The following is a 115,343-nucleotide window of genomic DNA, read 5'->3' on the forward strand; positions in this document are numbered from 1 at the left end:
CTCATAGTTTCCGTGTATACAGAAAAAGCGGGAAGTCCGAAGACTCCCCGCTTTATCCAGTAGCTACGGCCACATCAGAAGCAGCCGCGGCAATGGCCAGCGCTAGGCTAGCCTCAGTGCCTCCTCAGCAGCTGGCAGGGCAGCTTCGCGATCAGCTTTGACCAGCCCCAACCGTGTGCGGCGATCGAGAATATCGTCGACGCTGAGAGCTCCCTCGTGCGTCACATGCCAGGCGAACTCGGCGCGGGTGACATCGAGACCCTCCGCTACCGGGTCAAGCGCTCGGTCGAGCGGGCAGGATTCGATGACCTCGAAGGATTCGGCACCGTAGCGATTAAACAGCGGCATCGGGATACGGCCAGCAGCGGCGGCGGTGCGAGCGCGGTCGAGCTCCTCTGGCTCGGAGCCCAGCACAGGGATGGTGCGGGTGGAGCACGGAGCAAGCGAAACACCAAGCTTTTCCGCAACCTTGTCCACGGTTTGCTCAGCCATAAGACGGTACTCGGTGAGCTTGCCACCAGTAATGGAAATCAGGCCGTTCGGGGCCTCCAACAAGGCGTGCTCGCGGGAGAGGTCAGCGGTGTGTGCCTCGCCGGCGTCGATGAGCGGACGCAGGCCGGCGAAAGCACCGATGACATCGTCACGAGTGAGCGGAACCTCGAGTGCCTGGTTGATGACATCGAGCAGAAAAACGATGTCATCCTCCGGCACTTCCGGCTCGTCCGGAATCGGGCCCGGTGCATCCTCATCGGTCAGGCCAATGTAGACGCGGTTGTGCTCTGCGGGAAGGACAAAACAGAAACGGTTGGTGTGACCAGGAACCGGTACCGTGAGAGAGCCGGTAGGGTTGCCTAGCTTCGCGGCGTCAAGAACCAGGTGCGTGCCGCGAGATGGGCGAATCTTGATGTTCGTCGCTAGGTCTGCGGCCCACACACCAGTGGCATTGACCACAGCGTGAGCCGGCAGCTCGAAGGAATCGCCAGTGAGCTCGTCGATTAGTGTGGCGCTCGTTCCAGAGGCGTTCTCGCAGCGCACCCGGGTCAGAATAGTTGCACCGTAGCTAGCGGCGGTTCGAGCGATAGTGGTGACCAAGCGTGCGTCGTCACGCAGCTGACCGTCGTAGTTGACGTAGCCGAATTTCACGTCGCGCTTACGGACGGTCGGCGAAAGCTGGCTGACTCGGCGGGAACTGACAGTGCGGGACAACGGCAGGGTAGTGGCGGAGGTACCAGCGATAATGCGTAGAAAGTCACCGGCCAAGAAGCCTAAACGCGGCAAAACCCGGGTCAACGGTGCGAATTTGTCCATCACCGGTACAACCTGTGGCAGGTTATGCACCAGGTGCGGAGCGGTGACGTCGAGCAGCGCACCACGTTCAATAGCTGAGCGGCGAGCGATACCGACATTGCCACTGGCAAGGTAGCGCAAGCCCCCGTGGGCGAGCTTCGATGACCAACGAGAGGTGCCGAAAGCGAGGTCCTTCGATTCGACGAGAACGGTTTTCAAACCCCTCGACGCCGCATCTAAAGCGATGCCGACACCAGTGATACCGGCGCCGATGACCAGCAGATCTGGGATGTCGCCCTTAGCGGTTTCTTCGCGTAGACGATTCAAGTCCGCTTGCCGACGAGCCTTGTTCAAAACCGCAGCTGAGCGATCGCGCTGAGGAGCGTGCGTGGCAGTCATAGTCTTTCTTCCTCGACTTTCCCGAAGACGGTGATAGTGATGAAACTATCTGGCGTAAGTGATGAAGTTGTGGAGTGCGTAGTGAGTGTGAACTATTTCGGGCGTACCCCATTGCAAGGCGCTTAGAAATAGACTAAGTTGTTCATTATCAACGACCGGCACGGATATTGATTCAAGAGATCTTTCTTAGTTGCGAATCATTTCCCGGGATTACAAGGAAGGAGACACCTCGATGGCTATGCACCCAGCGTCCAACCGCTCTGAGTCCATGAACCGAGCTTTCGCTGCTATTGCACCATCGCTGCAAATGTGTTGCTGCTGTCTCCAGTCCGTGCCACCCCAGACAGGTCGTAACTAGAAAAGCACGCTTAGGTATTTAAAACGCCACGCTGTTTGCGGTCGCACGGACGAAATCGCACCGATTGAGCCGACCATCCCACTATCCGGGCATCTTCGCTTGGAATCCCAGGAAGAAGCGACAGCGACAATGACCGCAGCACTTGAATCTTTTACCCTTGACGATTACGTTTCACTGTTTATTTATGACGGCCCAACGTCACCGGCAATCTACGCCAGCGAACTGGTCAGTCTAGCTCGCTAGCGGAGGCTGGCGGCAACAGGGTTAAATCATGTTGCCGTCGTAACGCTCTTCCAAGGAGTGCGGACCGGTAGCCAACTTGCCCGGGTTGAGGATGCCAGCAGGGTCGAGTTCGTCCTTAATTGCACGCATGACCTTGGCGAACAACTCGGTGTTCTCCTCGTAGTACTGCGGGCTGTGATCCTGGCCAATGCCATGGTGGTGCGTGATGGTGCCGCCAAAGTTCATCATGGCCTCCGACGCCGCGGTCTTGATGTCCATCCACTGCTGGAGGATCTCGCCCTCGGTCTCGCGGAAGAAGTACGTGAAGTACAGCGAGCAGCCGGATTCGTACATGTGCGAGATGTGGCAGAAGACGTACACCGGGGTGCCGTGCTTCTCGCCAGCGGCTTCCATTGCGGAGGCGATTTCGCGGCGCAGTGTAGCGGCGTTATCCCAGGTGGTGGCGGTTTCCAGGGTGTCGACGCCGACGCGGCGAGTCATCATGACATCGCGCAGGTACGGCGAGGAGAAGCGGTGGTTAACCCAAGCCATGCCCGGGATGGAGCCCATGCGGACGCACTTCTTGGCCAGCAGGCGAGCGGCCAGGCGCTCACGGGTGACGCGGGCGCCGACCGGATCCGTCTGCGCAAAGCCAAAAATCACCATGCACGGGGTGTCGATGCCACGCAGCTTCAGGTACTTTGTGACCTTCTCGGACATGCTGGCGGAGCCCAGCTGAGTGAGGCCGAACAGCGTCTCCTTCTCGTCGGAGATGCGTGCTAGGTGCGGGATATTGCCGCTCTGCTCCAGTTTGCGCAGCTCCTCGGCGGCTTCCTCAAAGGAGTTGAAGAAGTAGGTGTCGAAGAGCATCTCCTTTTGTGGACGCTGATTCAGGGCAATCGTCACATGCGTGATGATGCCCAGGGTGCCCTCCGAACCCAGGAAAAGCTCACGCGGGTTCGGGCCGGATGCCGACGACGGCATGTCGCGGAATTCCATGGTGCCGGCTGGCGTGACGACGCGCATGCCAATCACGTTGCGGTCGATACGACCGTAACCAGAGGATTCTTGGCCTGCCGAGCGGCAGGAAACCCAACCGCCGACAGTGGAGTACTCGAAGGACTGCGGGAAGTGACCAGCGGTGAAGCCGGCCTTGGACAGCTCCTTTTCTAGGTCGGGGCCGAAAACGCCGGTCTGGGCGGTGACAGTGCCAGCGACTTTGTCGATGTCGATGATCTTGTTAAAGGCGGTCATGGACACTGCGATGGCCTTACCCATGCCTCCGTCAACAGCCTCCACGCCGCCGACGACCGAGGTGCCACCACCGAAGGGGACGACTGCAATCTTGCGCTCAGCGCATACCTTGAACAGGTCTTCGATGTGCTTTTCAGTTTTCGGTAGCACTACAGCATCTGGGGCGACATCGAGCTTGGCTGCGCGAAGGCGAACCAGGTCGGGGTAGGAGCGTCCGACCGCGTGCTTGACGCGGGTGTCGTGGTCGGTGGCGACGGCATCCGCGCCGACAACAGCGCCCAGGGCTTCGATATCCTCGGCGCTGAGGCGACTATTGGGGATGGTGACGTCGGCGATGTTGCGCGGCGGGTTGTTTGCGTCCAACGACATACCGATTTCGCGCTGCAGTAGCTTCTCGCTGGCCGTGGTGATTGGCTTGTCGTTGCCGTCAACACCCCAGCCCCACCAGCGCATGCGGTACGGAATCGTGAGCTTGTTAGACATCCTGAGCTTCTCCTTGGGCATCGGTGCTGCGAGTCTGAACTGCGGAATTATATGTAACTTGCGCGGAAGCACATCTTTACATCTTTTATTATAGCGGTATTACGTTACGTTTTCTCAAAAAATGTCAATCAATCTTGGTAAGCTTTAGTTAGATGCATTAACGCACTCCCATAAAGGCCAGTATTGACCGGTCAAAAGCCCACGTAAAAGTAGGTATTTCTTCGATGAACGCTAACGACAAGGATCTCAACTACCCGCTGGGAACAACTGAGATTCGTACCCTTGCTCTGGTCACTAACCCCCACGCGGGTCATGGCGCCTCGCAGATTGCGTCCGCCCGGGCGAGCCGGGTGTTCGCGGATCGCGGCATCGATGTCATCGCTCTCCAAGGTGCTAACCCCGACGACGCCCGCAAGCTCATTCGTGAGGTCATCGCCGACGGCCGAATTGATGCCCTGGCAGTCTGTGGTGGCGACGGCATGATTAACCTCGCACTGCAGGAGCAGGCACAGACCGGCATCCCCCTCGGTATTATCCCGGCCGGCACCGGAAACGACCACGGTCGCGAATACAATCTGCCGCGTGGCAATGCTCGCGATGCCGCTCACGTTATCGCCGATGGCTTCTGGACGACCACTGACCTCGGCCGCATCATCAATGAGGCAGGGGAGCAGCGCTGGTTCGGCACTATCATGTGTGCCGGCTTCGACTCGATTGTCTCCGACCGCGTCAATCAGATGACCTGGCCGCATGGCCGCAACCGCTACAACCTGGCTATCGTCCGCGAGTTCTTGGCTTTTCACTCGCTACCATTCCGCATCACGCTCGATGACGATCGGGTTCTCGAAGATCCAATCACGCTGGCCGCCTTCGGCAACACCCGTTCTTACGGCGGTGGGATGAAGATTTGCCCGTCCGCAGACCACTCCGACGGACTGATGGACATCACTGTCATCGGCAAAGCCGGGCGCATCAAGGCCGCCCTGGCCTTCAAGTCCGTGTTCGACGGCACCGTTGAAAAAATCGGGGAGGTCAGCACCTACCGCGCCAAGAAGGCTTACGTGGAATACATCGGCCCGCCACGCCAGATGAATGCCTACGCTGACGGCGACCTCATGTTCCCGATGCCGGTCACCGTCGAAATTGTTCCGGGCGCTGGCCGCTACATCGTTCCCCGTCCGTAAAAGGGCGCAGGGGTGCCCGTCGTCAAGCGTTTCCTGCATGCTTGACGACGGCGCGTTACCCCTTGATGCCGTATTTCTTCAGGCGCAGACGATCCGCCGCCGAGGCCGAAGCCGTCAGGCGTAGCAACTCGGCGTAGATACCGTCAGTCTGCGCCAATTCTGCGGGTGCTCCGACCTCGTCGACGTGACCGTCACGCAGCGTCACGATGGTGTCCACATCGGAAATTGTGGACAGGCGGTGGGCGATGATAACCGTTGTGCGTCCCTCCATCAGCTTGTCCAAGCCTCGCTGAACTTCGCGTTCTGCCTTGGTGTCCAGCGCCGAAGTGGCCTCGTCCAGGATGAGCAGGGGAGCATCCTTCAAAATTGCGCGCGCGATGGCGATGCGCTGCTTCTGGCCACCCGAGAGCTTCATACCTCGCTCGCCGATAGTGGTGTCGTAGCCGTCGGCGAAGCTGCGGATGAAGTCGTCGGCGTTGGCCTTCTTCGCGGCGGCAATGATTTCTTCGTCGGTGGCGTTGGGTTTGCCGTAGGCGATGTTTTCCCGAATCGTGCCGGAGAACAGTGACGAGTCCTGGAACACGACGGCAGAGCCAGCACGCAGAGTGGAACCGGAAACCTCGGAGACATCCGAACCCAGCACGCTCAAGCGGCCTGCGGTCGGGGCGTAGAAGCCGAGCAGCAAGTTGACGATGGTGGACTTGCCGCCACCCGACTCGCCGACCAGGGCGATTTTCTGGCCCGAGTACGCCCGGAAGCTGACATTGGAGAGCACCGTCTTGTCCTCTTCGTAGGCAAAATCCACTGCGTCGAAGTCGACAATGGGAGCGCCAATTGCCTCCTGTTCGGCTGCGCGTTCCAGGGAGGAACGGTGGGCGCTGTCGACGGACTCTGCGTCTGCGGTGGAACCAACGGACGCGGAGTCGAAGTCGCCGTTATTCGCGGTCGCTGCACTGAGCAGCTCCGGCTGCGTGCGGGTCTCTGGAGTAAGCTCCATGACCTTGAAGTAATCGCGCGAACCAGCGACTGCGCGCTGGGCAGCGTCGACCAGGAAGCTCATCATGGTCACTGGTTGGCGCGCCATGTTAATCAGCTGAATGAGCATGACCATGGTGCCGATGGAGAATTCTCCCGACAGCGTACGCAGGAAAAGCAGCAGGTAGATGCCTGCGAAGATGATGTTCAAAATGCCCCCGCGAAGGGCATCCATGCGGTGCCACCACGTTGACTGATCGCGGGTCAGGGAGATGGTGCGGCGGAAGCGGGAACCAAAGAAAGCGATTTCGCGCAGCTCCGCAGTGAAGGAGCGGACAACCTTGACTTGGCCGATGACCTCGGCAAAACGGCCACCGGCGATATCGATTTGTTCGTTCTTTTTCGCTTCAATCTTCTGCCAGCGCTTCGAGGTCAGCGCGGTCAGCAGGGTGTAGACCGGGAAAACGATAATCAATAGCACCGCCAGGGGCCAGTAGTGCCAGGCAGTGATGCCCAGTACCGCGCCGACGGTCAACAGCATCGGGAAGAAGTTGTTGGAAAACGCCTGGAGGAACTGCGTGATATTGCTAATCGAGCGTTCCAGGCGGGCGATAATTGTGCCGGTGACCTGACTGTCGAAATAGCGTTGCGGCAGCGACAGCAGCTTTGCATAGTAGCGGGTCGACAGAATCTCGCGCATGCGCGCAGTCATCACATCGCCCAGGTAACCACCGATGTTATGCACGATGGTTTGCGTCAGATCTGCGATTAGCAGCCCGATGACCAGCCAGATTACCGTGCGAGTGGTATCGGACATCGCCGCCTGGCTCAAGCCTTCATCGCTGGACACCGCGCCGACGATGGCGTCGGTGGCATCGCGGATGAGGAAGGGGCTAATCAACGACGCGGCGGCGGTGGCCAGCGAACAGATGATGACCCCGATATAGAAAGGCCAGAGCACTCGTGTAGTGGACAGGATTCTGCTGAGCAGACGCACGAAAGACCTCTATCTTGCGGGAGGATCACTCCCGCGATGAAATTACTGCGACAAAAGCCCTATCCTAACAGCGAGCGCACAGCACCAAGCGGCAGCGGCAGCCAGTTGGGGCGGTTCTGCGCTTCGTAAAGGCACTCGTAGATGGCCTTATCCAGTACAAAGGCCTCCAGTAGCGCCGGGTCACTGGCATCGCCATAGCCCTCCAAGAACGCATCGATATTGCGGCGAGCCCACTGCTCAACACGCTCGGTAGCTGCCTCGGTGTCTTCACGTCCGGTCAGCAGCGGGTAATGAGCGGCGTAATCGAAGGAGCGAATCATGCCGGCGATATCGCGTAGGCGGTGATCCGGCAGCCGGCGCTCCTCCCACGGGCGCGACGGCTCGCCCTCGAAGTCAATCAAGCGCCAAGAGCTCGGCGTGCGCAATACCTGCCCCAAGTGCAGATCACCGTGGATTCGCTGGACGACGGCACCACCTTCGGGAACCGCAGCCTCCGCGCGATCGAAGATAGCCTGCGCTTTATCCTTGACCTCAGCAATTTGTGGCACCACACCAGCGACGAAGTCCAGTCGAGCTCGCAGTGGGGCTACCAGCTCCGCACCGGCCAGACGCTTCTTTACCGCGACAGCGGCAGCGAGGCTGCTGTGTACCGAGGCCACTGCTTCGCCGAGCGCACGCGCTTCGGATGTAAAGTCGGTGCCCAAATCTTCCAGCGGGGTCTGACTGTCGCGGATGGCATCGCGCACTGCGCCAAGAGCCAACTCCCAGCCATCGACTGAGTTCGGTGCGAATTCCTGCAGCATGGCGGTGGTGTAGGTGTCTTCGCCAATGGTGGTCTCCACCCAGGAGTAGAGCTCAGGGACGAACTTGCAATCCGCCTGGGCCAGTGCGGCCAGCAGCTCCACATCGGCATTAGTACCGGGGTAGAGGCGACGGAAGAACTTGCACATCACGCGGTCGTCGAAAATGACCGAGGTGTTCGACTGCTCGACTCCCATGGGGCGGCCGGATTTCGGTCGGAGCTGCTCAGAGCCCGGCACACGTCGCAGTTCCATGCGGCCGAGCTTGCCTTCGTCGGAAAGCTTCTGGCCGAGTGCTGTGATGGCATCCGAATCAATCAGAGCGTCGTAGCCGACGATGCCCTCCGCGCGAACCAGCAGGGACTGCTCGTGGCCATCGGGGACGTCCTCCGCCCAAGCGATGGGCAGCTGATAGGTCGGTGCGGAATGCGCGGTGTGCACCCTCACCAATGCGATATCGACATCGGGACTGTCGGGATTGTCGCGCAGTACGGGGTCAAGCGCGAGGATCTCGACGTGGTCGATGTCAGAGACCTTGTCAGCGAAAAAGCGCATCTTGACCAGTGTGTCTGCCAGCTCTTCGGCAATGAAATCGGCGGTGGGAATAGTCATTTCAGTTCGTTCGCCTTTCGGGACTTAAAAGATCACTCTTTATTATCGGCGTTTGTGACGGCATCGGCTGCGGCATCGGCGGCGGTGCCTGAGTGCTCGCGTGATGACGTCACCGGCGCGTCCGATATCGCCTGCGCAACCGGGATTGTCGGCGCCGACATGGAGGCGCTCGATTCGAGGTTTGTCTCTGGCGGCAACTGGATTTCGAACCAGTAGAAACCGTGACCAGGAAGCGTGATCTGGTAGGGATCAGTGCCAATTGTGGGGAAGGGAACCGAACCCGTGAGCTCTACCGGGGTGGCGCCGGCGAACTCGGACAGATCCAGCGAGACGGCCGCGGGGTAAGAGGACAGGTTGTTGACGCACAGCAGCACTTCGTCGCCGTATGTGCGCAGATAGGTCAGAACAGAGGCGGTGTCGCTATTCAGCTCGCGGAAGTCACCGAGGCCAAAAGCCTCATAGCGCTTGCGGACCTGAATCAGTCGACGCACCCAATTCAACAGCGAATTGGAGTAGCTCGCTTGGTTCTCGACATTGACCGCCTGGTAACCGTAGGTCGCATCCTGAATGGTCGGCAGATAGAGCCGACCGGGGTCGGCCTTGGAGAACCCGGCGTTGCGGTCGGGCGACCACTGCATCGGTGTGCGCACGCCATCGCGGTCGCCGAGCCAAATGTTGTCGCCCATACCAATTTCGTCCCCGTAGTAGAGCACCGGCGAACCCGGCAGGGAGAGTAGCAGGGCATTGAAAAGCTCGAGCTGTGTGCGGTCATTTTGCAGCAGTGGCGCTAGACGACGGCGAATGCCGATGTTGGCCTTCATTCGCGGATCGTGCGCATACTCGGCGTACATGTAGTCGCGCTCGGCATCGGTGACCATTTCCAGCGTCAGCTCATCGTGGTTGCGCAGGAAGATTCCCCACTGAGCCGAAGACGGAATCTCTGGCGTAGACTCCAGGATCTCCGAGATGGGGAAGCGGGACTGCTTTCGCACCGCCATGAAAATGCGTGGCATGAGCGGGAAGTGGAAAGCCATGTGGCATTCGTCGCCGCCGACCTCCGGGTCGCCGAAGTATTCCACCACATCGGAGGGCCACTGGTTGGCCTCCGCCAGCAGGACGCGACCCGGGTATTCCTCATCCATGACCTTGCGGCAGCGCTTCAGAAAAGCGTGGGTCTCGGGCAGGTTCTCGCAGTTAGTGCCTTCGCGCTCGAAGAGGTAGGGCACAGCGTCGAGGCGGAAGCCATCGATGCCGAGATCGGACCAGAAGCGCAGCACATCGAGCATCGCTTCCTGCACCGCCGGATTGTCATAGTTCAAATCCGGCTGGTGGGAGAAGAAGCGGTGCCAGTAGTACTGGCCACGCACCGGGTCATAGGTCCAGTTGGAGTCCTCGGTATCGACGAAGATAATGCGTGCGCCCGAGTAGGTGTCCGGGTCGTCAGTCCAGACATAAAAATCGCCGTAGGGGCCATCGGGGTCAGTGCGCGACTGCTGGAACCACTCATGGCTATCGGAGGTGTGGTTCATCACCAGGTCAGTAATAACGCGGATACCGCGCGCATGGGCCTCGTCGAGAAGCACCTTAAAATCCTCGACCGTGCCAAACTCGTCGAGCACGGCGCGGAAGTCGCGGATATCGTAACCGCCGTCGCGCAGCGGGGAGTCGTAGAAAGGCGGCAGCCAGAGGCAGTCAACGCCCAGCCATTGCAGATAATCGAGCTTCTCCGTCAGCCCTTTGAGGTCGCCGGAGCCGTTGTTGTCGGAGTCGAAGAAGGCCCGGACGAGCACCTCATAGAACACCGCGCTGCGGTACCACTCGTAATCTTCCTTGGCGATAGTCATGCATCCCAGCGTAATGACTATGCCACTAGCCTGCAGAGAGAGTTTTCCTGCGAGATCCCACAAGACCGCGCGAGATGGCCGTCCTGGGAGACCTCATTAAACAGCATTCTAAACAGCCTTGTGTTCCTGAATTAACGCAGCGAGCTGGTACGCATCATCCAACTTCAACTCCGTTGCCACCGGAGTGACCGCTCCCGGCACCATGTCGATCCGCACGTTCGCCACTCCCGCCGCTTTCTTCAGCGGAGAAATGGTTAGTGTATGCCCCTGGATGCGCTGCCAGGGGACCATGAACCGCGTATGCCAGAACCGACCCTTGGTCACTAACAGCCCCCGCTTCGTGGCCTGCACCTTTTGAAATTTCCAGTCAATTGGGCTGAGCCACCATGCCGTGCGTGGAGTCTGCCAGGAGCCCAGCAGGTCATCGGTAGAGGCCGGTCCCGCAATCTCAGTCATCAGGTAATCGACAATCGTATCGGTCTCCGCCGCCGGCGCCACTGGCACCAGTGTGTTGTTCGACTGTGCACTGTCCAGGCCATAGCCCGCCACGGAGACATCCGCACGGGACCACCTCCACGGACGCCACCAGAGCGGTTGCACCACTTTAAAGCCATGAATGCGATCGATCGGAATGGTCTGAGCGCGCGTCGACAACAGTCCGGCGGTAATCGCCAGACGCCTGCTTTCCGACGACACCTTCAGCGTGAAATCCCACGACTGATTTAGTACTCCGAAAAGGCCGAGCGCGAAACTGCCAATCACAATCAGAGTAGTGATGGTTACTCCGCTGAGGATTTCCACGATGAAGTCGGTGAACAGCGCAGAGACAACGGCGAGGAGGATAAGAGCTATGCCGACGAAAAGACCGGGTCCAATGGCCACGGATGCAATCAGCCGTCCGACATTGACCGGGCCAAAGATGGTCTTCGCGTCGGACATGCGGGAGGACATGTGGGCGCTGGAGTCTTGAGCAGCGGCGGGGCTGTCGCCGTCGTAAAGCGAATGTGCCAGTTCGGTGTCCAGCTTTTCTACCTCACCCAACACGTCGGCGCGGAACTGTTCGCACTGCGGGGGAGTGAGGTATTTGATTGTGAAGTGCGAATCGGAGCCGCCGGCTGTTTCAATGACAATTTCGGCGAGCCCGAAAATGCGCGCCAACAATGGTTGGTTGATATCCACCGCCTGCACGCGGTCGAGCCGTGCCGCGCGTCGAGAACGCAGTAGCCATCCGGAGCCGTAGCGAACCTCATCGTCGGTGAGTTCGTAGAACGTATACCGCCAGGATAGCCACGAGAAAAATGCAATCAGACCAATAATTATGGCGACCGCACCGGTACCGACAAGGAGACCGAGCCATGCCCAGTCGTAGAGCTGAGTCACGACAGCAACGGCCAACTGCCACTGATTCGCGACTGCGAATGCAATCACCGCAGCGATTGTGGCGAAGCTTTTGAGCAGCGGAGATAGGGGATGAACTCTATGCCTCATTTAAAGACCCGCCATCCGGTCGTGGGCGCGCTGAGATAGACGAGCGCGCAGGGCGAGCGCTTCTTCGCGTGGCAAACCGTGGACGGCTGCATCCGAGCTCGCCGATGCTGTGTTGAGCTTCAGCGTTGCCAGTCCGAATAGTCGAAGGAGAGGTCCTTCATCGATGTCAATGAACTGGATTCGTCCGTAAGGGACAACAGTGACCGAGCGCCACCAACGTCCGGACGCAACGATGAAGTCGTTGTCCTCTTCGAGGTATCGGTGGGCACGAACTCGTCGACCGATGAGCCAGTAGATATATGCGAAGTAGAGCACGCAGGCGAGGACGCCCAACCACATCCACGGAGTCCACATCACAGCGGCGACGACGGCTGCAATCGTGATAACTAGCAGGGGAGCGGCGTGCGCGATTCGCTTCACCTTAGCCAGCGCGGGGTCGACCGGTTGTAGCGCGGAATTCTCGGGGACTAATAAATCAAGCGGCTCCATAGTTGATAGTTAAACACAGACGGTAAAGCTTGCGTCTGGCCTGGTGCTTCGGTAAGAACGGTGGCTATGGATCGCAGGAAACTCATAGCAGTACTTATCACGCTGATCACCATTTTGGTCTGCGTCGAGATTTATCGGTACATGCAGACTTTGCCAGCTTAAGTTGCTGGGCTCAGTTGTTGAGCGCAACAGCACAGCGCTAACCAGCGCAAGCTTCACCCGCCTTATTCCCTATGCACCAAAGAGCTGGCGCGGAGCCGCCCACGCATCGATGGCAATGCCCTCGACTGCCTGGGCGTCAGCGCCGGTAAAGGTAGTCACCTTGCGGTCGTCGTTGTAGCGGGGCATGTGTGAGGTGCCTTCGCGGATGAACTCGACCGCCACTTGGTGGAATGGATGGTTGGGTTCTTTCATACCGAAGAAGCGTGCAATGTCGATGCAGTGCGGAGCACCACTGGTGCGGCCAGCAGGTGCATAGCCCAACCCTTCTCCCGGTTCGAACTGTGCCGCCCACACATCCAGCTCAGCCGCCACGGACCGTTCGGCGACTTTAACAGCGTATGAGCGAATCGCTGAGTCAGAAATGACATTCCCCATCGGACGCTCGGCATAGGCGGTGGCCGGAAATTCGCCGTGGCCGCGATGCCCCTTGGCGTAGCGCCGAGCCATCCACTCTCGCATGGGCAACTTGTCCATCGCCACAACCGGCGGTTCTGAGAAGAACTCTTCGCTGGTGGCGGTCACCATCGTCGGCAGTGTGGGAGCAAAGCTGTCGAAGCGAGGCCCAATTGCCGGATCCGAAGGCGAGGATGCCGACACCAATTTCTGGGCCCGAGCGACCCTGCGTTCGTCGGCACGCGAAAAGACGTCGGTGGACGGCACACGTCCCACGCCGATGCCGGCCAACGTGCGGCGGAGGCGCGAGCCCGACAGCAGCGAGAAGGCCGGCGACATGGCAATGGTGCGTTGGATCTGGCCGCGCGTGCGATCGTCGGCAGCCAGAGTGAGCGCCAGCGCCGCACCCGCCGATTGCCCCGAGATAGTGATGTTGTCGATATCGCCGCCGAAGGCAGGCGCGTTACGACGAGCCCACTGCAGCCCCAGATACAGGTCATCAATGGCCCGGTAGGTCTCTGTTTCACTGTCACGCCAGAAGCCCTCGAGGCCCTTGCGGTATCCAAGCGAAACGGTGACGATGCCCGCCTGTGCGAAGGCCGTCGCGTCCGTCCAGGGTTCGGAGGGATGCCCAAACTCGTAGCTACCACCGTGAATCCACAGCAATACCGGATAGGAGGCGTCCGCGGGCTCAGCCGGTGCGGTGACGGTGAGAACTAATTCGCGCTCGGGTTCACAGCGCCGAGTGCCCGACTGTGGGCCGTCTGCCACCGGTGCCGACGCGGCGAACGGAGCAGCATCTGCGTAATCGATATTGAAAACTTGTATTGCGCCATCGTGAATACGGCCGGTTAGCCTCCCGCAGGGAGCGGAAATAGTCGTCTCTGTCATGGCGGAAAACGCCTCCTCGTCACGGTTGGTCCTGCCAGAAGGGCGGGGAGTCTGTTTCAGACGGTAGGCGCACTCTGGTTTTTCGAGCACGCTACAGTTGAATTCACTATGACCAATGATGCACGAAATCCACTGTTGACACCGTCGGAATTGTTCTGCGAATTGCCAGATTTTGCGGCAATCGATGACAGCCACGTCCGCGAGGCTTTTAGCGAAGCAATGCGCAGCCATGCACGCGAGATCGACGCCATCGCCACGTCGTCGGAGGCGCCGACCTTTGTTAATACCATCGAGGCAATGGAAAAGGCGGGCCAGGATCTGGACCGCGTCGCTGCTTATTTCTTCAACGTTGCCGGCACGGACGCCACCGATGTCCGCATGGAAATTGAAGCCGAGATTGCCCCGCAGCTCACTGCACACCTGGATCAGATTCGCATGCGCAGTGACCTGTGGCAGCGCATCAATGCCATCGACAGCGTTGAGGATGCCGCCAATCCGGAAGAGGCGAAGCTGCTGCTGAAGAAAGTCCGCGAAGACTTCCAGCGCGCCGGTGCGGACCTCAGCGACGAGGACAAAGCCGAGCTCAGCCGCATCAATTCCCGTCTCTCTGAGCTCTCCACGGCTTTCGGTGAAAACCTACTGAAGGACACCGTCGCGCGCGCCGTGGAGATCTACGACCGCGAGGAACTCGCCGGGCTTTCCGACGACGCCATTGCGTCCTTCGCCGCCTACGCGAAAAAGGCCGACACCGATGCGCCGTGGCTGATTCCGCTGGACCTACCGTCAACTCCGGCACAGCTGGCTGACCTGGATAATCCGGCTACTCGCGCCAAGCTCTATGAAGCCTCACTGGGGCGTGCGGGTGCTGCCTCCGGCACGTTCGACAACTCCGGCATTGTGCTGGAAATGGCGCGCCTGCGTGCCCGCCGTGCCAAGCTGCTCGGCTACGACACGCATGCGGATTACGTCATTGCCAAGGAGACGGCAACCACCGCAGAGGCTGCTCGGAAGCTCATTGCAGACCTGGCGCCAGCTGCCATTGCCAATGCTGAAGGCGAGTACAAGCGGGTCGCTGATCTGGCTGGCGGTGAGACGGTCACGGGCGCTGACTGGCCGTATTGGGAGCGCCGTCGTAAAGCGGAAGAATTCGCAGTCGACACGGAGGAACTCAAGAACTACTTCGAGCTGCACCGTGTCATCGAAGACGGCGTGTTCTACGCTGCCCGCAAGCTCTACGGCATCGAGGTAGTCAAGCGCGAGGACCTGCAGGGATACGCGCCGGGCACGACCGTGTGGGAGGTACGCCAGGGCGGAGGCGAGACCATCGGCCTGATTATTACGGACTACTTCTCGCGCCCGACTAAGCGCGGTGGTGCATGGATGAGCTCGTTTAGGGACCAGTCCCGTCTGCTGGGGCGCCTGCCAGTCGTGGTCAACGTGATGAACATCGCCGAAACCGAGCCGGGAACCCCGGTGCTACTGACGCTCGACGAGGTCACCACTGCTTTCCACGAGTTCGGGCACGCCCTCCACGGTCTGCTTTCCGACGTCACGTACCCGACCTTCTCGGGCACTAACGTCCCGCGCGACTTCGTGGAATTCCCCTCCCAGATTAACGAGAACTGGGCACTTGAGCCATCCATTCTGGCCAATTACGCCGTCCACGTTCGTACCGGTGAGCCGATCCCGGCCGAGCTAGTCGAGTCTGTGAAGAAGGCCCGCACCGCTGGTGAGGGATTCGCCACGGTTGAGTACCTCGCCGCGTGCGCCATCGATCTGGCCTGGCACAGCCTCACCGAGGAGGAAGCAGCTCAGGTCACTGATGTTGATGCCTTCGAAGCGGAAGCACTCGCTGAACTCGGCCTCGACGTTCCCCACCTGGCTCCGCGTTACCGCTCCCGCTACTTCAACCACATCTTCGCCGGCGGTTACTCGGCGGGCTATTACTCCTACCTGTGGGCAGAGGTGCTCGACGCGGACGGTTTCGGTTGGTTCACCGACAACGGCGGTGCCACAATCAGCGGCGGCAGCCACTTCCGCGAGGAGATTCTCTCCCGTGGTGGCGCCATCGACTTCATGGCCGCCTACCGTGCCTTCCGAGGTCGCGATAAGGACATCCAGCCGCTCCTCGAACGCCGCGGGCTGTCGGGCACTGATGCCTAGCTTCACGCTTTACGACGAGCCCCGCGACCGCCGCCCACTGGTTATTCCGGTCACCGGCAGGGTAGGTTGACACTCATGGCAGAAGCATTCGACAGAGTAGGGCAGTGGCTTATCCAATTGCCACTGCTTGCGCAGGTCAGCGTGCTATGCGTGGTTCTCCTGGTAGTCGGAGGGTTTCTTGCTTTCGTTCTCGTTGGCGCAATCGATGTTGTCAGCGGACGTCTGTGGCAGAGGTCGGTGCATCGGCGGGAGCGTTCGCAGGAGCGTCGAGGAGCGGGCAGCGAGAGCTAGCCGAAGAGGTAGTGGCCTTGCGGATAGCTCACCGAGAGACCCGATGAATTGAGCTGGGAGAAGCCCCCTTTAAGTGTTGGGTCGCTATCGCTGCCCTAAGGTATGTCTTAAAGTATTAGGAAATTTGCCCAACAGGCTAGAGTTGGGTAGTTCGCAAATATTTCGCAGTAGGGAGCTGAGTTAGCATGCATCGGTCGAGGCACTCGAAGGTCCTACTTGCCCTAATCGTTTTGCTTCTTCTCATCCTCATCGCTGGTGCAGTCACCGATTTCCAGTTTTAGCCTCGGTTTTAGTGCCGGGCATATAACCTGAAAGATCGGTGAACAGCAAAAATGAGGGATTAGTCGCTCACGAACCAATTAACGCTTGAATCCGGGGAAGCGAGGCAGGTCCTCGACAAGCACGGCCTTGCCCTCGGCATCGGTTAGCGGAATGCACCAGTTCGGGTACTGGTCGTGGCTCGTGCCCGGCTGGTTCTGAGTACGACGATCGCCGACCATGTCCACCAAGGCCTCACACTTCAGCGCGGATGGCGTCTGGTCGAGGAAGCGGTGCAGCCCCGTGACCAGTGCGTCAATTGGTGGCAGATTATCGCGGGTAAGGGAATGAACATCCATGTCCGCCGCAGCCGTGTCACCAAAGCAGCCGGCTTCCTTGGCCGCACCCAAAACCTTTCGAATCCACTCGAAGTCCCGGCGGTCTTCCTCCGCGACGTCGGAAAGCAATAGTCTCAGGCGTTCCCGTAGCTTGATGTGCTCGCCTGCGAGGTAGCCTGCCGTCGGCGGCAGATCGTGCGTGGTGACGGAGGACAGGCACAGGCTGCGGTAAGCGCTTGGTGGTTTCGGCTGGTCGCCCTCGGATTCAAACCACACGATCGAGGTGCCCATGATGCCCCGCGAGGCCAGGTAGTCCTGCACCCACGGCTCGAAAGTGCCCAGGTCTTCGCCTACGACGACGGCCCCAGCGAGCTCGGCCTCAAGTGCGAGAATACCGACCATTGCCTCGTGGTCGAAGTACAGGTAGGTGCCATTGACGGGGGACTCCATCCGCGGCATGACCCAGAGGCGGAACATACCCAGCACGTGGTCAACACGAATGCCACCTGCGTGGCGAAGGATTGTGCGCAGCATGTCGCGCCAGGGGCGGTAGCCGGCCTCGGCTAGCTTGTGCGGGTTCCACGGCGGCTGCGACCAGTCTTGGCCGCGCTGGTTAAAACCGTCTGGCGGTGCGCCAACAGAGATAGCAGGAGCGAGCCAATCCGCAAGGTTCTCGGCATCCGCGCCGCCAGGGTGCACGCCGACGGCAAGGTCGGCCATGATGCCGATGCGCATACCCGCATCCAGGGCTGCCTCTTGTGCCTGGCCGAGCTGCTGATCGAGAATCCACTGCACCCAGAGGTGGAACTGGAAGATTTCCTCCCGCAGAGATTCGACACTGGCGTGGTTACCCAACGGTGGAACCAACTCGATATCGTTCTCGGTTACGGCACCAGAATCGGAAGTGGCAGCGCGTGCAGCATCGCGGGCAGCAGCGCGATCCGCGAGCTCGCGCTCGGTGCACCACGACGCGTAGTCGTATATGCCACGGCCCTCGGCCTCCAGCCAACGGTCAAATTCCGCCTGGCGTGCGCTGGACAGGGGGATCTTGTGAATTGCCCGCAATACCTTGAGCTTTGCAGCGTAGATGGGGTTGCGGTCAATCTCATCAGGGCTGTGATTGAGCTGGTGGAAAGAGTTCGCTAGCGCACGGGCTTCATCGGCCTCGTCCTTGTCCAGGTACCCGAACTCGTCGATAAGCTCTGGGCGCGCGTACAGCGGATTGACATAGCGGCGCGTGGTGGGCAGGTACGGCGAGTCTTCTACCGGAGGCAGTGGCTCTGCGGCGTGCAACGGATTGATGAGGACGAAATCAGAGCCCGCGTGCTCTGCACTGACCTGTGCCAAGTCGCCGAGGGTAGCGAAATCGCCAATACCCCAGCTGCGGCTGGAGCGTACCGAGTACAGCTGTGCCATGACACCATGCGCAGGATTCTGCACGTACTTGTCGGCAGTGGCGAGACGGTTGGGGGTTACGGCCACATCGCACTCAGCGACGTTGTCATCGTTGACTGCGCGCAAGCGATGCCAACCAAGTGGCAGATCCTCTGGAATTGCGAAGGCGGCTTCACCCATCAACACATCGCCGACCTGGCGTGGCGGTACCAAGTGGTGCACCTGAGCGCAGGGCCATTCTGCGCCGTCCTCCAGTTTCACAGTCACGCTGACATTGCTGCCGTGCGGTACGTGAACCAGAACTCGGTGGAAGATGCCCTGGCGGGTAACTACCACGGGCGGGAGAAGGCGAGACCACTGCGTGTCTGCCCACTCACGACGGGCGTCGTTGATGTCGGCATCGCTGGGATCTGGGCCCAGATCGATGTCGAGAGCAGCGAGAGTTTTTAGCACTGTCTCACGAGAGACGTGCACGAGTTGGCCCTCGGTGGAGTAGTAGGAAACCCCAACTCCGACATCTTTAGCGAGGTCGGCGAGTGGAGAGGAAAGGGGAGGATTGGAAGCTGCCTGTGTCACCCTTTCCATCATGCCAGTTTAGAAAAACTTTGCCAGTAGTAAGGTAAATCACTTCGTTATCGAAATATTTACTGAAATCACAACGGCGCAGGGTTTGATGTTCTAAGTTGATTCCTAACGAAACCAACGACGGACAGAACTACCGAAAGTAGGGGTTTGTAACTCGATGCGTGAATATACTACCGAGGCGAAATACGTCATCGGCGAGGACGAAACGATTATTACCTCGCTGCAGGAGCTGGTGCAGAAGCGCCCGAAGCTGGTGCTTTTCACTCGCCCCAAGAACTTTGAGTGGGTAAATGTCACTGCTCAGGAGTTCTATGACGAGGCAAAGGGCGTCGCTAAGGGGCTAATTGCCAACGGTGTTCAGCCGGGCGACCGCGTAGCGCTGCTCAGTGAGACTCGCTACGAGTGGAACCTGATCAATACCGCTATCTGGATGGCAGGCGCTGCTGTTGTCCCGATTTACGGCTCTTCTTCGTCTGGCCAGATTCGTTGGATTATTGAAAACTCCGGTGCTGTTTTCGCATTTACCGAGTCGCGTGAGCACACCGACCGCATGAAGCCTCTGCTGGTCGAAAAGGGCACCGAGAACCCGGAGGGCGAGTCTCAGCTGCGTCGTGTACTGGAGATTAACGCTTCCGCTACTGACACCATTAGCTACGAAGGCCGTGACATTGACGGCGACGAGGTCGAGCGCCGCATCAAGGACACCAAGGCCGACGACCTGGCAACCGTGATTTACACCTCCGGTACCACTGGTCGTCCGAAGGGCTGCGTGCTCCTGCACAGCAACTGGCTGGCGGAGGCCCGCGCCATCCTCACCAACGAGATTGGCCTGATTGCCCGTCCGGGGAACCGCATTCTGACCTTCCTGCCGTTGGCGCACGTGTTGGCTCACGCAGTGTCCCTGGCTTCGATGATTTCCGGTGCTACCCAGTCTCACTGGGCTGATACCAAGACCGTCACCCTGGAGTTCCAGCGTTCCCGTCCGCACATGATTCTCGGTGTGCCGCGCGTGTTCGAGAAGGTTCGTGACTCCGCCTACGCCTCCGCTAAGGAGAAGGGCGCATTCGGCCTGGCCATGTTCGAGCGTGCTGAGGCCACCGCCATCGAGTACTCCAAGGCACTGGATACTCCGGCAGGTCCGTCGCGTGTCTTGAAGCTGCGTCGCCAGCTCTACGATCGCCTGCTGTTCTCGAAAATTCGCGCAGCTATGGGTGAGGCCGTGCAGTACACCATTTCCGGTGGTTCGGCTCTGTCCTCTGACCTCGGGCACTTCTTCCGTGGTCTCGGTGTGCCTGTCTACGAAGGCTACGGTCTGACTGAGTCCACGGCTGCCGTCACCGTGAACAACCCGAGCGAGCAGATTATTGGTACCGTTGGTCGTCCGGTCGGTGGTTGCTCCGCCGCTATCGCTGATGACGGCGAAGTTCTGCTCCGTGGTCCGGTTGTGTTCGACCGCTACTGGAAGAACGAAGAGGCAACCAAGGAAGCCTTCATCGACGGCGAATGGTTTAAGACTGGTGACCTCGGTGAGCTGACCGAAGAAGGCCACCTGAAGATCACCGGCCGCAAGAAGGACCTCATTGTCACCGCAGGTGGTAAGAATGTCGCGCCGGGTCCGATGGAAGACCGCATGCGTGCGCACCCGCTGGTGTCCCAGGCAGTCGTCATCGGCGATGGTCGTCCGTTCGTCTCCGTGTTGGTCACTCTCGATGAGGAGGCACTGGAGAAGTGGAAGATTGAGCACTCCGTCCCCGAGCACACCTCGATCCGTGAACTCGCTGCCTCCAGCGCAGTTTTGCGCGCCGAGATTCAGGACGCCGTCAACTCCGCTAACGAGCTGGTTTCTCACGCAGAGGCTATTAAGAAGTTCCATATTCTGGATAGTGACTTCACCGAGGAAAGCGGTGAGCTGACCCCGACCATGAAGGTCAAGCGCAACATTGTCATGGACAACTACTCGCGTGACATTGAGGCTCTCTACCAGCGTTAATTCACGGTCTGCCCGCTGTCGATAGAAAACGGCAGCGTGTTGTTACCGCGCTAGCGCCCCTCACCCCATTAAGGTGAGGGGCGCTAGAAATTTTTAAGGAGTTTTCAGTTTTCGAAAGTCGGCAATCGTCAACATTCGTCGGTATTCGAAAGCAGAAAACTGCAATGATGTCACCGACACCGAAGATGTCGTGGGAGGGCGGGCAATGATTAACCACTTCGATGCTCGGCTACGCCTGCGCGAAGTGACCCAAGAGCTCTACGACATTGGTGACGAAGTTGCCGAACACATCGAGCACCTCGCTCAGGCGGTTGCTGATGTAGATCGTGAGCTGGTGGACGAATGTGTTCTCGAGCTCGCTGACATCGTCGACGAGGCCGTTGAGGACTGCCGCCCTCTGATTGGTGAACTTGATGGTCTACGCCAAGCGTTTACCTCCGGCATTCGCTCGGGGCGCATCGGTACTCTTTCCTCCGCTTCGACACCGCGTCGACACCCGCATCCGGCACCGAAGTCTCCGGATGTGCAGTCACTGTCGCTCATTCCGGCTCCTTTGAAGCATCCGGTTGCAGTCCCTACGGTCACGCAGGCAATGATTGCTCGCTCCGATGCCGTGGCTTCTTACCTGGAGGAACTCGCCGACTGGGTTTCCGCCGAAAACATCCGAGGCGTGGAGAAGCTCGGTAGTGTGGTGCTTCCGCAGCTTTACGCGCAGTCTGGCCGCCGAGCACTGTCCGCTGCCGCCGCTTGGTGTGTTGCTGTTCCCGAGACTCATCCGGCAGTTGCCAATGCGCTGCGCGGCCGTAGGCCTCCGGAGTTCCTGATGGAACGTGCCCGCATCGATGAAATTGTCCGCCGCGTCAAGCAACGTCGAGCCAAGGAGCATGCGTGAGCGAAGCCTCCGCACACACCGATTCCTTCGGTGTCTACTTACACGTCCCATTCTGTGCCACCCGTTGTGGCTACTGTGATTTCAACACGTACACGCCAGGTCAGCTGGGCAGTGGCGCAACGCAGGGAGACTACCTCGATGCCATCGTGGCTGAGCTCGAGATGGCCGTCGTAAAGCACCCCGAACTAGCGCGTGGCGCCGATACCGTATTCGTCGGCGGGGGTACGCCGTCGATGTTGGGGGCGAGTGGTCTTCGTCGTCTGCTCGACGGTGTGCGCAACAGCTTTGGGCTTGCTGACGACGCTGAGGTCACCACCGAGTCGAATCCCGAGTCGACCTCCCCGGAGTTTTTCGAAGGCCTGGCCGAGGCAGGGTTTACCCGGGTGAGTCTGGGCATGCAGTCGGCTGTGCCGCATGTGCTGGCCACTCTGGATCGTACGCACACGCCGGGGCGTCCTGCGGCGGCAGTGGCGGAGGCACGCGCTGCCGGTTTTGAGCACATCAACCTCGACGTTATCTATGGCACGCCAGGGGAGTCGATGGCGGATCTCGATACGACGTTGGAGGCGGTCCTGGCCACGGAGGTCGATCATGTTTCGGCGTACTCGCTGATTGTCGAGCCGGGTACTGCGATGGCGCGTAAGGTCCGTCGTGGTGAGCTGCCGATGCCTGACGACGACGATCTCGCCGACCGCTACGAGCGCATCGATGCCGCACTGAGTCAAGCCGGTTTCTCCTGGTACGAGGTGTCCAACTGGGCGAAGCCGGGCGGCCAGTGTCGCCACAATATGCTCTACTGGCGCGATGGAAATTGGTGGGGTGCGGGCCCCGGTGCACATTCGCATCTGGATGGCACGAGGTTTTACAACGTCAAGCATCCGGCTCGCTACGCGGCGACCATTTCCGGCGGAGAGTTGCCGATTAAGGATTCAGAAGGGCTAACGGCCGAGAATCGGCACACTGAGAAGATTATGCTGGGCCTCCGCTTGGCCGAGGGTATCGATGCCAATCTGCTCGGAGAGGATGAGCTGGGCAAGGCACGTCGGCAAGCGGAAGCGGGCATGGTGGAGTTTGTTTCCGTCGATTGTGGCCAGCGGATTCAGCTGACCAATCGCGGTCGTTTGCTGGCCGACGCAATAATTGTTGACATCCTTAGTTAAACTATCCGCATGTCATCTCAGACGGATAAGCGCAGGCAGGAAGTTCTTCGGGCAATTGTCTCGGATTACGTAGCTTCCCAGGAGCCCGTTGGCTCGAAGGCTCTGGTGGAGCGCCACAATCTGGGTGTGTCCTCGGCGACCATTAGAAATGACATGGCGGTGCTGGAGGCCGAGGGCTATATCCAGCAGGAACATGCATCGTCCGGGCGTATCCCGACTGAGAAGGGCTACCGCCTTTTTGTGGACAATCTTTCGCAGATTAAGCCGCTGTCCCGGGCTGAGCGCCGAGCTATCCTCGAGTTCCTCGAAGGCGGCGTCGATTTGGAGGACGTTCTGCGTCGCAGTGTGCAGCTGCTGGCCCAGCTAACCCGTCAGGTCGCAGTGGTGCAGGTACCGACGCTGGAGGTCTCCCGCGTCCGGCACTGCGAGGTTGTCCAGCTCGCCGACGCGCGATTGTTGCTGGTAGTCATCACTGACACCGGGCGCGTGGAGCAGCGCAATGTTGAGCTGCCAGCACCGATGGATCCCGATCTCGTGCCGCTCTTGCGTGAGCATTTCAACCGTGCAATGTCGGGGCACACGCTTGCCGACGCGTCGATTGCGATTTCCGATCTTGCGGCTAACGCCCCGCGTGATTTGCGGGATGTGCTTATTCGCTGCTCGACGGTGCTGGTGGAGTCGTTGATTGAGAAGCCGAATGACAGACTCATCCTGGCCGGGGCATCGAATTTGACCCGTGGTAATATGGCCGGTCGCTTACCTTCTACGTTGCCCATGGTTCTTGAAGCTCTCGAAGAACAGGTGGTCGTGCTGAAACTGCTGTCGGCCGCGCAGGATTTGCACCACGTTCGCGTTTCCATCGGTGAGGAAAACGAGGACGAGGAGCTGCGCGCTACCTCAGTTGTTTCAACTGGCTATGGCACCGGCACCGAAATTTTGGGTGGCATGGGCGTAGTTGGCCCCACATTTATGGATTATCCGGGAACAATTTCCTCGGTTGCTGCTGTTGCACAGTACGTTGGCCGGGTATTGAAAGGAAGTAGCTAAAGTTGGCACGCGACTATTACGGCATCCTCGGAGTGGAGAAGGACGCTACGGACGCTGAGATTAAGAAGGCGTACCGAAAGCTGGCGCTCAAGTACCACCCAGACCGTAATCCGGGTGATGAAGAAGCTGCGGAGAAGTTCCGTGAGGCATCTGAGGCGAACGAGGTCCTGCTGGATCCTGAAAAGCGCCGGATTGTGGATATGGGAGGAGATCCTCTCAATCCGCAGGGCGGTATGCCAGGCGGAGGTTTCGGCGGTTTCGGTGGCGGCGGAGTCGGCGATATCTTCGAAGCATTCTTCGGCGGTGCCGGCGGTACCCGCCAGCGCCGCTCGCGTGTACAGCCAGGTGCAGATGCGCTGCTGCGTATTTCGCTGGGCCTCGATGAGGCATTCACCGGTGTCCGCAAGCCCATCACGGTGGACACCGCGGTGCTGTGTGAGCAGTGCGAGGGAACTGGCTCGAAGTCCAAATCCAAGCCGAAGATGTGTACCAGCTGTGATGGCACTGGCGAGATTCAGCAGGTCCAGCGTTCCTTCCTGGGCAATGTGATGACCTCGCGGCCGTGCCCGACTTGTGAGGGCACCGGCGAGATCATCCCCGATCCGTGTAACAACTGCGGTGGCGATGGCCGCGTCCGTGCTCGCCGTGATCTGACGGTCAACGTTCCGGCAGGTATCTCTGATGGCATGCGTATTCGCATGGCAGGGCAGGGCGAGGTCGGTCCGGGCGGTGGCCCGGCGGGTGACCTCTACGTGGAAGTTGCCATGGACCCGCACCCTGTATTCGAGCGTGAGGGCGATGATCTGCACTTTAACGTGCAGGTGCCCATGGCTGATGCCGCACTTGGTACCGAGTTTGAGGTCGACGACCTGCTCGGCGAACCAATGACCATCAAGGTTGATTCGGGCACCCAGCCGGCAGAGCAGATTCGTCTGTCGGGTAAGGGCATGCCGCATCTGCGCGGCGAGGGCAACGGCGACGTGGTCGCACACGTCGATGTCACGGTGCCGACGAAGCTGGACCGCAAGTCCCGCGAGCTGCTGGAGAAGCTACGCGAGCACCGCGATGATGATGCCAAGGTGGCAGACTCGAGTGAGCGCAACGGTTTCTTCTCCCGATTCCGCCGCCGTTAGAACACGCCATCCCCAAAGCCCCCTCCAGTGAGTGTGAAGCACACATGAGTTTGCCCGTATTCCTCGGTGAGTTCACCGAGCTGCCGCGCCCGGAAGAAATCATTCGAATCCTCGGGTCGGAGGCAAAGCACATCAGCGTTCGCAGGCTGAAGGAGGGCTCGGAGATTCTTCTTGCCAATGGTGCGGACAAGGTGGTGCGAGCACAGCTCATGCACGTAGACCCTCGTGAGGTCCACGTTCGTGTGGTTGCCGCTGAGGAACGTCCACGTCCGCGCCCGCACGTCACTGTGGTGCAGGCGCTGCCGAAGTCAGATCGTGCTGAGCTTGCGGTCGATATGATGACCGAGGCCGGGGTCGATGAGATTATCCCCTGGGCGGCCGTGAATTGTGTAGCCCGATGGCAGGGTACCGCGAAGGTCACTAAGGCCCGCACCAAGTGGCAGTCGACTGCGCGCGAGACAGCCAAGCAGGCTCGTCGTGCATGGATTCCGCCGGTCGCGGACCTGCATAGCTCCGCCGATATTGAGCAACTCATCCGGGAAACCACATCAGCAGGTGGTGTGGCAGCAGTTTTGCACGAGGAGGAAACAGCTCCGTTCGTGGACTTCGCCGCGCAGGCAGCAAACGCTGACAAGGTTCTTTTCATCGTCGGCCCAGAAGGGGGAGTCAGTCCTGGGGAACTCGAGGCCTTCCGCGCCGCAGGTGCTAGCTCGGTAGTACTCGGCCCGACAGTTCTCCGCAGCGCCCTCGCGGGAGCTGCTGCTCTTTGCGCACTGGGCCCGTTGACAAAGCGCTGGGGCGGCGCACCCACGCCTGGTCAGTAGGATAGACGCATAATGACAAAGTATTCAGTAACTGCTCGTACCACTGCCGTCGTCGAGCTCGATGACAATCTCGCGCCGATTGTGGTCGGTCATGCGGATCAGAACCTACGTCTGCTGGAATCTCTGCTGGCAGCGGATATTCATGTCCGCGGCGGAGTTGTGACAATCAAGGGTGCTCCGGCGGATGTTTCGTTGGCTGTCCGCGCTTTCAAGGAGTTAGAGGCAATGGCCCGTCGTGGGCACGAGCTCTCCCCGGAGTCGGTGCGGCACGCGGTGGGCATTGTGGATCGCGGGGAGAAGTCCGCCAGCGAGGTGCTCGGTGGCGGCATCGTGACGCATCGTGGCAAGACCGTGCGTCCCAAGACTGAGGGACAAAAGAACTACGTCGATGCCATCGACCGCTATAACGTTGTTTTCGGTATCGGCCCCGCCGGTACGGGCAAGACCTTCCTGGCCATGGCCAAGGCTGTTGCTGCGCTGAAGAATAAGCAGGTCGAACGCATTATTCTGACTCGCCCCGCAGTGGAGGCCGGTGAAAACCTGGGCTTCCTGCCGGGTACTCTGCATGAGAAGATTGACCCCTACCTGCGCCCATTGCACGATGCGATGCGCGAAATGCTTGAGCCAGAGCTGATTCCAAAGCTGATGGAAACTGGGGTAGTGGAGGTCGCACCGCTGGCGTACATGCGCGGTCGTACCTTGAACAATGCGTTCATCATTCTCGACGAAGCACAGAACACTACTCCGGCGCAGATGAAAATGTTCCTCACCCGCCTGGGCTTCGGTTCGAAGCTGGTCATCACCGGTGACGCCAGCCAGGTCGACCTGCCTCGGGGGCAGAAGTCCGGTCTAGCTGTCGCCCGTGAGGTGCTGCGCGGTGTGCCGGGAATCGCTTTTCCGGCGCTGGCGGCTGCGGATGTGGTGCGCAACCCGCTGGTAACCGCAATTGTCGAGGCCTACGATGACTACGATGCCTATAACGAAGGTATTGAACAGGGCGCCGAGTCCCCACAAAAGCGACAGTCCGCCACAAAGCGATAAAGGACGCTGAAATTACATGAGCATTGAAGTTTTCAACGAGTCCGGTCAGGGCGTCAATGAAGAGTCGCTTATCGACGTTGCCCGTTATGCGCTGGGCCGCCTGGACGTGCATCCGGCAGCCGAGCTGAGCATTCACATTGTCGACTTGAAGACGATCGAAGACCTCCATGTGCGCTGGCTGGATCTGCCGGGTCCGACAGATGTGATGAGCTTCCCGATGGATGAGCTCACTCCTGGCTCTGGCCGACCAGATGCAGCTAGCCCAGGGCCTGCAATGCTGGGCGACATTGTGTTGTGCCCGGAGTTTGCCGCGGGGCAGGCGGAGCGTGCAGGTCATCCGCTGAGCCACGAGTTGGTTCTGCTCACCGTGCACGGCGTACTGCACCTGTTGGGTTATGACCATGTCACGGCGGAGGAAGAGCGCCAGATGTTCTCCCTGCAGAATGGCCTGTTGGCGGATTGGTACGACGACATCGATCGTCGTGGCGTGAGCTTTTCCGAAAAACCAATTAACCCCAATGCGTTCCCGGAGCGTTCTAACGAGCGATGATCACTTTGATAATTGTCGCCGTTGTGGCGATGATCTGCGCTGGCGGACTTAACACAGTCGAAACTGCGGTCGCAGGGATTTCCCGTGCGCGCGTGGCCGAGCTGCAGCGTGACGAGGTCGCGGGTGCTAATGCGCTTCTCAAGGTCGTAGAAAATCGGGCTCGGCACGTCAACGTGCTGGTGATTTTGCGGACGCTGTGCGAGTCAATCGGTGCAGTGACGCTTGCGGCAGTTTGTCTTAAGCTTTTCGAGCCGGAGCGCTGGGCCATTGTGGCTGCAGTGGTGTTGCTGGCTCTGTTCACCTTCCTGGTCCTCGGGGTGTTTTCCCGCACCATGGGTCGGAAGAATCCGTACTCGATTTCCCTCGCCACCGCGGTCGTCCTGAGTTTTATGGCCAAGGTGTTGGGGCCACTGGAAAAGTTGCTGATTTGGTTCGGCAACATCATCACACCTGGTGGTGGCTTCCGCGATGGCCCGTTCGCCACTGAAGTCGAGTTGCGCGAGATGGTCGATATCGCCCAGGAGCGCGGCATTGTGGAGCACGATGAGCGCCGCATGATTCAGTCTGTGTTCGATCTCGCGGAAACGTCGGCACGCGTTGTTATGGTTCCGCGCCCAGAGATGGTGTGGATTGAGGCGGATAAGCACTGTGGTCAGGCAGTGGCCCTATGCGTGAAGTCGGGTCACTCGCGGCTGCCGGTGATTGGCGAGAGCGTTGAGGACATCGTCGGCGTCATTTACTTGAAGGACATTGTCCAGCAGACGTACTCGCGTACTGATGGTGGCCGCGGTGTTCGCGTCTCCGAAGTCATGCGCGACTGCGTTTTTGTTCCCGACTCCAAGCCACTGGATGATCTGCTCGATGAAATGCAGCGCACCCGCAATCACATCGCCATTCTCATCGACGAATACGGATCGGTCGCCGGTCTTATCTCTATTGAGGACATCCTCGAGGAGATTGTCGGTGAGATTGCCGACGAATACGACGAGGCCGAGCAGGCCCCCATCGAACCACTGGGGGATGCCTCCTACCGCGTGCAGGCGCGCCTCAGCTTGGGCGAGCTCATAGAGCTTTACGACGAAGCCCACGGGCGCCAACTCGTCTTCGATGACGAGGTCACCGATGAGGTGGATACGGTCTCCGGTCTGTTGGCATATGAGCTTGGACGTGTGCCACTGCCCGGTTCGTACGTAGAATATGCAGGACTGAAGTTTACCGCCGAGGGCTCGCGTGACCGTCGTGGTCGTATGCGGGTACGCACTGTGGTGGTGGAGCCGACTGCGGAGTTTTACTCCGAGGAAGAAGATACTGATGGGCAATCTTGATGACATGCTGGCCAATGCTGGACTTGGCGGAGATGCTGATGATTACAGTGCGCCGGAGGGCTTTCGCTCTGGGTTCGTTTCCATTGTGGGGCGTCCGAATACCGGTAAGTCCACGCTGACCAATTCCCTGGTGGGCGAGAAGATCGCTATTACCGCTAACCAGCCGGAAACCACGCGTCATCCAGTCCGAGGTGTAGTCCACCGCGAGAACTGTCAGATCGTTGTCGTGGATACGCCAGGTCTGCACAAGCCACGCACGCTGCTCGGTGAGCGCCTGAATGACATGGTTCAGGAGACCTACTCCGATGTGGACTTGGTCGCGATGGTCGTGCCTGCCGACGAGAAAATTGGCCCCGGTGACCGCTGGATTTACGAGAACGTCTCCAAAGGTTGCAAGAACATCATGGGCATTGTGTCCAAGGTGGATAAGGTCTCGCGCGATACCATTATTGAGCGCCTGATTGAGCTGCAGGAGTTGCTCGGTCCGGATGCCGAGCTTGTGCCACTGTCGTCGAAGTCTGGCGAGAACATCAACACGCTGATTGATGTCATGTCTTCCCAGTTGCCGGAGGGACCGCGCCTGTATCCGAAGGGTCACATCACCGATGAGGATTTGCACACCCGGATGGCGGAGCTCATTCGCGAGGCGGCCCTCGGCGGTCTGCGCGATGAGTTGCCGCACTCCGTGGCAGTCCAGATCGATGAGGTGCTGCCAAACCAGGACCGCGAAGGCGTCCTGGATGTCCACGCCGTTATCTATGTCGAGCGTTCGGGGCAGAAGTCCATCCTCATGGGACGCGACGGTCGACGCATGGGCACCACCATTCATAAGGCTCGTAAGGAACTCATTGCGCTGCTCGGTCAGAATGTTTACCTCGACCTGCGCGTGAAGGTGCTGAAGGACTGGCAGTCGGACCCGAAGCAGCTGGGCAAGTTGGGATTCTAAAAAATTGGTCGAGCCGTATCGCGACCGTGCGCTGGTCGTACGCCGCTACGACCTCGGAGAAGCCGACCGCATCATCGTCCTTTTCACCCGCGACCACGGCCTAGTCCGCGGTGTCGCCAAAGGCGTGCGGCGCGCGAAGAGCCGCTTCGGCTCCCGCCTGTCACCATTCGTCGACGTGGATGTCAACATCTACCCACGCCGAGGACTGTCCACTATCGCAGGCGCAGATACCGTGCGCACGTGGGCAGCACCGCTTGTCGACGACTATGCGCGCTACACCTGTGCGTGTGCAGTCCTGGACGTCGCCGAACGCATTGTCGGCGAGGAGCAAGTGCCGGCTCCCGAATTGTGGGATCTCACCACCCAATCGCTCGACGACGTTGCGGCCGGTCGCCATCGCCCCGATTTGTTGCTGACCTCCTACATCCTGCGAGCAATGGCGCAGGCAGGTTGGCAGCCAAGCCTCTTTGAATGCACAGGCTGCGGCAAAGCCGGGCCTCACCACGCGTTTTCTCCCGCATTAGGTGGAGCAGTGTGCACTAACTGCCGGCCACCGGGTGCAGATACTCCGCCGACCGAGGTTCTGCATCTGATGTGGCAGCTTGCTCATGAGCAATGGGCGGGCATCGATACGTCGTCAAGCGAATTCGAGGGACGGATGGCGACGGCGCGTACCCTAACGGCGAAGTACCTGCAGTACTACCTGGGCCGCCGGGTGCCGGCGCTGGAACATGTGGATGCTTTTTGGCAGTAAACAGTAGCGGTGGGGCACAATAGGAAGCGTGTTGAATCCTCCTGTACCGCAGCAATTCGTGCCCAATCACATCGCGCTCGTGATGGACGGCAATGGTAGATGGGCCGAACAGCGTGGGCTCAAACGCACCGAGGGACACAAGCGTGGCGAGGCCGTGCTGATGGAGTGCGTCGATGCTTGTTTGGAGATGGGCGTCAAGCACCTGTCGGCTTACGCATTTTCCACTGAGAATTGGCGCCGTTCGGTCGATGAGGTCCGATTCCTCATGGGCTTTAATCGCGATGTGCTGCGTCGACGTCGTGATGAGCTGGATTCGAAGAACGTTCGCGTGCGTTGGGCAGGGCGTCGCCCGCGACTGTGGCGCTCGGTGATTAAGGAACTTGAGATTGCCGAGGAGCAGACGAAGGACAATGACGCGCTAACTCTGTATATGTGCGTCAACTACGGTGGTCGCGCTGAAATTGTTGATGCTGCTAGAGAGATTGCTCGTCAGGCAGCAGCGGGGGAGCTCAGCGAATATGACTTGACCGAGAAGTCTTTCGCACAGTTCCTGGATGAGCCGACTATGCCGGATGTTGATCTGTTCTTGCGTCCGTCGGGCGAGCAGCGCACGTCCAACTTCTTGATCTGGCAGTCCGCCTATGCGGAGATGGTCTATCAGGACAAGCTTTTCCCGGATTTCGGTCGGGATGACATGCGCGCCGCAGTGGTGGAGTACGCCAAGCGCGACCGTAGGTTCGGCAAGGCCTAGAGCCGGTATTTTTTGGGGCGGGAGGCCGGGCTACTTCTTCTGGCAGTCCCTGCACAGGCCGAAGACCTCAGCAGTGTGCCCGGTTAGATTAAAACCGTGCTCCTCCGCCAGGCTGTGAGCCCACTGCTCGACAGGGCCGCCGGCGACTTCAACGGTGCTGCCGCAATCGGTGCAGACCAGGTGATGATGGTGGTGGTCACCGCACAGCCGGTAGAGAGCCTCTCCGGAGGCATTGTGCAGAACATCGACAATGTCCATTTCTGCAAGGGACTGGAGCGTCCGATAGACCGTCGTCAAGCCGACCTTGTCCCCACGTTCCGTCAGCGACTTATGAATGTCAGCAGCGGAGCGAAAACTAGGAGCCTCACTCATAATCGACACGACGGCGCGGCGTTGGCGAGTACTGCGCTGGCCGATGCGGGTTGCGGCCGGCCGCGCGGAGGCGTGTGCCCCGGTGCTAGCGGGGGAGCCCGTACCACGTGGGTTTTCGCCAGAACTAACTTCGTGCATATCTTCGCCAGCCATGTAACCGACACTACCCGGTATCGGTTGGACAAGATGCGCTAGAGTATAGGGGAACTTTTAACTGGCCTGTTGAGGTTAGTACATTTTGCTTTTCATTATGTCGTTCGCCGCACGGAACGGGCTGAATTGTGTGCCCGGAAAAGGCGTGTGGTGTGCGATGCGAAGCCATTTATAAGGAGTGGTCTAGACCGTGGCACCTAAGTCAGTTGTCGATACCGTCGCCAACCTGTGTAAGCGCAGGGGGTTCGTTTACCCGTGTGGTGAAATTTACGGCGGTACCCGCTCGGCATGGGATTACGGTCCCCTGGGTGTGGAGCTGAAGGAAAACATCAAGCGCCAGTGGTGGAAGACCTTCGTCACCGGTCGTAAGGATGTCGTCGGCCTGGATTCCTCCATTATCCTGCCGCGCCAGGTCTGGGAAGCTTCCGGCCACGTCGCTACCTTTACCGACCCGCTGGTGGAGTCCCTGCACACCCACAAGCGTTACCGCGCCGACCACCTGCTGGAGGCCTACGAGGCCAAGCACGGTCACCCGCCGGCCAATGGTTTGGCAGACGTTCCGGACCCGGAGACCGGTCAGCCGGGCAACTGGACCGAGCCGCAGATGTTCTCCGGTCTGATGAAGACCTTCCTCGGCCCGGTCGACAATGAGCAGGGCCTGCACTACATGCGCCCGGAGACCGCTCAGGGTATCTTCGTAAACTTCAAGAACGTTATGACCACGGCTCGTATGAAGCCACCGTTCGGTATCGGCCAGACCGGTAAGGCATTCCGTAACGAGATCACCCCGGGCAACTTCATCTTCCGTACCCGCGAGTTCGAGCAGATGGAGATCGAGTACTTCGTCGCACCGAACGAGGCGGAAGAGAAGTTCGATGAGTGGGTCGACGCCTGCTGGAACTGGTTCATTGACCTGGGCGTTAACCCGGAGAACATGCGTCAGTTCGACGTTCCGAAGGACGAGCGCGCTCACTACTCTGCACGCACAATCGACTTCGAGTACCGTTTCCACTTCCAGGGCAACGAGTGGGGCGAGCTGATGGGTGTCGCCAACCGTACGGACTACGACCTCGGCTGCCACATCGAGCACTCCAAGGAAGACCTGCGTTACCACGACCAGGTCACCGGCGAAAAGTACGTTCCGTACGTCATTGAGCCGTCCTTCGGTCTGACCCGCGCCCTGATGGCCTTCCTGTGTGATGCCTACACCGAGGAAGAGGTGCCGAACGCAAAGGGCGGCACCGACACCCGTACTGTGCTGAAGCTGGACCCGCGTCTGTCGCCGGTTAAGGTTGCTGTTTTGCCGCTGTCGAAGAAGGACACCCTGACTCCGACTGCTGAGGCTGTCGCCGACAAGCTGCGCCAGTACTGGGCCGTCGATTACGACACCTCCGGTGCTATCGGCCGTCGTTACCGTCGCCAGGATGAGATCGGTACTCCGTTCTGTGTCACCGTTGACTTCGATACTCTCGAGGACAACGCTGTGACCGTCCGTGACCGCGACACCATGGAGCAGGAGCGCGTCAAGATTGACGAGCTGGAAGGCTACCTCGCAGCTCGCCTGGTGGGCTGCTAATGGCCGAAGAAGTTTTTTGGGAATCCTATAGTCTCGGCGACGGTTCTCGGGAAAAATCCGAGCAAACCTGGCCGATTCTGAAGGAAAGCACCGAAGTCGGCACGTACATCCGTGATGAGCAGGGCGATCGCCTCAACACCCCGGAAGGGGAGTGGGTCATTGACGCCTCTGCTAATCACCGTGTTTCCGCCACGCTTCCCGACGGCCGCGTGTTCTCGACCGTTGCTGCTGACCGTGACAAGATTTCGCGAGCCAAGCAGCTTTCAGTGACCTTTGGGCCGGAGCGTCCTGAAGGCAAGCTGGTGTGCGAGGGATCGACGAACTACGTCATCGAGAATGCGAAGACCGGCGAGAAGTGGGGCCAGTTTACCGGTGCGTCCCGTGGCGTGCGCCACGCAGAGGTGCAGTTCGACACCGACGAAGGCCGTGCGCTGCCGGAAGAGGAGAAAATCTTCCTGGTCTACAGTGCTCGTCGAGTGCTGGAGTCCCGCATGGTTTCCTCAACCTGGATTCTCACTGTCTGCTTGCTCTTGCTGATTGCCTATATGATTTGGGTGTGGATCGTGTAGCAACTATTGCAGACGGCGTCGTTTACGACGAGAACAAGAAGACCCTGTCCGACGGTTGGAGCTGTCAGGACGGGGTCTTTAGTGCTTTTTGGATCACCTCGCCACAAGGGCGTGGTTGGCAGGTGAAAGCCCGCTTTTTTAGCACGAACGCGCTAGTGATGACGAATCCGGATGAGGGGGATTCTTTCGTCCTAAACAGAGAAGGACGGGGAATTCGCACGGTCTTCGACATCGAGCGGCCAGGCTATGAGCTCGCCCGAATCGTCAGAGAGGACAGTCTAGGCCGAGGGGTATTTGGTGTCTATGCCCAGAAAGGAGACTTCCGGGGGAGTTTCGAAGACTGGCTGATTGCCGCCGCTCTGGCGACGTGGTCTGTGGATGGACCACGCCAGATGCGAATTTAGGCGGGAATCTAGAAGCCCATTGTGCTGCCGGAGCCGCCTGGTCGGCTCGAACCTCCGCCGAAACCGCCGAAGCCACCGATGCTGCCACCAAAGCCGCTGTTGTTGCTGAGCATGCTTCCCAGCACCATGCCGGCGACCATCGATCCGTTGCTGCCGCCACCGCGGCGCTGATCCTGGTAGCGGCGGATGTCACGGCGGGCCAAGTCAGCGGCCTCAGCCGCGAGCTTGCGCGCACGACGTGCGTAGGCCAACGCCTTTCGCGGATCGTCGTTGGCCAAGCCCTGAGCAGAGCCGTAAGCACGCTGCGCCTCCGCGAGGCGAGTGCGAGCCTCAGCGCCAACCACACGGCGGCGGGTAGCAATTAAGTCAGCCGCGGCGCGAATGTGATTGTCGGCATCCTGCATGCTGTGCTGCAAAGTAGCGGTAGCGCGGGCGAACGACGCGGCCTTGTCTCGAGCGGAGTCGAGGGCTTCGTCGAGTAGCTCATCGGCATCGGTCAGTGCGGTCCAGGAACTCAGTGGATCCACTTCGGACTTATTGGCTGCCACACCGAGTGCTTCACGGCCTGCTTCGATGGCCGCATTGAGACGCTCGCGGTTGATGTTGGCGCCTTGCGGTGCCGACATCAGGTGCGAGGCCTCATCGATTTCACCGCGGACCTCGGCGATAAGGGAAGCCAGTCCAGCGACTGCAGCGTGAATATCGCTATCGGCGTGTTCAATGGCCTCCAGAAGACTCTCTGCCTGTGTGAGCGCAAAGTCGGTGGCCGACAGCGCATCAATCAGACCACCTTGCTCACCGGCAGGTAGGTCCGCGATGCGGCGGGCCTCAGACATTGACTGGTCAGCCTGATTCAGGTGCTCCGTGGCCATGTCGATATTGTCGGTCACAGAGCTGAGCATCTGCTCTTCGTAACGTGCGCGCAGACCATCGAGAATTTCGCCGGCACGCGGCATACGTGAGCGCAGCTCGACACTTCGCTGAGTGAGCTTCGAAATGGTCGCTTCAGCATTCATCAACTCCTGGCGGAGTTTCTGGAAGTTTGCGGCCTCGCCGTCGAGCTGGTCATCCGCTACACCACAGGTGGAGATAATCTCCAGCAGGACACTGCGGCGCTCGATTTCATCGGCTACGGAGCCGTCGTCAAGCTGTTGGCGAAGTGCAAACGCGCGCTCGAGCGTGGACTGAGAGTGCTTCAGTGCGTTGTCGAAGCTGCGGATGCGTTCGGTGCCGAACTCAGCGCGAGCGAGGTCGAGTTCGGTGCTGGCTTTGCGGATGGACTCATCGGTACTGACAATCTCATCGCGCGCAAGAACATCGAGCGAGCTGGTGCTCAGCGAGTCCAGCGAAGAGACATCCCTGGGGTCGATGTTGCGGCCACGAGCAATCTCTTCCTCGTCGCGCTTTTTCTTATTGCGACGGCCCACGGCCCAGGTGGTGCCACCGACAACGGCGGCACCACCGAGGCCGGCGCCGAGTGCCCACCCACCGGCGGAGCCGCTGCCACCGCCTGCCTCGGCGATGGCAGCTTCGCCCGCAGCCGCCCAGTTGTCGTCCTCTAACAACTGCCCTTGAGCTGCGCTGTTGACGGCCTCGGCGTTGCGGGGGAAGGAGTCGCCGACGAACGCGCCTAGGTTGCGGTCTTCCACGGCGACGACCAGGACACCGCGGTTGTCAGCAGCGCCGAGGTGCTCCCAGGCCTGCTGCGCCCATTGCTCGCCCTGAATGCCGCCGAAGCTCTTGATGTAAAACACCGAGAACAGGAGCCGCTTGTCGGTCTTGAGCTGCTGAATCTGCTCCTTTAAGCGAGCCTTTTCGCCGCCGCTCAGCACACCTGCGAGATCGTCCACGTCACCTGACACATCCGCCGGTGCCTCGGCGTGCGCTAGGGATGCTGACGGTGCGAGTGCCAGCAGCGATGCAGGTGCATGAACCGGTGACTGTGTCGGCAGTGCAGTTGTGATGAGCGGCATGCTCAGGCCGAGGAAAACACCCGATGCGGCAAGGTAAAGGGGTCGAAACACGCGATTCCTGTCAGACATATCTACAAGGATACGTAACAATAATTACGTGGCCGGTAATTTTTCGTATTCATCTTTTGAACTCGCTCGTATCGTCGAGGAGTCTCCGAAGCAGTCATTGCTGCCCGGAGTGCAGACCTTGGAAACCCACCGGGCGGCGTTTGCACGAGATCGCGCCCGCGTCCTGCACTCCGCAGCGCTACGCAGGCTGGCTGACAAAACTCAGGTTGTGGGGCCAGGGGAGGGCGATACTCCGCGCACACGCCTGACTCACTCGCTGGAGGTCGCACAGATTTCCCGCGGAATCGCCAGCGAACTCGGTGCAGATGAGGATCTCGCAGAGCTGGCCGGCCTGACGCATGACATCGGGCACCCGCCGTATGGCCACAACGGTGAGCGCGCCCTCAACGAGATTGCCGCTGGTTGTGGCGGGTTTGAGGGCAACGCGCAGACGCTGCGTATTCTTACTCGCCTCGAGCCGAAGGTACTCGATGGCACAGGTGAGCCCTGTGGACTCAACCTCACGCGGGCGGCGCTCGATGCGGCCTGTAAGTATCCTTGGACACCAATCGGTCCCGATGGTCAGCTCCGCCACAAGTACGGGGCCTACCAGGAAGATGCCGCGATTCTGCAGTGGATTCGGCAGGGCGTTCCGCACGGCAAGCAGTGTCTTGAGGCGCAGATTATGGACTGGTCTGACGATGTCGCCTATTCTGTCCACGATGTCGAGGACGGCATCGTCTCTGGTCGCGTTGACCTGGGTGTTCTGTGGGACACGGTAGAATTGGCCGCGCTCGCTGACAAGGGCGCTGCCGCATTTGGTGGCGATCCGGCGGAGCTTGTCGAAGCTGCCGGGCGTCTTGCCAGTTTGCCGGTGGTATCAGCTGCGGCGTCCTATGATGGTTCGCTGCGCTCGCTGGTCGCGCTGAAACGGATGACCTCGGAGCTGGTCGGCCGTTTCGTCACGGCTTCCGTCGCGGGTACGCGTGCTGCCTCCGGGTCGACGCTTCCGCTCGGGCGTTACGACGCGGACCTCGCCGTGCCCAGCTCGATTCTGGCGGAGGTCACCATGCTGAAGACCATCGCCGTGCTGTATGTGATGGATCTTCCGCGTCATATTCGCCGTCAGGAGCGTGAACGCGATCGTCTTTTCCGGGTGGCCGAGTATCTGCAGGAAGGTGCTCCAGGGACGCTTGATCCGATGTTCCAGTGGCTCTATTCCCGGGCGGAGAGTGACCAAGCGCGGCTGCGGGTTATCGTTGATCAGCTAGCGTCGATGACGGAATCGCGTGTAGAGCGGCTTGATCGCCAGATTGCTGGTGTGGCTGCGGCGTGGGGATAGCTGTCTAGTCCTCCGCGTCTGGAATTTCGCAGAAGCTCTCGTAGTGGTCGTCGGTGTAGTACCAGACATCCGGATCGTTTTCGGAACCGCCGCCGACAACGATGCGGCGTGCACCGCGGCTGGAATTGCCCGGGGTGGTCACGGTGTATTCGCGGTAGTAGTCACCGCGCTCCTTCGGCAGGCGTCCCTCGTAGTTGCCGAAGTGCTTGCCGTCGTGCTGCGAATAGATGTGGTCCTGGTCGGTCAGGATGCGGTCGATAACATCGTCGGCCTCCTGCGGCAGGGTATCTACTGCGCAGGTGGCACCCTTTGTGCCAGCCTTGTTGCTGCCCGAGTTGGGGCCAGGTTTAGGGCCTGGTTTCGCGCTGGAGGCAGTGGAATCCTGCGACCCCTGTGAGTTCTCGGATGCCGTAGAGTTCTGGTCTCCGCCATCGAGCCCGAAATAACTACCAGCCAGCACCAGGGCGGCAGCGCCTACGCCGCTCGCAATCTTCTTCCACTCAGCCATGGCTAGTATCTTTCCATATCTGTCGCCGCCGGCACGTTTTTGGGTTGAGCGCGGGCGGCTCGTCGGCAAGCGAAACCTCTACGGCGGAGTCGATTGGACGGGTTGGGTAAGGTTATTTTCATGGCTAGGGGAAGAATTCCGGACTCCGATATCGCGGCAATCCGCGAACGGACTCCGATTGAGGAGATCGTTGCAGAATACGTGAACCTCAAACCGGCTGGCGCGGATTCTCTGAAAGGGCTATCGCCTTTTAAAGACGAGCGCACGCCGTCGTTCCACGTACGCCCCAATCATGGCTACTACCACTGCTTTTCCACCGGCAAGGGCGGTGATGTATTCAGCTTCCTCATGGAGATGGAACACCTGTCTTTCCCGGAGGCTGTCGAAGCCTGTGCGGAGAAAATTGGCTTCCACATTAACTATGAGGGCGGCGGCACGGGCCGTCGCGAGGAACCGGGAACCCGACAGCGTCTCATCGCCGCAAACCGCGAGGCACAGAAGTTCTACCGCGAACAGTTCTCCACGCCAGCGGCAGCGCCCGCGCGCGAGTTTCTGGAAAACCGCGGCTTCACCGCCGAGCACGCGGCCCAGTTCGGCTGTGGTTACTCGCCAGCCGGCTGGGACACTCTAACCAAGCACCTGCAGCGCCTGGGCTTTAGCTTCGAGGAGCTGGATAAGGCGGGTCTTTCCAAGATGGGGCGCATGGGGCCGATCGATCGTTTTCACCGTCGTCTCATGTGGCCGATCCGCAATATGTCCGGCGATGTCATCGGTTTTGGTGCCCGCAAGCTTTTCGACGATGACAATCTGGGCAAGTACATGAACACGCCCGAGACCATGCTGTACAAGAAGTCCAAGGTCCTTTTCGGCTTGGATCTGGCAAAGAAGGACATTGCCACTGGTCATCAGGCTGTAATCGTAGAGGGCTACACTGACGTCATGGCCATGCACGCCTCAGGCGTGACCACGGCCGTCGCGTCCTGCGGTACCGCTTTCGGCGAGGAACACCTCCAGCTGCTGCGCCGTCTCATGCTCGACGACAACTTCTTCCGCGGCGAACTCATCTACACCTTCGACGGCGACGAGGCAGGACAGAAGGCCGCCATGCGCGCCTTCGAGGGGGAGCAGAACTTCACCGGCCAGTCCTACGTCGCGGTCGCGCCGGACGGCATGGATCCGTGCGATCTGCGCCAGAAGAAGGGCGAGGCCGCAGTGCGCGATCTCGTTGCTTCACGACGGCCATTGATCGAATTTGTCCTCCGCACACTTCTGGCCGACTATGACCTGACCACCGCTAATGGCAGGGTCTCCGGGCTGCGCCGAGTGGTGCCTGTCCTGGCCCAGCTCAAGGACGCGGCGCTGCGCGATGAGTATGCCCGCGAAGTTGCCGGCTGGATTGGCTGGAATGATGAAGCCGAGCTTGTGCAGCGCGTCCGCGAGGAGGCCAGTCGGCCACAGAATGAAAAGCGCACTCCCTACCAGCGTCGCCAAGAAGAGGCCCGGGCCCGTGAAGAGGCGGAGGAAGCGCGGCGCCGGCGCAACCCGGCACTGCCGTATCCAAACCCGCGGGACCCTGTGCTTTATGCGCAGCGTGAGGCCCTCAAGCTGGCAATTCAAGAGCCCGCTACCACCGGCCCGGTATTCGATGCGCTCGCACCTGAGACCTTTGGGCATCCGACATACCGAGCGGTATTCGACGCCATCATGGCTGCCGGGGGCGCCTGTGGGGAGGCGGCCACACAGCCACATAGCTGGGCGACCGCAATTATGGATCAGGCGCGGGAGGACGTCGTCAAGCATCTCGTGACTGAGCTGGGCGTGGAGCAAATCGCCGTCGATGCAGAGACGCTGCGCCCGTATGCGCAGGCGATTCTGGCGCGGTTGCAGGAGGTGTGGGTCGGTGACCAAATTGCACAGCTGAAGGCGATGCTCTCGCGAATGCGGCCCTCAGATGACGAAACCGCCTACAACTCGCTGTTCGCGGACCTGCTCGCGATGGAGCAGTACCGCCGCGAACTGCAAGCAGAGGCGGTCAAGGTCGTGTTTGAGTAGCTAGCGACTAGTAGGGCGGCTAGTAGCCGCGGCGAATCCACTCTTCCAAGTGCGGAGCCTCGCGGCCAATCGTCGTGTGATCGCCATGACCCGTGCGGACAGTCGTTTCCGCAGGCAGAGTCAGCAGGTTGTCGCGGATGGAGTTAATAATCGTGTCGAAATCCGAGTAGGATCGACCGGTCGCTCCAGGACCGCCGGAAAACAGCGTGTCACCCGAGAACAGCTCCGCGGCCTCCGGCACGTACAGACAGCACGAGCCAGGGGAGTGGCCCGGAGTGTTAATAATGACAACCTCCATGCCCGCAATCTCCAGGCGCTGACCGTGTGCGAGGTCCTCGTGCGCCAGGTTCGGCCAGGACTGCTCCCACAGCATCTGGTCGCCCGGGTGGACCAGCAGGGGAGCGTCGAGCTTTTCCTGCAGCTCAGGTGCCACAGTGATGTGGTCGTTGTGTGCGTGGGTGCACACGATGGCCTTTACCTTGCGGCCATCCACCGCATCAATAATCGGCTGCGCCTCATGCGCCGCATCGATGACAATGACCTCACGGTCATCGCCGAGCACCCATACGTTGTTGTCTACGTCCCACGTGCCACCGTCGAGCGAGAACGTGCCCGACGTGAGAACGTGGTCGACCCTCAAATCCTTGTTCACAGCGTCACCACCGATCGCAGTACCTTACCGGCCTTCATAGTTTCGAAAGCCTCATCAACATCCTCAATGCCAATGCGCTCCGTTACGAAGCCCTCCAACGGCAGGCGGTTTTGCAACGACAGATCTACCAGCATCGGGAAGTCCCGCTCCGGCAGGCAGTCGCCGTACCAGGACGACTTCAGCGCACCACCGCGGCTAAACACATCCGCCAGCGGGATGTCCAGCTCCATCGTCGGCGCCGGAACACCGACCAGCACAACACGTCCAGCCAGGTCACGGGCGTAGAACGCCTGCTTGTAAGTTTCCGGACGGCCGACCGCATCAATCACGACGTCAGCACCGAAACCGTCGGTCAGCTCACGCACTCGCTTAACGACGGGATCCTCTTCCCCGGTGCCCTTATCGCTCTTAGCCAGCTCCGCAGAGTTAATGGTCTCGGTCGCGCCGAATTCGCGGGCGGTATCCAACTTCTCGTCCGAGATGTCGATGGCAATAATCTTGCTAGCGCCGGCCAGCTTGGCACCGGCGATAGCGGCCGTACCAACGCCACCGCAGCCGATGACGGCTACCGATTCACCGCGCTTGACCTCGCCGGTGTTAATAGCCGCACCGATGCCGGCCATGACACCGCAGCCCAGCAGGCCCGCAACGGCCGGATCGGCTGCCGAATCGACCTTGGTGCACTGGCCCTCGTGGACGAGGGTGGCATCCGCAAAAGCGCCGATTCCCAGTGCTGGGGTGAGGACGGTGCCGTCGGCAAGCGTCATGGGCTTGGAGGCGTTGAAAGTGCTAAAGCAGTACTGTGGCTCACCGCGCTTGCAGGCGCGGCACTCGCCACAGACGGCGCGCCAATTGAGGACAACGAAATCGCCGACGGCAACATGCGTGACCTCTTCGCCAATCTCGGAGACCACGCCTGCGGCCTCGTGGCCGAGGAAGAACGGGTACTCGTCGGTGATATCGCCGTCGCGGTAAGCCAGGTCTGTATGGCAGACGCCGCAGGCCTGGATGTCGACAATGACATCGTTCGGGCCCGGGGACGGGATGTGGATATCAGTAAGTTCTACAGGTGCGCCTTTTTCGCGGGCGATAACGCCGCGCACAACGCGTGCGGTTTGCTCGGTGTTTTCGGTTCCGTTGGTTTGTTCAGACATAAGCCCCATCATATGAACGCGGTATGAAAAGTGCATGATGGAAAGCGTTTTCAGTACTGGTAGGAGCTTTGTGGGCGCTGTGTGAGGTTGCGTGGATTGTGTGGATTGCGTGGCTCTGAGAACTCACAACGGTGTCATGACGTGTGGGAAAAGAAGGTATAAATTGACCTTTGACCTGGCGATTTGTGAGTTTCAAGGGGTCTGGGTAAAGTATCTATCCGTCGCAAGGAACGGCATGGCCGAAGTTCGGTTTAGCCGGTTCTGTGCGGTGGATATTCCTCCATAGCTCAATGGCAGAGCATTCGACTGTTAATCGAAGGGTTGCTGGTTCGAGTCCAGCTGGAGGAGCAATTAAGCCAGGTCAGAGAGTTTTTCTCTGGCCTGGTTTTCGTTTAAGAAGACGAAGAAGACAAAAACAGACAGAAAATAATCCAAGCCCTAGGAAAGTCGGAAAAGCGTGTCTGGGCGGTGCGTCGCCGGTGGGCACCTTTCGCCACTTACCCCAGTGCGAGTTACTGACTGCGTTTATGGCTGATGGCGTTGGGTGGATGCGAGTTACTGACTGCGTTTATGTCAAAAATGGCACGAAAAATGCCCTGAAAGTGTCATAAACTCACACAGTTTCACATTTGCAGCCCATAATTTTTCGGGGTTGTCAGTTTTGCTACTTAACCCACTCTATGGTCGGGGGATTTTTGCTCTTGCGGGCGTGACTCGATTCTCCACTGGGGAGGGGGATTTGGTCTTTCTGGAGGTCATCTCACGTAACCTGGGACGCATGAGGCTCGACAATATAACCTGCCCCTTGCTGGCGTCCTTTTTCGCCGCGGTCGCGTGGAGCGTTTTAGGTGGGCTCATCTTGCCGGAGCCCAACCTCGCCTACGACGAAGGAATTGCGTCGTGGATTGTGTCCATGCTGGTCTCAGTAATGCTGGTCGGAGCAATAGCCGTTTTCGCCGGTGATGGGTCGTTGGCTCGGGGGATGGCCAGCGCGCGGAGCATTGTCGCAGCAGCTACCGGCGCAGGAATTGCCGCGCTTGGCGATCTGGCATTCCTATTTCTCACCACGCCGCCCGATGGCCAGGACGGCCTAGCCGTCGCCTATGTCGTGTTCTTCTACATCCCGCTACTATTTCTTGGCGGATGGGCCGCCAGTGCCGCGATTAATCGGATGCGTAGGTGGCGCCGGAAAGCGAAGAAAGAAAGAGAGACCTAGCTGGCGGCCGTGAGCTAGGCCTCTAAATTTGGAGTCGCCAGCGCCTGGTGCGTCCGGTTAAGGCCGACCATTGCAACCTGCCGGGTGCGGAGGGCGTTTTTTCGGGGGGCAGAGGCAGTTGTCGACACCTTCATCGGACGTGAATCGGAATCGACAAACCGCCTAGCCCCAAGTGGGCGGATTCTTAGAACAGGCCAGTCGGGTTCTCGTCGTAAGAGACGAGCATGCACTTGGTCTCCTGGTAGTGCTCGAGCATCATCAAGTGATTCTCGCGGCCGATACCGGACTGCTTGTAACCGCCGAAGGCTGCGTGAGCAGGGTAGCTGTGGTAGTTATTCACCCACACACGGCCAGCCTGGATGCCGCGGGCAGCGCGGTAGGCGTTATTCTGGTTGCGGCTCCACACGCCGGCGCCAAGACCGTAGATAGTGTCGTTGGCAATCTCGAGAGCCTCATCCAGAGTCTTGAAGGTTGTCACGGCCAGGACCGGGCCGAAAATCTCCTCGCGGAAGAAACGCATCGAGTTGTTGCCCCTAAAGATTGTCGGCTCGACGTAGTAGCCTCCCTCCAGCCCTTCGAGCTTGGCGACGTTGCCGCCGGTGAGAACCTCCGCGCCCTCCTTCGGCCCGGACTCCAAGTAGCCGGAGATTTTGTCCAGCTGCTCCTGGGAGGCCTGGGCGCCCATCTGTACCGACGTATCCAGCGGGTTGCCGGTCTTAATCTGCTTAACGCGCTCGACCGCGAGCTTCAGGAACTCATCAGCGATGTCTTCGTGGACCAGGGCTCGCGACGGGCAGGTGCAGACCTCGCCCTGGTTCAACGCGAACATGGCCAGGCCCTCAATGCACTTCTCGCGGAACGCATCGTCGGCGTCCATGACGTCGGGGAAGAAGATGGACGGGGACTTGCCGCCGAGCTCCAGCGTGATCGGAATAATCTTGTCGGACACTGCCTTGTTGATTAGCTGGCCCACGGCAGTCGATCCGGTGAACGCAATTTTGGAGATCCGGTCGCTTGCGGTCAGCGCAGCACCGGCCTCGGTGCCGAGGCCATTGACGATGTTGAGAACGCCGTCCGGAAGCAAATCGGCGATAATCTCGGTGAGCATGAGAATCGACGCGGGGGTCTGCTCTGCTGGCTTGAGCACGATGCAGTTGCCGGCGGCGAGGGCCGGGGCGATCTTCCATGCGGCCATCAGGAGGGGGAAGTTCCACGGGATAATCTGGCCGACGACGCCGAGTGGCTCGTGGAAGTGGTAGGCGACCGTGTTGTCGTCAATCTGTGAGATGCGCCCCTCCTGCGTGCGGGTGGCCCCGGCGAAGTAGCGGAAGTGGTCGATTGCGAGCGGGATGTCAGCGGCGAGGGTCTCGCGAATGGCCTTGCCGTTCTCCCAGGTCTCGGCGACGGCAATCTTCTCAAGGTTTTCCTCCAGACGGTCCGCGATGCGGTGGAGGATCAGCGCCCGCTCGGCCGCAGGAACCGAGGCCCAGGAGTCCTTCGCCTTGTGCGCGGCGTCGAGAGCGAGCTCAATGTCTTTCTCGTTAGACCGCGGAACCCGGCAGAAAACCTCGCCCGTAACCGGGGTGGAGTTGTCCATGTATTGCCCGTCTACTGGAGGTGTCCACTTACCATCGATGAAATTTTCGTACTGCTCCTTGTACGTGAAGATTGCATCGGGGGTGCCGGGGTTGGCGTAAACAGTCATGTAGACACGTCCTTTCTATAGGGAAACAACAAACGTATGAGCCAACTTTAAATTGTGACTCGTGTCATAATCAACACTTATTTTTTCATCGCTTTTGCGAGAGATGCGATTGCTGCCGACCCTAAATCTGCCCCGACGTCGCCGTGAGAAATTCCAAAATTGCCCGCACACGGCGGTTTTCCTCGCCGGGCTCCAGATGCAGCTTCATAAAGATGTTGGACACGTGTTTCGCCACCGCCGCCCCGGAAAGCACGAGGTCATCGGCAATCTGCTTATTGGACTTGCCGCGTGCCATCAGCTCGAGCACTTCGCGTTCGCGCGCCGTTAAACTGGCTAGCCCCGATTTGCCGGACTGCATCAATGCCGTCGCCACATCAGGGTCAATCACCACGCCACCACCGGCGACGACTTCGAGCGAGCCCAAGAAGTCCAACACCTGGCCAACGCGGTCTTTGAGCAGATACCCGGTCCCGCCACTCGAGCTGCTGCCACTCGAGCCAACCCCAGTACCAACCCCAGCACTACCTCCAGCACCGCTCGACGAGAACAACTCGCGCGCATACGCCGGCGCCACATACTGCGACAGCACCATCACATTCAGCTGCGGATAACGCTCGCGCAACTCGACCGCCGCCCGCAGGCCGTCATCGCTCATCTTTGGAGGCATGCGCACATCGGTTATCACTAAATCTGGCAGCTCGCCCGTGTCATCAAAACGGTCATCGATGTCCGCCACCAGGCCGTGGGCAGTGTCGACCATCGCAATCACTTCATGTCCACGCTTTTCGACGAGCCCCGCGACCCCCTCCCGCAGGAGTGCCGAGTCATCCGCAATGACAATTTTCATTTCTTCTCCGCACCTTTCATTTCCACGTTTTCCATTTCTCCAATACCTGATTCCCAGCGGTTCAACATCAAAGGAATTCTGGCTATTACCTGCGTTGGCCCACCTTCGGGAGAGTGCATGGTCATCGCACCGTCGAAAGTGGCTAGACGCTCTTTCATACCCCGCAAACCGCGCCCCAATTTTGCGCCGCCAGGGCCTTGGTCCGTAATTGAAATATTCAGTGTTTGATCCGAGGTGAGCAGCACAGAAACAGGAGCGTTCGGTGCATATTTCGCCGCATTAGTCAGCACTTCTGCACAGAAAAAATACGCCGCGGCGAGCACACTTTCTTCCAATTCAGGCAGGGGATAGGGAGTGTGCACAACAACGTGAGGGCCGTATCCTTCAGCAATCTCTTCAACAGCCGCTTGCAGACCGCGATCGCGCAACACCTGCGGGTGAATTCCGTGGACTGTTCGCCGCAAAGCACGTAATCCATCATCCAAATGGCCGCGAGTTTCCGCGAGAAGCTGCATTAGTTCCTCATTGTCAGTATTGGATGCTTCCAATTCTGCAAGTCCCAATTTCATTGAAGCCGCAACAATGTATTGCTGAGCTCCGTCGTGGAGGTCATTTTCAATGCGGCGACGTTCAATCTCGAAGGCTTCGGCAATTGTTCGTCGTGAAGCGGTAAGTTCGGCGATGCGAGCGGCGGCGGATTCCTCGTAGCTGCGTTTATGCGCTTTTTCGCGGCGGTTCGCGCCGATATATTTGCGGAAATAATCCTTCAGCTCCATAGTTTCCTATGGTACGAAAGCTCTGTCTGCGGAGGAATTAATTTCCGGCATAGTAGACCTAGCACTACCGCAAAAGGAAAGTGGGCACGGTGTTGAAATCGCCTCCGTGCGAGTGAAATGAGTGCCATGACAGACAACAACAGCCCAAGAAACGCACGACTTTGTATTCGTGACATCACTAAGTCCTACAATTCCGCTCCCGTTCTCACCGGCATTTCGCTGACCATTGAGCCCGGCGAAACCGTTGCAGTCATGGGACCGTCAGGTTCTGGTAAGTCCACGCTGCTGCACTGCATGTCCGGCGTGTTGCTGCCGGACGACGGCGACGTCATCTTCGGTGACACAAAGATCAATTCGCTTTCTGACGCCGACCGCTCCGCCCTCCGCCTGCACGACTTCGGCTTCGTTTTCCAAGATGGCCAGCTCCTTCCCGAGCTGACTGCCAGGGAAAACGTTGCTCTGCCAATGATTCTGCAGGGCAAGAAGCGCTCGAAGTCACTCGCGCTTGCCGACGATGTCCTCAACCGCCTGGGGCTCAAGGACCTCACGCGCCGTCGCCCAGGACAGATGTCCGGCGGTCAAGCACAACGTGTGGCAATTGCCCGCGCGATGGCCGGCGAGCCAGGTGTCATCTTCGCCGATGAGCCGACTGGCGCGCTGGACCAGTCCACAGGCCATGAGGTCATGCAGCAGCTCACCGCGTTGGTGGAGCAGACTGGCACGACATTGGTGATGGTCACGCACGATGTGAAGGTGGCCGACTGGTGTCGTCGACGTGTGGAGATCCGCGATGGCCTGATTCACGACGACCGCATGCTGGCAGGAGCGGAGGTTACAAAGTGAGCACCGTAACTGAAGCAACAAAACCCCAGAGAATTCCTACCGGCGCACTAGCGGACTTGAGCACGCGGCTGCAGCGCGCCGGGCGTGAATCCCATTCGGGAAACGGCTGGCTGTCCGCATTGTCCGTGGTGGCCATGACCGTGAGTACCTGGTTGGCGTTGGTCGTCGTCGGTGGCACGGCGATGTTTTACCGCCGTTGGCAGGCTGAGCCAAAGCTGCCGCCGAACCCAACACCCGAGGATTACATGAATCAAGGTCAGGGCGAGATGTACCTGCAGCTGGCACTCGTGGCCTGTGTTTTTGTGATTCCGGCAATGGTTTCGCTCGTGGCACAGTCGGCGGTGCTTGGCGCTGCAGGACGTGAGCAGCGATTGGCAACTCTGCGCTTGATTGGTCTGTCTAACGGGGCAGTTACGCGCATGGTGATTATCGAAACCCTCGTATTGGCAGCTGTAGGGCTTGTCGTGGGCACGTTGTTGTCGGTGGCCACTGCGCCATTCTGGGCGATAATCAAGTTCGACAATGACTACCTGGATACCTGGGACATGTTGCTGCCCTGGTGGTGCTACCCGCTGGTCTGGGTTGCCGTGGTGCTCCTCGCACTCTTTGCCGCTGTGGTCGGTTTGCGAAGGGTGATGATTTCACCACTCGGCGTTAGCCGCAAGGAAGTGCCCAAGTCGATGAAGGCTTGGCGCATGATTGTGGCCGTTGTTATCGGTGCGATCGTCCTATACGTGATTGCCAACTCCAATATCGCGGGTGGAACCGTCACTGCCACGCTTGGTGTCGCAGCGATGATGTACCTGATGGTCTGGGCAATTGGCCTGGTGGCGCCTTTCTTTATCCAGCTTGTTGCCCGCATCTCCAGCTTCTTCGGTACTTCAAGTGATTTTGTGGCGACGCGACGAGTCGCGACTAACGCTAAGGAATCGTGGCGTCGAGTAAGTTCCATGGCCTTCCTGTCTCTGCTGCTTGGCTACACAATGATGGTGCCTGGCGAAGACAAGATTGAAGAGGTTGCAGATGTCACATTCGCGCACGATATTGCAACCGGTGTGACTATCACTTTCGTAATCGGTTTCATTCTGTTGCTGGTGTCAACGCTTTTGACTCAGGCCTCAGCCGTCTATGAAGAGGCATCGCTGACAAAGGCGCTGGACTTCATCGGGACGCCAATCAGCTTCCACCGCACGGTCACTTTCAAGCAGACATTCTTTCCCATGCTTGCGACCAGCATCTTCGGCTTTGTTATGGGTGCGCTGTTGGGAGCCACCATGTTCGGCCCGATTGCGAACGAAATCACGTTTGGTCAACGCTCACTTGTTGTTGCGCTGGCGTACCTCGTGGGAGTTGTATCAGTTGGCGCTGTGACCTTGGCGGTTGATCCGCTTCGCCACAAGTTGCTGGGTCGACAGATTCGCCATAACGACTAGTTGCCATTAAAAGGGCAGTGGAGTGGCCGGGCAGTGGTGCTCGGTGCTCGGCCAGTTCCTTAGGGTTCAACTTGAGGATTAGAGCCTGTAACCAACTGTGGTTCATCTGATAACCAAGCATTCATCTCACAACCACGTAATTTCTACCTCTGACTTTTAGCCTGAGGGCATGCGTACCTACGTGCTTGATACCTCGGTCCTGCTGTCCGATCCCCACGCCACCAAGAAGTTCGATGAGCACCAAGTTGTGCTTCCGCTGGTCGTGGTGAGTGAGTTGGAGGCCAAGCGCCACCACCCAGAGCTGGGGTGGTTCGCCCGAGAAGCGCTCCGTTTCCTCGAAGAGCTGCGTTACCGCTACGGCCACCTGGACCGGCCTGTGCCCGCCAATGATCTTGGCGGGTTTATGCATATTGAGCTCAACCACTCCGATCCCTCCATCCTTCCCGCAGGCTTCCGCACCGCCGAAAACGATCACCGCATTCTCGCTTGCGCCCTCAATCTTCAGCACGATGGCCATGATGTCGTGCTGGTCACCAAAGACATTCCGCTTCGCGTCAAGGCTGGTGCGGTCGGCTTGCCTGCCGACGATTACCGCGCCCAGGACGTCGTTCTGACTGGGTACTCGGGAATGGTGGAAGTGGACGTCGACCCGGAGGAAATTGATCGTCTCTTCGCCAATGGGTTCCTTGAGCTCGAGCAGATCCAGGATCAGCCGCTGCACTGCGGCGTGCAGCTCAGCGCTGGTAGCCAGTCTGCGCTGGCACGGGTGAGCGCCCCGGGCGTCGTCAAGCTTGTGCGGGGCGATACGGAGGCGTTTGGCCTGAAGGGGCGGTCGGCGGAGCAGCGTGTGGCGCTTGACCTGCTGTTGGATGACTCGGTGGGGATTGTGTCCCTCGGCGGCCGAGCCGGTACGGGTAAGTCGGCGCTTGCGCTGTGCGCGGGACTGGAGTCGGTGCTGGAGCGCGGACTGCATCGCCGGATTGTGGTGTTCCGTCCGCTCTACGCGGTAGGTGGTCAGAACCTTGGCTACCTGCCAGGTAGTGAGGACGAAAAGATGAACCCGTGGGCGCAGGCTGTTTACGACACCCTGGAGGGATTGGTTTCAGACAACGTGATGGATGAGATTGCCTCGCGCGACATGCTGGAGGTACTGCCACTGACACACATTCGCGGTCGTAGCCTGCATGACAGCTTCGTGATTGTCGATGAGGCACAGTCGCTGGAGCGCAACGTACTGCTGACGGTGCTGTCGCGTCTTGGTAGCAATTCCCGAGTCATCCTTACGCACGATGTGGCGCAGCGTGACAACCTGCGCGTCGGCCGCCATGACGGCGTGCAGGCGGTGATTGAAAAACTCAAGGGCAACGAGCTTTTTGCACACATCACGCTGAAGCGCTCGGAGCGCTCGAAGATTGCGGAGCTCGTTACGGGACTACTCGATTAAGAGTAAGCTTGTGAGGCAGATACGTAGGAGCTGTTCCTGCGGTTACTTTCACTCGGATCGTTCGGCACGTACCTGCCGATGAAAGGTTTGTATTCACATGGCTACTGTGACTTTTGCTGATGCCACTCGCATTTACCCTGGTGCGACGAAGCCTTCTGTGGACAAGTTCAACTTGGAAATTGCCGATGGCGAGTTCCTGGTTCTGGTGGGCCCCTCCGGTTGTGGTAAGTCCACAACACTGCGCATGCTTGCCGGTCTGGAAGAGGTCAATGAGGGCAAGATTTTCATTGGAGATCGTGATGTGACCAATGTCTCGCCCAAGGATCGCGATATTGCGATGGTCTTCCAGAACTACGCCCTGTACCCGCATATGACGGTGCGCGAGAACATGGGCTTCGCGCTCAAGATTGCTGGTGTGGACAAGGACGAGATTGACCGTCGTGTCGAAGAAGCTGCGAAGACCCTGGATCTAACTCAGTTCCTGGATCGTAAGCCTAAGGCTCTATCCGGTGGTCAGCGTCAGCGTGTGGCAATGGGGCGTGCGATTGTGCGCAAGCCGCAGGTGTTCCTGATGGACGAGCCGTTGTCGAACCTGGACGCGAAGCTGCGTGTTCAAACCCGTACTCAGATTGCGGCCATGCAGCGTCGGATGGGTGTGACCACCATGTATGTCACCCACGACCAGACTGAGGCGCTGACCATGGGCGACCGCATCGCGGTCATTAACTTCGGTGTTCTGCAGCAGGTCGGTACCCCGCGGGAACTCTACGAAACCCCGGCAAACGAATTCGTCGCGGGCTTCATTGGCTCGCCTGCGATGAACCTGGGCACGTTCAACGTCTCTAATGGTTACGCCACGTTGGGTGAGGCCAAGATTAAGCTGCCGGAAGCCACACTTGCTGCAATCGTGCCGGAGGATCAGAACCAGATTATCGTGGGCTTCCGTCCGGAGGCATTCGACCTGGTCGAGGGGCCGGGCGATGACGTCATTCCGGTGCAGGTTAACTTGGTCGAGGAATTGGGCTCCGATGCATTCATGTATGGAGACCTCGTCGGTGGCGGAGCACTGAGCTCCGGATCTTCCTCTAACCCGGACGAAGAGGAACACGGTCAGGTGGTTATTCGTACCGCCCCGCGCACCGCGCCGAAGTTGGGCTCGGTAGTTTACGGCAAGATTCGTCCGGGCATGCTGCACCTGTTCTCGAAGTCGACTGGTATGCGCCTTCCGGCCTAAACTCTTTCGTTTAGATGAAATGAGTAGCTGGTAGGGCAGTGGGACAGTAAGACAGTTTTAGGAGCCACCGTGTCGGAAACTATGAAAATAGCCGCGACAACGGTGGCTTCAAAGCTTTTGCGCCTTCCTTGGCATATACCTCTGGAACAGTGGCCAGACGATTTGTTGGCCGCCCTACCTCAGGGAATTTCGCGGCACATTGTTCGATTCGTCAACTTGGATGACCGCGTCATTGCAGTGAAAGAAATTGGTGAGTTCACTGCTCATCATGAGTATCGAATGCTGCGTGACCTGGTCAGGCTCGGTGCTCCATCGGTTCGCCCGCTCGCGGTCATTACTGGCCGCAAGGATCCAGATGGCGAACCGTTAACTGCGGCACTCGTCACAGAACATCTCGAGTATTCGCTGCCGTATCGTGCAGTTTTTTCTCAACAGGTCACCCGCGAAACTGTGGTCCGCCTGATTGACTCGCTGGTAGTCCTGCTAGTTCGGTTACATCTCCTTGGTTTTTACTGGGGCGACGTGTCGCTGTCGAACACGTTGTTTCGTCGTGACGCAGACGCTTTCTCCGCCTACCTTGTCGACGCGGAAACGGGAGATTTGCAAGGCACACTCTCAGATTCCCGCAGGCTTTACGACGTTGACGTTGCCCATACCAACATCATCGGAGAGCTCATGGATCTGCAGGCCGGCGGATTCCTCGATCCTGAGTTGGACGTAATTGCGGTGGGTAGGCGCATTATTGAGCGTTATGAGGACCTGTGGCAAGAGCTGACGGGGGAAGAATCTATTGGTGTTGAGGAGCCTTGGCTTGTCGATGAGCGGATTCGCAGGCTCAACGACCTCGGTTTCGATGTTGGCGAGCTGAAAGTCACCAGTGATGGTGGCCGCGTTGTGTTCCGACCACGAGTGGTTGACGCAGGGCATCACCATAGGCAGTTAATGCGACTGACGGGGTTGGATGTTCAAGAACGGCAAGCGAGGCGGATGCTCAATAGTATGCAGACCTTTCGGTTGGCGGAAGGTCTTGAAGGGGTTCCGCTAGAGCAGGTTGCGCACCGATGGCTGCGTGAAGTTTTCGAGGCCACAATCCTGGCTGTGCCCGAGGGGCTGCGTGGAAGGCTGCAGGATGCGCAGGTTTTCCACGAGGTCTTGGAGCATCGCTGGTACATGGCAGAAAAACGCCGTGCGGATGTGCCGCTTCAAGAAGCGGTGCAGAGCTACGTAGACCGAGTGTTGCCCGGGCATCGCGACGAGTCCGTATATCTTCCGGCGAGCGATGAGGTCGAGTAGCTCTCTAGAAGCAGACTGTCGAGCGTACGATTATTTCAAAAGTGACAAGTAAACGACTCGCCAGGATATTATAAAAATATACATTCACGCCAAACAGGGGTGCTTTTGGTGGTCGGGTGGTTGTCGGGTCTGCGTGTGATTGTCGCGGCCAGGTGCTTACTTTGGTGCCGGTAGGCGGCTCTGTTCAGCGAAAACAGCTCGAAAACAGCTCAAATTCTAGGTGTGCTTTCGAGAGCTTTTGCTATTTTTCTCCTTTGCATTTGTTCACAGCTGGCTGAAGGCCAACCTAAATTGGTTTTGGTCAAGTAAGATTTTGGTGAGACCGAATACCCGCGTGGGTGGCGTCGAAGTTCGCATGAAAGGCTACTTCTAGCCGCAGGGCGGGATAATCCAATTAGGCCACGGCTGCTGGCAAATATTCGTCCGAATTGCTCGGAGGATGCCATTGAAGTGGCCTTTCTTCTCAAGGGAGAAAATATAGTGAAGAACTTCAAGCGCCTTTCAGCTCTGTGTGCAGCAGGCCTGATGGCAACCGCTGGTTTGGTTGCGTGCTCGAGTGATGATGCGGTTGCAGATGGTGGTGTCTACTTCCTTAACTTCAAGCCGGAGCAGGATGCCGCATATCAGAAGATTGCGAAGGCATACACTGACAAGACTGGTGTCCAGGTCAAGGTCGTTACTGCTGCTTCGAATTCCTATGAGCAAACTCTGAAGGCCGAGATTGGTAAAAAGGACGCGCCAACACTGTTCCAAGTCAATGGTCCGGCGGGCCTGCGTACTTGGCAGGAATACATGGCAGACATGTCTGACACTGAGATCGCACAAAACCTCAACGAGGGCATCGAGCCGCTGAAGGGCGAGGACGGCAAGGTATACGGCGTCCCGTTTGCAGTCGAGGGGTTTGGCCTGATCTATAACGAAGAGATCATGGACAAGTACTTCGCGCTGCCCGATGCCAAGGCCAAGAGCATCGACGAGATTAAGGCCTTCGGAAAGCTGAAGGAAGTTGCTGAGGACATGCAGGCCAAGAAGGACAAGCTGGGGATTTCCGGCACCTTCGCTTCCACCTCGCTTGCATCCGGTGAGGATTGGCGCTGGCAGACACACTTGGCCAACGGACCGGTTCATTATGAATTCGAGGACCTTGGCACCAAGGAAACCGCTGATGTGAAGTTCAAGTACAACAAGGAGTTCAAGAACCTCTTTGATCTGTACCTGAATAACTCCACTGTCGAAAAGACTCTGGCCCCGTCGAAGGCTGTGTCCGACTCGATGGCGGAATTCGCCCAGGGCAAGGCCGCTATGGTTCAGAATGGCAACTGGGCATGGTCCCAGATCAACGATGTCTCCGGCAACGTGGTCAAGCAGGACAAGATTAAGTTCATGCCTATGTACATGGGCCTGAAGGACGAGGATAAGACCGGCATCTCGGTTGGTACTGAGAACTACCTGACGGTCAACTCCAAGGCTTCGGAGGCTTCCCAAAAGGCAACGAAGGACTTCGTCAATTGGCTGTTCAACACCGATGAGGGCAAGAAGTACGTCGTCGAGGATCTCGGATTCATCGCTCCGTTCCAGAACTTCACTGAAGCCGACACTCCGAATGACCCGCTGGCCAAGGAAGTGGCCGCAGCAATTGAGAACGAGGACCTGACCACCATCCCGTGGGACTTTCAGTACTTCCCGTCGCAGCAGTTCAAGGATGATTTTGGCGCAGCGCTGGCGCAGTACGCTTCCGGAAAGATGCCGTGGGACAAGGTTGTCGAGACTTTCGCCGACAGCTGGAATGCGGAATCTCCGAACAATTAAATACCAGCAAATCAATGGTGATCCATTCCATCGGTGAGTGTGAAGCGAAAGCTTCTCGCGCATGAACAACCGACGGAATGAGTTCATCCAATGGCAAGGCGGAGCTCGGGGCTCGGTGACCTGTTAAACCGGTCTCGAGGCACCGGGCTCCGCCTTTAGCTTTAGGAGCGGTGTTGTAGATGCAAGCAACATTGAAAAAGTATTTCCCAATTTTCGTGCTACCCACGCTGATTGCCTTTGCAATCGCGTTCCTGGTGCCGTTCGTTATCGGTTTCTTCCTATCATTTACTGACTTCACAACCATCACTAATGCGCAGTGGGTTGGTATCGAGAACTACCAGAAGGCCTTTAGTGAGCGCGAGGGCTTCGTCGCCTCCTTCGGATTCACTCTCATGGTGGTTGTTGTTTCCATCATTACTGTGAACTTGTTCGCGTTCTGGATCGCATGGATTCTGACGCGCAAGCTGAAGGGCACGAACTTCTTCCGCACAGTCTTCTTCATGCCGAACCTTATCGGTGGCATCGTGCTCGGTTATACCTGGCAGTCGATGATTAACGCCGTGCTGGCATCGTACGGTACGACGATTGTGTCCGACTGGAAGTTCGGTTACGCCGGTCTGATCATCCTCATCAACTGGCAGCTGGTCGGTTACATGATGATTATCTATATTGCCGGTCTGCAGAATGTCCCACCGGAGCTCATCGAAGCTGCGGAGATTGATGGCGCCGGACGCTGGGAGATTCTGCGGCACGTTACTATCCCGATGGTCATGCCATCGATTACCATTTGCCTCTTCTTGACTCTGTCGAACACTTTCAAACTCTTCGATCAAAACTTGGCCCTGACCAATGGTGCGCCGGGTTCAGAGACAGAAATGGTTGCTCTGAACATCGTCAACACCATGTTCAACCGAATTGGTGTGGAGGGCGTTGGTCAAGCCAAGGCAGTAATATTCGTCGTCGTGGTCGTAGCGATCGCGATGCTGCAGCTGCGTGCTACTCGCAGCAAGGAAGTGGAGGCATAAATGTCTGTCGACGCTGCAATGACCACTGAAACGGCCACCAAGCTCCCCAAGGCCAAGCCCGCTAAGCAGGACGAGGCCAAGGTGGGAGGCGTATCTAAGGTCATCATCTACGCGATTCTGGTGTTTTTGACCGTCGTGTTCTTGGGGCCAATCGCGTTCATTATCTTCAACTCGTTCAAGTCCAAGTTCGCAATTTCAGATAACCCCTTCCAGCTGCCACTAGGTGACATGTGGGTCGGGTTCGAAAACTACGCCGTCGGCCTGATGAAGGAGGGCTTCGGCTGGGCGATCGTGTGGTCCTTTGTCATCACGATCCTCTCGGTTATTGCGATTGTGTTCTTCTCTGCGATGACGGCTTACTACATCACGCGAGTGAAGACGTGGTGGACCTCGCTGCTGTATTACCTGTTTGTGTTCTCGATGGTCATCCCGTTCCAGATGGTGATGTTCCCGACCGTCAAGATCGCCGACATGCTGCATTTGAACAACCCAATCGGCATCGTGGTTCTCTACTTGGGCTTTGGCTCCGGCTTGTCGGTCTTCATGTTTGCCGGCTTCATCAAGTCCATCCCGATTGACATCGAGGAAGCCGCGATGATTGATGGCGCATCTCCGATGCAGAACTACTTCCGCATCGTTTTGCCCATGCTCAAGCCGACTGCAGTGACTGTCGCCATTCTGAACGCTATGTGGGTATGGAACGACTACCTGCTGCCGTACCTGGTCATTGGCCTGTCTACTAAGTACAAGACCATCCCGGTTGTCGTGCAGAGCTTCGTTGGCTCCAACGGTAACCGTGACCTTGGCGCGATGATGGCAATGCTGGTGCTCGCAATCATTCCGATTGTGATTTTCTACGTCGCCACCCAGAAGCACATTATCGAGGGTGTTGCTGCGGGTGCCGTTAAGGGATAGCTGCCTAAGCGTTAGCGCATAGGACGCCAAGCACCGCGTTTTACGAAAGCGAAAGCCTCAACCGCGTAGGTTGAGGCTTTCGTCTGTTAATCAGCCTTTATTAGGATATGAACCCGTGGATAGATTTTTCAGCACCGATACAAAGTTCTACGCAGCCTGGTCGCTGTTAGCAGACCTTGTAATCATCAACCTGCTGATGATCGTCGCATCCATCCCGATAGTCACTGCAGGCGCCGCAACTCGCGCTGGGGTAGTGGTCGCTCGCGACATGGTCCGTGACGAAGGCTCAAGGCCCGTACGGCGCTTCTTGCGCGCACTGTTGGACAATTGGCGCACACCAACCGTGTGGTGGCTATTCACCTTGGTTCTCGCCAGTGGCATTGGCTATGAGTTTTACGTTATCTCCCGCGCGGACCTCGGCACTGTCGGCCTGATCTTCGCCGCAGGAGTTACCTCCGGGGCGCTAATCCTGCTGGGAATTACCGCGTGGGTCTACTCGCTGTGCTCGCTTTCCGACGGTCAGTCGTCGCTACGCCGAACCCTGGCAACGGCCACCAGCATGACCGTCAAAAACCTGCCGCGGACTGCGCTCGCAGTTTTGGCGCTTCTCATCGTGCCCGCGGCCATATTCTTTTTCCCGGCGAAAATCTACGCGATTGCTACCTATGTCTTCCTCATCGGGTACGCGTTGAGTTGGTACTTGGTGATGCTGGCGCTTGAGCCCGTTCTGCCAGACAATGCTGGGTAGGTTTTCCCACTGGCCCCACTGGCTCCACTGGCCCGACTGGCACTGACTTAATCGGCGCCAGCTCGCGCACCAAGTCGTTGACGACCCTTAGCCCTCGTACTCTTTCACAGAGGGAAAATCCTCCGCCTCGACCATCTCCAGCAGTTTTTCGCGGCGCACAAAAGCGGAGCATGCGCCGACGGCCTGTACGGCTGCCGCACCTGCTGCGGTGGCCAGGGGGACGGCGTCGTAAAGCGAGGTGCCCTTAGCCAGTTCCGCGGTAAGCGTGCCGACGAACGCATCACCGGAGCCAGTGCCGTCGACAATCTTCTCCTCTGGCAGCTTAAGCGCGGGGTGCTCGTAGATTGTCGGCTCGTCGTCGAGACCGTCGGAGTGCTGTGCGAAGAGACAGCCGTGGTCGCCCCGGAGCATGACGACACTGGGGCAGTACTGCAGAAGTGCCTCGAGCTGTGCGCGGTAGTCGGTAGCGCGGATGCCCTCGGCGATGTCCAGGCGACGGATTGTTTCCCAGGCGCCCTTCATGTTGACGATCAGCGGATCTGCATGGTCAATCAGCGCAGGTGTAACGGTTACGACCGGATTGAGGTTCAGTACCAGACGCGCGCTGTACATGGATGCGACGGACGCGATGGCCTCAGTTGCTTCCGGAAGTAGCTCGCCTTGCGCGAGCACGACATCCGCTGATGCGAACTCGTCGACGAAATCGGTGGGGTCGGTTAGCGCATCGGCACCGCGCTGGACAAAAATCACCGGGCGACCCTTGCGGTTCGTTGCGACGAAAGCGCTGCCGGTCGGCAAATCCCAGGAAGTCTGAATGGAGTGGACATCTACGCCGTGTGCGTTGAGTTCCTCGACCACGAAATCCGCTGCGCGGTCCTCGCCAACAGTTCCGGCCATAATCGCACGGACACCGTCATAAGCGATAGCAACGGCCTGGTTGGCGCCCTTGCCGCCCAGCATATTCGTGCCGTCATCAACGATGAGCGTGCCACCTTCTGCGGGTACGCTATCGACCTGTACCAGGGTATCTAGGTGGATAGATCCACATACAACAACTGTTGGATTCTCATTCAGGTCAGGAATCGGCTGCATAAAAATATAGGATAGTCGGGAATTCAAATCCGTGTTGGCGGCCCGAGTTTACAGCCGTCAGAGCCTGCGAATCGATGCCCTACAATCGATGGCTATGGCAAAACTGTACTTCCGCTACGGAACCATGAACAGCGGAAAATCCATCGAGGTCCTCCGCGTCGCCCACAACTACCGCGAGCGCGACATGCGACCGTTGATCGCCAAGCCGGCCGTGGATACTTTGGCTGACGGTGATGTGCACTCCCGCATCGGAATCGCGGAACGCGCGCACCTCATCCACGATGGCGATGACCTTTCCTCGCTTGCCGACGGCTACGATTGCCTGATTATCGATGAGGCACAGTTTCTTACCCCTGACCAGGTCGATCAGTTGCTGGGAATTACCCTTCGCGGTACTCCGGTGCTCTGCTACGGTCTGCGTACCGACTTTCGCACGCATGCCTTCCCAGGCTCCCAGCGCTTGCTCGAAGTTGCCCACACCATTGAGGAAATCAAGACAATTTGCACCTGTGGGCAGAAGGCCATCTTTACTGCACGGTTGAATCCGGACGGCAGCATTATCCTCGACGGCGAAACCGTGGAAATTGAGGCACTCGAAGCGCCGAAGTACATCTCCCTATGCGCCAGCTGCTACAACCGGATGTCGGGGAAGTGGGCGTGAGCTGCCTAGGGTAGTCCCGGGAGCTAGGAGTGGGACAAGAAAACGGGCGAAGAGGAAAAGGGACAAAAAGGGAATAGCCCCGGCAGTCGATGAACTAGCCCCCTTAACCTCCAACCCTGCCCAAAGACCGAACGCTTCGGGTGTTACTCGAAACTCACCATGGTGTCGTCAAATACGTGCTCTAAACACAAAGCGCCTACACGGGGCTTGACCTCTACGGACACCTGAGCTTCTTCAGTCACACCGCGATGTCCTCGGCGGTACCGGCTGTCCACCGCTCATGGCTGTGGGTGCCTCGGAATCACCGACGTACTTACAGACGCGTTACTAGTTAGGTTAGGATAGCCTTATATAAAACAAGAGTGGTTGTCTACTGAGGAGGTAACGCAGTGTCGGACGCGACTGACGAACCCACCACGGCGCCCAAGGGGCCGACAAGTCAGCCGACGGAGGATAGTGCGAACACGGGGAAACCCGCCTGGCGCATTCTCCGCCCGGTGTCCGCCCCCATCGCCGTCGCCCTTTTGCTGCAGGTGCTCGGGAGCTTGGCCAGTGCCATTCCACTGCTGGCGTTGGTCCGGATCGTCAATGAACTACTCCTAGGCACTGACAAGGTGTGGCCAGCAGTATGGTGGTTCATCGGTGGACTCGGTGGCGCACTCGCCCTGGGGTCGCTGGCGCTGCTCATCACCCATCTGGTCGACCTGCGGCTACAGGCCGAGTTGCGCGTGCAACTGGCCGACAAGCTGAGCCGACTCCCACTGGGATGGTTCGATCAGAGCTCCTCCGGACGCGTCCGCCGCATAATCCAAGACGATGTCGCGAGCCTCCACCACCTTGTCGCCCACGCGCTGGTCGAGATCACCGCGGCGGTTCTGACACCGGTGGTCGGCGTCATCGTCGCACTGACCATCGACTGGCGACTCGGGCTGTGCTGCGTGATCAGTCCGGTGGCCTACATGGTCCTGTTCTCCGTGCTCGCGCCCGGAGACATGCGCTCTGTCATGGCCCGGATTGCCGAGTCGCTCTCCGAGGTCTCCGCCGCGGTAATCGAGTTCGTCGATGGGATCGCAGTGCTGCGCGTGTTCGGGGCTGAGGAGACTGGCTCGGCGCGCTTCACCAGGGCGTCAGACGACTTCACCTCGGAGTTCCGCACGCTTGTCACACCCCAGATGCGTGCCCACGCCATCGCTCTCACGGCCCTGGGGTTGCCGGTCGTCGCGCTGACTGTCGTCGTTCCCGGTGCTGCCATGGTCGCCGCCGGGTGGAGCGATGTCGCCGACGTCGTCGTGGTCACCATGATCGCTCTGTCGCTGCCCGCCACGCTGCTCACGGTCGGGGCCGGGCAACAACACATCAACGACGGGCTAGAAGCCGCCGGACGACTCATCACCCTTCTCGACGAGCCCGAACTCCTCGTGGCTGAACATCCCCTCGAGCCCGCCGGGACCGATGTCTCGATCGAGAACGTGACCTTCGGGTACGCGCCAGATGAGCCGGTGCTGCATGGGGTGTCGCTCACCGCACGAGAAGGATCGGTCACCGCGTTGGTCGGGGCCTCTGGCTCGGGCAAATCGACCCTCGCATCTCTCATCGCCCGCTTCCGTGACGTTGACGCCGGTGCGATCCGGATCGGCAACGTCGACGTGCGCGACATCGACCCGCACGTGCTCCATCAACACGTCGGCATCCTGCTGCAAAGCCCGAGCCTGCCTTCCATGAGCATCCGCGACAACATCGCGCTCGGGCGTCCGGGCGCGACCGACGAGGACATCCAGCACGCCGCCTCCCTAGCGGCGATCGACGCGCGGATCCGCGAACTACCCCGCGGATACGGCAGCGTTGTCGGAGAAGACGCTCGGCTCTCCGGCGGTGAGACCCAGCGCGTGGCCATCGCGCGGGCCATCCTCGCCGACCCTCACGTGCTCATACTCGACGAGGCCACCTCCGCGATCGACCCCGAGAATGAGGCCGCGATCGGGCAGGCCCTCGCCGAACTGACCCGGGGACGCACGGTCATCATGATCGCCCACCGCCTTGGCACGATCACCCACGCAGACCAGATCGTCGTCCTCGACCAAGGGCGAATCGTCGAACAAGGCGAACACGAATCCCTGCTCGCCGCCGATGGGCAGTACGCCGCGCTATGGCGCAACCAGGCCGCCGTCACGGGAGGTGCTCGATGATCACGCAGATTGAACGGATCGCTGGACAAGAAGGACGCTCAACACTCCAGCGATTCACAGCAGTGGCTGTGGCGGCCGGAGTCGCACAGGGACTGTCACTGGCATGTCTGGTCCCAGTACTGGCCCACCTGGCCCAGGAGACTTTCAGCTCGACGCTCTGGTGGTTGATCGCAATGGTGGTTTGCGCCGGCGTCCATGCCCTACTCACGGTGTGGGTCACGCGCGGGAGCGTCGATTTGACCATGTCTCTGATGTCGTCGATGCATCGCCAACTGGCGCGGCAGCTCATGCGTCTGCCGATGGGGTGGTTCGATGGCGGGTCCGCAGCCAACGCCTCACGGCTCTCGGTCCGCGGCACAATGTTCGTCGCCACCGCGATCGGCGACGTGCTTGCTCCGCTCATCGGTTACGTGGCGACTCCGTTGACTCTAGTGCTCGTGACCTTCTTCCTTGACTGGCGGCTGGGACTCTCGCTCGCCGTCGGGGTCCCGCTCGTGTACGCCTCGACTGTGCTGGCTCGCTCCTGGAGTGCCCGGGCCGACGCCCGACTCACCACCGCGGAACACCGCACGGATGCCGCGCTGCTCGACCTGGCCAAGCACCAGACGGCGCTGCGCGGGGCGCGAGTGGCAGGTTCTGGCTATGCACCCCTGGCATCTTCACTTGACCGACAACGTCGCCTCGGTATGTCGGCCCAGCTGGCCTCCGCCGCATCGATGATTGTCCAGAGTGTCGTGGTACAGACGGTCTTTGGCGCTGTGGTCACCGTGGCCGTATGGCGCAGTCTCGGCGGTGTGGACCCGCTCGTGATGATCGGTCTTATCCTGATCGTCACCCAGGTAATGGGCCCCCTCCGCACACTTTCTGAACTCGGCACGGCGCTGCGCCGCATGGATCGTGAACTCGACCAGGTGGTCAATTTGCTAGACGAGCCGGGGCTACCGGAACCCGAGCAGCCAGTCCCAGCACCGACGCATCCGCCGGAGATTGCGATTGACGCAGTGCGCTTCGGCTACGGAGACGCGATGGTGTTTGATGATCTCAATCTGACTGTTGCGCCGGGATCAGTTACTGCCATCGTCGGGCCATCCGGGTCGGGCAAGACCACGCTCACTCGCTTGATCGCCCGCTTCCATGACGTGGACGCAGGGGCCGTGCGGCTCGACGGCGTGGATGTTCGCGACATGGCCAGTGCCGATGTCCTCGGGGCAACGTCGTTGGTGTTCCAGGACGTCTATCTCCTTGACGACACCCTGCGCGCGAACGTGTTGCTCGGTCGTCCAGAAGCCACGGACGCCGAGGTGAACGCCGCCGCGAAAATAGCTCGGGTCGACGAGATCGTCGATCGCTTGCCACAAGGGTGGGCGACCCGCGTCGGTGAAGGTGGCAGACTGCTCTCGGGCGGCGAGCGGCAGCGTGTGTCAGTGGCCCGCGCTGTGTTGAAGCGAGCGCCTGTGTTACTGCTGGATGAGGCGACCTCATCGCTCGACGCGTCCGCCGCCGTGGCTGTGCAGGAGGCACTGCGCGAACTCAGCGGATTGGCGACAGTGCTAGTAATCGCGCATCAGGAGCACACGTTGGCGGCTGCCGATCAGGTCGTTATGTTGGACGGCGGGCGCGTGGCCGCAGCGGGGACGCATGAGGATTTGCTAGATTCGTCGCCGGCCTATGCCCGGCTGTGGGCTCGATAGTGATAGCTAACTCGGTAACCCAAGTCAGGCGTGCCGAACGCCCGCAATGGGGGACCGAGCGGTCTTCCAGGGCTCGACACATCATCGACCCAACGGCCAACTACCAAAAGAAAACCAACATAGAGCACTTCGCCCCACGCCGCTCACCACCCACCTGCCGGAGTAACCCCACCGCCTAAAAGTGTCAACAATGTCATGAGACATCTTGGCAAGCAGGTTGCGAGACAGCAGCCCCCAAAATCGGCGCTGGGAAGCGGAAACGTCCCACAGCACACTGTCAAGAATGCTGCGAGACTTCACATCGTGCCCCCAGCAGGGCTCGAACCTGCGACAAAAGGATTATGAGTCCTCTGCTCTAACCGACTGAGCTATAGGGGCAAGGATTTGGCACTGTGAAGTGGTAATTAAGCACTATGAACCAATGCCCAAAACCTCATAGCATCATAGCAATCTGCCACCGTGCGGTGATAAAAGCCCTATAGCCAGCGACTCTGGGAGCAGTTACACAGGCCCAATGAATCTGTCCCTCGTTCTCAATGACCTCATCTCCCGGGCGGGATGAAGCAAGCTGCCTCCCCATCCTCAACGAACCAAAGCCCCCGCAAAGTTACGACTTTCGGTTGATGAATCAGTGCTTGGACACTTCTAGCATTAATCCTATGAGTACAAAACCTCCCTTGAGCAGCGCCGACGTCTCAGCCGACGCACAAGCCGGTGCCACAGCGAAAGCGAAGGGCACCCCCGTCATGGCAATCGCCAACGAGGATCAGATCGCTGAGTTCGCGGCCTCACCACAGCGATGGTGGGGGTTGCTCGTGCTCGCGGTTGGCCTCGGCATGATCGTCCTGGACGGCACCATCGTCGGTGTTTCATTGCCGACCATCATTTCGGAGCTGAGTCTCGACATCGTGGGCGCGCAGTGGATCACCACAATCTACTCCGTCGTTTTCGCCGCACTACTCCTGACCTCTGGCCGCGCTGGCGACCGCTTCGGCCGTCGAACGCTTTTTCTCGTCGGTCTGGTCATCTTCACGGTCGGCTCCGTCGTGGCCGCACTTTCCACAGCCTTGGCGCCACTGGTCATTGCCCGCGTCATCCAAGGCATTGGTGGCGCGTGCATTCTGCCATCAACACTGTCCAGCGTGAACGCACTATTCCGTGATAAAGATCGTGCCACCGCATTCGGCATCTGGGGTGCGGTCATGTCTGGTGCTGCAGCAGTCGGCCCACTCCTGGGTGGCGTGCTTACGCAGTTTGCTGGTTGGGAAGCTATCTTCTGGGTCAACGTGCCTATCGCCGTCGTGCTTTTCGTCCTTGCGCTGCGCTGGGTGCCGAACACCGCAGGCGATACCAATGGCGCGGGTGGCTTCGATGTCCTTGGGCTGGTGCTGTCTGGAATCGGCTTTGGCGCCGTGGTCTTCGGCATCATTCAGGGCGCCAAGATAGGGTTTGCTTTTCCCTCCGCACCCGTCGTCACGCTCTTGGTTGGTGCGGTGGTGCTTGTCGCTTTCGTGCTGTGGGAAAACGGTCGTCGGAAGAACGCGGATCCTGCGCTGTTGGACGTGTCGATGTTCTCCTACGCCACGTTCAGCTGGGGGAATACCACGGCGATGCTTGTCGCGGTGGGTGAGTTCGCGCTGGTCTTCGTGCTGCCGCTCTACCTGGTGTCGGCGATTGGCTTATCGACGATCGCAACCGGCCTGGTCCTGGCAGCAATGGCTCTCGGTGCGTTCTTCGCAGGTGCCATGGCGCGTCATCTGGCAGCTCGGATTACCCCGGCCGGTGTGGTGATTGTGGGCCTTGGTCTCGAGGTCTTTGGTTCGCTGCAGTTGGCGGCCGAAGAGCGCGTTGACCTGCCGCTGTGGCTGGTTGTGTTTGCATTGATTGTCTACGGTCTGGGTCTTGGTCTGGCATCGGCGCAGCTGACCTCGTTGGTGCTTGGTGATATTCCGGTGCGGCTGTCGGGGCAGGCATCGGCAACGCAGTCGACGATTCGGCAGATTGGTTCGGCGCTCGGTGCTGCGCTCGGTGGTATGGCGCTGACGATTGGGCTGGATCGTGAGATCGCGAAGCTGTCGCCGGGCCTGGAGCAGATGGGGCAGGGGCTGAAGGATTCCGCCGGCTCGATGCTGATTGGTCTGCGTGCGCAGGGTGCTCCCGACGGTGTGTTGGTGCCGCTGACAAATGCGTTTGCACATGCCACGCAGTTTGCGCTGTATTCCGCTGTCGGCGCGTTGACTATTGGCTTCCTCTGCTCGTTGAAGGTACTGCAGTTGCGCAGGCAGGCTGAGAAATCGAATTAGCGATGTGGAATATTCGGGTGAGGGGCCGTGTTGGAAATTGGTGTCACAACATCAATCGTGGCAGTCTTATCGTTTGTCTCTTGACCGGACTTGCTAGATAGAAATGACCAACATGAAAATGCTCACAAAGCGGCGTTGGCTCGATTACGGCCGAATCTCCACTTCCTCCTGTCGCTAAACACTTCGGGGCTTCCGCCTCGCTGCGCCTGTCTCTTCGAGGCTGAGCTCAGCGGCCTCGGATCCCGTCGCGCGCATTTGTCAGACGGCATAAGGCGCGGCACAAGTGTTTTCAGAGAAATAAAACTCCAGGAGGAAAAGTGAATAAATTTAAATGGGCGACCGGCTTCGGTGCCCAAGTTGTCTATGGCCTGATTATTGGTCTCATTTTGGGCTTCATGGCCCGCAGTACTGGCGATGACTCCTCGCTGCGCACAGCGCTCGACGAGGTCGGCAGTACCTACGTCACGCTGTTGAAGCTGCTCATCCCGCCGCTGGTGGTCACCGCGGTCGTGGTGTCGATTGCCAACCTGCGCCAGGTCGCAGGCGCAGCCAAGCTGGCTGTTTCGACACTGATTTGGTTTGCCATTACGTCCTTTGTATCGGTGGTCATCGCCATCGTGCTGGGCTTGGTCATCAAACCGGGCGTTAACTCTGGTGTGGATGCCTCGGCAGCGCAAGAGCCGAGTTCCGTGGGCTCCTGGTGGGGATTCCTGCAGAGCATTGTCCCGCAGAACTTCCTCGGCCTTGGCGTGAAGATCAGCGAATCTGACGGTGCTGTATCTGGATCGCTGAACTTCAACGTCCTGCAGCTGCTGGTCATCGCGATTGTCTTCGGTGTCGCCGCGGTGAAGGTTGGCCCGAAGGCTGAGCCATTCATCGAGTTTTCCGGCTCTCTTTTGACCATCGTGCAGAAGGTCCTGTGGTGGGTCATACGTCTGGCACCGATTGGTACCGCAGCCCTCATCGGCCACGCCGTCGCTGAGTATGGCTGGGAAGCACTCGGCAGCCTGGGCAAGTTCGCCATTGCCATCTACATTGGTCTGTTCCTGGTCATCGCAGTTGTGTACCCAGTTGTGCTGAAGATTCATGGCATTAGCCCAATCGACTTCTTCCGTCGCGTCTGGCCAGTGACCTCGCTCGGCTTCTTCACCCGTTCGTCTATGGGCGTCATGCCGGTCACTGAGCGCGTTGTCTCCCGTCGTCTGGCAGTACCGGATGAGTACGCCTCCTTCGCCGTGCCGCTGGGCGCCACCACGAAGATGGATGGTTGCGCCGCCATTTACCCGGCTATCGCGGCTATCTTCGTCTCGCAGTTCTACGGTGTGCCGTTGGACTTCACGGACTACCTGCTCATCATCTTCGTCTCCGTCATCGGTTCGGCAGCAACTGCTGGCACCACCGGCGCTACTGTCATGCTGACCCTGACTCTGTCGACCCTTGGCCTGCCACTCGCCGGCGTCGGTCTCCTGCTGGCTGTCGAGCCGATCGTGGATATGGGCCGCACTGCGGTGAACGTCACCGGTCAGGCTGTGGTCCCGTTGGTCGTCGCAAAGCGTGCGGGAATCTGGGACAAGGACGAGTGGGACGCCAGCGCCAACGCCGACCTGTCGCCAGCCGACGAGTCGGACGACGAGTCTGCAGACGCGCCTGCTGAGAAGTCCGAGTCCGCCGAAAAATCCGAGTCCGCCACGCTTGCGTAGTCTTGAGGACATGACTTCTTGGAAGCCCTCTGTTCTTGCGCAAGTTGATCAGTGGCCAGTTGACACGGTCGCGGCTGCCGTGCGTGCCGACGATGGCAGTTGGCATACCCACGGTGATAGCGGTCGCGTTTTTGAGCTCGCTAGCGTGACCAAGTTACTGGCCGCTGTGGGCATGCTTGTGGCCGTCGAGGAGGGCGCGGTGGAGCTCGACCAAGAGCTCACGCCACCCGGTCACGGCGCGACTGTGCGTCACCTTCTGGCGCACGCCGGCGGGGTGAGGTTTGCCAGCCGTGAGCTGGAAAAAGAACCAGGGGAGCGGCGCATTTACTCCTCCGCGGGCTTTGAAATCATCGCCGATGCCATCGCTGCGGAGGCAGACATGCCGTTTAGTGAATACCTGCGCCAGGCCGTGTTTGAGCCGCTGGGGATGTCAGATTCCGTGCTGGATGGATCGGCAGGGCATGGCGCGCGTAGCAGCGTCGCTAATCTCATGGCCTTCGTCGATGAGATTCTCGCCCCGACTCTTCTGCATCCCGATACCGTGACTGAGGCGTTGACGGTGCAGTTCCCGGGGCTGAATGGTGTTGTGCCTGGCTATGGTATGCAACGTCCGGCCGATTGGGGCCTGGGCTTTGAAATCTTCGGGCACCCCGATTCCAAGCAGGGGCTGTGGTTTGGTGCCTCGATGCCCAAGGATGTCGCAGGCCATTTTGGGCAAGCGGGCACATTCCTGTGGCTGCATCGTCCAACCGGACGGGCGGCAATCGCGCTGACCGACCGAGATTTCGGCGAGTGGGCAAAGCCTCTATGGGCCGACTTCAACGACGAACTCTGGAGTGAGCTGGAAGAACACGCTGAGGATTAAGGGGATGTGGAGTAAGCCGGCGTCGCTTGCGGCGCCGATTTTTCGTCTCAGCGTTAAATCACATCTGGGGGATTAAGGACAACTTGAGGGTTGCCAGCAGCCGTCTCGGAAATAACAATCATAAACACGTGCAACGTAAACCTCAGAAGTGTTGTTTTACCGCAGTGCTTTTTCTGCAGTGTGGCAAGTGTCGTTGGATGAGTTCGTAGGGGAAGACGAATCTCGTCTTACACCAATTGACCGCAACTTTTCCGAGGACCTTCGTCTATGCGCACCCAACTTTCAGGCGTTCTGTGGATTCACAGCATGCCAGGGCCGCTGCAACCACACATCACGTGGGCGCTGGCCCGACTCAGCATGCCCGATGGCACTAAGCCAGGCCGGGATATTTGGCGTGCGACCGACCAGGATGCCACTTTGTGCGCCGAGGTGCCTTTCACTGCAAGTGCTGACACCATCGCCACACTGGTGGACAACCTGGCTAGGTGGCCGCGCCTCTATTTCGAGCTGGCGCAAGACCCAGCCGTGGATGATGACGGCTACGCCATCGACGGTATGCGCTACTGCCATACCCCGCAGCTGGGGACTTTCGCCGGACAGACCGATGCCGCCGGAAACATCGTGGTCAACGAAGACGCACTGCGTTCCATCATGGCGCGCGGCGGCGATATCAAAGGTGCCCTCGACGCGGCCATCGGTGGGCCGTGGGACCGCGTGTTAGAGCCGATGCGCATGATGACGGCAGGCTACGCCCCCGAAGACTGCTTTACGACGTCCACCCCTGCCGGGACCGACAGTGCCAGCGGCAACTCGACCGCTGGCAACGCAGACCTTGGTGGGGTAGAGGCAGCTAACGTGCTGCAGCTCTACCCGCGCCGGGCGGCGATGTAGTCAACTACATCGCCGAGGGTCTTAAACGAGGAAATGTCCTCGTCCTCAACGCGGGCTCCCAGCTCTTCTTCGCAACGGACGGCCAACTCTACGACGCTTAGGCGGTCAAAACCGTAGTCGGTCAGCGGGGTGGAGAGCTCTAAGGACTCCACCTCGTCGTTAGCCATCTTTTTGACGATTGCCGCGACCTCGCCGTGAAGACCTGCGGGCAGGTCAGCGTCGGCGGAACTCTTCTTCGGGCCCCCGTTCGCTGCATTAGGTGAGGCATCGCCAGCGTCACCGGCGCCGGTGACCTGTGTGCCCAGTAGGGCGCTGAGCTGATCTCCAAGGCTTGAGGTCATTATTCAGCGTCCTGGATGGTTGCAGTTGGGTCGGTAATCTGCAGCTCTTCAGCGGCTTCCTGGGCGACATCCATGTCGAGCTTGCCAGCGCGTGCCAGCGCGGACAGGGCCGCAACAGCGACTGACTCGCCGTCGGAGTTGAAGTAGCGGCGAGCGGCCGGACGGGTATCCGAGAAGCCGTAGCCGTCGGTGCCGAGGACGGTGTAGTCACCCGGAACCCACTTGCGAATCTGCTCCGGGACCGCACGCTGGAAGTCGGTCACTGCGATGAACGGCCCATCGGTGTCGGACAGCTGGCGGGTAACGAAGGCGTCGTCGACCTCTTCAGTCGGGTTGTGTAGACGCTCAGTGTCACGCTCGTGCCCATCGCGGGCCAGCTCATTCCACGATGTCACCGAGTAAATCGAGGAAGCCACGCCGTAGTCTTCCAGGATGTCCGCGGCGCGCAGCGCCTCCTGCATGCCAATGCCGGAAGCCAGCAGGTTGACATGCTTGTCGCCCTCAGCCTTGCGGAAGCGGTAGATACCGCCAAGCAGCCCCTCGACATCGAGGTCTTCCGGGACGGCCGGCTGCGAAGTCGGCTCATTGTAGATAGTCAGGTAGTAGATGATATCTTCGCCGCGCTCTGGCCCGTACATGCGGTCGATACCGTCGCAGACGATGTAGGCAATCTCGTAGGCAAACGCCGGGTCGTAGGAGACCACAGACGGGTTCGTAGCCGCCAGCAGCTGGGAGTGACCGTCCATGTGCTGCAGGCCTTCACCGGTCAGCGTCGTGCGACCAGCTGTAGCGCCGAGCAGGAAGCCACGGGACATCTGGTCACCAGCGGCCCAAATGGAGTCAGCCGTGCGCTGGAAACCGAACATCGAGTAGAAGATGTAGAGCGGAATCATGGCCACGCCATGGGTGGCGTACGCTGAGCCGACAGCGGTAAACGAGCCCACAGAGCCCGCCTCGGAGATGCCCTCGTGCAGAATCTGGCCGTCCTTCGCTTCCTTGTAGGACAGCATCAGCTCATGGTCGACCGGAGTGTAATTCTGGCCGTGCGGGTTGTAAATCTTCAGCGTCGGGAACCAGGAGTCCATGCCGAAAGTACGGGCCTCATCAGGGATGATGGGCACGAAGCGGTCCTTGAGTTCTTTATCGCGCATCAGGTCCCTGAAAACACGCACCGTCGCCATAGTGGTGGCAACCTTCTGCTTACCTGATCCCTTGAGCAGGTTCTTCAGGCTCTCAGGCTTTGGCACTGTCAGAGGCTCGTAGCTAGTGCGGCGCTCCGGCACGAAACCGCCGAGCTCCTTACGCCGCTCCAGCATGTACTGCACTTCCTCGGACTCCGGGCCCGGGTTGTAGTACGGCGGCAGGTAGGGATCCTTCTCCAGCTCCTCGTCGGAGATTGGAATGCGCTGGTTATCGCGGAAAAGCTTCAGGTCGTCGAGTGCTAGCTTCTTCATCTGGTGGGTCGCGTTGCGGCCCTCGAAGTTGTGGCCAAGGCCATAGCCCTTAACCGTGTGCGCCAGGATGACAGTCGGCTGATCCTTGGTCTCCAAGGCCTTCTTGTAGGCAGCGTAAATCTTGCGGTAGTCGTGGCCACCGCGACGGAGGTTCCAAATCTCCTCGTCGGTCATGTCCTCGACCAGCTTGGCAGTGCGCGGGTCACGGCCGAAGAAGTGCTCTCGCACCCAAGCGCCGTTGTTAGCCTTCAGCGTCTGGTAATCGCCATCGCAGAACTTATTCATCAGGTCGACTAGTGCGCCGTCCTTGTCCTTGGCGAAGAGCTCGTCCCATTCGCGGCCCCAAACGACCTTGATGACATTCCAACCAGCGCCGCGGAAGAACGACTCCAACTCTTGGATGATGCTGGTGTTACCGCGCACCGGACCGTCGAGACGTTGCAGGTTGCAGTTAATGACGAATGTCAGGTTGTCCAGGTTGTTCAGCGCCGCATGCTGAATGGCACCACGGGATTCCGGCTCGTCCATTTCGCCGTCACCGAGGAAGGCCCAAACGTGCTGCTGGGAAGTGTCCTTGATGCCGCGGTCGTGGAGATAGCGGTTAAAACGGGCCTGGTAGATAGCGTTAATTGGTCCCAGCCCCATAGACACCGTCGGGAACTCCCAGAACTCCGGCATGCCATGCGGGTGCGGGTAGGAGGGAAGGCCATTGCCCTCACCGAGGGAGACTTCCTGACGGAAACCGTCGAGGTCCTCTTCGGTCAGGCGCCCCTCTAGGAATGCACGGGCGTACATGCCCGGCGAAGCGTGGCCCTGGAAGAAGACGTGGTCACCGCCGCCTGGGTGGTCCTTGCCGCGGAAGAAGTGGTTAAAGCCGACCTCGTAAAGCGGTGCGGCACCCGCATAGGTGGAGATATGTCCGCCCACGCCGATACCTGGACGCTGTGCGCGATGGACCATAATTGCCGCATTCCAGCGGATCCACTTGCGGTAGCGGCGCTCAATGTCCTCATCGCCTGGGAATTCTGGCTCCATCTCAGTCGGGATGGTGTTGACGAGGTCTGTCGAGGTCAGCGGCGGTAGGGCCACGCGCTTTGCCGTGGCACGTTCCAGCAGCCGCAGCATGAGGAAGCGTGCGCGTTCCGGACCTGCCTCTTCCAGCAGGCCGTCGAGAGACTCAAGCCACTCCTTGGTCTCTTCAGGATCTGCATCCGTGAGATAGGAGGCGACCCCATCACGGATAAGGGCAAAATTTGACTCATCAGAGTGGGCTTGTGGCGTACCTGACGATGTATCGGACATTGTGAGCTCCTTTCAGTCCCTGAAGGAAAGGCAAAGGTTATTTTTCTCCACTCTACTTCTGAATCGTTTGTTGTGCCCCCAGCCGTTTCTTACACACGCTTTCACTGAATAATCCGCTTGGCTTTACGACGAACATTGCGAAGAACACTGCGAAAACTGCACCTTTTTGGGGAAATTCTTATTTTGCAGCTGTGAAAAATGTATTTGAGCGGTAAAATTCCTGCACATAGTTCGAAAAATCGAGCTGAATAGTTTTTCTAGAGGAGGAAAAGGGAAGTGGTCAACGCCACAGGCGCTGCTCATGAATATGCGAGCAGGCTCGGCATCAAGGAAGGTCAGCTAGTCCAGGAGGTTGGCTGGGATACAGACTGTGACTCAGCAATCAGTGAGTCGGTCGAGAATTTCCTGGATGCAGACCTGCTCGACGAAGACACGGATGAAGTTGTCGACGTCGTATTGCTGTGGTGGCGTGAAGAAGACGGCGACTTGGTCGATGGTCTTGTGGATGCTTCCCGCCCTTTGGAGGATGAAGGTCGCGTTTGGCTACTCACGCCGGGCGCTGGTCAGCCGGGTGCCATTGATCCTGGCGTGATTGACGAGTCCGCACAGCTGGCAGGTTTCTCCAACACCTCGGCGCTCCGGCTGGGGGATTGGCAGGGCAATTGCCTGGTGCAGCGCTCTAGTTAGCCGGCTTTAGCTGTCTCGTTTGAATCGGCTACTAGCTGAGCTGTTGAAACAATCTACATAAACGCTGTTTGTAGTGCGCAATTGGCAATCTATGTTTGCCGTGTGTTAGAGTTTCGCAGCAGCGCGGCGATAGCTCAGCGGTAGAGCTCTGGTTTTACACACCAGCGGTCGGGGGTTCGAAACCCTCTCGCCGCACAGACATAATCCGCCCGGATTCTTGTAATGGAGAATCCGGGCGGATTTTGTTTGTGCTAAACTTCCGGTCTGTGCGTTTTACAAAATCGCTTGCCACCATTGTTTTTGTCGGATCTCTGCTCGCGGGCGCTCCCGCCTACGCAATCGGCGGGGATGGTAAACCGATAATCGATTCGGCCACCTGTAAAGCAATGGTCAAGGCTGCAGATGCGGGAGAGCCGGTGGATAATCCGTCGATTCTCCATCTCTCGGATCAGATGCCTTCCTACATTGCCGACGGCACTTTGGATTACGTTGTTGCCCCGGATTTTCCGTACCGCGCACAGCTAGATGCTGCTACTCAAGAGTGGAATGAAAAGCTCGGTGGCAAGGTAGTGCTTCGGGAAGTGACCAAGGACAAGGCTGATTCGGATACTGTGAACGTTCGCTATGTGCCAAGGCCGGACTCGCGAGTCTTAGCTTCTGCATCGGAAATTAGTAAGGAGATGACGGTTTTCGTTACTTCCACTCTCTATCCCGATGCAATTCGCAGCACTCTTGCCCACGAGTTTGGGCACTTGCTCGGTATCCGGCACACTTGTGATTACACCTTGATGGCTGCATCGCAGCACCGCCATCCGGCAGCGCATGTCACTCCGCTCGATGTCGCAGCCGTTCTGCAGGGACAGTTTGATTAGATTGCGTACACATGCCAGAAGTCGACACCTCTGGCGGCGTGGTGCGGCTATCGCAGTGGGGTATGCACTTGACCGCATTTTCGCAGACCCCACCAATCACCATCCGGTGGCCCTCTACGGGCAGGCCGTCAGCAAACTTGAGCGCCGAATCTACGCCGACTCCAAAGCGCGCGGAGTGGCGTTCACCGCAATCGCCGTGGCCACACCGGTAGCGCTTACCGCCGCAGTCAGCACAGTCGCACCGAGTCTCACGCTGGCTGCCGCCACGTGGGCTTCGCTCGGCGGCACCACTCTCCGCCGTACTGGCGAGCGCATGACTGACCGACTCACCTCCGGCGACATCGATGCCGCCCGCGAACTTGTGCCGTGGTTGTGTTCGCGTGATCCGGAAGCTCTCGACGCTGATGGCATCGCCCGAGCGACCGTCGAATCGCTCGCTGAAAATACCTCCGACGCAGTCACCGGCACTCTCATGTGGGGTGCCATTGCAGGCGCTCCTGGTGTGGTCGCTCATCGAGCGGCTAATACCCTCGACGCGATGGTGGGGTACCGCAACGCTCGCTATCGACAGTTCGGGTGGGCCAGTGCACGGCTTGACGACGTCGCCGGGTTCTTCCCCGCGAGACTTACAGCTGTCGCAACTGTGGTTGCAGGTCCGGACCGTCGTCAAGCATTGGTAGCGTGGCGACGAGACGCCGGCAACCACCCAAGTCCAAACGCGGGCGTCGTGGAGGCAAGCGCTGCAGGCGCGCTGGGGCTGCAGCTGGGCGGCGCGACGGTGTATCCCAGCGGAGTGGAGATGCGCCCGGTGCTTGGCAGTGGTCGGAGGCCTGCGGTGGCCGATGTGCGGCGTGCCGCAGGGCTGAGCAAGCGAGTGCAAAACATTGTTGCGCTCAGCTGCGCCGGAGCAGCAGTAATTGCCGGATGTATCCGACGCGTGAAAGCGCGAGCTGAGAGTTAGAAACGCTCGTCGTATCGGTTATCGCGATAACCTGCGGCGCGGTGGCCAGTGTTGCCGTAGCGTTGCGCCATGCGCTGACGGTGCAGCTCGGCGGCGCGATCCTCGTCGGACTTAGCCGGCGGAGGCGTCGGAGTGGCGTCGTCGTCCGATTCGGGTGTTGCGGCCTCGGTGGCATCAGCGTCATCTACTGGTTCCGCGGCTTCGGCGTCGCGGAGGTTCTTGGCCATCTCCTCCTGCTCCGCGCGGTCTCGTCTGCGCTCGACGATTTCAGCGCGAATGAACCAGACGACGGCAAGCGGCACGAGAGCGCCGAAGAAAATCCATTGAATGCCGTAGGAGAGGTAGGGGCCGGACTCCAGAGTGGGCAGCGGAATGGCCTCGATGACGGCATCGGATTTGTCCGAGAGCTGAAGCCAATCGGGGTTGAGTTCGGTGTCGACTAGCTCGGACACTTCCTTGGTATTGATTCCGTAGACCTGCGGCGGGGTGCCGGCGATTGGAGCGGTCTCGGCGGGAATCTCGTTTCGGCGGGTAAAGGCCGAGATAGTCAAGGTGCCCTTCGGGGCTGGCTCAACATTGGGGGTGCTGGAGTCTGTAGGGCGTACAAAGCCACGGTTGACCAGGTAGTTTTCGCCATTGTTAGCGACGAAGACATCGAGTACCTGGACGGCGGGGGCTCCATTGACCGGGCGGTTACGCAATAGCACGCGGGTATCCGGTAGGAAGGACCCGGTGGCGGTAACGCGACGCCATTCGTTGCCCTCGACGAATCCTTTGCCCTTGGGCATTAGCTCATTGACATCTACGGGGTCGAGCTCGAATGAGTGCTCAAGCTGCTGATTGCGATGCTGCGTCGCGGTGTTCTTACCCAACTGCCACGGAGCCAGAACAGTAAATGCGAGATAGGAAAACGCAATGGCGACAATGGCAGTGAGAACCCATCCAGGGGTCAGAAACTGGCGCACATTCTTAAACACATTCATTGAGCTTACCCGGTGGTGTGGATGGCACTAGAGCGGCAGGTGATTGGCGGTGCGGAGATTGAGTGAACTTCGGGTAAAGTTATTTGAGCGTATTTGACGGGGAATCTACCCGGGGATAGATGGAAAGAGAGGTGTCGTGGTGGGCACGCAAACAGCGAAATCTTCGCCTTCACGCCGCTTCAGCACAGTCTCGCGCCAGTTCATCAAGTTCGGCCTGGTCGGCGGCACAGGTGTGGTTGTCAACCTGATTGTCGTGATTATTGCCCGCAAGTTGGGCCTCAGTCTGGGCACCAATGAGCACGACGTGTTTATGAACTTGTTCGGAACGCGGTGGAATATCCGTTACTCCCACGTCTATGCAACTCTGGCGTTTGTCGTGGCTAACATCTGGAACTTCCAGCTCAACCGGTCCTGGACCTTCCGAACTGACAATCGCCCGAACTGGTTTAGACAGTTCTTCCCGTTTTTATTTGCAGGTATCTCAGCACTGATTGTGAACCTGGTTGTCATCACGCTGCTGACTAACCCCACCTCGCCACTGGCACTGCCGGTGGATATTTTCGACGACTCCACCGGCTTTAGAAACCGCCTCTACTGGGCAAACCTCATCGGCGTCATCTTGGGTACGCCCGCTAACTTCATCTTGAATAAGATTTGGGCGTTTCGAAACCGGGGCAATGCCAGCAAAACAAAAGAAAAGGTTGTTTTGAAACCTTAACGCTCAGAGGCCAGCGCCAGAGTCTCACGCAACCATGCGATGATTCCCGGCGTCGCGGCCTCAATTTCGTTTCGAGTGCGGACGAATCCCTCCGGACCTCCGTAGTAAGGATCAGCCACGACGGCCCCCTTCGGGGATGCCGGGTCGAAGGAACGCATCAGGCGAATCTTCTCTTTTGGCACGCCAGCGTGGAGTAGACCATTGATGTGCGATTCATCCATGGCGATGAAAAGCGTTGCATCCATGTGCTCATCGCCCAGCTGTGCCGCGGTGTGGTTCGGATCGTAGCCAGCATGTTCCAGCTCGGCTTGTGCCCGCTCGTCGGCGGGTTCGCCGACATGCCAGCCGCCGATTCCGCAGGAGGCGAGCAGGACATCGTCGGCAAGCGCATTGGCTTCAACTGCGTCACGGACGATGATTTCAGCCATGGGGGAGCGGCAGATATTTCCGGAGCAGACAAACACGACGTACACGGACTCAGTACGATGCGACGAGTTCATAAGCATAATAGGCAAAACCAAACTTCTCGGAAAATAAAAATAGGATTGTCACTAATCGTTGACGAGTCTTAAAGATACAACATTTCCCGCACAACACGATTCAGGTCCCCAGGCGACGACGCCACCGCCGCTGCCGATGCCCACTCAGATTCCGAGCCGTAGCCCCATTTAACAGCGATGGCGGGGATGCCGAACTGTGCGGCGCCCTCAAAATCATGGATGCGATCGCCAACCATTACGACCGAACCGTGCGGACGCACTGCTTCATCGGTTTCAATGCCCAACTCCTTGAGCGTGTACTCAATGACCTCAGTCTTTGTCTGTCGTGAGCCGTCGTCGCTGGCGGCGCCGATGAAGTCAAAGGCGTCGAGAAGCCCGAAATTGTCCAAGGTTTTACGGGCGAAGTAGTCGCCCTTGGAAGTCGCAGTGGCTAGTTGGACACCAGCTGCCCGCCAATCGCGCAGGAGCTCCGGCCAGCCGGGGAACATCTCGGCACGCTGCCAAGCACCGGCGTGTTGATGCTCCATGTACACAGCGAAGGCTCGGTCGACTTGTTCGTCGGAAAGCCCGAGGGATGCGAGTGTCTCCACCATTGGCGGGCCTGGGATCGTGTTGATAAAGCTCTCGGGCGGAAGTGGGTGGTCAATTGCCTCCAACGCAAGGCGGAATCCATGTGCGATTGCGGGGAGAGAATCGGCGATGGTGCCGTCGACATCAATAAGGACAGTGGGACGATGGCCAGTGGACATATTGTTCATCCTAAAAGGTCATTAGGCTGGATGGCATGTTAGACGACCCGCTGCGCTATCACGGCGATCAGGCCGCCCATGGCGCTGACCTGGACTTTGCCGTCAATGTTCACGGCACCACACCGCAGTGGCTGCAGGACTCGCTTGCCACGTCCCTTGGAGAACTTGCCGCGTATCCGTCTGCGCAGCTCGATGCCGACGTCCGCGCCGCCATCGCCGCCAATCACAATCGCAGCGCCGACGAGGTTCTGCTTCTTCACGGCGTCGCCGAGGGCTTTTCGCTCTTGCCGCACCTGGGCTTGCCCGCCACCATCGTCCAGCCGCAGTTCACCGAACCTGAAGCCGCGTTCCGCGCCGCGGGAGTCGGGGTGGATTCGCTGGTACTACCGTCGCCGTACACGCTCACGCCTACGCTTGCCGACGTCCACGAGAACGCCTCCTCCCCGCATTCCCAGCAGCTTGACGGTCGGATGGTCATCATCGGCAATCCGACTAACCCCACCGGTGTTGCTCATTCAGCGGATGACCTGCGGGGGCTCGCCAGCCGTTGTGGGATCTTGGTTGTGGATGAGGCATTTATGGACATCGCCGATGGTGAGATTATTCGGCGGTGCTCGCTAGCTGATTGCAGGCCGGGGGAAGCGAACAGTATCCCCGATAGTGTCATCGTTTTCCGCAGCATGACTAAGACCTGGGCAATCGCAGGCCTGCGCTGTGGTTACGCGCTGGGAACCCCTGAGCTCCTGGCGCAGTTGGGGCGACTGCGTCCGCACTGGCCACTGGGCACGCTGCAACTTACCGCTATGGCGGCAATCGCGCGTCGCGAGGCAGAGCTGTTGCCACAAATCCGCGCTGAGATTGGTCAGCAGCGCGAGGCTATGACACAGCTGTTAGTAGCCGCCGGCTGGCAGGTGTTGGATTCCAAGGCTCCCTTTGTGCTGGCACGCCCGGGGGTTGCCCTGAGCACGCATGATGGTCCGGGCGCTGCGGAGGTTGACGTCGTCAAGCACGAGCGCCTGAGACAGCGGCTCGCTGCGCGCGGAGTAGCCGTGCGGCGTTGCGACACCTTCGCCGGTTTGGACGGTTCGTGGTGGCGGCTGGCTGTGCGGGACGAGACGAGTGTGCGGCGGCTTATTGCGGAAGTAGCGGATTTGCTGTCGCAGAACTGATGGGGCGGGGCAGAGTTCACTACGCTGGAAGAGAAGCTGGAGAGAAATGCATGTTGAAGGGATGGATGTATGACGGACTCTGCGCAGACCCGTGCCGAGGGCAATAACACGGTGGTGACCGTTGCCGACGTGCGTGCGGCGATGGACGCGGCCTACCCGCCGGCACTGGCGGAGAGCTGGGATAAAGTTGGCCTGATCTGCGGTGACCCGCAGGATGAGGTGCGTCGCATCGCGTTGGCGCTGGACTGCACTGACGAGGTTGCAGATCGCGCGATTGCCTCCGGTGCTCAGATGCTCGTTGTGCACCATCCGCTGCTTCTGCGTGGTGTGAATTCCGTGGCGGCGGATACACCGAAGGGTCGGATTATTCATAAGCTGATTCGGGCAGGTGTGGCTCTCTTTGCAGCGCACACCAACGCTGACAGCGCCCGACCGGGTGTCAACGACCAGTTGGCCACGGTTCTCGGAGTTGAACCGGGTGCGCCGCTAGCTCCGCAGCCGGCTCCCGGCTTGGATACCTGGACAGTGAAGGTTCCGGCAGATCACGTCGATAAGGTCGCGCAAGCCATGTTTGAGGCGGGCGCGGGCACTATCGGCGACTACGACAGCTGTGCGTTTCGCATTAACGGCCGCGGCCAGTTCCGCCCGCTGAGCGGGGCGAATCCCTTCATCGGTGCCGAGGGGCAGATTGAGTATGTCGAGGAAGTACGCCTGGAGATGGTCGCGCCACGGTCCGTGCGCGCGGCGATTGTCAAGGCTCTCGTTGCAGCGCATCCGTATGAGGAGCCTGCCTTCGACATCGTGGACAATCAGGCCACCGGCTTGGATCCGCAGCAGGCTGTGGGCATTGGGCGAGTGGGCACGCTGGATACGCCGATGCCATTTAAGGAATTCGTCGCCCGTGTGGCTGAGCGCCTGCCCGCAACGGCATGGGGCGTGCGAGGCGCAGGCGATCCGGAGCGGATGATTCGCACGGTTGCCGTCGCATCTGGTTCAGGTGACTCTTTCCTGGACACTGTGGCAAAGATGGGCGTCGATGCGTTCGTTACCTCTGACCTGCGGCATCATCCTGTCGATGAGACACTGCGAACCGCGGACTTCTGCGTGGTGGACACGGCTCACTGGGCCAGCGAGTTCCCCTGGTGCTACCAGGCCGCAGAGATCCTGGCCGAGAGGCTCGGGGTCGCGACCGAGGTCCTTGAGGTGCGCACCGATCCCTGGACAGTGGCAGAATCGTCGACACAGGCAAGGAAGTGAAGACCATGAGGCTTAGTCCACAAATCCAAGTGGCGATGTTGGAAAAGGCGGAAAACCAAACTCTGTTGGATGGGCTCACCGCCCGCCAGAACGTTCTGCCCGAGCGTGCCGAGTTGCAGGAGCTGCGCAAAAAGCACAGCCGTCAGGCCAGTGAGGCAGCGCGCTCCAAGCTCAGCGCCTCCGATATCGGCCGCGATATTGCCAAGCTGGAATCGGACATCAACAAGCTGAAAGCCCGCGAAAAGGCTGATCGTCTGTCGCTCGGTGCCGCAGAAGACGCATCCACGCGCCGTGACCTCGAGCATGACCTGCGCTCCACCAAGCGCCGCCGCGAACGCGCTGAACAGGAACTCCAGCAGTACGAGCGCATGCAGGAGGCCTATCAGGTCGACGCTGAGCACGAATACGACGCCGACGAGGCGCACGATGACATCGTCGCCGCCAAGCAAAGGCTTAACGACGCCGAGGTTGACCTCATTGCGCGCATTTCCATCGCAGAGACCCGAATCGAAGAGGCTGACAAACTCATTGATGGTTCGGCAGCCAAGCTTTACCGTCGTCTAGCGCTTGCTAATGGGATCCCCGTTGCCCGCTTAAACGGACGCACCTGCGGTTCCTGCTTCATGGAGCTCGATGTAGGAACCGTGCATGAATTCACCACGCTCGCGCCGGAAGAAGTGACGTTTTGTCCTGAATGTGGCGCGATGATTGTGCGTGCGGAAACGCTGGGAGCGGTGAAAGGCGCGTAAATGAGCCAGGCTGCAGACAAGCGCGATAGCGCGCCGGGCTGGACGGGTGCGACTACGGATCCCACGCGGTTGGTGCTGCTGCGCCATGGGCAGTCGCCAATGTCGATTCGCCGGGAGTACTCGGGAAGTCGTTCGAACCCCGACCTGACAGAGGTGGGCAGACAGCAAGCGGAAGCGGCAGCACGTCACCTGGCGACGTTGGTCGATAGCGGCAACATGAGTTTCTCGGCGATTGTGGCCTCTCCACAGCGTCGTGCACAGCAGACAGCAGAGGCGGCAGCCAAAGCGCTCGGGCTGGACATCCACGTTGAAGAGGATCTGCGCGAGACCGACTTTGGGCAGTGGGAGGGCATGACTTTCTCCGAGGCTCACAACGCCACCCCTGAGCTGCACAGTTCCTGGCTTGCGGATCCGGCCGTGGCGCCACCGGAGGGGGAGGATTTCCGCACGGTCGATAGCCGAGTGAGCGCCGCGCGTGAGCGCATCGCTCAACAATTCGGTGCCTCGGATGTGCTGGTAGTCAGCCATGTCACACCAATCAAGTCGCTGCTGCGCCAGGGGCTCGGCTGCGGCTTTGAAATCTTCACTCGCCTGCACTTGGACCTGGCCAGCCTCTCCATCGCGGAGTTCTACGCAGATGGGCCGACATCAGTGCGGCTGATTAACGACACCAGCTACCTGCGTGGTTAGCAGCCGAGCACGGCGGGTTATTTGAATTGCGGTTGTGGCGGGTACACTAACCATTCGAGCGAGCCGGCCGGGTGATCGCGGCAGTTAACGGAACCGGACGCCTCTTTTACAGAGTGTGTCCAGGCCGCTGTCGAGGAAAGTCCGGACTCCACTGGGCATGGTGGTTGCTAACAGCAACCCAGGGTGACCTGCGGGAATAGTGCCACAGAAAATAGACCGCCGGGCGCACAGCCGATGTCTTTGACGTAAAGCTGTGGAGATCCGGTGAGGGTGAAAAGGTGCGGTAAGAGCGCACCAGCGGGGCAAGTGATTGCACCGGCTAGGTAAACCCCACCAGGAGCAAGGCAAAATCGCGCATGCTTCGTCGTGCGCGTGCGCGAGTGTTTGAGGGCTGCCCGTCCGATACTCGCGGGTGTGCTGCTTCAGGCTGTCAGCAATGGCAGACCGAGATGGATGATCGCCACCCGGCGCTTTCCGAAAGGAGCGCCGAGGGACAGAATCCGGCTCATAGGCCGACTCGTTCACACAAGCTTTATTACTCGACCACCGCGCCGGCCGCAGTGTTCTCCACACGGATGGTCTCGGAACCGCCGTCGTTAAGCGCGGAGGCAATCCGATCGGCGTCGTCGACGTGGGACCACATCACCAGCGACGCACCCGGGCATGGCGCACAACGGGCAATCTTCTCGCAGTCAATGGTGTCGGTCAGCTCGGCAATCTGCCCCAGCACAGAGCTTGCCGACGGCGCGGAGCCACGCTCACTGACATCGCGCGAAACCCCTGCGATGGCTGCTTGAATATCGCTGTGACGGATGTGGCCGATGACTGCGCGGGCGCGGTCGGAGGATGCGTCGGCTTCGTCAAGCCACTGAATGGCACGGCCGATGGTGGGGATGTCTTCGTCGTCCGGGTGCACCTCGTGACGAGCACGCACCCAGTCCGCGACCCGCTCCTGTGAGTCGGGGAGGCTAGCGAGAGTCGGCACGCCAAAAGCGGCGCAGGCTTGCTGGAAGAACTCGTAGCGCTCCTCGTCGGGCGAACCGCCGGTGACATCGGGGGAGTAAGCGACAGTCAGCGCCAACGACTGCGGGAGAGCCGTCTGCGTGACTGCCTCATCCGAGTGGTTGATGCACAGCAGGCTGTCCGGGCGGCTGCGCAGTGCCGTGGTGTAGGGGTACAGCGGCCACGATTGCCCCTTAATCTGCACCATGGTCTCGTGGATAGCGGTGGCAATACGCGTGCGGGTGGGCACATCATCGCGGTCGCCAAAACGCGCATTGAGAGCCAGCGCGAGAGCACACTGAATTGCCGGAACTTCTCCAAAACCGCGACCTGGCGCGATAGTGGAGGCAATGGTGACCTTCAGGCCGTTGCTGTTGCGCGGAACGAGATGCAGCGAGTGCTGCAATGCGACGATGGCAGCCGCGACAGCGGTCGGCACCTGAGAAAAAGCGGCGGGGACGCTATCCGGGAAATCCATCTTGGTAGTTTCGCGCTTGTACACGACAACGAGCTGCTGCTCGTCGATTTCCTCGATACCGACCGCAGCATAGGCCGGAATGGCGGTGGCTAGGAGCATGCCGCCGGAGGACGCGCAGTCCTCACCCAACAGGTTGATGGAACCCGGGGCGTATGCAACTGAAGCATTAGAACCGACGGCATCGAAGACGTCGTTTACGACAGCGGGTGCGGCGGGCATGGGTGAAACCTCTCCAGAGATCGGACTCATAGTGCTGGTGTGCAGTGTTCGCGTTCAACGCTTGTGTTCTAAGGTGAACAATTCCGTCGATAATACCCGGGTCGGGGGACAGTGACAAACCTATATACTGGGATTTTATGTCGCCGCAGCGCACATGGCAGGTAAATGGTTGTCTCTCTGCAAGTTTGCTTATGTGTGGAGTTGGCGGTGGCAGAACCGCTTGATAACTCGACAAGTTCTCGATGTGGAAGAGGAGAAAAATCGTGAGCGACAACAGCAGTAAGTGGTACTACCAGCCGTCGACGGGCACGGTGTTTCAGGGAAAGAAAACCGGTTGGGACGACCGAATGGGCCCCTACGATTCCGAAGAGGAAGCCCGCGCTGCCATGGAAAAAGTCGCCGAGCGCAACAAGGCGGCCGACGACTGGGATGAAGAAGATGACGACTGGGGAGTAGCTGAAAAATAAGGCTCTACGCCTTTAGGCCTTCTTGCCCTTCTTAATCTTCTTTTCCATCTTGCGGAAGGCCTTGAAAACCTTTGCCACGGCATCGTCGTACTCAGCCAGGGCCTTCAGGCCGTCGTAGTACTCCATCTGGTAAAGCACGCCGTAGCCGAAGGTGTCCCTGCCCGCACGGGAGGCACGCTTAGCGCGAGCCAGTACGAAGTCACGCGCAGTACAGGTGTCCTGGAAGTCACCGAGAACCGACTGCAGGTTCTTGCAGGCAGCGTAGAGCTTCTCGGTCGGCAGGTCCGCGTTCTGAGCAGCTTCTGCGCTGTAGCGGAGCTTCTTCGCAGCCTTGCGGACATCGTGGTAACGCTCGTCCAAATCTGCCTCTGGCAGGTCAGCATCCTCGCGGCCATCGAGTACCAGGTTGTGGCGACGACGGAACTTCGAAAACGCGCTGCGCAGGTGATCGAGCAGCACCGCAGTGGTGTCGAGTTCCTTCGGTGCCTCTACCTTCTCCGGCTCGGTCTTGTCCGAGGTCGTGGAAGCTGCTGCATCGGCGGCTGCAGTATCAGCTTCAGCCGCGACCTCGGAACCAGCTGCCGACGTATCCTCGGTGGCTGCGGCCTCCGCGTCGTCGGCAAGCGATTCGTCCTTCTTCTTGGACTTCTTTTCCCCAGCCTCGGCCTCGTCCGCGTTTGCGGCAATTGGCGGATTGGCGAGGAACTCATCGAGATCGTCGAGAAGCTGCAGGTACTCGCTGGAATTGAGTGCGAAAATGACGCGCTGATGAGCGCGGTCGTAGTCCTTCTGGACATCTTCGACGAGATTCGCACGCAGCTCCTCGCCCAAAGCGGCGCTTTCGCGATTGGCCAGCAGCTCCTCCCAGCGCATAGCGACGACCTCAGCGTCACGAGCCACGCCGAGAACACCCGCCAGCTGCTTGAGGTTGCTCTCCAGCTCAGCGACCTTATCGCCCACAACAATGCCGTGGAAGGTCTGCATGTGACTGCGTAGCTCACGAGTGGCGACGCGCATCTGATGCACCGAGTCAAACTCATCGCGGCGTACCTTCGGGTCGTACTCGACCATCTTGGCCACGTTAGCGGCCAGCGCATCGACCACAGTGCGCCCCGGAGTACCCTTCGGCAGCTTCGCTGGAACCGGCGGCAGGGGAGCGGAGTCGATGGAGTCACCCAACGCCGTCGCCAACTTCGAAGGGCTTTCCGACGGCACGGCGCCAGCCACCTCAGCGACCTTGGACATCGCTGCCATTACGGCCTTACCGTCCGGGTGATTTGCCCAATCCCCGAGCAGCTCAATCTCCCACTCACGCCAAGTAGTGGTTTCGCCGCCATCGAGGAAGGAAGTCGCCGTGACGTGATCATCCGCAAACTCCGCCATGGGCGTGCCATCGAGGGCAAACACCGTGGTGACGTGGCGCTCATTGTCTACCTGCGCGATTGGTTGCAGCGGGTGATTGCGCACAATTGCGCGCACGGGGGCAAGCAACTCGGTAGGCACGATGTAGTCAGCATCGCGGCCTTCACCGTTAACAGAGCCCTCTTCCAGGCCAACGCCATATTCGAGGCGACCGCCGGTACCCGGCGCCTTCAGATGCCACCCCTCATCGGGGCCGCCCGTGCGGCGACGCAGAGTGTGCTTGGACCGGGTCAGACGCAGGTCCGCCGTGTCCAGGTAAATCGCGGAGAGATTTCGCACCTCAGTGGTGGTGGAGCCAACCTGTGGAACGAAATCGAACGATGGGGCTACCACTTCTGGGGTAGCTGAGAACTTAGATTCCACCTCCAACGCCGCAGTTGGAGTTTTGGACTTAGAACCAGACTTAGATGCCATAACCACTAATCCTACCCCCGAATCGAAGAGCTAACCCGAGAAGTTCTGCGCCTCAGTAGGGAACTCGCGGGAGTGCACCTGGTCGACATACTGCTTCGCTCCCTTGGTCAGCATCTCGCCGACCTCTTCGAACACCGAACTAAACGACGGCCTGCGGCCATCGGCCGGAACTGCAAAGGCATCCTGCCAGACGAGAACCTGGCCATCGCACTGGTTACCAGCGCCAATGCCACAGGTTGGGATGGATAGCTCGCGGGTAATCTCGGTGGCCAGATCCGCAGGCACCATCTCAAGGACCACGGCCGCGGCACCAGCATCGGCTACCGCATGGGCGTCGGCACGCAGCTGGTCCGCCCCCGCACCGCGCCCCTGGACCTTGAAACCGGACAGCGCGTTGACGGACTGCGGGGTGAAACCGATGTGCGCCATGACCGGAATGCCGGCGTTGACCAGCGCACGGATGCGCGGGGCGATACGCACGCCACCTTCGATCTTGATCATGTGTGCGCCGGTTTCGCGCATCATCTTCGCGGCGGACAGCACGGCCTGCTCATCGGAGGCCTCGTAAGTGCCGAAGGGTAGATCGGCAACAACAAGTGCGTTGCCAGCGCCCCGGACGACACCGCGCGCAAGCGGGATCATTTCTTCCAGCGAGATCTCGGTGGTGGTGTCGTAGCCGTAGACAACGTTTGCTGCAGAGTCGCCGACCAACAGTAGCTCGACACCGGCGGCGGAAAAAGCGCGCGCGGTGGAGTAGTCGTAGCAAGTCAACATTGCCCAGGGGCGAGACTCAGCCTTCCATTCGGCCAGATTATTCAGACGAATCTTTTTTCCGCTCATGTCAATAGAGCATGCCATAGTCACCCGCAATTCGAGGCCACGAGGGCAGCGGTTATGGCACGGGTGCGGCAGTTGGCTAGCCACGCCGGATGGTCAAAATGTGTACCGCGAATCCGGGCACCTGGGTAACGTTGGAAAGTATGAACAGTCAGCAGGAATTCGTCCTCCGCGCAATCGAAGAGCAAGATATCCGTTATATCCGTCTGTGGTTTACCGACATTTTGGGGTATCTGAAGTCCGTTGCCGTCGCACCGGCTGAGCTCGAGGGCTCCTTTGAAGAGGGCATTGGTTTCGATGGCTCCGCGGTGGAGGGCTTTTCCCGCGTCTCCGAGGCTGACACTATCGCGCAACCGGATCCTTCGACGTTCCAGGTCATGCCGCGTCTGCATAAAGAAGACACAATCACGTCCGCGCGCATGTTCTGCGACATCGTCATGCCCGACGGTCAGCCGTCGTGGGCAGATCCACGCCAGGTGCTGCGCCGCCAAATTAAGGCGCTTGCCGACGAGGGCTTCCACGCGTTCATCCACCCGGAGATTGAGTTTTTCCTAGTAGAGAGCCTGGCTACTGATGGAAAGCCGCCGGTGCCAACGGACAATGGCGGTTACTTTGACCAGGCGGTCTACGACCGCGCACCCCGCTTTCGCCAAGAAGCGATCACGGTGTTGGAAGACATGGGAATCCCTGTGGAGTTCTCCCATCACGAAAATGCGCCGGGTCAGCAGGAAATCGATCTGCGCTACGCCGATCCGCTGACTATGGCGGATAACGTGATGTCTTTCCGCTACATCATTAAGCAGATCGCAATGAAAAACGGTGTGCAGGCGACATTCATGCCGAAACCTTTCCAGGATTTGCCGGGCAATGGCATGCACACTCATATTTCCCTCTTTGAAGGGGACACTAATGCATTCCACGACCCGGATGATGAAAACCAGCTCTCCGACACCGCAAAGGGTTTCATTGCCGGCATTCTGACTCACGCCAGCGAAATTTCCGCTGTGACCAATCAGTGGGTCAACTCCTACAAGCGCACGGCATTTGGCGATGAGGCTCCGACGTCCGCGACATGGGGCATGGCCAACCGCTCGGCTCTCGTGCGTGTGCCCATGTACTCACCGGGTAAGGCACATTCGCGCCGGGTGGAAATTCGTTCCTTGGACTCGGCCTGTAACCCGTATCTTGCTTACTCGGTGATTTTGGCCGCCGGTTTGAAGGGAATTAAGGAGGGTTACCAGCTTCCGGAGCAGGCAGAGGACAACATCTCCGAGTTGACCAAGCGGGAACGACGTGCGATGGGCTACCGCGATTTGCCGACATCCCTGGAGGTGGCGCTGCAGGAGATGGAACGCTCCGATCTGGTGGCCGATGCTCTCGGTGACCATGTCTACGAGTTCTTCCTGCTCAATAAGTGGCGCGAGTGGCGCGAGTTCCAGCGTCAGGTGACGCAGTGGGAGCTGCGCACAACTCTGGATTACTAGTTTCCCCGTACCGCCCCCTTCCTTTTTCGTCTTTAATTTGTTTTTTGGGTGACCAGTTTCAATGGTGATGAATCGACCTCGCACATCTCGCCAATCAGTGCCGCGGCCCGCAGCGCTGGGCTTGCGTAACGACGATCGGACGCGGGCTGACCTGGAAGATTTGGGGTGGTACAACGAGGAGTCCCTACATCTGTTGTGGGGTCTTGCCGGAGCCAGCGACCCCAAGCTGGCGCTTATGGCGCTAGTGCGGCTGAAAGGCGCTCTCGACGAGCTGGAGCAGCAGGGAAAGCTGGAGAACTGGGCCACCTGGTCCGGTCTCGATGAAGCCATGCGCGAGCAGGTGCCGCTACGTACGCGTATGTTTGCGCTGCTCGGCGGCTCGAGTGCACTGGGCGATCACCTGGTTGCACACCCAGAAAAGTGGGTTCTGCTCCAAGCTGAGTTTCCAACTGAGGCAGACATGTTCCGCGAGATGCTCTCCAGCGTCGGGGCTGTGCCCGAGGTCATCGAACTCACTGATGAGGCCAGTCTGGAAAAGCAGGAGGATCCCGAGTATCGCAACCCCGTCGTTGCGCCCGCCACGCTTGAAGGCCCCGGTTTGTACCGTGCGAAGCTAACCGGCCGTGAGGCCGAAGTTGCGATGCAGTGCGCCTACCGCGACTTGATCATGCGTATTGCGTGCTACGACTTGGCTGGCACGTATCCACGGGGTCCTCGCCGTCCGGGACAGCCACAAGTCCCATTCCGTCAGGTCTCGGAGGCACTCAGTGATCTGGCTGATGCGGCGTTGACGGCTGCACTCTCTGTCGCGGTGCAACAGGTCTTTCCTTCGTCGCCGGTCTCAACACGCCTGGCCGTAATCGCCATGGGCAAGTGCGGTGCGGAAGAGCTGAACTACATCTCCGATGTGGATGTCATATTCGTCGCAGAGCCGGCGGATGCCCGAGCCACCCGTTTGGCCAGCGAATTTATCCGGATTTCTTGCCACTGCTTCTTTGAGGTCGACGTGAATCTCCGACCGGAGGGTAAGTCGGGTGCACTCGTACGCACCGTGGATTCCCACGTCGCCTACTACAAGCGTTGGGCCGAAACCTGGGAGTTCCAGGCGTTACTGAAGGCGCGGCCGATGACAGGCGATATCGAGCTGGGCCGCGAATACATCGATGCTCTAGCTCCGATGGTGTGGACCGCCTCTCAGCGGGAATCCTTCGTCGATGATGTTCAACGCATGCGCGCCCGTGTGGTCCAAAACGTCCCCGAAGAGCTTCGCTACCGAGAGCTCAAGCTCGGTCGCGGTGGTCTGCGTGATGTCGAGTTCGCGGTGCAGCTGCTGCAGCTGGTCCATGGTCGCTATGACGATAGCCTCCGCGTGCTGCCAACTGTGATGGCACTCGACGCACTTGTCGAGGCTGGCTATATCGGTCGCGAAGACGGTGCCGCGCTGATTAACGCCTACGAGTTCGTCCGTCTGCTGGAGCACCGCCTGCAGCTGCAAAAGATGCGGCGGACGCATTTGTTGCCTGCCGACGACGACACCGAAGCTCTTCAGTGGCTCGGTCGCGCCTCTGGCATCGTCGGTGAGGGCGGCACCGATGCCAGCAAACCGCTGGCCAAGCAGGTTCGACTGGCCAGCTCACAGATCCGCTCCCTGCACAACAAGCTTTTCTACCGTCCACTGCTGAACTCCGTGGTGGAGCAGGACATTGGAACCCTGCAGCTATCGGCCGATGCGGCAAAGCGCCAGCTGGCCGCGCTGGGCTATCAGTACCCGGATCGCGCCTACGAGCATCTTTCTGCGCTGGCGGCGGGCACCTCGCGCAAGTCGCGTATTCAGGCGATGCTGCTACCGACGCTGATGGAGTGGCTATCGTCGACGCCAGACCCCGACGCGGGTCTGCTCAATTATCGCAAGCTCTCTGAGAAGCTCCACGACGAAACGTGGTTCCTGCGTACGCTGCGCGATGAGGGCGTCGTCGGCCAACGGCTGATGCGTGTGCTCGGTTCTTCGCCGTACGCGTCTGATCTGATTATGAGTGCGCCGGACGTAATTAAACGGTTCGGCGACGGTGCATCTGGGCCGAAGCTTCTGAATACCGACTCCGATGCAGTCGGGCGTGCGCTGGTCGCAGCGGCTGCCCGACACAACAGTCCAGCTAAGGCCATTGGTGTGGCACGTGCGTTGCGCCGTGCAGAGCTCGCGCGCATTGCCTCCGCAGATCTCTTCGGACTGATGGATGTGCAAGAGGTCTGTCACTCTCTGTCGATGGTGTGGGACAACGTGCTCGAAGCTGCCCTTGCCGCCGAAATCCGTGCATGGTCGCTGGAGCATCCTGACTCGGAGGTCCCGGGCGTTATCTCCGTGATTGGTATGGGGCGACTCGGCGGTGCTGAACTGGGGTACGGCTCCGATGCCGACGTGATGTTCATCTGTGAACCCCGCAAGGACGCCGATGGAGCGCCGCTTGTCGACGATTCCGAGGCGGTCAAGTGGGCAACCAGGATTTGTGACTCGTTGCGTCGTCGGCTGGCAAAGCCAAGCCAGGACCCGCCATTGGAGGTCGACGTGGACCTGCGCCCAGAAGGACGCTCGGGCCCGATTGTCAGGACCCTGGATTCCTATGTGACCTACTACGAGCGCTGGGGTGAAACCTGGGAGATTCAGGCACTGCTACGGGCTACCTGGATTGCCGGCGACAAAGACCTGGGCACCCGCTTCCTTAAGGCCATCGATCCGCTGAGGTACCCACAGGGCGGAGCTGATGCCAAGATGGTCCGCGATGTCCGTCGTATGAAGGCGCGTGTTGATTCCGAGCGGCTGCCTCGCGGAGCTGATCGGCGTACCCACACCAAACTCGGTTCCGGTGCACTGACCGATATTGAATGGACTGTGCAGCTGCTAATCATGCTGCATGCCCACGAAGTGCCGGAGTTGCACAACACGTCGACACTGGAGTGTCTGGAAGTGCTGAAAGACCGCAGAATTCTAGATGAGGAGGATACCGACGCACTTCGGGATGCCTGGCTGATGGCGACGAATGCTCGCAATGCGCTGGTGCTCACGCGTGGTAAACGCACGGATCAGCTGCCACAGCCGGGGCGTCAGCTGACTCAGGTCGCAGGTGCGGCGGGGTGGGAAGCATCGGATTCCAACGGTTTTATTGAGCACTATTTGCGTCTGACTCGTCACTCCAGCCGTGTCGTCAATCGTGTGTTTTGGGGTGAGGAGAACCCCGACCACGAGTAGGCCGGGCAGAGGTCTGCCGCACCTCGCTGCGAGGCTCATTATGTGGCAGCGGGGTGCAGCCTTTGTCTTAGCACGGCGACCGGGCATAATGGTGGGCTATGGAACGCAACGTCGATTACTCGGTACGCCCTAGGTATGAGGATTTCATTCTCAACCTAGATGGCACTGACCTGCGTTTTTTATTGAGCCGCACGTGTCCAGCAGCTGACACCTCAGCTGCTGGACAAGAGGCGGTGGAATTGCTGATGTCACAGGATTCAGCGCATACGGCGCTGTCTTTTTGTGATCCCGATGTTCTCGATGTGGCCCAATTGGTTCATATTCTGGAGGATTCCGCATCGCTGGATACCCTCACAGAAGTGGCTTATTGGGCATCGGATGCGGACGTGATGGCGCACGATACGCCGAAGGGCGTTGACCGCAAGCGTCGTCGCGTCGGCAAGCAGCAGCTTGAGCATGTGCTACGCCGTGGCCAGCGCCAGGGGCTCGTGTGGGAGGAGCCGGCGGGCGTGTGGCATGTGCCACCACATATTTCGGAGGTGTTCCCGGCGGAACCGAGCCTCAGCTTCCGCGTCGCCGACTTGGTGGCGAATATGCCAGCGGATGTGCTGAGTCGCCGTATGGAGCGCATGGGGCTGGAGCCGGATAACGCGCCGGGAGAGGGCACATCGCGAGCTCTGAACGCCAGCGATTTAACGGTGCGGAATGTGCAGGCTCGCCAGGTGGAGCTCATTGCAGGCTTCCTCTGCGATCCGGTGAAGGTGCGGGCTCTGGTGATGACAGCTCCGGTGGATATTCGCAATGAGCTGCGCTGGATGGCAACCGACGAGAAGTACTTGCCCTCCTATATGTGGTCTGAACTACGTGCCGACGCGGTGCGCTGGGCCGAAGAGCGTCTGCTGCTGACTGTGCTAGAAGAACCGGCGATGCCGACATTTGAGCAAGAATCGGAAGCACGCAACGAATCGACAGTGGTTGCCCGCCTGGTGGGCGCAGTCGCGTTGGCGCTCAAGGGCGACATGTGGTCGATTCGTAAGCCGCATCCGACGGAGTCTTTCCCGGCAACGCTGGAGTCAAAGGAATTGACCGAAGCTTCGGTGGCTGCGGTGGCGTTTGCTTCGGCGTTTATGGATGCTGCGGGCAGCGGCGACGGACGTCTGAAGGACCCGTTGCACATGTATGAGGAATCGAGCCTGCTGTGGATTCAGGACTTCGCAGCGTCAATAGGGGCGAGTGCTTTCGCGGCGCCCTGGATTGTGGAGATGCTGGTCAACGCGGGATTGATTCACGCTGACAGCGGGCATCCGACGCCGCGCGCACTGCAGTACTGGTACAACGCTGATGCCTCGACCCGATGGGCGTATCTCGCGGCGGGCTTCCTCGTTGGTCGCGGTCCGTGGCACGGCGAGTTTCCGTGGGTGACCATGGGCGTCGATGATCTGTCGCATGCCACCCTTGCCTACGGCTACCCGTATGCCGCGCGTGAAGTAGTGTCACTGGCCGCGCAGCTGGAGGAAGATCAGAAGTTCTATGGCTGCTGCGTCGAAGGGCATATGGCTTGGAATGTCGACAACCTCTGCGCTCGCAATGGCGCCGATGGGGAAGCGATGGTCGGTTGGCTGCTGGAGCAGGCCGGCATCTTGGGCATTCTCTATCATGGGCACGCCTCCTGGCAAGCCATGGCCATCATGTATGCCTTGCACGACATCTGGCTGACTGATCAGCACGTCGGTGCTCAGCGCATGGCCGAACTCATCGCTGAGTATGCCGCTGGCCAGGTGCCGACGGCGGAGGCAGTCCAGATTGCCCGCCTGTTCAAGGATGCCGCACCTAACGAGCGCCTGGCTGCCACATTGGATGGCGTCGCCAGCAACCAGGTTGCCCTCGCGTTGGACTTCATCGGCGACCGCGAAACCTGCGCGGAAACTTCTCGCTGGATTATTTCCGAGGAGAGCCTGCGTCGCGCTTGCCTCGCGGTTGACGGCGACGTCGATGTCCTGTTTTCCCAGCTGGGGCCACTGGTCAATAGTTCTATGAAGCTGGTCATCTACGCCGAGCTAGTCCGCATTACCAAGACCGAGAAGCTGCAGGAAATGTATGAGCGTGAGGCCGTAGCATCAACGCCTTCGCTTGACGACGTCCCGGAGAACGCAGCCTCCGAAACTGACACCGGTGAGCGCGCTTCCCATGGTGCTCAGACCGATGGCAGCGAACGCACGGCGGATAGCGGCCGCGCAGACTCCTCTGGGCGATCGGAGGACTCGGATGACTCGGAGGGACTGGAAGGGCCAGAGCAGCTTTCGCTGTTCTAGCCGCTCCGTCATTCGGCTTCCTGTAGTTCCTACTCCGTAGGTTCCAGCTCAAAACGGCTTTGCTGGGCGACAAAGCGTGCTGCCGCACGCTTTGCCACCAGCAGGCCAACGAAACCGATCACCCACACACCGACGACAGCCAACCAGCCAATGCGGAAGGTCTCCCAGGTGTAATTTCCATCGGGAGCTGCAATATCCAGCAGGAAGCCGACACCTTGTGCAGCGAGCATGGTGGCCACAAAACCGCCCATATTCGCCAACCCAGTGCCGGTGGCGAGTACCTTGCGATCGACCTCTTCGCGCACTGAGTCAAAGCCGAAGTTGGACATTGCACCAAGACCGGCCATTAGGATGTTGACTACGATAATTGCCCAGTACGCTGGTGGGTTGCTCGGTGCCAGGAACACAATCCAGACGGCCATGTTGATAAACGCGATTGCGACAACAACCTTGATACGGTCGCGGCCGGTGCGTGCCGAGACCATGCCCATCAACGGCCCGGCGATAATTACTGACAGCGTGTTAACGACCAGCACCACACTGGCCTCGGAGGGCTTAAGACCCATACCTAGCATCATCAGAGGCATGCCCCACAGCAATGTGAAGATGCACTGATGCATCAAACCAGTCCAGTGAGTGAAGAAACCCTGCCAGCACACCGGGTGAGTGGTCACAATCTTCAGAGTCTGGCCGATAGTTAGTTTCTCATCGGCTGCGGCAGAGGCTCCGCCATCGGCAGCCGTTTTCGCGGCCTTCTCGGCGGCGCGGCGTTTACGAAGTGACATCTTGGCTGTGGAGGAGTTCTCCGGGACGTCGGCAAGCGCGATCATGCCTACGATAGCGATGAGAAGACCCGCGGTGCTCAGCGACAAGAACGCGGGCACCCACCCCGCGGCGTGCAGAATCGCGAGGAACGGGACCGCAGAGATGAACTGGCCGAGCTGGCCAAGACCAGCCGTGAGCTGCGTGAACAGCGGAGTGACGCGCAGTGGGAACCACGCGGGAAGCAGCCGCATAGCACCGAGGAATGCGGTGGCATCGCCGGCGCCGATGAACACACGAGCAATGACAGCCAGCGGATACGATGTCGTGAACGCAATGATGACCTGGCCCAGTGCCATGATTAGTGCGCCCACGACCATCGTTTTCTTGGCGCCGACGCGGTCAATGATGATGCCCGTCGGGATCTGCGCCAGGGCGTAGACGCCAACCTGCACGGCGGTGAACAGCGCGAGTTGGGAGGCGTTGATATGGAAGCGATCGAGCGCCTCGACGCCTGCGACACCCATGGAGGTGCGGCCGACGATGGCAACGATGTAGGTAATCAGCGCCGCCAGCCAGACGGCAATCGCGCGGCCAGTGACGTGCTCGCGCGGGTCCTTTGCCACCTCGGTGGCGGGCTGATCTGTTGATGAAATCTGATCTTTACCGTTACGCTGCTTTACCACTCGCCACATTGTAGACCCCATCAACCAACCGGCCTGAAGAGGGGTCGCACCGGGGTCTAGATGGCCCCGATCATGCCTGCGGCAAGCTACCTTTGTGCCTTAGCCAGAACTTCCTTCACGAAGTCCGCGACCACCAGCCGTGAGACCTTGAAATCAATTACGGCAACGGAAGCCTCATCGGAGTTGGAAACGTCATGGAAGTAGGCGTCGAGTTGGGCAAAGTCCTCAGGTTCGCCGACACTGAAACCGTGAGCGCCATAGGCACGTCCGACTGCGGCGAAGTCGTAGTCGGCAATCTCCATGGACGAGGTGTCCAACCCGACATCGCCAAACTGGTGCAGCTCCGCGCCATAGGCAGCATCGTTAATGAACACCACGCAACCGCCACGACCACGCCGCAGCTGCTCAATCGCCGCAGGTAAATCCGCAATACCCATCGTGCCGCCACCGTCACCGGCGACTAGCACGCAATAGTCCTTGGGGCGTGCCGCCGCGAGGCCGACAAGTGACCCCATGCCCAAACCAATTGACTGAATCGCCGTGCCCACAATCACTTGCTGCTGCGGACCAGGCACATCAAGATATTTCGGAACCCACCCCAGGAAATGGCCACCGTCAGTACACACAGCGCGCTGATTGGGCAGGATACGATTCAGATACTGCAGGCACGCCCGCGGATCCAACCGGCCATCCGCGCACGTCAGCGACTCGACCTCCGCTGTCGTCGGCAGTGTCTTCAACTCTGCACGCCATGTGCTTGACGACGACCCCCTGGGCTTCTCCAGCTGCTCTGCCAGTACGGGCAGAAGTTCCTCCAACTTAGCCAATAGCGGTGTCACCGACGGCTGAGCAGCGGGATGGGGCTCGTCGACAACCTGGATAATCTTCGCGTCCGGTGCAAACATGTTGCCGCCACGGTTTTGGAAAGCGTTGAAGCTTGCTCCCAGGAACAGCACCACATCGGCCTGTCGAGCTAGCTCCACCTGCCACGCGTGCGCAAAACCGCCCACGGTGCCAATCTGCCACGGACTGGAAAGCACATGACGAGCCATCGCTGAGTGCATAAACAGTGCCCCCGCACCGTCCCCGATGCGGCGAACTAGATCTGCGGTACCAGAGAGCAACACACCTCTACCAGCAATAATGAGTGGGCGACGGGCAGTTTGCAGTTCCTCGGCCAGCGACGCGACAGTTGACTCCAACCATTCTGGTCGGCCGGTGTGCAGATGCTCCTGATTAGTCGACTGTGTTTCAGACGCAGATGCCGTAATCGGTGCTTCTTGGATGTCATAGGGGAGCAGCAGCACGACAGGCTGCCGAGAACTCAGTGCGTGCTGGACCGCAAAGTTTGCGTCGTCAAGCGCGGACTCGGGAGTAACGGTGCGATGACAGACGTCGAGGGCGTCGAGGAGCGCCGCCTGATTAAGGTCAAAGGGACGTGGGCGTTCCGGGTGCGTGCCGACGACAAAAATCAGCGGAATACGGGCTACTCGGGCCTCGGCCAGAGTGGTTAGCGCATTGGTGAATCCTGCGCCGCAAGTAGCGGTCGCGATAGCAAGCCCTCCGCCTGCACGGTGGAAGGCATCGGCGGCCCCGACAGCAGCCGATTCGTGTCGGACGGAGGAGTAGCCGAATCCCGATTCAGTAAGGGCTGACGTGAAGTGGGAGTTCGCGTTGCCGATGAGACCGAAGCAGTGGTCGCAGTGCTGGGCCAGTGTGTCGGCCAGCGCCCGCGAGACCGTGGTTGTCTTTTGGGAACCTTCCTGCGGGGAAGATGCGGGCGCGTGGGGCATAGGACGGCTATTAACTCGAGTGAAACTCATGTGAACAATTGTGAGGTAATCACGGGGGTAATAACAGCCCTATAGCCCAAGATAATGCCGTTTGCCCTTAAAAAAGAGGGCACTATTCCACATCGCTGCTGCGCGGATGGGGGTGACGTTGGGCTATGCCCGGTTTTAAGCCACGTTGTCGTCGATGAACTTCTTCACCACATCGACATCATTCGGCAGCTCGGTAACGCGGCGCGGGGCATTCATGATGTCCGCGAAACGCTCCGGGCAATCCGGCTCGCGTCCGGTGGCCTCCAGGATGGTCTCGGAGAACTTTACCGGCAGGGCGGTCTCCAGGCAGACGATTGGGGTGGATACCTGGTCTACCAGGCCGCGGGCGACGTGAATACCGTCAGCGGTGTGCGGATCGACCATGACCTCTAGGCGCTCCCAGCAGTCCTTGATGGTCTCGACGCGGTCAACGTGAGTCGAGCGACCGGAGAGGAAACCGTACTGGGCAGAAGCCTCTGGGAAGATTGGATCAGCAGTAAGCGAGAAGCCGCCCTCCTTGACCTTGACACCAAAGAGGTCTGCAGTGCGCTCAGCATCGCGCCCCAGCAGATCGAAGATGAAACGCTCAAAGTTAGACGCGCGGGAGATATCCATCGATGGGGAAGAGGTAGCCTGCGTCTCCGCAGCGCTGCGCACGCGGTAGGCACCCGTGCGGAAGAACTCATCCAAGACATCGTTTTCATTGGTAGCCACAATCAGGCGGTCAATTGGCACACCCATCTGGCGCGCAATATGGCCGGCGCAAATATCACCGAAGTTGCCGGTCGGCACACTGAAGCTGACCTTCTGCGCGTTGTTCGCCTCAGCACCGTTGCCGCCAGTGACACGAATCCACGAGGAGACGTAGTACACGATCTGAGCCATCAGGCGAGCCCAGTTAATCGAGTTGACTGCACCAATGTGGCGGCTGGCCTTGTACTCCAAGTCACCGGAGACGGCCTTAACGATGTCCTGGCAATCGTCGAAGACACCGTCGAGGGCGACGTTGTGAATGTTGGCATCCTGCAGACCAAACATCTGAGCCTGCTGGAACGCGGTCATTCGACCAGCCGGAGTTAGCATGAACACGCTGATTCCCTCACGGCCGCGCATTGCATACTCGGCCGAGGAACCCGTGTCACCAGAGGTGGCGCCGAGGATGTTCAGGGTCTCGCCACGACGAGCCAGCTCATACTCGAAGAACTCACCGAGCAGCTGCATCGCCATATCCTTGAATGCCGCTGTGGGGCCCATGGACAAGTGACCGATGTAGAGCTGATCTTCCAGCTTCGTCACCGGCACAATATCCGGATCGGAGAACTTCGGGTAGGTGTACGCCCGTGCACAGATACCGCGCAAATCCTCCAGTGGAATGTCGTCCACAAAAAGGCTGACGACCTCTGCAGCCAAGGCTGCGTAACCGTCGTCGACAAGCACGGAGCGCCAACGCGTCAAAGTGGCATCGTCAACCTGTGGGTACTCGACCGGCAGGTAGAGGCCACCGTCGTTAGCGAGACCTCCCAGGAGAATGTCTGAGAACTTGTGCGGCGTGCGCTCTGGGTCGCGAGTCGAAATGAAGTCCAAGGCGGGCCCCTTACATGTATGCCAACACCCGCCGCATCGGCCCATAAGAAGGCCTTTTGAAAGATTGCGACGGGGTTGACCGGTGGATGTTTTCTTTAATTTTTACATATGCACCGAAGCCAGTTAGGCCTCGGTTGTGGAAGATGCGGAATTGGCCTCTTCAGCGTCGAAGCTGAGCTCTTCGGAACGGTCGATGACATCATCCTTGGCAAAGCGGTTAACAATCATGGCAATTGCACCGTCACCAGTGACATTACATGCGGTACCGAAGGAGTCGATGGCGATGTAGGCGGCAATCATCAAAGCGACCTGCTCCTGATCGAAGCCCAGCATGGACTGCAGCACACCGACCGCGGCCATAATTGCGCCACCCGGAACGCCCGGAGCCGCAATCATGGTGATACCCAAAGTGAGAATGAAGCCGATGGCCATGCCCGGCGAAAGCGGCTTGTCCGCCATGAACATCACCGCAAACGCGAACAGCGTGATCTTCATCATCGAACCGGCCAGGTGGATGGTTGCGCACAGCGGCACGGTAAAGCCAGCGACCTTCTCCGAGACACCATTCTTCAGCGCGGCCTTGTACGTCACCGGAATGGTAGCGGCCGAGGAGGAGGTGCCGAGTGCGGTGACATAAGCCGGCAGCATGTTCTTCAGGGACGTCCACGGGCTGCGGCCGGCGATGGCGCCAGCGATGGAGAACTGGATTGCCAACAGGAGCACGGTGCCGATGACTGCTAGAACCAGCACCTTGAAGAACATCGATAGCGTCGTGGTCAGGTTGCCGTTCATGCCCATAGACAGGAACATGCCGAAGATGTAAATCGGCAGCAGCGGGATGATAAACGCCGAGATAATCTTCATAATCACGTCGCGCAGCTGCGTCGCACCGCGGTAGAGCGAGTCCGACTTCACGGTGGTCATCGCCACACCGACCGTGAAAGCCAGCAGCAGGGCGGTCATGACGTCAAACGGCGGTGGCATCTCCACATTGAAGAAGCTCTCCAGCGCACCCTCATCAATATCCACCGATGTGCCGGCCTGATCAGCGCCGAGCAGCCAAGGGTAGAGCCCCTGGGTGGCGGCGTAGGCCAGCAAGCCTGAAAACACCGTCGAGCCGTAGGCGATAGCAGTGGTAATACCCAGCCACTTTCCGGCGCCGCGGCCCAGGCTGGCAATCGCCGGCGTGATGAGGGCAAAAATCAGCACCGGGATAAAGAAGCCCAGGAAGTTACCAAAGAGGCCATTGAAAGTGACAAAAATTCGAGCCAGCCATTCCGGGAAGAAAAAGCTGCAGACAATGCCCAGAATAATCGCGACAATAACGCGGAATAGGAGCGTTTGCGTAAAACGCATTCGGGTACTCATAGTCAATCCTTGTTCGGATGGAATTTACTTCTCTAGCGTGCGGTATTTACGTTATGCAACGCAAATAACCGGGTGTGGTTTTACGCCTTTTCGGCTACCTCTTCTGCAACGGTCTCGTCGGCAAGCACACTCGCCGGGCGATTTGCGCGCTGCTTTCGCGTGACGACGTCAATTGCGTATCCGATCACCGTCGCTGCCAGAGTCGGCAGGAACCATCCGAACTCGATGGTCTGACCAGGTACGAGACTGAGGAAGTCCGCCAAAGCAGAACCACCGACACCCAAACCGGAGAGTACTGAGATACCCGACCAGATGGTGGCAACCCAGACGCCCAGGCGGTAGGTGTAATGCAGCTTGAAGGAGTAGGAAATGACCGGGTCGAGAAGAGTCAGTGCAATCAGAGTGATAGCCGGCGGGTAAATAAAGGTGATGATCGGCGCGGCAATCGCCAGTACCTGAGACAGCCCCTGTGTTGCCATTACGAAGGACATGACCGTGAAGATAATGGCCCAGGCCTTGTAACTGATGCCCGGAAGCAGCAGGTTGAAGAACTCACTGGTGGCGGCAATTAGGCCGACAGCCGTGGTCATACATGCGAGCAGAACGATGAGGCCGAAGACAATCTGTCCGACCTGGCCCATGGCCAGCTTGGAAGCCTCTGCGAGAATGCCCGAGCCGTTATCGAAGGAGGCGGCATTCGGCAGCACCTGGCCGACATAGCCCAGACCCAAGTAGATGATGGCGAGCAAAATGCCGGCGAACAGTCCTGCGGTCATTGTGCCGCGAACCATGCGCTTGCCTTCTGGGACACCGCTGACGCGCAGGGCGGAAATCACAATAATGCCGAATGCCAGGCCGGCGATGGAGTCCATGGTGAGGTAGCCCTCGACCAGGCCGGAGGCAAATGGGGTAGAGGAGTACTTCTCAATTGGCGCAGCCGGAGCGGCATCGAATTTGAATGCCGACATTCCAACCAATACAACCAAGAGAATCAGCAAAGCCGGGGTGAGAATCTTGCCCAGTTTGGACACAATTTCATTCGGATTCCACGCAAGTGCTAAGGCGATACCGAAGAAAACAAAGTAGAAGGCCGCAGCGACGGCCAGTGAATCACTGCCGAAAATCGGCTGGACACCGGTTTCGTACGACACGGCACCGGTACGCGGCAGAGCGTAGAAAGCACCGATGGAAAGGTATGCGATTACCGGGAAGCCCAAGGAAAAGATGCGGCCCGCGCGGAACGCTAGGTCACGCAGGTTGTTGCCTGAAATGGCGATGGCGATGATGGCCAGAACTGGCAACGCCACACCGGTGAGCAGGAAGCCGGTGATTGAGGGGCCAAAATTGGTACCGGAATCCACTCCGAGCTTCGGCGGGAAGATGAGGTTGCCCGCGCCGAAGAACATCGAAAACAGCATGAGAGCTGTAACAACGATAATGGAAGCGAAAGACTTCGGGGACTCCACTCCGCTCGACTTGGTCATGAGAATTGTGTTCTTTCTAAATTAGTGTCGCCCGTAAGGTCAAGGGCGATGCTGCAAGCTGCTGTGGCGATGCCATTGTTGCCGGTGCTGCGGTGGCGCAAACGCCCGTTACAGCAGCGCAATTGCAGTTCGTGTGCCCATGTAGATGAAAGGCCACGATGTCGAAAACTGACACTCTTAATGTGAAATTGTGAATTTTCACGGGCTGGGTGGAGCCTGATGCGTGAATTAAGTTGCGGCTTGTATGATCCGTCTTTATTTGAATTATTAAGGGGCTTCGACGGCGTTGGTGGTGCCGACGAAGGCACTCTATTTATCCTAATGGGGCGTTCGAGAGAGGGAAAATCAAGAAATTTCCCAGAAAATTTGCTGCCTGTGATGGGGCAGCGAACATAAGAGAAAGAGCCTGGCGCACACGTTTACGCTGACAGCGTGTGTACGCCAGGCTTAGTGCTAATTCCGTCGCTCTACAGCAGATCCTTCACCTTCGGATCCACCAGCGCGGTCACTGCGGCCTTCGCATCGGCCGCAGTTTCGGCATCGACAGCGTATGCTGCCATCTGCTGGCAGGTAGCGCGGTCGTGGAGGCGGAGAGCGGCGCGGACGGCCGGCACCTTCTTGGAAGCCATGGACAGCGAGCTCACGCCGAGGCCCACCAGGACCAGTGCCAGCAGCGGGTCACCGCCGGCTTCACCGCAGACACTAATGGGCTTGCCGGTAGCATTGCCGCCCTTGCATGCGGACTTAATCATTTGCAGCACAGCCGGCTGCCATGGAGATAGGAAATCCGCCAGAGCCCCCTGCATACGGTCGGCCGCCATAGTGTACTGCGACAAGTCGTTAGTACCAATGGAGGCAAAGTCCACAATGGACAGCAGCTGCTTCGCACGAATCGCTGCTGCGGGGACCTCAATCATGATGCCGACCTTCGGCAGGCCACGCTCACGCGCTTTGTCCGCAAACCACTTTGTTTCTTCGACCGTTGCGATCATCGGAGCCATAACCCGTAGGTCAGCCTTGCGCCCGGTGGCGTCAAACGCAGCGGCGAGTGCATCCAGCTGCGTATCCAGCAAATCTTCCCGAGCCTGCGACAGGCGCAGTCCGCGGCGACCCAGCGCCGGGTTTTCTTCCTCGCCTAGGTCGGCAAAGCTCAGCGGCTTATCCGCACCCGCATCCAGCGTGCGCACAACCACGCGTCGCTCACCGAATGCCTTCAGCACACGAGTGTAGGTTTCCGTTTGTTCTTCCAAACTCGGAGCCTTGTCGCGGTCGAGGAAAAGGAACTCAGTACGGAACAGGCCGGTGCCCTCATTATCCTGCGCTGCCGCAGACTCACCATCTTCCGCGGTACCAATGTTGGCCAGCAGATTCACCGGGTAACCATCAGCGGTCTTGCCTGCGCCCACAGACTGCGCTAGGGCTGCTTCCCGGCGTCGAGCGCGCTCTTCCAACGCGGCGACCTCATCGGCGGTCGGATTCGCAATCACCTCACCGGCGCCGCCGTCAATGGCGACGAAGGTTCCGGCCTCGAGTTCCATGACGCCCTTCGCCTTAACGACGGCTGGAATGCCCAGCTGTGCTGCGAGGATAGCCGTGTGACTGGTCGGCCCGCCACCAGCGGTGGCAATGCCTACGACCAACTCGGGGTCAAGACCCACGGTTTCGGCGGGCGCGAGATCGTCGGCAAGCAGAATAGTTGGGGTGGAGACATCCGGGACGCCCGGTTTTGGCAGGCCACGCAGCTCGCAAATTGTGCGGTCGCGAACATCGTAGAGGTCGGTGACACGTTCAGCCATGTAGCCACCGAGACTGGTTAGGAGCTGCGCGTAGTCCTCAACGGCATCGTGAACGGCCTGGGTGATGCCGGAGCCTGCCTTGAGTTTCTTCACCACGGCCCTGGCGAGCGCCCTATCGGAAGCCAGTTGCGCAGTGGCCTCCAGAATCGGGCGTGCCTGCGGGCTGGAGTGCTCAGCCTGCTTCTTCAGCGACTCTGCGACGTTGGCCATCGCCGCGCGGACGCGCTCACCATCGGCGACGGGATCGGTCGACGACGGCTCTTGAGTATCAACTCCCGGGGCGGGGAGTACCTTTACTACTTCAGCGCTGGCCGTACCGGTCGAGACACCGATGCCATAGATGACAGTGTGCTGCTCGTTCATTGCTTCCGATCTCCTTTTCGGGACCTCTGCGGGGATACTCGTCGGTCGTGGTGTGCCGTGGTGTTATCCAGGAGTGTTTTAGCTGGGCTTACTCGGCATCCAGGTCGCGCTCGAGCATGGCTGCAAGCTCGTCCAGAGCTGCAGCTGCGGAGTCGTCCTCGCAGCTCAGCGTGACTTCGTCGCCGTGCTTAGCGCCGAGGGTCATGACCTCCAGGATCGAGGCGGCATCGGCCTCTTCGTCGTCAAGGGAAATGACAATGTCGTAGTCGTACTCAGCAGCAGCCTGAGTGAACAGGGAAGCCGGGCGAGCGTGCAGGCCTACGGAGGAACCGATGGTAGCGGTACGAGTAATCATGGTTGAATCCTTTCGGGTCGAATATGTGAAATTTTCTGACTCAGGCACAGTGCCTGTACACCCCACCGCTGGTGCTTGCTTAGCATCAACGTCGCGCACGCTCCGGGAAACCCTGGAGGCGGTGGGAGATACAGCCGCTGCCTGCACAATGCGTGCAATGTGCAGGGTGAGGTAGGAAACTTCGTCTTCCGTCAGCCCCGACCCCAGACGCAGTTCAATGACTGCGGAGATACGCTGTGCGCAGCGAAACGCCTCTGGGGCGGAGTCACGGATGGCCTGGCCAATAGCGGAGGAGTGATCTTTCAACTGCTCATGCTTGGCAATCCGGACGAACAAGTAGCGCAGGTGCGTGATGAAGCGCCCTACATTGACAGTCTCTGGCTCCAGCGTGATACCAAAATCACTTTCAATGATTGTGAGCAGCTGCTGCAGCACGCCCGTCATGGTGTAGGTGAAGCTCAAATCACCCGTAGAAAAACCAGCATTGACCAGGTGTAACGTAATCGCCACCGCTTCTGAGCGGGGCAATGGCGCTATACGACGGTCATTGAGGGCGCGATTGATATGCGACAAAATCGCCTGCGCCTGCGCGTATTCTTCACTATAAAGTTGGCTGACCTCCGCGAGCAGCGGGTAATCGGCTCGCTGCCCGTTAGCTGCCCTCATGATGGCGAAACCAATGTGATCGGCCAACGCCACAAGGAGGGAAGCGTTCTTCGTCATTGATTCCGGCAGGCCGGCTGCGGTTACCGCATCGGTCACAAGAGTCATGTGAGCCAGCGGAATTTCTGTGAGCATCGTGGCAATATGGTCCGGATCGCGGCCTTCTGCCGGGACGAAGATTCGGACTACTTTGCTCGAATCAACCGGCTGTCCCGGGCGAGCCTTGAACCCAATGCCGCGGCCGGTGATGATTTTTTCACCGGTCGCGTCCTTGGCCAGGACCACGTTGTTATTGAATACTCTCAGGATTTCCATGTCGGTAACCGTGAACTCCTCCATAAGTTGAGGGATTTCAGGCCGGTATGCCTTCTAGAAATCAATTATGGCTGAACTTCGATGACCATGTCGCCGGCTTGGACAGAGATGCCGGTGACCGGGGAAACCTTGGTTAGCTTCTTGGTATTGGTGATGGTCATCAGTGTCGTGGTTGGGTAACCAGCTTCCTTGACCTTGTCGAAATCGACCTCGGCAAGTACATCGCCGGCCTCGACGTGCTGCTTCTTGGAAACCTGGACATCGAAGCCTTCACCGGCCATCTTGACTGTGTCGATACCGACGTGGACGAGTACCTCTACACCGTCATCGGTCTTAATACCGAAGGCGTGACCGGTCTTTGCCACAGTCATCAACGTGCCCGATACGGGTGCGACCACGGTAGAACTGGTTGGCTTGATACCGACACCGTCACCGAGAGCACCGGAGGCAAAGACCGCGTCGCCGGCCTCGGCAAGGCTGACAACCTCACCGGCAACCGGGGCCTGCACCTGTACAGGCTTGGTATCAACGGCAGTTGCGACACCACCGGCGCCAGCTGCCGCAGCAGCCGGTGCGGCAGCCTCGGCGTTGGTACCAGCGTCACCGGAAGCCTCAGCTGGAGCCGAATCGGAGCCACTGGTGGCAGCGTGTGGGGTGGCGTCGCTGGGTTCGTCGTCAAGCTCTGCGGCGCGTGCGGCCTCGGCCTCAGCCTTCTCTTCCGGCGTGCGGTAGTCGGTGAGAATGATGGCGAACATGGCGACGAAGAATGCCACGGCGACGGAAATCAGGTAGACCCACATCGGTTTGAACACGACAGTGGTGATGAGGGAGGTGAAGACGAAGGCGTTGGTTGTCACACCACCGAACGGAGCCGACAGGATGGCGATAGTCAGACCGCCGGCGAAACAGCCGAGCAGCATGCGCGGGTAAATCCGCTTGAAGCGCAGGTGAATACCGTAGAGGGACGGCTCGGAGATACCACCGAAGAGACCGGCAGCGAGTGCACCCGTTGCAGTTTGGCGCATCTGAGTGTCGTGGTCGCGCATGGAAAGAACCAGCACACCGGCAGTTGCTCCGAAGCAGGCGAAGTTCCAGGCACCCATCGGGCCTTGGATGAAGTCGTAGCCGAGAGTCTGGATATTGACCAGCATCAGCGCATTCAGTGGCCAGTGCAGACCCAGTGGCACCAGGAACGGGTAGAGCATCGGGATGAGAATTGCGAACACAAACGGTGCGTTCGAGTTCATCCATGCCAGGCCGGAGCCGATGCCGTTACCCAGCCAGATTCCCAGTGGGCCGATGAGGAAAGCGGTCAGCGGAATCATAATCAACATGGAGATAAACGGCACGAAGACCATCTGCACATTCTCCGGGAAGATCTTCTTCAAACCGTGGTAGACCACTGCCAGGATGGCGACCATGATCAGCGGTACAAAGACCTGTCCGCCGTAGTCATTGAGCTGCATTGGCAGGCCGAAGATGTTGGCGGTGAAAGTTTCGGTACCGAGTTCCTCGTTGACTGTCTTGATGGTGTCCGAGAAGCGATCGGTATCCTGCAGACTCATAAACTCCGGCGTCATTAGGGCAGCCATGATGGCTGCGCCCAGCCATGGATCTACCCGCAGCTTCTTCGCTGCGTTGTAGGCGACCATGATTGGCAGGAAGTAGAAGACGCTGCGCCACATGGCATCGACGAAAATCCAGGTGGCGGACTTATCCTCAGCGCGGAAGTCGACGATGTTCAGGCCGTCGAGTACAGCCGCAATCGCGATAATCAGCGATGCACCCAACAGCACGCCCAGGATTGGGCGGAAGGAATCCGAGAGGTACTCGAAGAAATTGTCCAGCCAGGAGTACTTGCCGCGTGCCTTCGAGCGAGCTTCTGCCTTAACGTCTGCGTCGGACTTAGTGGCGACTGCGCCGGCACCCTTCATTTCCGGTAGGTGCTTAATGGCCGTGTACATCGATTCGACGCCACCGCCACAGATGACCTGGTAGCGGTTATCGCCCTGGTGAACGACACCGAGTACGCCCGGCACCTTGTCAATCTTGTCCTCGTTGATCTTGGAGACATCACCGAGTTCAAAACGCAGACGCGTCGCACAGTGCGTCATGCTTGTGATGTTTCCGGGTCCACCGAGGTTTTCAACTATTGCCCTCGCGCTGGAATCTTTTGACGACCCCATCGTGACCTTCCTTCACAGTAAGCAGGGCCGTTAAACGCAAAAAGACCCGAGGCGCCACAAACTGTGGGCCTCAGGTCTTGCCTCAAAAGAGTAACAACCCTGGGTTGATATCTATTAACTTCGACCCTACTCCGCTTTACATAGTTTTGACAAGGTAGTAATTCAAGCTCAAATTTCACATTTGGGGATAGCCTGGATTGCCTGTGGACAACCGCATGCAACCTATTTCGCGCTCAGTGCGGAAGTCGTAAGGTGGCAGCTATGAGGATTGGAGTTTTAGGTGTAGGAGCTGTCGGCGGCTGGTTTGGCGGTCGCCTCGTGCAAGCGGGTTATGATGTCGTCTTTCTCGCCCGCGGCGAGACCCTGACACGTCTTCGTGAGGTGGGGCTCACGCTTATCGACGAGCACGGGGAACGCAGCATTATCCCCGTCAAAGCAGCCGACAATTGGGGTGAACTCACTGCCGATGGCGTCGACGTCGATGTTGTGATTGCGGCAACCAAGGCGCTGCCGGGCAACGATCCTTTCCCGCAAGTTCCGGCTGGTGCAGCAGTGGTGACCACCCATAACTCGGTGGAAATCCCTTATTTGGCAGCGGGGCGGTTCGGTGAAGACAAGGTGTTCCCGGGTGTTATCCGCGGTTTCTTTATCCACACTGGCCCGGCAGAAGTCACCTTCCGACCAGGACCGATGAGCCTGAACATCGGCACATTCGATGACTCCACTAATGACCTGGTCGGGGCAGTTATCGAGGCATTGCACATGGCTGGGCTCGGTGGCGAACAGCTCCCGGATATCTGGGTCGATATCTGGGCAAAAGCGATGTTCGTGGCTAACCTCGGTGCCCTAGGTGCCCTGGCTGATAGTCCGATTGGTTACTTGCGTTCGGAAATGCGCGACAGCTTGACGCGGATGTTTGAAGAAACCGAGGCAGTCGGTCGAGCCTGCGGCGTTGCGCTGCCAGAGGACATCGTGTCGCGGACCTTGGCCTTTACTGATGATCAAGGGTACGACAACACCTCGTCGATGCAGCGCGACTACACCGCGGGACTTACCAATGAGCTCGATGCCCAGATTGGCGCGATCCGCCGGATGGGGCAGAAGGCGAAAGTGGAAACGCCGACGCTGGATCTGGTGTATGGCGCTCTGGTTGGGCGTCAACACAAGCATATGAATTAAGAGCTGCGGTGCTCAGCTAAGTCAAACCGGAATTGGGGGATTGGAAAGACTGATGAAAATTGGATCGGACTACACGGAAAACAATGGGCTCATCATCGGTGAGGATGGATTGGCTCGACCGGCATGGGCTGCTCACAGTGAGCTGCTGAGAGAGTACTACGACACCGAGTGGGGGATGCCGGTGCGCGATGAGCAAGGACTATTCGAACGGCTCAGCCTGGAGGTATTTCAGGCGGGGTTGTCGTGGGAGACAGTGCTGAAGAAGCGGCCCGCGTTTCAGGAAGCCTTCGCGAACTTCGACCCCGATGCGGTTGCTGATTTCGATGACGAAGATGTCGAAAGATTGATGAATGATGAACGAATCATTCGGAATCACAGGAAGATTACCGCGGTAATCAATAACGCCGCCGCGACTATTGCCTTGCGTGAAAACGGCGGCTTAGCCGAGTTGATGTGGTCGTTTAAACCGGAGAAGTCTCCCGAGCCACGTTCAATCGAAGAGGTGCCCAGCTTCTCCGAGGAGTCCGAGGCGCTTGCCAAGGCATTGAAGAAAGCTGGTTTTAAGTTCGTAGGCCCCACCACGGTCTTTGCATCAATGGCTGCCGTGGGGATTGTCGATATCAACATTGTTGGCGCACATCGGCGCGGTGCCTCTGGCGTTTTTGACTAGGGGGGGGGAAGAGGAGCTTGACTAGTTAGGGGGAAAGAAAAAGAGCGTGCCAACCGGCACGCTCAAAATCTTTCGGTTCGTGTCGAACTACTTGTTCTCGTAGGAGTCGGAGTAGTTCTGGCCGTCCTCAGAGGTCCACTTCATGGTGTCCTTAGTGAACGGCTGCTCCCAGCCGTTTTCAATCTCCGACTCCGGTGCGGTCGGCAGACCAATCTCGTTTTCCAGTGCACCGTTGGCAACCCAGGTCTCGCGAATCTTACCGATCAGCGGCTGTGCACCATTAGTCTCTGGGGACTCAACGAAGGTGACGTTCTCGTATTCAGCGGCAACCGCGTCGCCGACCTTCTTAGCGGACTTGAACTCGCCAGCCTCAGAATCGTACGGGGAGGTGAAGGAAGAAGCTGCCTCGGTGATGGACTCAGGCAGGTCAGCCTCTGCCACATCCTCGCCAGCAGCGTCGCCCAGCCCCAGACCGTTCATAGCCTCGTTAGCCTTGTCCTTAGCGCCATCAGCAGCCTCGCCAGCCTTGTCCTTAGCTCCGTCCATAGCGTCGCCAGCCTTATCAGTGGCGTCGGTTGCTACCTGGCCCGCCTGATCCTTGGCGTTGTTAGCAGCATCCTGTGCGTCATCGGAAGAACATGCAGCCAGGCCGCCGAGAAGAGCGGCGGAGCCAACGATTGCGGTAGCGATACGGGTCATCTTCTTGTTCTGCATTTCAAAACCACTTTCTTGAGAGCTAACTAAGTTACCTATTCAATTATTGGCATCTTCCACTATTTGTCCGAATTAAATTCAAAGAGAAATTGACAATTCTTTTGAATATCGGACATTCGAAGATGGTGTGGCTTCAAAGCCGTACAGAAAGAACACTAGGTAATTCTGGGGCCTGTGCAAGTCAAATGGCGCGAATCTGTGCGCTCTATGCTCTATTTGTTACCGAATTTGCGTGATTGCGAAATTGGAATAGTGCTGGTGAGGGCGTTGCGAGTAACGGAAAGGTATCAATCTTATTAAGCTTGACGTTTATTGCTTATTTTCTTTCTCTGCGTGGTTGGAGCCGCGGGCATCGTCGTCAAGCGTGTACTCGCCATCTGGCAGGACGAACCAGGCCAAGAGGTAAAGAGCTAGGAACCCAGCGCCAATCTTCCAGCCAATCATCGATCCAACGCAGGGAAGGATGATGTAGACCATTCGTGTGAAAGTGATATCCCAGCCTTGGCTTTCCGCGATTCCTGCGAGGATGCCACCGAGGAGGCGGTCATTACGCGAGCGGTAAATTTTCTTGGTGGGTTTTTCGGGAGCGGCGTCGCTCATTAGATAAATACTCCAAGGTATGGCTATTTAGGTATTTTTCGGTCGACCGCGCTTATACGTAAGTTTCCTTCGGCATGATAATCCATGCTGCGAGGTAGAGAAGAAACTGCGGACCAGGCATCAGGAAAGACGCGACAAATATAACGCGCAGCAAAGTCGCATCCCAGTTGAAATACTCAGCGAATCCACCGAGTACACCTGCAACCATTTTGTTATTGGTGGAACGGGTCAGTGACTTGTTGTTCATAACAATCAAGGGTAGCCCCAATCCGTTTAGTTCGCAGTGGTGCTAGCTCTACTAAATGTGCCGACTAAAAACAGCGTGTCCCAGCTAAAAACACCGCTACCCCAATACGGTTAGGTGGGGTAGCGGTGTGGGCGTCGTCAAGCGAGCTTTTACGGGGCGAATGCTAGCAGTCGTAGTAGAGCTCGAACTCCTGCGTCGTCGGGCGCAGACGTGCCGGCATAATCTCCTGCTCGAACTTGTAGCGGATATGCGCGTCGATGAGATCCTGTGTGAAGACATCGCCGGCAAGCAGGAACTCGTGGTCCTCTTCCAGCGCCTTCAGCGCACCCTCCAGCGAATGCGGGACGGTGGGGACGTCCTTGAGTTCCTCTGGTGGCAGCTCGTAGAGATCCTTGTCAATCGGCTTGCCAGGCTCGATGCGGTTCTTGATGCCGTCGAGACCAGCCATCATTGCGGCGGTGAAAGCCAAGTACGGGTTGCCCGACGGGTCCGGAGCGCGGAACTCGATGCGCTTGGCCTTCGGGTTTGCGCCGGTAATCGGGATTCGGATGGCGGCCGAGCGGTTCTCCTGGCTGTAGACCAAGTTGACGGGAGCCTCGAATCCCGGAACCAGGCGGTGGTAGCTGTTCATTGTCGGGTTGGTGAAAGCCAGGACTGCACCGGCGTGCTTCAAGATGCCGCCAATGTAGTAGCGCGCCATGTCGGACAGGCCACCGTAACCGTTTTCATCGTGGAATAGTGGCTTGCCATCCTTCCACAGTGACTGGTGGATGTGCATACCAGAGCCGCCATCGCCGGCCAACGGCTTCGGCATGAAGGTAGCGGACTTCTGGTTGAACTTGGCGGTGTTCTTCACCACGTACTTGAAAGTCTGCATGTCATCGGCGGCGTGCAGCAGGGTATTGAAACGATAGTTAATCTCCTGCTGACCGCCGGAGCCCATCTCGTGGTGGGAGCGCTCAACATGGAAGCCAACATCCTGCAGGTGCTCGCCGATTTCGTCACGAAGATCCTGCATGTGGTCATACGGAGCAGTAGGGAAGTAGCCGCCTTTGGTGCGCACCTTGTGGCCGAGGTTGCGCGATCCGTCCGGGTTTACCTTCACACCGGAGTTCCACCAGCCCTCAACCGAGTCCACCTCGTGGAATGACTTGTTTGAACTGGAGTCGTAGCGGACGGAGTCGAAGATGTAGAACTCTGCCTCAGCGCCAAAATTACAGGTATCGGCGAAGCCCAGTTCGTTCAGGTAGTTCTCGGCCTTACGGGCAATATTGCGCGGGTCGCGGCTAAATGGCTCGCGGGTGTGCGGGTCATGGACGAAGAACTTCATGTTCAGCGTCTTCGATTTGCGGAACGGGTCGATGAAAGCCGTGTCCAGGTCGGGCAGCAGCATCATGTCGGAGTTATCCACCGAGGTGTAACCCGCAATGGACGATCCGTCGAAGGCAAGGCCCTCGTAAGCGGAGTCCTCATCAAACTCGGATACCGGAACGGTTAGGTGCTGTTCGATGCCGGGAACGTCGGTGAACTGGACGTCTACCCAGCGAATGTCATTGTCCCGGATGTATCGTTGGATTCCTTCCGGAGTTGTCTGGTCACTGCTGGGTTTGAACTTACCCATTGGTAAAACTCGCCTACTTCGCGTCTAGCTTGTTGAGCTTACTAATCGTGTTGTCGAACTTACTGGTCACTATTACTTCAGCAGCGGAACATCCCACAGGTTCAGCTTGGTGCCGATGCCCTTTGCCAGGGCGTTGTCGTAGACATCGGTGGCCCAGGCGACGTCCTCGACTGGCATGCCTCCGATGGAGTAGCAGAAGATTTCCTCGTCGTTCTGGCGACCCGGGGCCTTACCGGAAGCGATATCGCCGATGTTGACAAGCTTCTCGGCGGGAAGAGTGCCCTCTTCCTTCATGTCCCACCAGCGGTTACCCGGAATACCGAGCAAGCGCTCATAGGTCACGTCTGGGCCGTTCTCGTTGAACCACTCTTCGTACAGGCCGGTGTAGTCAACGACGAGGTTGCAGTCGTCGGAACGCACGAAGTCGTCGTCGAGGCGTGCAGCGGCCGGCATGAGCAGCAGCGCGCCGGGCTTCAGATACTCCTTCTTGAAGTACGGGAAACCGGACGGGCCATCGGAGGAAGTCGAGGTGCCGGCGATGAGGATGTCGGAGTCGCGGATGGCCTCTTCTTCGGTCTCGACGATACGGACCTCTTCCAGCTGCGGGAACTCGTTCTTAATCCAATCCACAGCCTTCTGGGTCGAAGCCTGGGAGCGGCCCTTGACCTTAACCTTCTTAATGCTCGGACGCTGCGACATAGCGGAGCCGAGAATGGTGCGGCTCATAACACCCGGGCCAATGATGCCAACGACCTCGGCGTCTTCGACGGCCAGGTGCTTGACGCCGACACCCGGAACAGCGCCAGTGCGGTAGGCCGACAGGAGGTTTGCCGACATGACAGCCTTCGGGGCACCCGTAATTGCATCGTTGAGAATGAACAGGTGGATCGAACGTGGCAGGTCGTTCTGGCGGTTATCGGCATTGGAGCCGTACCACTTCACACCTGCGCCGTTGAAGCGACCACCGAGGTAAGCGGGCATTGCCATGAAACGACGGTCAGGGCCATTTGCCGGCATACCCTCATGGATTGGGTTATCCGGGAAGTTGATCTGGGCACCGTGGGAGTTAGCGGAAGCGCCGGCCATCCGGTAGTCGCCGTCGGCCAGCAGAATCAGGGTTTCTTCCATGGTCTCAACACACTTGGCGAAATCCGTGACACCAGCTTCAACCATGTCAGGTTCGCTGAGGTAGAGAAAATCAATGCGAGTTGAGTTTTCTGGGTTGGCAGCGTTTTCGTTAGTCAAGAATGCTCAAATCCTTCTTAATGTTCATCGGCCACCCTATGCGGCGGCTGGGCTTAAGTTATTCCAGATGCATGCTCTCCAGAATCAATCAAAACGCCTCGGCGCGGGCTCTCGAGGCGCCATTTCCGAGGGGTATGTCGTACCACCATACGGAAAAACCACAGCGTAGGGGGCGTTTACGTAGTTTTCAGCACGCCATTTCTGCTTTACGACGGTCACAGCGACAGAGCCCAATTTCCGTCAATAAGTTGCCCGTAATAACTACTTCGACATGCACAATTGATACTTTTTGAGAACGATTACAGATGAGTGAATTATCCTCCCACGCATCAATGTTTATGAACTTTGTCACATGTCATTAAGTTGCGACACATTTCTGGTTCAACGGGCGTGATTGCCTGGCGTCCTACCTTCGCAGCATGCCCCATCCGCTCTTGGTGTCCGCCCCCTTGCGGTGTCCCTCGCATCCGTCCCTCGTGTTGTCCCTAGCGCCACCCTCGCACTTATGGCCACTTTTCTGGCACTTATCGATGATTTTCCTTCACTTGTCGACGGCTGTCCGGCACTTATGCGCACGGTATCCTCCCCACCCTGTCACTTGTCGATGCGCTGTTCACTTATGGCCACGCTATAGCGCATCGACAAGTGAATATTGCATCGATAAGACTGGGGCGGAGAGTGTGCAACTCTACTCGTGCAGGGGTCGCGGCCCTTTTGTGGTGGTGTATGACCCTGTTCAGGGGAGTGGCCCGGAACCGCGCACAAATTCGTGCTCACATACGCGCGCGTATGCGGGCCCAGGCGCCCGCAGTCAGCATGGCCGCAACGAAAAACCGCCTGGCCACATTTACTGTGGTCAGACGGTTTTGGCTATTGACTTCAAGCAGCTAGGCGGCCACTAGGAGCAATGGGGGGGGGTGCTTGCTGTGGCCGTCGTGAAGCGAAAACTTTAGCAGTCGTAGTACATTTCGTATTCCTGCGGAGTCGGGCGCAGGCGAACCGGTTCGATCTCGTTTTCGTACTTGTAGTCGATGTAGGTCTGGATGAGGTCCTCGGTGAAGACATCGCCCTCGAGCAGGAACTCGTGGTCGTTGCGCAGGGCCTCGAGCGCGGCCTCGAGAGAGGTCGGAGCCTGTGGGATGTCGGCGGCTTCCTCCGGCGGGAGCTCGTAGAGGTCCTTGTCGACCGGAGCGTGCGGCTCGATGCGGTTCTTCACGCCGTCCAGTCCGGCCATCATCATGGCAGCGAAGCCAAGGTACGGGTTGCCCGACGGGTCCGGGGCGCGGAACTCGATGCGCTTTGCCTTCGGGTTGGAGCCGGTGATCGGAATGCGAACAGCGGCAGAGCGATTGCGCTGCGAGTAGACCAGGTTGATCGGAGCCTCGAAGCCCTTGACCAGGCGGTGGTAGGAGTTCAGGGTCGGGTTGGTGAAGGCCAGTACCGCACCTGCGTGGTGAAGGATGCCGCCGATGTACCAGCGAGCGATGTCCGACAGGCCTGCGTAACCGGCCTCATCGTGGAACAGCGGCTTGCCGTCCTTCCACAGCGACTGGTGAGCGTGCATGCCCGAGCCGTTGTCGCCAGCCAGCGGCTTCGGCATAAAGGTGACGGACTTGCCCTCTTCCCAGGCGGTGTTCTTGATGATGTACTTGAAGGTCTGCAGGTCGTCTGCAGCGTGCAACATCGTGTTGAACTTGTAGTTGATCTCCTGCTGGCCACCAGTGCCGACCTCGTGGTGGGCGCGCTCCAGGTCGAAGCCGGCGTCAGCGAGCTTCAGGCACATCTTGTCGCGCAGGTCCTGGTAGTGGTCGTACGGAGCGGTAGGGAAGTAGCCGCCCTTCAGACGGGTCTTGTAACCCAGGTTTGCAGAGCCGTCCGGGTTCTGGTCCTTGCCGCGGTTCCACCAGCCTTCGATGGAATCAACTTCGTAGAAGCCGCGGTTGGTGTCGGTCTCGAACTTGACGTTGTCGAAGATGTAAAACTCCGCCTCAGCGCCGAAGAAGCAGGTGTCGGCGATGCCGGTAGAGATGAGGTATTCCTCCGCCTTCTTCGCGACGTTACGCGGGTCGCGGGAGAACGGCTCGAGGGTAAACGGATCGTGGACGAAGAACTTGACGTTCAGAGTCTTTGCCTTGCGGAACGGGTCAATGCGCGCGGTGCTCAGGTCGGGCAGCAGTGCCATGTCGGACTCGTCGATGGAAGTGAAACCACGAATCGAGGAACCGTCGAATGCCAGGCCTTCGGCCATCGCGTCCTCGTCAAATGCGGATGCCGGGATGGTGAAGTGCTGCTCGATGCCGGGAACATCCGTGAAGCGGACGTCTACGAACTCGACGCCCTCTTCCTTGATATACGCGACTACTTCCTCGGGAGTTTTGAAGGACATGTGCGGTCTCCTTAGTTGGCCTTGTTTAGTACGCAGCAGGGAATTCTTGCACGCTGTTTCGTGCACCTGCCGCGCTGTCAAGGACTGGCCGGTTGACGCCTTCAAGCTTAACGAACCACGCATTCATTCTGGAATTAGAACCACGAATTTCTGGCATGGCGCGT

Annotated in this window: 91 protein-coding genes, 3 tRNA genes, 1 other RNA gene and 2 pseudogenes (1 of these 97 only partly in view); 54 read left to right on the plus strand and 43 right to left on the minus strand. The window is 59.1% G+C overall.

Annotation, left to right across the window (positions count from 1 at the left end):
- The 3 genes from ADM64_RS00530 to ADM64_RS00540 all read right to left on the minus strand — a co-directional run.
- A protein-coding gene (locus ADM64_RS00530; RefSeq protein ID WP_049192860.1) for a MalY/PatB family protein crosses the window boundary here: on the minus strand, positions 1-5 show its 5' portion. 1,147 nt of this gene lie to the left of the window's left edge; only the first 5 of its 1,152 coding nucleotides appear in the window; the start codon lies at positions 3-5; its stop codon lies off the left edge, out of view.
- Between the two features lie 97 nt (positions 6-102).
- The gene (locus ADM64_RS00535) at positions 103-1,686 is read right to left on the minus strand and encodes a glycerol-3-phosphate dehydrogenase/oxidase (protein WP_049192861.1); all 1,584 of its coding nucleotides are present in this window, start codon (positions 1,684-1,686) and stop codon (positions 103-105) included.
- Between the two features lie 622 nt (positions 1,687-2,308).
- Complete coding sequence (locus tag ADM64_RS00540; RefSeq protein ID WP_049192862.1) at positions 2,309-4,003, minus strand: FAD-binding oxidoreductase; 1,695 nt, start codon at positions 4,001-4,003, stop codon at positions 2,309-2,311.
- Between the two features lie 224 nt (positions 4,004-4,227).
- On the opposite strand from ADM64_RS00540, the gene ADM64_RS00545 reads away from it, so the two are divergent.
- Complete coding sequence (locus ADM64_RS00545) at positions 4,228-5,187, plus strand: diacylglycerol kinase (protein WP_049192863.1); 960 nt, start codon at positions 4,228-4,230, stop codon at positions 5,185-5,187.
- Between the two features lie 55 nt (positions 5,188-5,242).
- Here ADM64_RS00545 and ADM64_RS00550 read toward each other — a convergent pair whose 3' ends face one another.
- The 6 genes from ADM64_RS00550 to ADM64_RS00575 all read right to left on the minus strand — a co-directional run bounded on the left by ADM64_RS00550 (position 5,243) and on the right by ADM64_RS00575 (position 13,898).
- Complete coding sequence (locus ADM64_RS00550) at positions 5,243-7,159, minus strand: ABC transporter ATP-binding protein (RefSeq protein WP_049192864.1); 1,917 nt, start codon at positions 7,157-7,159, stop codon at positions 5,243-5,245.
- Between the two features lie 59 nt (positions 7,160-7,218).
- Complete coding sequence (locus tag ADM64_RS00555) at positions 7,219-8,571, minus strand: maltokinase N-terminal cap-like domain-containing protein (RefSeq protein ID WP_049192865.1); 1,353 nt, start codon at positions 8,569-8,571, stop codon at positions 7,219-7,221.
- A 32-nt stretch (positions 8,572-8,603) separates the two neighbouring features.
- Positions 8,604-10,415, minus strand: coding sequence for a maltose alpha-D-glucosyltransferase (gene treS, locus ADM64_RS00560; RefSeq protein WP_049192866.1), 1,812 nt, complete (start codon positions 10,413-10,415; stop codon positions 8,604-8,606).
- A 108-nt stretch (positions 10,416-10,523) separates the two neighbouring features.
- Positions 10,524-11,843: a PH domain-containing protein gene (locus ADM64_RS00565; protein WP_049192867.1), complete on the minus strand. Its 1,320-nt coding sequence runs from the start codon at positions 11,841-11,843 to the stop codon at positions 10,524-10,526.
- 60 nt (positions 11,844-11,903) lie between these two features.
- Positions 11,904-12,392, minus strand: a complete 489-nt coding sequence (locus tag ADM64_RS00570; RefSeq protein ID WP_049192868.1) for a PH domain-containing protein — start codon at positions 12,390-12,392, stop codon at positions 11,904-11,906.
- A 231-nt stretch (positions 12,393-12,623) separates the two neighbouring features.
- Positions 12,624-13,898, minus strand: coding sequence for a carboxylesterase family protein (locus ADM64_RS00575; protein ID WP_049192869.1), 1,275 nt, complete (start codon positions 13,896-13,898; stop codon positions 12,624-12,626).
- Positions 13,899-14,006: 108 nt separating this feature from the next.
- On the opposite strand from ADM64_RS00575, the gene ADM64_RS00580 reads away from it, so the two are divergent.
- Positions 14,007-16,061 (plus strand): M3 family metallopeptidase, encoded by a 2,055-nt coding sequence (locus ADM64_RS00580; RefSeq protein WP_016423125.1) that lies wholly within the window; start codon positions 14,007-14,009, stop codon positions 16,059-16,061.
- Between the two features lie 75 nt (positions 16,062-16,136).
- A complete protein-coding gene (locus ADM64_RS10875) occupies positions 16,137-16,352 on the plus strand; it encodes a hypothetical protein (RefSeq protein ID WP_042388817.1) in 216 nt (71 codons plus the stop codon).
- Positions 16,353-16,711: 359 nt separating this feature from the next.
- On the opposite strand, the gene malQ is transcribed toward ADM64_RS10875, so the two are convergent.
- Positions 16,712-18,931, minus strand: coding sequence for a 4-alpha-glucanotransferase (gene malQ, locus ADM64_RS00585; protein WP_049189616.1), 2,220 nt, complete (start codon positions 18,929-18,931; stop codon positions 16,712-16,714).
- Between the two features lie 154 nt (positions 18,932-19,085).
- On the opposite strand from malQ, the gene ADM64_RS00590 reads away from it, so the two are divergent.
- From ADM64_RS00590 to ADM64_RS00645, 12 genes are all read left to right on the plus strand, one after another.
- Positions 19,086-20,918 carry an AMP-dependent synthetase/ligase gene (locus tag ADM64_RS00590; RefSeq protein WP_016423122.1) on the plus strand — a complete coding sequence of 611 codons (1,833 nt, stop codon included), beginning with the start codon at positions 19,086-19,088 and terminating at the stop codon, positions 20,916-20,918.
- A gap of 205 nt (positions 20,919-21,123) precedes the next feature.
- Positions 21,124-21,810 carry a hypothetical protein gene (locus tag ADM64_RS00595; RefSeq protein ID WP_016423121.1) on the plus strand — a complete coding sequence of 229 codons (687 nt, stop codon included), beginning with the start codon at positions 21,124-21,126 and terminating at the stop codon, positions 21,808-21,810.
- Complete coding sequence (gene hemW, locus ADM64_RS00600; RefSeq protein ID WP_016423120.1) at positions 21,807-22,970, plus strand: radical SAM family heme chaperone HemW; 1,164 nt, start codon at positions 21,807-21,809, stop codon at positions 22,968-22,970. Before ADM64_RS00595 ends, hemW begins: the two co-directional genes overlap by 4 nt.
- A gap of 9 nt (positions 22,971-22,979) precedes the next feature.
- Positions 22,980-24,017, plus strand: coding sequence for a heat-inducible transcriptional repressor HrcA (hrcA, locus tag ADM64_RS00605; protein ID WP_016423119.1), 1,038 nt, complete (start codon positions 22,980-22,982; stop codon positions 24,015-24,017).
- Positions 24,018-24,019: 2 nt separating this feature from the next.
- The gene (gene dnaJ / locus ADM64_RS00610) at positions 24,020-25,150 is read left to right on the plus strand and encodes a molecular chaperone DnaJ (protein WP_049170716.1); all 1,131 of its coding nucleotides are present in this window, start codon (positions 24,020-24,022) and stop codon (positions 25,148-25,150) included.
- Positions 25,151-25,194: 44 nt separating this feature from the next.
- Entirely contained in the window at positions 25,195-25,974 is a 780-nt protein-coding gene (locus ADM64_RS00615; protein ID WP_049192870.1) for a 16S rRNA (uracil(1498)-N(3))-methyltransferase, read from the plus strand.
- 12 nt (positions 25,975-25,986) lie between these two features.
- Positions 25,987-27,015 carry a PhoH family protein gene (locus tag ADM64_RS00620; RefSeq protein ID WP_049192871.1) on the plus strand — a complete coding sequence of 343 codons (1,029 nt, stop codon included), beginning with the start codon at positions 25,987-25,989 and terminating at the stop codon, positions 27,013-27,015.
- Between the two features lie 16 nt (positions 27,016-27,031).
- Positions 27,032-27,565: an rRNA maturation RNase YbeY gene (ybeY, locus tag ADM64_RS00625; protein ID WP_005511056.1), complete on the plus strand. Its 534-nt coding sequence runs from the start codon at positions 27,032-27,034 to the stop codon at positions 27,563-27,565.
- Positions 27,562-28,890 (plus strand): hemolysin family protein, encoded by a 1,329-nt coding sequence (locus ADM64_RS00630; RefSeq protein ID WP_016423115.1) that lies wholly within the window; start codon positions 27,562-27,564, stop codon positions 28,888-28,890. The genes ybeY and ADM64_RS00630 overlap by 4 nt, the downstream gene beginning before the upstream one ends.
- 4 nt (positions 28,891-28,894) lie before the next feature.
- Positions 28,895-29,836 (plus strand): GTPase Era, encoded by a 942-nt coding sequence (era, locus tag ADM64_RS00635; RefSeq protein WP_049192908.1) that lies wholly within the window; start codon positions 28,895-28,897, stop codon positions 29,834-29,836.
- Between the two features lie 4 nt (positions 29,837-29,840).
- A complete protein-coding gene (gene recO / locus ADM64_RS00640) occupies positions 29,841-30,590 on the plus strand; it encodes a DNA repair protein RecO (protein WP_049192872.1) in 750 nt (249 codons plus the stop codon).
- 28 nt (positions 30,591-30,618) lie between these two features.
- The gene (locus ADM64_RS00645; protein ID WP_016423112.1) at positions 30,619-31,341 is read left to right on the plus strand and encodes an isoprenyl transferase; all 723 of its coding nucleotides are present in this window, start codon (positions 30,619-30,621) and stop codon (positions 31,339-31,341) included.
- Positions 31,342-31,371: 30 nt separating this feature from the next.
- On the opposite strand, the gene ADM64_RS00650 is transcribed toward ADM64_RS00645, so the two are convergent.
- A complete protein-coding gene (locus ADM64_RS00650) occupies positions 31,372-31,866 on the minus strand; it encodes a Fur family transcriptional regulator (protein WP_049192873.1) in 495 nt (164 codons plus the stop codon).
- 190 nt (positions 31,867-32,056) lie between these two features.
- Here ADM64_RS00650 and ADM64_RS00655 point away from each other — a divergent pair, with 190 nt between their 5' ends.
- From ADM64_RS00655 to ADM64_RS00665, 3 genes are read left to right on the plus strand one after another with little or no spacing between them, the layout of a single operon-like run.
- A complete protein-coding gene (locus tag ADM64_RS00655) occupies positions 32,057-33,442 on the plus strand; it encodes a glycine--tRNA ligase (protein WP_049189626.1) in 1,386 nt (461 codons plus the stop codon).
- The gene (locus ADM64_RS00660) at positions 33,442-34,011 is read left to right on the plus strand and encodes a hypothetical protein (protein ID WP_049170730.1); all 570 of its coding nucleotides are present in this window, start codon (positions 33,442-33,444) and stop codon (positions 34,009-34,011) included. The genes ADM64_RS00655 and ADM64_RS00660 overlap by 1 nt, the downstream gene beginning before the upstream one ends.
- Positions 33,999-34,415, plus strand: coding sequence for a hypothetical protein (locus tag ADM64_RS00665; RefSeq protein ID WP_049192874.1), 417 nt, complete (start codon positions 33,999-34,001; stop codon positions 34,413-34,415). Before ADM64_RS00660 ends, ADM64_RS00665 begins: the two co-directional genes overlap by 13 nt.
- A gap of 8 nt (positions 34,416-34,423) precedes the next feature.
- Here ADM64_RS00665 and ADM64_RS00670 read toward each other — a convergent pair whose 3' ends face one another.
- Positions 34,424-36,457 (minus strand): TPM domain-containing protein, encoded by a 2,034-nt coding sequence (locus ADM64_RS00670; protein ID WP_241486302.1) that lies wholly within the window; start codon positions 36,455-36,457, stop codon positions 34,424-34,426.
- Between the two features lie 28 nt (positions 36,458-36,485).
- Between ADM64_RS00670 and ADM64_RS00675 the strand changes: the two genes are divergently transcribed.
- Positions 36,486-37,778, plus strand: a complete 1,293-nt coding sequence (locus ADM64_RS00675; protein WP_049192876.1) for a deoxyguanosinetriphosphate triphosphohydrolase — start codon at positions 36,486-36,488, stop codon at positions 37,776-37,778.
- Positions 37,779-37,782: 4 nt separating this feature from the next.
- Here ADM64_RS00675 and ADM64_RS00680 read toward each other — a convergent pair whose 3' ends face one another.
- A complete protein-coding gene (locus ADM64_RS00680; RefSeq protein WP_049192877.1) occupies positions 37,783-38,286 on the minus strand; it encodes a ribonuclease domain-containing protein in 504 nt (167 codons plus the stop codon).
- Between the two features lie 120 nt (positions 38,287-38,406).
- Here ADM64_RS00680 and dnaG point away from each other — a divergent pair, with 120 nt between their 5' ends.
- Complete coding sequence (dnaG, locus tag ADM64_RS00685; protein ID WP_080971472.1) at positions 38,407-40,338, plus strand: DNA primase; 1,932 nt, start codon at positions 38,407-38,409, stop codon at positions 40,336-40,338.
- A gap of 19 nt (positions 40,339-40,357) precedes the next feature.
- Here dnaG and ADM64_RS00690 read toward each other — a convergent pair whose 3' ends face one another.
- Together ADM64_RS00690 and ADM64_RS00695 are read right to left on the minus strand one after the other, a co-directional pair.
- A complete protein-coding gene (locus tag ADM64_RS00690) occupies positions 40,358-40,990 on the minus strand; it encodes an MBL fold metallo-hydrolase (protein ID WP_049192878.1) in 633 nt (210 codons plus the stop codon).
- Positions 40,987-42,144: an S-(hydroxymethyl)mycothiol dehydrogenase gene (locus ADM64_RS00695; protein ID WP_049170748.1), complete on the minus strand. Its 1,158-nt coding sequence runs from the start codon at positions 42,142-42,144 to the stop codon at positions 40,987-40,989. The genes ADM64_RS00690 and ADM64_RS00695 overlap by 4 nt, the downstream gene beginning before the upstream one ends.
- Before the next feature lie 276 nt (positions 42,145-42,420).
- Here ADM64_RS00695 and ADM64_RS00700 point away from each other — a divergent pair.
- A tRNA-Asn gene (locus ADM64_RS00700) sits at positions 42,421-42,492 on the plus strand.
- A 430-nt stretch (positions 42,493-42,922) separates the two neighbouring features.
- Positions 42,923-43,360: a hypothetical protein gene (locus tag ADM64_RS00705; protein WP_049192879.1), complete on the plus strand. Its 438-nt coding sequence runs from the start codon at positions 42,923-42,925 to the stop codon at positions 43,358-43,360.
- 184 nt (positions 43,361-43,544) lie between these two features.
- On the opposite strand, the gene ADM64_RS00710 is transcribed toward ADM64_RS00705, so the two are convergent.
- The 3 genes from ADM64_RS00710 to ADM64_RS00720 all read right to left on the minus strand — a co-directional run bounded on the left by ADM64_RS00710 (position 43,545) and on the right by ADM64_RS00720 (position 46,688).
- Positions 43,545-45,065 (minus strand): aldehyde dehydrogenase family protein, encoded by a 1,521-nt coding sequence (locus ADM64_RS00710; RefSeq protein ID WP_049170136.1) that lies wholly within the window; start codon positions 45,063-45,065, stop codon positions 43,545-43,547.
- 121 nt (positions 45,066-45,186) lie between these two features.
- Positions 45,187-45,912: a LuxR C-terminal-related transcriptional regulator gene (locus ADM64_RS00715; RefSeq protein WP_005511017.1), complete on the minus strand. Its 726-nt coding sequence runs from the start codon at positions 45,910-45,912 to the stop codon at positions 45,187-45,189.
- A complete protein-coding gene (locus ADM64_RS00720) occupies positions 45,909-46,688 on the minus strand; it encodes a sensor histidine kinase (protein ID WP_080985577.1) in 780 nt (259 codons plus the stop codon). Before ADM64_RS00720 ends, ADM64_RS00715 begins: the two co-directional genes overlap by 4 nt.
- A gap of 126 nt (positions 46,689-46,814) precedes the next feature.
- Between ADM64_RS00720 and ADM64_RS00725 the strand changes: the two genes are divergently transcribed.
- From ADM64_RS00725 to ADM64_RS00765, 9 genes are all read left to right on the plus strand, one after another.
- Positions 46,815-47,531, plus strand: coding sequence for an ABC transporter ATP-binding protein (locus tag ADM64_RS00725; protein WP_049192880.1), 717 nt, complete (start codon positions 46,815-46,817; stop codon positions 47,529-47,531).
- On the plus strand, positions 47,528-48,964 hold the full coding sequence (locus tag ADM64_RS00730; protein WP_049192881.1) for an FtsX-like permease family protein: 1,437 nt from the start codon (positions 47,528-47,530) through the stop codon (positions 48,962-48,964). The genes ADM64_RS00725 and ADM64_RS00730 overlap by 4 nt, the downstream gene beginning before the upstream one ends.
- 169 nt (positions 48,965-49,133) lie before the next feature.
- Complete coding sequence (locus tag ADM64_RS00735; RefSeq protein WP_042388806.1) at positions 49,134-50,408, plus strand: PhoH family protein; 1,275 nt, start codon at positions 49,134-49,136, stop codon at positions 50,406-50,408.
- Between the two features lie 97 nt (positions 50,409-50,505).
- On the plus strand, positions 50,506-51,642 hold the full coding sequence (locus ADM64_RS00740) for an ABC transporter ATP-binding protein (RefSeq protein WP_049192882.1): 1,137 nt from the start codon (positions 50,506-50,508) through the stop codon (positions 51,640-51,642).
- Between the two features lie 81 nt (positions 51,643-51,723).
- Positions 51,724-52,935 carry a DUF4032 domain-containing protein gene (locus tag ADM64_RS00745; RefSeq protein ID WP_172620277.1) on the plus strand — a complete coding sequence of 404 codons (1,212 nt, stop codon included), beginning with the start codon at positions 51,724-51,726 and terminating at the stop codon, positions 52,933-52,935.
- A 525-nt stretch (positions 52,936-53,460) separates the two neighbouring features.
- Positions 53,461-54,744 (plus strand): ABC transporter substrate-binding protein, encoded by a 1,284-nt coding sequence (locus ADM64_RS00750; RefSeq protein WP_088611979.1) that lies wholly within the window; start codon positions 53,461-53,463, stop codon positions 54,742-54,744.
- A gap of 179 nt (positions 54,745-54,923) precedes the next feature.
- Positions 54,924-55,769, plus strand: a complete 846-nt coding sequence (locus ADM64_RS00755) for a carbohydrate ABC transporter permease (RefSeq protein WP_016423090.1) — start codon at positions 54,924-54,926, stop codon at positions 55,767-55,769.
- A gap of 18 nt (positions 55,770-55,787) precedes the next feature.
- Entirely contained in the window at positions 55,788-56,684 is an 897-nt protein-coding gene (locus ADM64_RS00760) for a carbohydrate ABC transporter permease (protein WP_042389412.1), read from the plus strand.
- 115 nt (positions 56,685-56,799) lie between these two features.
- Positions 56,800-57,432, plus strand: coding sequence for a DUF624 domain-containing protein (locus ADM64_RS00765; protein WP_049189607.1), 633 nt, complete (start codon positions 56,800-56,802; stop codon positions 57,430-57,432).
- Between the two features lie 87 nt (positions 57,433-57,519).
- On the opposite strand, the gene ADM64_RS00770 is transcribed toward ADM64_RS00765, so the two are convergent.
- Positions 57,520-58,524, minus strand: a complete 1,005-nt coding sequence (locus ADM64_RS00770) for a PfkB family carbohydrate kinase (protein ID WP_049189606.1) — start codon at positions 58,522-58,524, stop codon at positions 57,520-57,522.
- A 94-nt stretch (positions 58,525-58,618) separates the two neighbouring features.
- Between ADM64_RS00770 and ADM64_RS00775 the strand changes: the two genes are divergently transcribed.
- The 3 genes from ADM64_RS00775 to ADM64_RS00785 all read left to right on the plus strand — a co-directional run bounded on the left by ADM64_RS00775 (position 58,619) and on the right by ADM64_RS00785 (position 63,062).
- Positions 58,619-59,185 (plus strand): thymidine kinase, encoded by a 567-nt coding sequence (locus ADM64_RS00775; protein WP_048732776.1) that lies wholly within the window; start codon positions 58,619-58,621, stop codon positions 59,183-59,185.
- A gap of 497 nt (positions 59,186-59,682) precedes the next feature.
- Positions 59,683-61,371 carry an ABC transporter ATP-binding protein gene (locus ADM64_RS00780; RefSeq protein WP_160310019.1) on the plus strand — a complete coding sequence of 563 codons (1,689 nt, stop codon included), beginning with the start codon at positions 59,683-59,685 and terminating at the stop codon, positions 61,369-61,371.
- Entirely contained in the window at positions 61,368-63,062 is a 1,695-nt protein-coding gene (locus tag ADM64_RS00785; RefSeq protein ID WP_049189604.1) for an ABC transporter ATP-binding protein, read from the plus strand. The genes ADM64_RS00780 and ADM64_RS00785 overlap by 4 nt, the downstream gene beginning before the upstream one ends.
- 304 nt (positions 63,063-63,366) lie before the next feature.
- On the opposite strand, the gene ADM64_RS00790 is transcribed toward ADM64_RS00785, so the two are convergent.
- Positions 63,367-63,440, minus strand: a tRNA-Ile gene (locus ADM64_RS00790).
- Positions 63,441-63,721: 281 nt separating this feature from the next.
- Here ADM64_RS00790 and ADM64_RS00795 point away from each other — a divergent pair.
- The 4 genes from ADM64_RS00795 to ADM64_RS00810 all read left to right on the plus strand — a co-directional run bounded on the left by ADM64_RS00795 (position 63,722) and on the right by ADM64_RS00810 (position 68,821).
- Positions 63,722-65,365, plus strand: a complete 1,644-nt coding sequence (locus tag ADM64_RS00795) for a DHA2 family efflux MFS transporter permease subunit (protein WP_080969555.1) — start codon at positions 63,722-63,724, stop codon at positions 65,363-65,365.
- A gap of 317 nt (positions 65,366-65,682) precedes the next feature.
- Positions 65,683-67,065: a dicarboxylate/amino acid:cation symporter gene (locus tag ADM64_RS00800; protein ID WP_016423084.1), complete on the plus strand. Its 1,383-nt coding sequence runs from the start codon at positions 65,683-65,685 to the stop codon at positions 67,063-67,065.
- 10 nt (positions 67,066-67,075) lie between these two features.
- Positions 67,076-67,930 (plus strand): serine hydrolase domain-containing protein, encoded by an 855-nt coding sequence (locus ADM64_RS00805; protein WP_049189602.1) that lies wholly within the window; start codon positions 67,076-67,078, stop codon positions 67,928-67,930.
- Positions 67,931-68,197: 267 nt separating this feature from the next.
- Positions 68,198-68,821: a DUF3145 family protein gene (locus tag ADM64_RS00810; RefSeq protein WP_049170151.1), complete on the plus strand. Its 624-nt coding sequence runs from the start codon at positions 68,198-68,200 to the stop codon at positions 68,819-68,821.
- Here the strand turns inward: ADM64_RS00810 and ADM64_RS10710 are convergent.
- Both ADM64_RS10710 and aceE read right to left on the minus strand, forming a co-directional pair.
- Positions 68,797-69,162, minus strand: coding sequence for an acyl carrier protein (locus ADM64_RS10710; protein WP_049170153.1), 366 nt, complete (start codon positions 69,160-69,162; stop codon positions 68,797-68,799). The two genes, ADM64_RS00810 and ADM64_RS10710, sit on opposite strands and share 25 nt — an antisense overlap.
- A complete protein-coding gene (gene aceE / locus ADM64_RS00820) occupies positions 69,162-71,918 on the minus strand; it encodes a pyruvate dehydrogenase (acetyl-transferring), homodimeric type (RefSeq protein WP_049170155.1) in 2,757 nt (918 codons plus the stop codon). Before aceE ends, ADM64_RS10710 begins: the two co-directional genes overlap by 1 nt.
- A gap of 276 nt (positions 71,919-72,194) precedes the next feature.
- Between aceE and ADM64_RS00825 the strand changes: the two genes are divergently transcribed.
- The 4 genes from ADM64_RS00825 (at position 72,195) to ADM64_RS00840 (ending at position 74,438) form a co-directional block, all read left to right on the plus strand.
- Positions 72,195-72,605, plus strand: coding sequence for a DUF3052 domain-containing protein (locus ADM64_RS00825; protein ID WP_005511050.1), 411 nt, complete (start codon positions 72,195-72,197; stop codon positions 72,603-72,605).
- A 123-nt stretch (positions 72,606-72,728) separates the two neighbouring features.
- Positions 72,729-72,800, plus strand: a tRNA-Val gene (locus ADM64_RS00830).
- A 71-nt stretch (positions 72,801-72,871) separates the two neighbouring features.
- A complete protein-coding gene (locus ADM64_RS00835) occupies positions 72,872-73,477 on the plus strand; it encodes a hypothetical protein (RefSeq protein WP_126108112.1) in 606 nt (201 codons plus the stop codon).
- Positions 73,443-74,438 (plus strand): cobalamin biosynthesis protein, encoded by a 996-nt coding sequence (locus ADM64_RS00840; protein ID WP_370449428.1) that lies wholly within the window; start codon positions 73,443-73,445, stop codon positions 74,436-74,438. The genes ADM64_RS00835 and ADM64_RS00840 overlap by 35 nt, the downstream gene beginning before the upstream one ends.
- Here ADM64_RS00840 and ADM64_RS00845 read toward each other — a convergent pair.
- Positions 74,435-75,421, minus strand: coding sequence for an SURF1 family protein (locus ADM64_RS00845; RefSeq protein ID WP_049189600.1), 987 nt, complete (start codon positions 75,419-75,421; stop codon positions 74,435-74,437). The two genes, ADM64_RS00840 and ADM64_RS00845, sit on opposite strands and share 4 nt — an antisense overlap.
- 136 nt (positions 75,422-75,557) lie before the next feature.
- Here ADM64_RS00845 and ADM64_RS00850 point away from each other — a divergent pair, with 136 nt between their 5' ends.
- Positions 75,558-76,139, plus strand: coding sequence for a GtrA family protein (locus tag ADM64_RS00850; RefSeq protein WP_042388795.1), 582 nt, complete (start codon positions 75,558-75,560; stop codon positions 76,137-76,139).
- Here ADM64_RS00850 and ADM64_RS00855 read toward each other — a convergent pair.
- A complete protein-coding gene (locus ADM64_RS00855) occupies positions 76,136-76,639 on the minus strand; it encodes a low molecular weight protein-tyrosine-phosphatase (protein WP_395893318.1) in 504 nt (167 codons plus the stop codon). The two genes, ADM64_RS00850 and ADM64_RS00855, sit on opposite strands and share 4 nt — an antisense overlap.
- Positions 76,640-76,707: 68 nt before the next feature.
- Entirely contained in the window at positions 76,708-77,388 is a 681-nt protein-coding gene (locus tag ADM64_RS00860; RefSeq protein WP_049192884.1) for an HAD hydrolase-like protein, read from the minus strand.
- A 35-nt stretch (positions 77,389-77,423) separates the two neighbouring features.
- On the opposite strand from ADM64_RS00860, the gene cobC reads away from it, so the two are divergent.
- The 5 genes and pseudogenes from cobC to rnpB all read left to right on the plus strand — a co-directional run bounded on the left by cobC (position 77,424) and on the right by rnpB (position 81,777).
- Positions 77,424-78,557: an Rv2231c family pyridoxal phosphate-dependent protein CobC gene (gene cobC / locus ADM64_RS00865; protein WP_049192885.1), complete on the plus strand. Its 1,134-nt coding sequence runs from the start codon at positions 77,424-77,426 to the stop codon at positions 78,555-78,557.
- A gap of 69 nt (positions 78,558-78,626) precedes the next feature.
- On the plus strand, positions 78,627-79,814 hold the full coding sequence (locus ADM64_RS00870; protein ID WP_049192886.1) for a Nif3-like dinuclear metal center hexameric protein: 1,188 nt from the start codon (positions 78,627-78,629) through the stop codon (positions 79,812-79,814).
- Between the two features lie 5 nt (positions 79,815-79,819).
- On the plus strand, positions 79,820-80,563 hold the full coding sequence (locus ADM64_RS00875) for a zinc ribbon domain-containing protein (protein ID WP_016423071.1): 744 nt from the start codon (positions 79,820-79,822) through the stop codon (positions 80,561-80,563).
- 24 nt (positions 80,564-80,587) lie between these two features.
- Positions 80,588-81,253: pseudogene (locus ADM64_RS00880) on the plus strand (histidine phosphatase family protein); the annotation flags it as partial.
- A gap of 59 nt (positions 81,254-81,312) precedes the next feature.
- An RNA gene (rnpB, locus tag ADM64_RS10635) (RNase P RNA component class A) lies at positions 81,313-81,777 on the plus strand.
- A gap of 11 nt (positions 81,778-81,788) precedes the next feature.
- Here rnpB and ADM64_RS00885 read toward each other — a convergent pair.
- Positions 81,789-82,952 (minus strand): galactokinase family protein, encoded by a 1,164-nt coding sequence (locus tag ADM64_RS00885; RefSeq protein WP_049192888.1) that lies wholly within the window; start codon positions 82,950-82,952, stop codon positions 81,789-81,791.
- Positions 82,953-83,215: 263 nt separating this feature from the next.
- On the opposite strand from ADM64_RS00885, the gene ADM64_RS00890 reads away from it, so the two are divergent.
- Positions 83,216-83,419: an SPOR domain-containing protein gene (locus ADM64_RS00890; RefSeq protein WP_016423068.1), complete on the plus strand. Its 204-nt coding sequence runs from the start codon at positions 83,216-83,218 to the stop codon at positions 83,417-83,419.
- A 12-nt stretch (positions 83,420-83,431) separates the two neighbouring features.
- On the opposite strand, the gene ADM64_RS00895 is transcribed toward ADM64_RS00890, so the two are convergent.
- Positions 83,432-85,255, minus strand: a complete 1,824-nt coding sequence (locus ADM64_RS00895) for a CYTH and CHAD domain-containing protein (RefSeq protein ID WP_049192889.1) — start codon at positions 85,253-85,255, stop codon at positions 83,432-83,434.
- A gap of 30 nt (positions 85,256-85,285) precedes the next feature.
- Entirely contained in the window at positions 85,286-86,095 is an 810-nt protein-coding gene (gene panB / locus ADM64_RS00900; protein WP_224783789.1) for a 3-methyl-2-oxobutanoate hydroxymethyltransferase, read from the minus strand.
- A gap of 140 nt (positions 86,096-86,235) precedes the next feature.
- Between panB and ADM64_RS00905 the strand changes: the two genes are divergently transcribed.
- From ADM64_RS00905 to ADM64_RS00915, 3 genes are all read left to right on the plus strand, one after another.
- Complete coding sequence (locus ADM64_RS00905; protein WP_005511085.1) at positions 86,236-87,576, plus strand: glutamine synthetase family protein; 1,341 nt, start codon at positions 86,236-86,238, stop codon at positions 87,574-87,576.
- 61 nt (positions 87,577-87,637) lie between these two features.
- Entirely contained in the window at positions 87,638-90,820 is a 3,183-nt protein-coding gene (locus tag ADM64_RS00910) for a bifunctional [glutamine synthetase] adenylyltransferase/[glutamine synthetase]-adenylyl-L-tyrosine phosphorylase (protein ID WP_049192890.1), read from the plus strand.
- A gap of 98 nt (positions 90,821-90,918) precedes the next feature.
- Complete coding sequence (locus ADM64_RS00915) at positions 90,919-93,132, plus strand: hypothetical protein (RefSeq protein ID WP_049192891.1); 2,214 nt, start codon at positions 90,919-90,921, stop codon at positions 93,130-93,132.
- A 29-nt stretch (positions 93,133-93,161) separates the two neighbouring features.
- Here ADM64_RS00915 and ADM64_RS00920 read toward each other — a convergent pair whose 3' ends face one another.
- From ADM64_RS00920 to ADM64_RS00955, 9 genes and pseudogenes are all read right to left on the minus strand, one after another.
- Positions 93,162-94,589, minus strand: coding sequence for an MFS transporter (locus ADM64_RS00920; RefSeq protein ID WP_049192892.1), 1,428 nt, complete (start codon positions 94,587-94,589; stop codon positions 93,162-93,164).
- A gap of 77 nt (positions 94,590-94,666) precedes the next feature.
- Positions 94,667-96,403, minus strand: coding sequence for a thiamine pyrophosphate-binding protein (locus tag ADM64_RS00925; protein WP_224784226.1), 1,737 nt, complete (start codon positions 96,401-96,403; stop codon positions 94,667-94,669).
- Positions 96,404-96,538: 135 nt separating this feature from the next.
- A complete protein-coding gene (gene thrC, locus ADM64_RS00930) occupies positions 96,539-97,987 on the minus strand; it encodes a threonine synthase (RefSeq protein WP_049192894.1) in 1,449 nt (482 codons plus the stop codon).
- Between the two features lie 123 nt (positions 97,988-98,110).
- Entirely contained in the window at positions 98,111-99,355 is a 1,245-nt protein-coding gene (locus tag ADM64_RS00935; RefSeq protein WP_049192895.1) for a dicarboxylate/amino acid:cation symporter, read from the minus strand.
- 80 nt (positions 99,356-99,435) lie between these two features.
- Positions 99,436-100,839 carry a branched-chain amino acid transport system II carrier protein gene (gene brnQ, locus ADM64_RS00940; RefSeq protein ID WP_049170188.1) on the minus strand — a complete coding sequence of 468 codons (1,404 nt, stop codon included), beginning with the start codon at positions 100,837-100,839 and terminating at the stop codon, positions 99,436-99,438.
- 467 nt (positions 100,840-101,306) lie between these two features.
- Complete coding sequence (ptsP, locus tag ADM64_RS00945; protein WP_049192896.1) at positions 101,307-102,998, minus strand: phosphoenolpyruvate--protein phosphotransferase; 1,692 nt, start codon at positions 102,996-102,998, stop codon at positions 101,307-101,309.
- 88 nt (positions 102,999-103,086) lie between these two features.
- A complete protein-coding gene (locus ADM64_RS11080; RefSeq protein WP_224433282.1) occupies positions 103,087-103,353 on the minus strand; it encodes an HPr family phosphocarrier protein in 267 nt (88 codons plus the stop codon).
- 162 nt (positions 103,354-103,515) lie between these two features.
- Positions 103,516-104,355 (minus strand): annotated as a pseudogene (locus ADM64_RS11085) (PRD domain-containing protein); the annotation flags it as partial.
- A gap of 41 nt (positions 104,356-104,396) precedes the next feature.
- Complete coding sequence (locus tag ADM64_RS00955) at positions 104,397-106,517, minus strand: glucose PTS transporter subunit IIA (protein ID WP_016423055.1); 2,121 nt, start codon at positions 106,515-106,517, stop codon at positions 104,397-104,399.
- A gap of 261 nt (positions 106,518-106,778) precedes the next feature.
- On the opposite strand from ADM64_RS00955, the gene ADM64_RS00960 reads away from it, so the two are divergent.
- Positions 106,779-107,696 carry a 2-dehydropantoate 2-reductase gene (locus ADM64_RS00960; RefSeq protein WP_049192897.1) on the plus strand — a complete coding sequence of 306 codons (918 nt, stop codon included), beginning with the start codon at positions 106,779-106,781 and terminating at the stop codon, positions 107,694-107,696.
- Positions 107,697-107,748: 52 nt separating this feature from the next.
- Positions 107,749-108,366 (plus strand): DNA-3-methyladenine glycosylase I, encoded by a 618-nt coding sequence (locus ADM64_RS00965; RefSeq protein WP_049192898.1) that lies wholly within the window; start codon positions 107,749-107,751, stop codon positions 108,364-108,366.
- 87 nt (positions 108,367-108,453) lie between these two features.
- Here the strand turns inward: ADM64_RS00965 and ADM64_RS00970 are convergent, their stop codons facing one another.
- The 6 genes from ADM64_RS00970 to glnA (ADM64_RS00995) all read right to left on the minus strand — a co-directional run bounded on the left by ADM64_RS00970 (position 108,454) and on the right by glnA (ADM64_RS00995) (position 115,179).
- Positions 108,454-109,080 carry a hypothetical protein gene (locus ADM64_RS00970; protein WP_049192899.1) on the minus strand — a complete coding sequence of 209 codons (627 nt, stop codon included), beginning with the start codon at positions 109,078-109,080 and terminating at the stop codon, positions 108,454-108,456.
- Positions 109,081-109,389: 309 nt separating this feature from the next.
- Positions 109,390-109,680, minus strand: a complete 291-nt coding sequence (locus tag ADM64_RS00975) for a PspC domain-containing protein (RefSeq protein WP_049192900.1) — start codon at positions 109,678-109,680, stop codon at positions 109,390-109,392.
- A gap of 52 nt (positions 109,681-109,732) precedes the next feature.
- Entirely contained in the window at positions 109,733-109,927 is a 195-nt protein-coding gene (locus ADM64_RS00980; RefSeq protein WP_048732581.1) for a PspC domain-containing protein, read from the minus strand.
- A 163-nt stretch (positions 109,928-110,090) separates the two neighbouring features.
- The gene (gene glnA, locus ADM64_RS00985; RefSeq protein WP_048732579.1) at positions 110,091-111,548 is read right to left on the minus strand and encodes a type I glutamate--ammonia ligase; all 1,458 of its coding nucleotides are present in this window, start codon (positions 111,546-111,548) and stop codon (positions 110,091-110,093) included.
- A 72-nt stretch (positions 111,549-111,620) separates the two neighbouring features.
- Entirely contained in the window at positions 111,621-112,793 is a 1,173-nt protein-coding gene (locus tag ADM64_RS00990; protein ID WP_049170206.1) for a tyramine oxidase subunit B, read from the minus strand.
- Between the two features lie 949 nt (positions 112,794-113,742).
- A complete protein-coding gene (gene glnA / locus ADM64_RS00995; protein ID WP_048732575.1) occupies positions 113,743-115,179 on the minus strand; it encodes a type I glutamate--ammonia ligase in 1,437 nt (478 codons plus the stop codon).
- Between the last annotated feature and the right edge of the window lie 164 nt (positions 115,180-115,343).

Origin of the sequence: Corynebacterium sp. 401_CJEI, assembly GCF_001076435.1 — a bacterium.
Lineage (GTDB): Bacteria > Actinomycetota > Actinomycetes > Mycobacteriales > Mycobacteriaceae > Corynebacterium > Corynebacterium jeikeium_D.

Excerpts from the sequence above, each read along its gene's own strand:
- glnA (WP_048732579.1), bottom strand. The coding sequence starts at position 111,548 with ATGGGTAAGTTCAAACCCAGCAGTGACCAGACAACTCCGGAAGGAATC.
- ADM64_RS00630 (WP_016423115.1), top strand. The coding sequence starts at position 27,562 with ATGATCACTTTGATAATTGTCGCCGTTGTGGCGATGATCTGCGCTGGC.
- ADM64_RS00980 (WP_048732581.1), bottom strand. The coding sequence starts at position 109,927 with ATGAACAACAAGTCACTGACCCGTTCCACCAATAACAAAATGGTTGCA.
- ADM64_RS00860 (WP_049192884.1), bottom strand. The coding sequence starts at position 77,388 with ATGTCCACTGGCCATCGTCCCACTGTCCTTATTGATGTCGACGGCACC.
- ADM64_RS00885 (WP_049192888.1), bottom strand. The coding sequence starts at position 82,952 with ATGCCCGCCGCACCCGCTGTCGTAAACGACGTCTTCGATGCCGTCGGT.
- ADM64_RS00875 (WP_016423071.1), top strand. The coding sequence starts at position 79,820 with ATGAGGCTTAGTCCACAAATCCAAGTGGCGATGTTGGAAAAGGCGGAA.
- ADM64_RS00910 (WP_049192890.1), top strand. The coding sequence starts at position 87,638 with ATGGTGATGAATCGACCTCGCACATCTCGCCAATCAGTGCCGCGGCCC.
- ADM64_RS00915 (WP_049192891.1), top strand. The coding sequence starts at position 90,919 with ATGGAACGCAACGTCGATTACTCGGTACGCCCTAGGTATGAGGATTTC.
- dnaG (WP_080971472.1), top strand. The coding sequence starts at position 38,407 with ATGGCTAGGGGAAGAATTCCGGACTCCGATATCGCGGCAATCCGCGAA.
- ADM64_RS00965 (WP_049192898.1), top strand. The coding sequence starts at position 107,749 with ATGAAAATTGGATCGGACTACACGGAAAACAATGGGCTCATCATCGGT.
- ADM64_RS00710 (WP_049170136.1), bottom strand. The coding sequence starts at position 45,065 with ATGACTGTTTACGCCAACCCCGGCACCCCCGATGCAATCTTCACGTAC.
- ADM64_RS00570 (WP_049192868.1), bottom strand. The coding sequence starts at position 12,392 with ATGGAGCCGCTTGATTTATTAGTCCCCGAGAATTCCGCGCTACAACCG.
- ADM64_RS00575 (WP_049192869.1), bottom strand. The coding sequence starts at position 13,898 with ATGACAGAGACGACTATTTCCGCTCCCTGCGGGAGGCTAACCGGCCGT.
- ADM64_RS00715 (WP_005511017.1), bottom strand. The coding sequence starts at position 45,912 with ATGAAAATTGTCATTGCGGATGACTCGGCACTCCTGCGGGAGGGGGTC.
- ptsP (WP_049192896.1), bottom strand. The coding sequence starts at position 102,998 with ATGAACGAGCAGCACACTGTCATCTATGGCATCGGTGTCTCGACCGGT.
- ADM64_RS00840 (WP_370449428.1), top strand. The coding sequence starts at position 73,443 with ATGTCGCAGCCGTTCTGCAGGGACAGTTTGATTAGATTGCGTACACAT.
- ADM64_RS00580 (WP_016423125.1), top strand. The coding sequence starts at position 14,007 with ATGACCAATGATGCACGAAATCCACTGTTGACACCGTCGGAATTGTTC.
- ADM64_RS00720 (WP_080985577.1), bottom strand. The coding sequence starts at position 46,688 with ATGGAGCTGAAGGATTATTTCCGCAAATATATCGGCGCGAACCGCCGC.
- ADM64_RS00775 (WP_048732776.1), top strand. The coding sequence starts at position 58,619 with ATGGCAAAACTGTACTTCCGCTACGGAACCATGAACAGCGGAAAATCC.
- ADM64_RS00805 (WP_049189602.1), top strand. The coding sequence starts at position 67,076 with ATGACTTCTTGGAAGCCCTCTGTTCTTGCGCAAGTTGATCAGTGGCCA.
- ADM64_RS00705 (WP_049192879.1), top strand. The coding sequence starts at position 42,923 with ATGAGGCTCGACAATATAACCTGCCCCTTGCTGGCGTCCTTTTTCGCC.
- ADM64_RS00955 (WP_016423055.1), bottom strand. The coding sequence starts at position 106,517 with ATGGGGTCGTCAAAAGATTCCAGCGCGAGGGCAATAGTTGAAAACCTC.
- ADM64_RS00680 (WP_049192877.1), bottom strand. The coding sequence starts at position 38,286 with ATGGCTGAGTGGAAGAAGATTGCGAGCGGCGTAGGCGCTGCCGCCCTG.
- ADM64_RS00650 (WP_049192873.1), bottom strand. The coding sequence starts at position 31,866 with ATGGCTGGCGAAGATATGCACGAAGTTAGTTCTGGCGAAAACCCACGT.
- malQ (WP_049189616.1), bottom strand. The coding sequence starts at position 18,931 with ATGATGGAAAGGGTGACACAGGCAGCTTCCAATCCTCCCCTTTCCTCT.
- ADM64_RS00920 (WP_049192892.1), bottom strand. The coding sequence starts at position 94,589 with ATGTGGCGAGTGGTAAAGCAGCGTAACGGTAAAGATCAGATTTCATCA.
- ADM64_RS00785 (WP_049189604.1), top strand. The coding sequence starts at position 61,368 with ATGATCACGCAGATTGAACGGATCGCTGGACAAGAAGGACGCTCAACA.
- ADM64_RS00735 (WP_042388806.1), top strand. The coding sequence starts at position 49,134 with ATGCGTACCTACGTGCTTGATACCTCGGTCCTGCTGTCCGATCCCCAC.
- ADM64_RS00670 (WP_241486302.1), bottom strand. The coding sequence starts at position 36,457 with ATGTCTGACAGGAATCGCGTGTTTCGACCCCTTTACCTTGCCGCATCG.
- ADM64_RS00745 (WP_172620277.1), top strand. The coding sequence starts at position 51,724 with ATGAAAATAGCCGCGACAACGGTGGCTTCAAAGCTTTTGCGCCTTCCT.
- ADM64_RS00770 (WP_049189606.1), bottom strand. The coding sequence starts at position 58,524 with ATGCAGCCGATTCCTGACCTGAATGAGAATCCAACAGTTGTTGTATGT.
- ADM64_RS00755 (WP_016423090.1), top strand. The coding sequence starts at position 54,924 with ATGCAAGCAACATTGAAAAAGTATTTCCCAATTTTCGTGCTACCCACG.
- ADM64_RS00935 (WP_049192895.1), bottom strand. The coding sequence starts at position 99,355 with ATGAGTACCCGAATGCGTTTTACGCAAACGCTCCTATTCCGCGTTATT.
- glnA (WP_048732575.1), bottom strand. The coding sequence starts at position 115,179 with ATGTCCTTCAAAACTCCCGAGGAAGTAGTCGCGTATATCAAGGAAGAG.
- ADM64_RS00870 (WP_049192886.1), top strand. The coding sequence starts at position 78,627 with ATGACGGACTCTGCGCAGACCCGTGCCGAGGGCAATAACACGGTGGTG.
- ADM64_RS00760 (WP_042389412.1), top strand. The coding sequence starts at position 55,788 with ATGACCACTGAAACGGCCACCAAGCTCCCCAAGGCCAAGCCCGCTAAG.
- brnQ (WP_049170188.1), bottom strand. The coding sequence starts at position 100,839 with ATGACCAAGTCGAGCGGAGTGGAGTCCCCGAAGTCTTTCGCTTCCATT.
- ADM64_RS00545 (WP_049192863.1), top strand. The coding sequence starts at position 4,228 with ATGAACGCTAACGACAAGGATCTCAACTACCCGCTGGGAACAACTGAG.
- ADM64_RS11080 (WP_224433282.1), bottom strand. The coding sequence starts at position 103,353 with ATGATTACTCGTACCGCTACCATCGGTTCCTCCGTAGGCCTGCACGCT.
- ADM64_RS00975 (WP_049192900.1), bottom strand. The coding sequence starts at position 109,680 with ATGAGCGACGCCGCTCCCGAAAAACCCACCAAGAAAATTTACCGCTCG.
- ADM64_RS00925 (WP_224784226.1), bottom strand. The coding sequence starts at position 96,403 with ATGAGTTTCACTCGAGTTAATAGCCGTCCTATGCCCCACGCGCCCGCA.
- ADM64_RS00970 (WP_049192899.1), bottom strand. The coding sequence starts at position 109,080 with ATGCAGAACAAGAAGATGACCCGTATCGCTACCGCAATCGTTGGCTCC.
- ADM64_RS00795 (WP_080969555.1), top strand. The coding sequence starts at position 63,722 with ATGAGTACAAAACCTCCCTTGAGCAGCGCCGACGTCTCAGCCGACGCA.
- ADM64_RS00695 (WP_049170748.1), bottom strand. The coding sequence starts at position 42,144 with ATGTCTGAACAAACCAACGGAACCGAAAACACCGAGCAAACCGCACGC.
- ADM64_RS00620 (WP_049192871.1), top strand. The coding sequence starts at position 25,987 with ATGACAAAGTATTCAGTAACTGCTCGTACCACTGCCGTCGTCGAGCTC.
- aceE (WP_049170155.1), bottom strand. The coding sequence starts at position 71,918 with ATGTCCGATACATCGTCAGGTACGCCACAAGCCCACTCTGATGAGTCA.
- ADM64_RS00845 (WP_049189600.1), bottom strand. The coding sequence starts at position 75,421 with ATGAATGTGTTTAAGAATGTGCGCCAGTTTCTGACCCCTGGATGGGTT.
- ADM64_RS00740 (WP_049192882.1), top strand. The coding sequence starts at position 50,506 with ATGGCTACTGTGACTTTTGCTGATGCCACTCGCATTTACCCTGGTGCG.
- ADM64_RS00810 (WP_049170151.1), top strand. The coding sequence starts at position 68,198 with ATGCGCACCCAACTTTCAGGCGTTCTGTGGATTCACAGCATGCCAGGG.
- ybeY (WP_005511056.1), top strand. The coding sequence starts at position 27,032 with ATGAGCATTGAAGTTTTCAACGAGTCCGGTCAGGGCGTCAATGAAGAG.
- ADM64_RS00660 (WP_049170730.1), top strand. The coding sequence starts at position 33,442 with ATGGCCGAAGAAGTTTTTTGGGAATCCTATAGTCTCGGCGACGGTTCT.
- ADM64_RS00595 (WP_016423121.1), top strand. The coding sequence starts at position 21,124 with ATGATTAACCACTTCGATGCTCGGCTACGCCTGCGCGAAGTGACCCAA.
- cobC (WP_049192885.1), top strand. The coding sequence starts at position 77,424 with ATGTTAGACGACCCGCTGCGCTATCACGGCGATCAGGCCGCCCATGGC.
- ADM64_RS00960 (WP_049192897.1), top strand. The coding sequence starts at position 106,779 with ATGAGGATTGGAGTTTTAGGTGTAGGAGCTGTCGGCGGCTGGTTTGGC.
- treS (WP_049192866.1), bottom strand. The coding sequence starts at position 10,415 with ATGACTATCGCCAAGGAAGATTACGAGTGGTACCGCAGCGCGGTGTTC.
- ADM64_RS00855 (WP_395893318.1), bottom strand. The coding sequence starts at position 76,639 with ATGAACTCGTCGCATCGTACTGAGTCCGTGTACGTCGTGTTTGTCTGC.
- era (WP_049192908.1), top strand. The coding sequence starts at position 28,895 with ATGCTGGCCAATGCTGGACTTGGCGGAGATGCTGATGATTACAGTGCG.
- ADM64_RS00535 (WP_049192861.1), bottom strand. The coding sequence starts at position 1,686 with ATGACTGCCACGCACGCTCCTCAGCGCGATCGCTCAGCTGCGGTTTTG.
- ADM64_RS10710 (WP_049170153.1), bottom strand. The coding sequence starts at position 69,162 with ATGACCTCAAGCCTTGGAGATCAGCTCAGCGCCCTACTGGGCACACAG.
- ADM64_RS00590 (WP_016423122.1), top strand. The coding sequence starts at position 19,086 with ATGCGTGAATATACTACCGAGGCGAAATACGTCATCGGCGAGGACGAA.
- ADM64_RS00540 (WP_049192862.1), bottom strand. The coding sequence starts at position 4,003 with ATGTCTAACAAGCTCACGATTCCGTACCGCATGCGCTGGTGGGGCTGG.
- ADM64_RS10875 (WP_042388817.1), top strand. The coding sequence starts at position 16,137 with ATGGCAGAAGCATTCGACAGAGTAGGGCAGTGGCTTATCCAATTGCCA.
- ADM64_RS00615 (WP_049192870.1), top strand. The coding sequence starts at position 25,195 with ATGAGTTTGCCCGTATTCCTCGGTGAGTTCACCGAGCTGCCGCGCCCG.
- ADM64_RS00905 (WP_005511085.1), top strand. The coding sequence starts at position 86,236 with ATGAACAGTCAGCAGGAATTCGTCCTCCGCGCAATCGAAGAGCAAGAT.
- hrcA (WP_016423119.1), top strand. The coding sequence starts at position 22,980 with ATGTCATCTCAGACGGATAAGCGCAGGCAGGAAGTTCTTCGGGCAATT.
- ADM64_RS00895 (WP_049192889.1), bottom strand. The coding sequence starts at position 85,255 with ATGGCATCTAAGTCTGGTTCTAAGTCCAAAACTCCAACTGCGGCGTTG.
- ADM64_RS00725 (WP_049192880.1), top strand. The coding sequence starts at position 46,815 with ATGACAGACAACAACAGCCCAAGAAACGCACGACTTTGTATTCGTGAC.
- ADM64_RS00555 (WP_049192865.1), bottom strand. The coding sequence starts at position 8,571 with ATGACTATTCCCACCGCCGATTTCATTGCCGAAGAGCTGGCAGACACA.
- panB (WP_224783789.1), bottom strand. The coding sequence starts at position 86,095 with ATGAGCGGAAAAAAGATTCGTCTGAATAATCTGGCCGAATGGAAGGCT.
- ADM64_RS00750 (WP_088611979.1), top strand. The coding sequence starts at position 53,461 with ATGGCAACCGCTGGTTTGGTTGCGTGCTCGAGTGATGATGCGGTTGCA.